Here is a 115,343-nt window from a genome sequence, read left to right on the forward strand (position 1 = left end):
GAAAAACGTTGGAATCGACGTTATCAATCCAATGCACTACGGCATGATGAATGGAGAAGCAGTTTTAGATCACGCATTAACACTTAAAAAATAATTAGGGGGGAAGCGAAATGCAAAAGTTTATTGCATTTATGGAGAAATATATTGTTCCTGTCGCTGGTAAAATCGGATCGCAACGTCACTTAGCTGCGATCCGTGACGGATTTATTGCAGTTATGCCACTTATTTTAGTTGGTGCACTGGCATCACTAATTAATGGTTTTCCATCTGAAGTTTTCCAAGATTTCATGAAAGGTTTGTTTGGTGAAACGTGGAAACAAGTCGGCGGCGGAATGTGGACTGGTTCTTTCGCGATTCTAGCACTAATCATAGCATTTACAACAAGTTATAACTTAGCAAAATCTTACGGCGTTGATGGTTTGTCAGCAGGTATTATTTCATTTGGTGCGTTAATTATTCTTACACCAACAACACCGAAAGAAGGCGGATTGAACTTAGCTTGGACAGGTGCACAAGGGTTATTTGTAGCAATTATTGTGGCACTCCTTGTTACTGAAGTATTCCGTTTCTTTGTACAAAGAAACATTACTTTTAAAATGCCTGATGGAGTACCACCAGCAGTTTTAAGATCTTTCGCAGCTATAGTTCCAGCATTTGTTATCTTAACAGTAGTTGCAGGTATTCAATTAGCAGTGAAATTATCTGGTACAAGTGTTCATGAATTTATTTTTAATACGATTCAATCACCACTGCAAAGTTTAGCAGGGACATTACCAAGTGCAATTATCATTGTAATCCTTGTTCATCTTCTTTGGTTCTTCGGTTTACATGGGCCTAATATCGTTGGTGGTATTATTGAGCCATTATACTTACCGGCATTAGAGAAAAATATGAATTTATTCAAAGGTGGTACATCTGCATTTGATGTTCCAAATATTATTACAAAACCATTCTTTGATACTTTCGTATACCTTGGTGGTTCTGGTGCGACATTAGCATTCTTAGTAGTGGTATTACTCGTAGCAAAAAGTGCACAATTACGTGGTGTATCTCGCTTATCAATTGGACCTGGTGCATTTAACATTAACGAACCAGTAATATTTGGTACACCAATTATTTTAAATCCAATTTTATTCTTACCTTTTATCCTAACACCAATTGTATTAGTAATTACTTCTTATACAGCTATATCTATGGGGTGGGTACCAAAAACAGTTGTGATGATTCCATGGGCAACACCACCAATTATTAGTGGTTATCTTGTAACAGGTGGACATATTTCTGGTGCAATTCTACAGTTATTCAACTTTGTAATTGCAATGGTAATTTATTATCCATTCGTTGTGTTATGTGACCGTTCAGTTGTTCGTACTGAAAAAGCAGCAGCGCAAGGTAATAGTAATTCTTTACCTATGTAATATAGTAATTGTTCTCATAGACAACGATACCTGTGAGAACAATTACCTTTATATCATGTTCAAAAAGATGAAAAACATCTATATGAACACTAAACTATCATTAATAAATTCATACTTTAATAGACATGTTCAAACTGAAGGGGTATTTAAATCGGTTGAACCTTATAGAGAGGGCGGTAATTATGATGACTACAGCAGAACAAATTCCATTCCAATTGATTTTAAATAGTGGTAACGCACGAAGCTTTGCGATGGAGGCACTTCAATTTGCCAAACAGGGGAAAATGGTAGAAGCAGATGAAGCGATGGTAAAGGCGAAAGAAGCGATTAATGAAGCGCATCATTTCCAAACAGAGCTCATACAATCAGAAGCAAGAGGAGAAAAAACAGAGGTTAGTGTTCTTTTAATTCACGCACAAGATCATTTAATGAATGCGATTACAGTGAAAGAATTAGCAGCAGAGTTTATCGATCTTTATAAAAAGCTTGAAGCGAAAGGGGAATAAAGCATGACTGGAATTAAAATTGCTACAATCGGCGGTGGATCTAGTTATACACCAGAGTTAATTGAAGGATTTATTAAGCGTTATGATGAGCTTCCTGTTCGTGAAATTTGGTTAGTAGATATTGAGGCAGGAAAAGAAAAGTTAGAAATCGTTGGTAACTTAGCAAAACGTATGGTGAAAAAATCAGGTTTACCAATCGAGGTACATTTAACACTTGATCGCCGTGAGGCATTAAAAGATGCTGACTTCGTAACAACACAACTTCGCGTTGGTTTATTAGAAGCACGTGCAAAAGATGAAGCAATCCCGTTAAAATATGATGTAATCGGTCAGGAAACAAATGGTCCTGGTGGTCTATTCAAAGCGTTGAGAACGATTCCTGTTATTTTAGATATTTGTAAAGATATGGAGGAGCTCTGTCCGAATGCATGGTTAATTAACTTTGCAAATCCAGCTGGTATGGTAACAGAGGCTGTCCTTCGTTATACAAATATTCAAAGAGTAGTTGGTCTATGTAACGTTCCAATCGGAATCCGCATGGGTCTTGCAAGATTACTTGAAGTAGATGCAAGTCGTGTCCACGTTGATTTCGCAGGTTTAAATCATATGGTATACGGACTAGATGTATACTTAGATGGCGTAAGTGTAATGGATCGTGTGTTAGAGCTTGTGACAGATCCAGAAAAGCAAATTACGATGGAAAATATCGCAGCGCTTAACTGGGAACCAGACTTTATTCGCGGCCTTCGTGCAATTCCATGTCCATACCATCGTTACTACTACAAAACACGTGAAATGTTAGAAGAAGAGAAAGAGGCTTCTGTTGAAAAAGGTACACGTGCAGAAGTAGTAAAACAATTAGAAAATGATTTATTTGAGTTATATAAAGACCCGAACTTAGATATTAAACCACCACAATTAGAAAAACGTGGCGGAGCTTATTATAGTGATGCAGCATGTAGCTTAATTACGTCTATTTACAATAATAAAGGTGATATCCAGCCTGTTAATACACGAAACAACGGAACAATTGCAAGCTTGCCACATGATTCAGCTGTTGAAGTGAACTGTATTATTACGAAAGAAGGTCCAAAACCAATTGCAGTTGGAGACCTTCCAGTACCAGTTCGCGGTTTAGTACAACAAATTAAATCATTCGAGCGCACAACAATTGAAGCTGCTGTTACAGGGGATTATCATAAGGCGCTGCTTGCTATGACAATCAATCCACTTGTACCATCAGATACAGTTGCAAAACAAATTTTAGATGAAATGTTGGAAGCACATAAAGAATATCTTCCACAGTTCTTTAAAAAGGTAGAGAAGTAAAAGCGGCGCTATTTAGCCCGCTTTTTTTATTCTATTAGGAGGTATTATGATGATTAAGTTAATTGTAAATGCAGATGATTTCGGTCTTACAGAAGGTACAAATTACGGCATTATTGATGGGCATATAAATGGACTTGTAAATTCAACGACGATGATGATGAATATGCCAGGAACAGAGCATGCGGTACGCTTAGCGAAAGAGTATAACCTACTCGGAGTAGGCGTACATCTCGTATTAACAGCAGGGGAACCACTTCTTGGAGACGTACCATCACTTGTAGGTAGCGACGGATCGTTTCATAAACAAAGTGTTGTAAGGGAAGGGAATATAAATCCAGAAGAAGTTGAGAGAGAGTGGACTGCTCAAATTGAGAAATTCCTATCTTACGGATTAACACCAACTCATTTAGATAGTCATCATCATGTACACGGATTACCGATCTTACACGATGTTCTTGAGAGATTAGCAGCTAAATATAATGTTCCAATTCGTCGTTGTGGGGAAGATAGAGCGGTGCATCCATTTTCTGATGTATTTTACAGTGACTTTTATGCGGATGGTGTGACGGAAGATTACTTTGTGAAGTTAAAAGAAAGAGTACAAGGTGAACAAACGGTAGAAATTATGGTTCATCCAGCCTATATTGATCCAGAGCTTGTGAAGCGTTCTTCTTACGTAATGGATCGTGTGAAGGAATTGCGTATTTTAACAGAGAGCGAATTACCAGAAGGAATAGAGCTTGTGAAGTTTTAATAGAAAAACGACGGCTACATCATGCCGTCGTTTTTTATTTATAAAATGGATAGAGCATATCCGCCAAATGCCCCGAGTATAACGATAACCCAAGGTGGTGTTTTCCAAAAAGCTAGTAAGCAAAAAAGAAGCGAAGCGAAAACGAAATCTGAAGCATTCATAACTGTACTCGTCCAAATGGGATCGTAAAAAGCGGCAATTAAAATACCGACAACAGCGGCGTTAACACCAAGTAGTGCGCCTTGTATGAATGATATTTTTCTCACACTGTTCCAAAATGGTAAAACACCAATAACGAGTAAGAAAGCAGGGAGGAAAATCGCAATTGTTGCGAGTATTGCCCCAAGCGTCCCGTTTAACACTGCTCCTATATAAGAGGCGAATGTAAATAGTGGTCCTGGTACTGCTTGTGTTAATCCGTATCCAGCTAGGAACTGTTCTTTCGTCATCATGCCGTTTTGTACGAACTCACCTTCAAGAAGGGGCAGCACGACGTGTCCTCCTCCAAATACAAGTGCGCCAGAGCGATAGAAACTATCAAATAAAGCGATGTAATAAGAGAACGGTCTTAATATTGGTAGCAGTAGTAAGAGTCCAAAGAATAAGACGAGACAAGAAACTGCTATCTTTTTTGAAATAGGTACTTTTATATGTTGAGATTGGCTAATTGGTTGGTTGCGATATAAAAACCAGCTGATAAAGCCACATATTATAATGAGGATCACTTGCGTCCAGCTACTTGGCCATAATAAGGCGATTGCGGCAGTTACAATCGCAATCGTCGCACGGTTGCGATCTGGAGTTAACTTTTGCGCCATTCCCCATATGGCGTGAGCGACAATAGCGACTGCTACAAGTTTTAGTCCATGAATCCAGCCAGCACTCCCAAGATCGAACTGATTAAGGAATGAGGCGAAGAAAACTAAAACAAGGACAGACGGTAAAGTGAATCCAATCCATGAAATAATAGCTCCTAAAAGCCCGCCCCGTAATAATCCAACACCCATACCGACTTGGCTGCTGGCAGGGCCAGGAAGGAATTGACACAGTGCTACTAAGTCTCCATAACTTTTTTCATCCATCCATTTTCTTTTTTGCACGTATTCGTGGTGGAAATAACCAAGATGAGCGACAGGACCGCCGAATGAAGTAAGTCCTAATTTAAATGAGACGAGAAAAATCTCTAATAATGTGTGAAAGGTGTGTTTGTTTTTTTTCAAAATAACCTCCTAGAATGTTTTTGCTATGTGCATTATACAAGAAGTGGTAAAGCAAAAGGAACAAATCTAATGTAAAGATTTTGTGAATCTTTTCTTTGTAATTAAAATTGAAAAAGTCATAAATGATTATGTCTAAACCATAAAGTAGTAGAAGTAGTGCTGGGAAATTTATATAAGGAGAATGCCTTATGACAACACATTTCTTTGCCAGGTTAACAGGTAAGAGGGAAGTGCCTCCTGTAAATACAGAAGCTTTTGGGGTAGCAGAGTTTATTTTTAGTGATGATTTAACGAAATTGCATTACAGAGTAATACTAAAAAATATAGAAAAGGTTACATCGTGTCAAATTCATTTAGGGAAGTCTACTCAAATTGGTCCTGTTGTTTTATATTTGTATGGTCCACTGGAGCAAGGGATTAGCTTGAACGAGGGAAGTATTACTGGTGTAGTGAATGTGGAGGATTTTGAGGGACCTTTACAAGGGAAATCATTTGTACATTTACTTCAAGAAATTATTCAAGCAAATGTATATGTTAATGTCCATACGAAATCACAAAAAAGAGGAGAAATAAGAGGGCGAGTTAGAAAAGTAAAGAAATAGAGGAAAAGGCTGTCCATATGTTGGAACAGCCTTTTCTCATTATATAAGGTGCTAGTTTTAGCAATTATTGTCGGTAAATCGATATATTTTGAAAATCGCTGATATAATCTGAGTTACGCCGATATATTTTGAAAATCGCTGATATAATCTGAGTTACGCCGATATATTTTGAAAATCGCTGATATAATCTGAGTTGCGCCGATATATTTCAATAATCGCTGATATAACTCACGTTACGGTCGATATTTTTAAATATTGCCTCAATTAATTTTTAACAGGCTGATTTTTAATAAAGAAGTCCATAACATAAAATACTTCGTCATCAGGTATTTGTATTTCAAATGTGTTTTCAATTGGTTGCAATGCTTTTTTTACTTTCATATACATCCAGTACTCATCTTGTCTTCTTTTCTCTTTATCAGGGTGAGGAAGAAGGCTTTCTCCTTTTTGAAGACGGTCAACCATACAGCTCATATGCAGAATAACACCCATTAAGCTATCAGGAGTTAGCTGTAAGGAAATTAATTCCTGAATTGTATTTAATGCGTAACGAATTGTTTTGATAAGTAATGCTCCATCGTTACGCTGCATTTGTTGTTCAAGAATATCCGCCATTTTTGCATATGTTTCTTCATACGTAATTAATTCTTGAATGGGCTGAATCGCTGTGTAGTTTACGATGTCTTGGAAATGATATGTTAAGCACGGCACTTGCACATCGAAATTCGTGACGATACAAATGATGTTACGCTCTTTTTTTATGTTCTCGATCATTTTCGTTAAATCTTTTTCATTGACGATACTAATCGGAATAATTTCAATTAAGTCTTTATCAAATCGTAAATAGTTCTCTAACATTTTTTGAATAGCTAAAGCACTTCCTTCACCAGTTAAGCAAGCTGTTAAAATAACAGATTTCATTGGAGAGAGAGGTTTTTTCTTTTCTTCTTGTACGTTTAAGTAAAATGGTGTTAAATTTTTTACTGTTTCATACAGCGCATCTAATGAATAACCGAGCTGAGCTTTTCGAGCTGCTTCTAGTGCGTGTGGTGTGCTCGTCATCGAGAGAACACGTACAGGGATTTTGAACTCCGTTTCTAATATGTCACCGATATAAGCAAGTGACCCCATATCGACAAGTAAGAGAAGCCCATTTACATTTTGTAGTGTTTTCATATACACTTTCACACGTTCCAAGAAATCTTTCGGTGATTCGTGTAACGGCATATCAATACCGGTTACTTCCTCAATGCCGAGAAGTTCGTTTGCGACGTTTGCCATTTCAGTTGCGATGCCATTACCGTGTGCTAATATTAATACTTTTACTTCTGTTTGTGAGGCAGGAATTGGATCAACAACGAAGAACATTGTTAAAAAGCCAGCTTCATCAATAGGCATTGTTATTTGTAATTCTTCCTCCAGTAGTTGAATGCATTGCATAGCTACGGAAAAAGCTTCTTTATATTTCGTACGAATTTGATTTAATTGTGGGTGATGTATTTGTTTTCCGCTTTGTAAACGTTGTAGAGTTGTCTGTACATGTAAACTTAAAGCGAGAAATACTTTTTCATCAAACGTCTTAGATAAATGCTTTTCAGCAAGTTCCGCTATTTTTTCACATACGGAAACGATATTACGATCCACAATTTTAAAAACATTTTCATGGCTTGTTTTTTTTGATATTTGGTTAAAATATTGTACGAAAAAGCTTTGAACATCATTTTCTATTAGTAATTCTAATTCTTCCTCTTCAATACCACGTGCTTGAAGTTCTTCGTATTTATAATCAATATAATCGTAAATAGAAGAGCGTTTTTCATCTTCTGTTTTATGATTACTCCAACCTTCTTCACCTGTAAATACAAATGTTTCATTTGGTATTTGGTATAAGTGACGGCTCTTCCTTTCAATGAACAACCCTTCTTTCATATACCAAGGTAAATCTGTACTTGAAACATAGACAGAATCACGTTTCTTTGTGACCAAATCAGAATAGGCTTTCGCACAGGCAATTTGAACATCTGTTTTTAATTGACCAATGTTATTGGGACAATTGTAAAAGACGAAAGCACGCATTGCATTTGGGCTAACGTGAATGTCTTTTCGCAGACGAATTGCTTCATTTGTGAAAAATAGCTGTAGTAAAGCAAAGCGCTCTTTATGTGTACGCTCACGAAGTGGTGGCAGCGTAACAGTCATTGGTATACGTCTTGTAAATGTTTTTAATAAAAATGAATTTGGTTCTTCTGTTGTTGCAGTAATGATTAATACTTGTGCTTTACGTTCGTTCTCTGTTTCTCCAAGGCGGCGGTATACTCCGCGGTCAATAAAGGTGAAAAGCATTTCTTGTCCCTCTGGAGGCAGGCGATGTACTTCATCTAAGAAAAGAATTCCTTCATGTGCTTTTTCAATTAACCCTTTTTGATCACTTGCTCCTGTATAAGCTCCTTTTTTAATCCCAAATAATTGCCCGAGTAGTAGCTGTGGATTATTTGCGTAATCAGCACAGTTAAAGACGATAAATGGTGCATCTTTGGGAAGCTGTTCAACTTCAATTGCATATTCGTGCATTAAAGAAGCAAACATAGACTTTCCGACCCCTGTTTCTCCTAGCAGTAAAGTATGCATACCGTGTGGAGGATAGAGAATAGAAGCTTTCGCTTTTTCAATTGCAATTTTAAGGCTCGTATTTTCAATTGCAAATGTATCTAATGAAGTTATGTCTTTTGAATGCGTTTCCAACGAAGTGTTCGTTTCTATGTAAAAACGAACAGGTCGCGTATTTGTTTTTAATAAACGTTTATCTTTTACAAGTTTGTTTAAATCGCTACTTACATTGGCGCGATCTAGTTGCAGAAATGTAGCGAGTTCTGATGCGGTTACACCTTCTGTATAATTGCCTTTTTGTATTGCGTTAAAAATGAGATCTATTCGTTTCATTTCTATTCACCTCGAAACTTCATCACTATTTAAAATTTTACACAAAAATGGGAAGGGTGGGAAGAGAAAAATAAAACAGCTTTAGCACATAGGCACTAAAGCTGTTACAATCTTGTGTCTTTCCAAAAATTCACCTTGAGATGAGAAGAAGGATTATAGGGAAGAAGTTTGTATCCTTGTGACTGTAAATAATCAATTACTTTTGGCAGTATTTGTACGGTTACACTCGAATCATGCATTAAAATGACTTCGACTTGTTCATCACTTTGATTACGTACTCTTTCGAGTATGGCAGAAGGATTGTCATAGCTTTTCCAGTCGTATGTATCGATCGTCCAATCCCACATTTTATACTGGGCCGATACAAGTGCGTCACGGTAATTCTTTTTTAAGTAAGGCATACTACCATATGGAACGCGAACGAGATGTGTATTTAATTTCGTAACTTGCTGGACAATGCTTTGTGTTTGCTCCATTTCTGCAATTAAAGTGGAAGGGTCACCAGTGTAAAGGCGTTTTACATCATGTGACATGCTGTGGAGCCCGATATAATGTCCTTCTTTAATTAATCGTTGCATCGTTTTTGTGTAATGTGGCACTTTTCCGCCAATAACAAAGAAAGTTGCTTTTCCGTTCTTTTCTTTTAAGATGTTTAAAATTTGTGTAGTATATTTGTTTGGCCCGTCATCAAATGTTAAGTACGCAATTTTTTGTGTAGGAGAAGTTGTTTCAGTATTTGGATGATATTCAGCAGGAATAACAGTTGTTGCTTCAGTATTAGATGATACGTACATAGTAATCGATAAAAATAAAATAATACATTGAAATACTCGCTTGATCATAACATTCACCCTCAGTTTGACAATCAAGATGTAAAAAAGAAAACTTGATACTTTTCTTATTATGTATATCTTTCTCCAATAGAGGAACTCTCAAACAATCTATATTTTGGAAATATAAAATGAGAATAAAAAATAGCATCCTCTTATAAGAAAGAGGATGCTATTTGAATATTTCATAATTGAAAAGGCTATACTACAATTAGTCTTCGCGTTTTTTCACTTTTTTATAAAAGGAAATGATTGGTTTGTAGCGTTCATGTACAAGCCCGATTATTTCAGCGATAATTTCTGTGAAGAAAATCAAAGCGAAAAGAAGAATAATGGATAACCATAACGTTGCACTAGTGAAAATAATGGCATTTACACTAAAGAAAATACCGAATGCGTATATAATTAGTACCGTTTTGCGATGAGAGAATCCCATTGCAAGTAAGCGGTGATGTAAATGCGATTTATCTGGTGCTGAAATAGGTTTTTTATTTACGATACGACGGATGATTGCAAATATCGTATCAAATATAGGTACACCTAAAATGATAATTGGAACGATAAAACTGAATAACGTTACACTTTTGTATAATCCAAGTAACGATATAACAGAAATACAGTATCCTAAAAATAGTGCTCCTGTATCTCCCATGAAAATTTTTGCTGGATGGAAGTTGTAGAATAAAAATCCAATTGTACTTGCTAATATAATTAATGCAAGTGGCAAGATAATAGCTGTTCCAGTACCCCATGGGCTAGTGAAGGCCATATATGCTAGCGTTGCAAGTACGATAGATGAAATCCCAGCAGATAATCCATCTAAGCCGTCAATTAAGTTGATTGCATTCGTAATACCTACAAGCCAAAATACTGTAATTGGATAAGCAAGCCATCCAAGTTCAGTATCCCCAAGGAATGGGATATATAATACTTGCACTAATAATCCACTTTTTACAATCATAATGGCAACTAACAGTTGTCCACCGAATTTTACTCTCGCAGATAACTCGTACATATCATCTAAAATTCCGATGATTACAATGATAATCGCACCTAGCGTTATCGATAACATTCTTTGTTCATATAAGCCGCCGACAACAAATCCTACAGCTACACCAATAAATATTGCCAACCCGCCAAGACGTGGCATAATCTTTTGGTGCACTTTACGTGCGTTTGGCTTATCTGTCGCTCCTATTTTAAAAGCTAATTTAATAACTAAAGGAGTAACGACGAGTACAGTGATGAATGATGCCAAAATGGCATAAATCACTTGTGAGTCCATTAATACCCCACCCTTTATAGTCTAACGTAATTTTTTTTTGAAAATATATTTATCTGAAAATTATGATGTTTATTTACAGGCTCATAACATATGGTATCACAAAAAGATTAGAATTCAATCTTTTTTTCTTTTTACGGTTAATGGAAGCGGATAGAATATATGACAATTGTATATAGAATGTTGAATCATATAAGAAGGTTAATCGTACTGGGCTTTGGAATGTAACATTTCCTCTTTTTCTTCAATAGTGAATACTTTTATTTCAGTATTATAAGTGTTGCACGTAGAAATGAGTAAGTTTCGTGTTAAAATGTGGGAATTTATCACGCGTGACCTGGCAGTCTGATTCTCACTGATTAAGTTTTACTTTATAGTGCATTTAATTTTACAAAAACTTAAAAAAAAGTAAGGGAAGTAATTCATATAATGAAGAAGGAAAAGGGTTTTCTCATTTTTAATATGAGAGGGGGAAGCGCAGGGAGAGTTCTATATTTCATATCTTTTCTATTGTAAATTCCTGTGCGAAAAGGAAATGAAAATTACGATAGTAGGTACTGGATATGTTGGATTGATTACAGGAGTAGGATTGGCAAAATTAGGGCATTCAGTTACATGTTTTGATATAGATGATGAAAAAATTGAACGGATAAAACAAGGGGATTTACCTATTTATGAGGCCAGATTACATGAATTAATAAATTATGCATATGAGAATAATGCTTTAACTTTTACATCAAATAAAGAAGAGGCATTTGATGATGTAGAGTTTATATTTATTGCAGTTGGAACACCACCTTTATTAGATGGGACGGCAGATTTAACGTATATTCAGAGTGCTTGTAACGATATTGGATTATATGCGACGAACGATATTATTGTTGTTACGAAAAGTACAGTTCCAGTAGGTACAAATGATGTAATGAAGGGATGGATTGAGGAGAAGTTAAAAGGGAGGCATACAGTACATATCGTATCGAATCCAGAGTTTTTGCGTGAAGGTTCAGGTATTTATGATTTCTTTCATGGAGATCGTATTGTAATTGGAGCGGATAGTGAAGAAGTAGCAAGAAGAGTAGAGAGTTTGTATAGTGAATTATGTTTAGAAACGTATGTTACAGATATTAAAAGTGCAGAGATGATTAAATACGCGTCGAATGCCTTTTTAGCTACAAAGATTAGTTTCATTAATGAAATTTCAAATATATGTGAGAAGGTAGGTGCGAATGTATTGGATGTTGCCAAAGGGATGGGAATGGATAAGAGAATCGGTGCATCTTTTTTAAATGCGGGCATTGGCTACGGAGGATCGTGTTTTCCGAAAGATACGAAAGCGCTGGTGCAAATTGCGGGAAATGTTGCTCATGATTTTCGTTTGTTAAAAGCAGTTATTGAAGTAAATAATAAGCAACAGCTGCTATTGATTGAAAAAGCGAAAAAAGTTATGAACATGAATAAAAAGCGAATTGCAGTTCTTGGCGCATCCTTTAAACCGAATACGGATGATATTAGAGAGGCATCATCTCTTATTATAATAGAAGCATTAATTAATATAGGTGCAGATATTGTTCTTTATGACCCAAAAGCAATTCAATATGTAAAGAATATATTTGGAGATGCTATACAATATAGTAGATGTATAGATGAATCGATTAGAGATGCGAGTGCGGTTTTTATCGTAACAGAATGGGGAGATATTCAAACTTATCCGTTAGAAAAGTACGTACAACTTATGAGGGAGCCTATTTTATTTGATGGGAGAAATTGTTATACTGATGAAGATGTTAAGAAACAAAAGATAGATTATTACTCGGTGGGAAGAAAAAGTATTTGTAATAGAAAAGTTTCTGTTATGCGTTAAAAAGGGATGTACTCATGCATATTTTTATATGTCATAATAGAAGCTGTAATTAGTGAAAGAAAAGAGGCAATCACATGACTGAACGTTTAAAAGTAATGACAATTTTCGGGACACGTCCAGAAGCAATTAAAATGGCACCTCTTGTATTAGAGTTGCAAAAACACCCAGAAAAAATTGAATCGATTGTGACTGTAACAGCACAACATCGCCAAATGTTAGATCAAGTATTAAGTATCTTTGGAATTACGCCAGATTTCGATTTAAATATTATGAAAGACCGCCAAACTTTAATTGATGTTACAACGCGTGGTTTAGAAGGTTTGGATAAAGTAATGAAAGAAGCGAAGCCGGATATTGTACTTGTACATGGTGATACAACAACAACATTTATTGCAAGTTTAGCTGCTTTTTATAATCAAATTCCAGTAGGGCATGTTGAGGCGGGCCTTCGTACATGGGATAAGTATTCTCCATACCCAGAAGAGATGAATCGTCAATTAACAGGTGTAATGGCGGATCTTCATTTCTCACCGACAGCAAAATCAGCAACGAACTTACAGAAGGAAAATAAAGATGAGTCACGTATTTTCATCACAGGAAACACAGCGATTGACGCGCTACAAACGACTGTAAAAGAAACATATAGTCATCCTGTACTAGAGAAACTTGGAAATGATCGTCTTGTACTTATGACAGCTCACCGCCGTGAAAACTTAGGTGAACCGATGCGTAATATGTTCCGTGCAATTAAGCGTCTTGTTGACAAACATGAAGATGTACAAGTTGTGTACCCTGTTCATATGAACCCTGTTGTTCGTGAAATAGCAAATGAAATTTTAGGTGAACATAACCGTATTCATTTAATTGAGCCGCTAGATGTAATTGATTTCCACAATGTTGCAGCTCGTTCATACTTAATGTTAACGGATTCTGGTGGTGTACAAGAAGAAGCTCCATCACTTGGTGTACCAGTTCTTGTTCTTCGTGATACAACAGAGCGCCCTGAAGGTATTGAAGCAGGTACGCTGAAATTAGCAGGAACAGACGAAGAGACAATCTTCGGCCTTGCTGATGAGTTGTTATCAGATAAAGAAGCTCATGATAAGATGGCGAAAGCATCTAACCCTTACGGTGATGGTCGTGCATCAGAGCGCATTGTAGAAGCAATTTTACAACACTTTAATAAGTAAACAAAAAGGGCCCAATCGCATAGATTGGGCCTTTTTGTTACGGCTGATTACGCATAATCCACTCTGCATGAGCATTTGTAGAAGGTGGCGGATCAGTTGGTGTTTTATTTTGTTTTGTTTCTTTTTTTGTTTGTTCGTTAGAATTAGAACTTGAATTTGAATTTGAATCAGGATTTGAGTTGTTTTTTGTAGTTGGGTTTTTTGCTTTTTCTCCTAATTCTTTTTCAATTTCGTTACGCACCGTTTCTACACTGATTGGATCTGGAAGGAAGTAATAAATACCGCCTATCTTTTTGTCTTCGCCTTCAAGCTTTAACGTTTGCATTGTAGAAGGATCAAATCCAGAAAGTTTATTGTAAAGAGCAAGTCCGTCTGAAATAGGAATGTCGGTTTTTATATATTTTCCAACGACAGCTGTTAAATCTTTAATTTTAAATACAGTAGAGGTGGAGTTTAGTTTATGAGCAACAGCGGCCAGTAATTGTCTTTGTCTAGCAGCTCGACCATAATCGCCATTTGGATCTTGCTTTCGCATACGGACGTAAGCAAGTGCTTCTTCACCGTTTAAGTTTTGCTGTCCTTGCTTAAATTGAATTTTTTTGTAGTAATCCACGTCAGAGCGCTCCCAGAAATCGAAGGGTACGTCAACGGTAACGCCGCCAACAGCATCAACGATACCTTTAAAGCCTTGGAAATCAATTTTCAGATAATGGTCTACAGGAACTTTTAGAAAGCCTTCGACAGTTTTGATTGCCATTTCTTCTCCGCCGTAAGCATGGGCAGCGTTAATTTTGTCTTCCTTATTTTTGCCAACAATTTTAACTCGAGAATCACGAGGAATACTCATAAGTGAAATCTTTTGCGTTTTTGGATTGACTGTTGCGAACATTAATGAGTCTGTACGACCATTTTGACCATCTGTCGCATAATCTTCTATACCCATAATGAGAATTGTAAAAGGTTCCTTTGTAATTTCTACATCTTTGTTTCTTAAATCCGATTTTTCACGAGTAAAACCACTATACATCCCCATAAGAGAAGAGTAAGAATTTAACACATAAACTCCTATACTGCCAAATAAAAATGCGAAAATAAGGAAGAAGAAAAGTTTCCTTCTTCGCTTCTTTTTTATTCTGCTATTTTGGAGATGATAATAACGTTCTTCCATATATAATCTCCTTAGTTCGTTAGTTCATTTGTAGGGAAGTAATTCACTACATTAATCTTTGAAGGGGATAAATGGGTTATGCTTAGATAACATCTTGTTCTAAGTACAACATATCTCCTTCTGTAATTGTACATTTCCCGTTTGTTAATTCAATCATCCAATCTGTAAATGCTTGTTTGCCGTCTTCTTCTACATACGTATCAAATGTGACATTTTCTAGATAATGTATATCTTTAATGGCATATTTTGAATTGCGTAATTCATTTTCCACTTTGCCAAGTAATGTGTAATCAATCTCGGTTTGCATCACACGCATTAGTTTTCGCTGGACAACACCGACATGATTAATGCCTTCGCTTGTACACTTTCCATATGCACGAATTAATCCACCTGCGCCAAGTTTAATGCCACCAAAATAGCGTGTTACGACAACAACGGTATCTTTTAGTCCACGTTTTTTAAGTACCTCTAGCATTGGTACGCCAGCTGTACCGCTAGGCTCGCCGTCATCATTTGCTTTTTGAATATGATCTTGTTCGCCAATTAAATAAGCGGAACAATTATGTGTTGCATTCCAATGTTGTTTTTTTATTTTTTGTATAAATTCTTGAGCCTCTTCCTCAGTCGTTGCTCGGCTAATATAACAAATAAATCTTGATTTTTGAATGACGATTTCGTGTTCGCCGTAGTCTTTGATTGTAAAATATTGTAATAGCACTTGTGTACGCCCCTATCTATCAAAATGACTAGTACTTTCCATTTTAAAAGCGAGCCTTTTTATATTCAAACATTTTTTCTAAATATGCTGAAGTTTTTGGTGAGTATTTTATCTTTTTGTTGTAATTTGTCGAGATGGTAGGTATAATTTCAACCGGCATTTTCATGTATGGATGCACCATTTGTAGTTTTCGTGTAAAATTAGGAAATAAAACTTTTTATAAGGCAGGTACGAAAATGAAAATAGCTATTGTTACTGATAGTACGGCATATATACCGAAGCAAATTCGTGATGAACTCAATATATATATGATTCCATTAAACGTTGTGTTTGGAACAGAATCTTATCAAGAAGAAGCTGAAATTTCAGCAGATGATTTTTATGTGAAAGTACGTGAACAAGAGGAACTTCCAAAAACTTCTCAACCAGCAATCGGAAAGTTTGTTGAGCTATATGAAGAACTAGCTAAAGATTATGATGCAGTTATTAGTATTCACCTATCAAGTGGAATTAGTGGTACATATCAAACATCAACGACAGCTGGACAGATGGTAGAGGGTATTGATGTATACACGTATGACTCTGAAATTAGTTGTGAAGTACAAGGATTTTATGTGCGTGAAGGTGCAAAGTTAGCAAGTGAAGGAAAGAACCCGAAAGAGATTATCGCTCGTTTTGATGAAATGAAGAAAACGATGGACGCCTATTTTGTAGTTGATGATTTACATCATTTACAGCGTGGTGGTCGATTGAATAGCGCGCAAGCTTTCATCGGCAGTCTGTTACAAGTGAAGCCAGTTTTATATTTTAGAGATAAAATCATTATTCCGTTTGAAAAGATTCGTACACGTAAAAAAGCATTAAAACGTATCATTGAAATTTTTGATGAGCAAGCAAGTAAAGGTGTACCTATGGAAGCAGTTATCATTCATGCGCAACGTGAAGAAGAAGCGAATGAATGGAAGAAAGAATTAGAAGCAAAATATCCTCACGTCACAATTCGTACAGGTTATTTTGGAGCTGTAATTGGTACGCACTTAGGTGAAGGGGCATTAGGTCTTGGATGGTATACGAAGTAATAAAGATATAAAAGCTCTCTTTTTAAGAGGGTTTTTTTACGGGTATGTTACGTTTAGTTGACAAGTTAATATTTGGAAATGGTAAAATGTACGTAAAATAAAATAATGAGGAAAGTTTTATAACTTACTTTTTACAAGAAACTATATTATAATAGAAGAGAGGTGAAACATATGGAGCATAATTCTTGTTTATGTCCAAAGTTTGAGTCAGCTTTTACTCTGCTTAGTAAGAAGTGGACTGGCTTAATTATTAAATCTTTGCTTGAAGAGTCGAAACGTTTTAGAGAAATCGCAGATATTATCCCAAATATGAGCGATCGTATGTTGTCAGAGCGTTTGAAGGAATTGGAAAGCGAGGGCATTGTAGTTCGTAATGTCTATCCAGAAGTACCAGTTCGAATCGAGTATGGCTTAACTGACAAGGGAAAAGCGTTAGAAAGTGTTATGGATGAGGTCCAAAATTGGGCTGAGAAATGGATGAAGTAGCATTTCATCTGTATTCGTATATTTAATAAAACGTAAGGAATTCCTTACGTTTTTTCTTTGTTTATAGAAGTGAGAAAAGTATATAAATTTCTACACATACATACAAAAATATACGCATTTTGCGCTAGAGCTACATATAATATTACATTTGTTTTACAAAAACGTAACATTAGCAAAAAAAATCCCGAATTATGGTATAAATTTTATAGGTTATATACGGAAAAAGAAAAAAGAAAGCGGTGTAAAAAATAAAATGAAAAAGCTAAAAATGGCATCTTGTGCATTAGTTGCAGGATTAATGTTTTCTGGGCTAACACCAAATGTATTTGCAGAAGATAAAATTTCTGATGTGAAATCACAAATTAACACGCAAAATGACACTTTACATAAACAACAACAAGAACGTGATGAATTACAAAAACAAATGAATGACTTAAACAAAACAATTCAAGGTTTAGATAAATCTGTTCAAGAGAATGCTGCAAAGCTTGATGAAACAATGAAAAAAGTTGCTGATACTGAGCAATTAATTGAAAAGAAAAATAAAGATATTGCAGAATTACAAACAAAGATTGCAAAACGTGAAGAGTTATTAAGAAAGCGTTTAGTTGCACTTCAAGAACAACCAAATACGAACGTTGTAACAGAAGTTCTTGTAAACTCTAAAAACGTTGCAGATTTAGTTGATCGTTTAACTTCTGTTTCTAAAATTCTTGAGTCTGATGAAGATATCATGAAAACACAACAAGAAGACCAAGCTAGTGTGAAAAAAGATGTTGCAACGGTAAAAGAAAAACAAAAAGAATTAAAAGAAGCACAAGCTCAAATTGAAACTGCTAAGAAAGAACTTGACGCTGAAAAAGAGAAAAAAGCAACAGCGGTAAACGATTTAAGCGGTAAAATGGATACAGTTGTAACTTCAATGACAAGTACGGAAGGTCAATTGAAAGAGCTTGAGAAACAAGCATTACAATTACAACGCATTGCCGAAGAAGAAGCACAAGCAAAAGCTGCACAAGAAGCTGCTGCTCAAAAACAAGCAGAGCAAGCTGCTAAAGCTGCGCAAGCTCAACCAGCACAAGCACCTGCAGAGCAAGCTGCACCAGCAAACAATGGTGGACAAGCTCAAAAAGAAGAGCCTAAAAAAGAAGAACCTAAAAAGGAAGAGCCTAAAAAAGAGGCACCTAAAGCAGAAAAGAAAACACCAGAGCAAAACCCAGCACCAACTCCACCGGATACTGGCGTAATTGGTAAAGCTAAGCAATATTTAGGTAAGCCATATGTTTGGGGAAGTGCATCTCCATCAAACGGTGGTTTTGACTGTAGTGGATTCATTTCTTACATCTTTGGTGTAGGTCGTCAAGACGTTAGGGGTTACTGGAACTCAGTTTCTAAAGTAGATAGCCCACAACCAGGAGACTTAGTATTCTTCCAAGGTACTTATAAAGCAGGTCCATCTCACATCGGTATTTACGTTGGTAATGGCCAAATGATCCATGCTAGTGATAAAGGAATTGCGTACGGTGATATTAACAGTTCGTATAACAAAAAACATTTCTTAGGATACGGTCGATTCTAGGATTTATAAAAGAATAAAACATGTGTATAAAGTCGATAGCTTACTATTTTATAAGTAGGTTATCGGCTTTTTTAAGTTTTTACGAGATGATGAGAAAGGTTTATAGTAGTGCTGGAGGTGATTGTTGATGCTATCGGGGAAACAGTTGCTATTAGAAGAACTTTCTTCAGATTTACAGAGGGAATTAAACGATTTGAAAAAGAAGGGAGAGATCGTATGTGTACAAGGTGTAAAAAAGAAGAATTCTAAATATATGTGCCAACGCTGTGGAAATGTAGATCGGCGGCTATTTGCATCGTTTTTATGTAAAAGGTGCAGTAAAGTGTGCACATATTGCCGGAAGTGTATAACGATGGGGAGAGTAAGTGAATGTGCTGTACTTGTTCGCGGGATTGCTGAAAGAAAGAGAGAAAAGAATTCAAATTTGTTACAGTGGAACGGGACGTTGTCTACTGGCCAGAATTTGGCGGCGCAAGGAGTTATAGAGGCTATTAAGCAAAAAGAATCATTTTTTATTTGGGCTGTATGCGGGGCTGGGAAAACAGAGATGTTGTTTTACGGAATTAACGAAGCGCTTCAAAAAGGAGAAAGAGTTTGTATCGCAACGCCGAGAACGGATGTTGTTCTGGAATTAGCACCGAGATTGCAAGAAGTATTTCCATATATACAGGTAGCGGCTTTATATGGAGGGAGTGTGGATAAAGAAAAAGATGCAGTACTAGTCGTTGCGACTACGCATCAATTATTACGTTATTATAGGGCGTTTCATGTCATGGTTGTAGATGAGATAGATGCTTTTCCATATTGTGCAGATCAAATGTTACAGTACGCGGTAAAACAAGCGATGAAAGAAAAAGCGGCGCGTATTTATTTAACTGCGACTCCAGATGAAACATGGAAGCGAAAACTTAAACAAGGTAAACAAAAAGGTGTTATTGTTTCTGGACGATATCATCGTCATCCTTTGCCAGTTCCTTTATTTTGTTGGTGCGGGAATTGGAAAAAAAACCTCATTCATAAAAGAATTCCTCGAGTTTTACTACAGTGGTTACAAACATACTTAAATAAAAAATTCCCTATTTTTTTATTCGTCCCCCATGTGCGATATATAGAAGAAATAAGCTTGTTGTTAAAACAATTAAACAATCGAATTGAAGGTGTACATGCAGAAGATCCGGAGAGAAAAGAAAAAGTAGCGGCTTTCAGAAAGGGAGAAATCCCATTATTAGTTACAACGACAATTTTAGAGCGAGGCGTAACGGTGAAAAATTTGCAAGTCGCAGTTTTAGGGGCGGAAGAAGAAATATTTTCAGAAAGTGCGCTCGTACAAATTGCGGGCCGAGCAGGGCGGAGCTTTGAAGCACCGTATGGAGAGGTCATTTATTTTCACTATGGCAAGACAGAGGCGATGGTGCGCGCGAAAAAACATATTCAAGGTATGAATAAAAATGCGAAAGAACAAGGATTGATCGATTAATGCATTGTTTACTTTGTGATGAGTGTTTTGTAGAAAAGATTAGTTGGTACACTTTTTTTGTAAAGTGTCATAGAAAATATATATGTGATAGATGTGAGCAGAAACTTTCCTATATTATAGGAGAAATTTGCATGGAGTGCGGGCGACCTTTAGAATTTGTTCCTGCCTCATTTCAAGAAGACGGTATTTGTATAGATTGTATAAGGTGGACGAAAGAGGAGAAGTATCGTTCTTTTAAAAACCGTTCGTTATATATGTATGATGATGAGATGAAAGAAATAGTAGCACAGTTTAAGTTTCGGGGGGATGCAGAGTTAGTGCACATTTTTTATCGTCCTTTTCGAAGTTTATTTCAAAAGTATTTTGCCAATGTTTCAACCGTTATCGCTGTTCCGCTTAGTAAGGAAAGGGAAATTGAACGTGGTTTTAATCAAGCTGAGTTATTAGCAACTTGTTTGCCTGTCAAAATTTCTTATCCATCATTAAGAAGAAGGGAAACAGAAAAGCAAAGTAAGAAGACACGTAAAGAAAGGGTGTCAGGAAGCAATCCTTTTTATTTTCAGGGAGAAGAGATGTTTTCTGGGCAACATATTTTACTCGTTGATGACGTGTATACGACAGGGATTACAGTTAGGCAAATCGGAAGTTTGTTATATGAAAGAGGGGCAAGGGAAGTATCTAGTTTGACACTTTGTAGAAGTTAATATGGAAGTGTCGAAAGGGATAATAAAAAGGCGATAAGTCTTCTTTGACTTCATATGTTGTCATTCGTTATAGTCAAAATATGGGGCGAATGCCCTGATTTTTAGAGTGAAGGGAATGGAATGAACATGCAAGGAAGAGTGAAATGGTTCAATGCAGAAAAGGGATTTGGGTTTATTGAGCGTGAAGATGGTGACGATGTATTTGTCCATTTTTCTGCTATTCAACAAGATGGATATAAGTCATTAGAAGAAGGGCAACAAGTAGAGTTTGACATTGTAGATGGAGCACGTGGACCACAAGCAGCTAATGTTGTGAAACTGTAGGGTATATTGTTTTTGGAAGAGAAAGCTGCATTTGTGGCAACGTTATATATAGTAGAACCTCTTGTTTTTCGCAAGGGGTTTTTGTTATAGGATAAGTTGTCAAAAAGTTGTTTCTTTTCTGTAACGAATTGTCCACAGAAATATTCGTTATTCACGATGTTAATAGGATAAAATAAAGATAGAAACGATGCATCTTTTCATTTCAACAAAAAACGATAAAAAAATCGCAATTCCACTAATTTTTTTAAAAAAGTTAGAAGGAGTTTTTAAGCCAATGTCGAAATTATAATACATAGGCTTGAAAGGAGGAATTCATCTATGAAATTCAACATTCGTGGTGAAAATATTGAAGTAACTCCAGCATTAAAGGAATATGTAGAGAAAAAACTAAGTAAGTTAGAGCGTTATTTTGATACATTCCCAGAGATTAAAGTTAATTTAAAAGTATACTCTGACAAGCAACGTGTCGAAGTAACAATACCATTTACTGATTTATTACTTCGTGCAGAAGAAACTAATAGCGATATGTACGCTGCTATCGATTTAGTAGTTGATAAAATTGAGCGACAAATTCGTAAACATAAAACAAAAGTCAATCGTAAGTTACGTGAGAAAGGTTCTATGAAAACGAACTTTATCCTTCCAGAAGCAGTAGCTGTTTTGGATGAGGTAGAAGAAGATGAATTAGAACTTGTACGTACAAAACGATTCGATTTAAAACCGATGGACGTTGAAGAGGCAATCCTACAAATGGATATGCTAGGACATAATTTCTTCGTCTTCACAAATGCTGATACAAACGAAACTAATGTTGTATATGGCCGTAAAGATGGGAAATACGGTTTAATCGAAACTAAATAATAATTCGAAAGCGCAGCCGAAATGGCTGCGCTTTTTTTGTATTTTTCGCAGCAAGGTTAAAAAAGTTTTATAAGTAGCCGATTTCATTAAGAAGTGATTTTTAGGCGGTATTTCCTCAAAACAGCAGGAGAAAATTCGAAACTTAGAGAGGTGAGTTACTCTTTATTATTTGGAACAAGCATAGGAATGTAGCTACCTTTACAAGTAATTCTTTGCTAGGGATATAGTATTGTTTTTAAAAATTTAACGAAATGTTCGCAAGTGTAAAAGTAATGTTAAATATTCTGAAATCCATTGAAGGTGTGTTGAGGTGTTGTTACCATAATATTGTATTATATTGATTTTATTCATTCAGTGGAAAAATACAATCAATATAATGCTACAAATTATCGGAGGTGCTTTTAGTGAGCATTAAGAAAAAAAGTCGTTTTATGTTTGGATCTGTTTTATCGTTAGGTATTTTAGCTAGTACTTTCGCTTTAACCGAACCGGCTAAGGCTAGTACAAGGGATGACCATGTGAATTTTACCTTTAGACTTTGGAGTCCATATGATTATACTAATGCACGTCCTAAAGAGACGCCTACCTCTATGTATATGCGTGTGAAGAGCAGTGAGAAGGGCGGAGGTTCTTTCAATGTTTGGACAGAAGCAGATAAAAATAAAAATGCAGAAGATAGAAAATGGGTAAATGTTTCAGGTAAGCATGAAGGAACAGTGATACCAGGTAGAACATATCTTTTTCAAAATTATGCATATGAAAACCATGGGAAAAATGTGCCTGTGAGATTTGGTGGTTATTCTAGAGAAAATAATGCTTATCCTACTGCTTGGAGTCCTGATAGTGTAAGACCTAGTGGACCTTACATTGAATATTGATTTAGAAATTATAAATTGAAATTATTTATTTTATAGTGCTAGAAAAAGTCGTATAGTTTCAAATCCGGATTATACGACTTTTCCTGTTATTTCATTTTTAAAATAGGAGGAGCTGTAATGAGGTTTATTTCAAAATATATTTTAGTTTGTTTTTTTATATTGAGTATTAGTTTCTTAGTTTCTTGTCAAAAGAAAGTAGATGAACCTATTGTACATATTGAAGATACTTTAACGGAAAAAGATAATTTGAAAAGTATTGAATTAAAAGGAATTAACAAAAATACTATTTTTGAACAAGTGTTTTTGGAAAGTGAAAATGGTGATGATTTCTTTCAAGGACAAATAGAAAAAAATGATAGTTTAATAGAGGATAAGCTTTCAAATAAAAAATTGAAATTAGGAGTTATACCAGAAAATTATTATGTTTTTTTGACGGGTGTTACGAATAAGAAAAAACCAAAGTATCTCTTGGGACGGATTGAACAAACTGATGGAGAAGTAATTCAGTGGAAACAAGAAGTTAAGAGTGTAAAAAGAAAAGGCACAAATGATGTTTATCAGTATGAAGTTGAGTTTCCTAAATTTGAAGGAGAGAGAGCAAATGTTTCTTTTCGTTACATTTGGTTAAATAAAGAAAAGAAATGTTATGGTGTTGCGGATCAATTGTTCATATTAAAAAAGATTTAAATTTAATGGTTTATGGAGGAGCTATAGATGAGTTACTTTTTAGGAAGGATTTTAAAAGGTAGGATGTTTTGGTTGTCTTTATTTATTATGTTAGTAATTGTTATTGCTCAATATATTGCTATGTTTGTGACAACTAAAGGATTTAACGATGCTGGGATTATAAAGGTATCCCCATATTTATCTAATATTTTATATTTTAATAGATTATCGTTTTATAGTGAGTTTTATTTACTTATATTTCCTATGCTTTCCGCAATGGCTGTAGCAGGGATTTATAGAATTGATAAAAATTATGGATTTATTTATCCTGTTATTTCTAAGATGGGAACATGTTATTATTTTAAGCTGCTTTATTTTATTAATTTTATTGTATCTTTTTTTATTATAAGTGTCCCTTTACTATTTAATTTTTATTTATATGTGATGACTTATCCAACAGTTGCTCCGCATCCAATATTAAATTATATGGCTTCTACTGTTTCGCCAACAGCTCAATTTCATATAGTTTATTATAAGTACCCTACTTTATATTTTCTAATGTATGTATTTTTAAATGGTTTATACGGTGCGGTTTTTTCGAGTTTAGCTTTATCAGTTTCGTTTTTTATAAAACGAGTTTATTTTATTTATTTAGTTCCATTTATTTTACATATTTTTTGGCTTGGTATTGGAAAAGGGATTCTCAATCCTAAAGATTATTTAATTAAAGATTTTGGCTTTTTTGAATTACAAATTTTTCTTAGTGTACTGTTATGTATTTGGTTTTGTTCTGTAGTTCTTTATTTACGGGGGAGTAGGAAGCATGTTCTTTTATAATGTTATGAAAGAAACTATAAGGATGAAATATGTTTGGTTAAGTATTCTCTTTTTACTTAATGTCAGTATCATTGGTTGTTTGTTCAATTATTTTGAAACCGGAATTATAAAAGAGCAAATGAACGAATTGGAAGCTTTGTATAAGGTTATGTCGTTGTATAATTTGTCGACTATATTTATTCCTTTAACAATTGTTTTTTCTGTATATTCTATGTCGAACTTTTTTAGTATTTATGTTGTTTACAGAGTGAATAATGCATTGAAATTAGTTTCTATATATTATTTAAAATTATTCGTTTTTGTTTACTTTTTTGCTGGGAGTATGATTTTACAGTTGTTTTTGATGTCAACTATGATGGCTGTAACTAGTGTTGATGTAAATTATCCATTATTATTTTGCATTCAATTATTTGCGAGTGTTTTTATATGTATGATAAGTGCTTTATTGCAATTATTTTTACCTAGTTTACTTGTAATAATATGTATGATTACTGCTGTTTTATTAGATAGATTTATATTACATGGATTTTTATTTACAAATGCTTTTTATATAAATGTCTTTGAAGATGCTACTGGTTTATTTATACGCTTATTTGGCTGTTTTTTTATCTTTTTTATAAGTGTATGGATTTTATCTAAAAAAAGTTATATTTCTATGAATGATGAGACAGAGGTGGTCTAGTTTACATTATGATCTTATATTATTTGTTAAAAAGAGATTTATATGTAAGGTTTCGAGATTCCATCAAGATAATGGTTTTTTTATTCTTAATTTACGCTATTATTGCAATTGCTTTTTTATACAATCAGCCTCTTAGTAATGGTAAAGAATCTGTATTAGTAGATGTTACCTTTTATCGATTTTTTCATGGAGTAGACTTTGTGGATTTATCTTATTTTTATAAGGAGGGGCGATTTTCTATCCCTTTTTATTGGATATTCTTTCAAATCACTCCTTTGTTGCTTGTAGGGAATTTTGCTTTTTCAGATATTCAACAGAATGGTGTTTATTTATTTCCTCGTGTTAAGAAGAAGCATTTTCTGTGGTTAACGAAAATATTATCTTTGTTTTTTTATATAATTATTATTTGGATTGGTATGTATTTTATTTGGTTTAGCGCTTACTATTTGCTTTCTTTAGGCGAGTATAATTTTTTGAATTTATATAGTCAATTTCCTTATAAGATATTAGGTACTATGCTAATTCAAATAATTATAAGCTTTTTATTAGCTTTGATTTTTGAGTTTTTAACTTTTTATATACCGATAACTATTGTTTTTGTACTAATGTTGTTGTACCTATTTTTGTCTATTTTCTTTCATAGTATTTATTTTTTAGGCTCTTTTGTTATGCCAAATCGTTGGTATTTTGTTGATCACAGTTCAATTCAATTGACTTTAGGTAATAATCAATCTATTCAATATAATGATTTACTTTTAATAGGAGTAGTAATTGTTGTTGTAATGATTTTATTAGGTAGTTTTTGTTTTAAAAAACTAGATGTGATAGGTGAATAATTTATGGACAATTATATTAAATGTGAATGTATGACGAAAAGATTAAAAGGAAATATTGTGTTAGATAATATTAGTTTGTCAGTAAAAAAAGGCGAATTTTTAGTTTTGAAGGGGCATAATGGCTCTGGTAAAACGATGATTTTACGCGCTATATCAGGGTTAATGCGCTTGAATTCTGGAGTTGTTTATATAGATAATGAAATAATTGGAAAACAAAAGCAATTTCCTGATTCTATGGGAATATTGATTGAATATCCAAGTTTTATTCCAGGGTATACTGGTTTTCAGAATTTGAAATTTTTATCATCGATTAACAATAAAATCTCCGATGAGGAGATTTATAATATTATTCAAAGGGTTGGACTTGATAAAACAGATAAGAGAAAGTATAAAAGATACTCTTTAGGTATGAAACAACGTTTAGGGATAGCGCAAGCTTTAATGGAACAACCAAAATTACTGTTATTAGACGAGCCAACTAATGCTTTAGATAGTGATGGGATAAAAGATGTTTTAGATATTTTGAAAGTAGAAAAAGCCAAGGGAACGACTATTGTTGTAGCCAGTCATGATGTGCATGTTCTAGATAATGAAATGGTAGATCGTATTGTACATGTTAATAATGGAAAGTTGGTAGATTAAGAGTGACGAGAAAACATATCTTAATAAGTATTGGATTATGTCTGTTGCTATGTATATTTGCTAGTTTATTAAGATTTAAAACATTAAATCTTAATAATGAATCTTATAAAGTGGTAAAAGATGAGTTTTTATCTAATAGAACTTTTGAAGATGGGCAAGGAGTTACGTTTCATGCACTCAATCCTCTTGATCCTACAAAAGTTTATGATCCCTATGAAGACCGTGAAGTAGTGACGTATGTTTTACCTTTAGATATTACAAATACAACAAATCGAGATATTAACTTGCTTAGTAATAAGTCTATTTCCGATACAATGTTTTATTCTAAAATAGGTGAGTTTTATAATTTAATCCCTTATTCAATGGAATTACCTAAAAAATATCAGTTTGATCCTGTAATACCTGCTGGTAAAACAGTACGAGGGTATATAGGGACAAATTATTTTATAGGAGATGACCCTTATAAAAATTATAAAAACTTTTCAAATGAATCAACTAAAGTGAAATTCATTTCTTGTATAAAGGATAAGAAAGGGAAATATCATGAATTAGAAATACCGATAAATTAATAAAATTTATGATTGATACAGCTATATTTTAATGGTGTTTGTAGATCTTGCAACATAACAATATCTTTTAAAGTCGGAGTTTTTTTGTAGGTGTAAGTATCTATGGATGCTGCACCTGCAAAGTTTCCGGCTTTTTGTAATTGTTGATTTAGATTTTATTAAGGAATTTCTGGTAGTCATATTCTTTAAAAGGAAACTTTAAAGAATATGACTTAGATTGAATACGAAATTTGTAACGTGAAATTGAAATAGCGAGACAGAGAAAAGGAACGTAACAAATGAAATAAAAACTTTTTTTGAATATAAGGCCCGACATCTTGCCGATTGTTGTCATAGTTATAAGACAAGTGTTACAATTATCATTAGGTATATACATTTTAGTTTTTTTAATTAGGAGAAAAATTGGCATAACATACATTTGATTTTTATAACGACTGATTGTAATAGAGAAAAAGAAAAACAATCGGAAGTTTTATTTTAATAAAAAGAGGAGCGTATTTCCTATGATCGGTATTTTAAAAAAGGTGTTTGATGTAAATCAACGCCAAATTAAACGTATGCAGAAAACAGTTGAGCAAATTGATGCATTAGAGTCATCTATTAAGCCACTAACTGATGAACAATTAAAAGGAAAGACGCTTGAATTTAAAGAACGTCTAACAAAAGGTGAAACAGTAGATGATCTACTACCTGAAGCTTTCGCGGTTGTTCGCGAAGCGGCAACTCGTGTTCTTGGAATGCGTCCATATGGCGTACAGTTAATGGGTGGTATTGCCTTACATGAAGGGAATATTTCTGAGATGAAAACGGGTGAAGGTAAAACGTTAACATCTACATTACCTGTATATTTAAATGCTTTAACAGGAAAAGGTGTTCATGTTGTTACAGTCAATGAATATTTAGCACAACGTGATGCGAGCGAAATGGGACAACTTCATGAGTTCCTTGGCTTAACGGTAGGAATTAACTTAAATAGTATGTCACGCGAAGAGAAACAAGAGGCTTATGCTGCTGATATTACGTATAGCACAAATAATGAGCTTGGATTCGATTACTTACGTGATAACATGGTTTTATATAAAGAGCAGTGCGTTCAACGTCCACTTCACTTTGCTATTATCGATGAAGTCGATTCTATTTTAGTCGATGAAGCACGTACGCCGCTTATTATTTCAGGACAAGCTCAAAAATCAACAGAGCTATACATGTTTGCAAATGCATTTGTTCGTACGTTAGAAAATGAAAAAGATTATTCATTTGATGTGAAAACGAAAAATGTAATGCTAACAGAAGATGGTATTACGAAAGCAGAGAAAGCTTTCCATATTGAAAACTTATTCGATTTAAAACATGTAGCACTTCTTCACCATATTAATCAGGGACTTCGTGCACACGTTGTTATGCACCGTGATACAGATTATGTTGTACAAGAAGGCGAAATCGTAATTGTAGACCAATTCACTGGTCGTCTTATGAAAGGTCGTCGTTATAGCGAAGGATTACACCAAGCGATTGAAGCAAAAGAAGGTGTAGAAATTCAAAATGAAAGCATGACGCTTGCAACAATTACATTCCAGAACTACTTCCGTATGTATGAAAAATTATCTGGTATGACTGGTACAGCGAAAACAGAGGAAGAGGAATTCCGTAACATTTACAATATGAACGTTATTGTAATTCCGACCAACAAACCGATTATTCGTGATGATCGTGCCGATTTAATCTTTAAATCAATGGAAGGTAAGTTCAATGCTGTTGTTGAGGATATTGTAAATCGTCATAAAAAAGGACAACCTGTTCTTGTAGGTACAGTTGCAATTGAAACTTCAGAGCTTATTTCAAAAATGTTAACGCGTAAAGGTGTACGTCATAACATCTTAAATGCGAAAAACCATGCTCGTGAAGCAGATATCATTGCAGAGGCTGGTATGAAAGGTGCTGTAACAATCGCGACGAACATGGCAGGTCGTGGTACAGATATTAAGCTTGGAGACGATGTGAAAAACGTTGGTTTAGCAGTTATCGGTACAGAGCGTCACGAAAGTCGTCGTATTGATAATCAGTTACGTGGTCGTGCTGGTCGTCAAGGGGACCCTGGTGTTACGCAGTTCTACTTATCGATGGAAGATGAATTAATGCGCCGATTTGGTTCAGATAATATGAAAGCAATGATGGACCGCCTTGGTATGGATGATTCTCAGCCGATTGAAAGTAAAATGGTTTCTCGTGCGGTAGAATCTGCACAAAAACGTGTTGAAGGAAATAACTATGATGCACGTAAGCAGTTACTGCAATATGATGATGTACTTCGTCAACAACGTGAAGTTATTTACAAACAGCGTCAAGAGGTAATGGAGTCTGACAACTTACGCGGCATTATTGAAGGTATGATGAAATCTACAGTAGAACGTGCTGTTGCCCTTCATACACAAGAGGAAATTGAAGAAGATTGGAACATTAAAGGTCTTGTTGACTACTTAAATACAAACCTTCTTCAAGACGGAGATGTAAAAGAAGAAGAATTACGTCGCCTTGCTCCTGAGGAAATGAGCGAACCGATTATCGCGAAATTAATAGAGCGATACAATGAAAAAGAAAAGCTTATGCCAGAAGAGCAAATGCGTGAGTTTGAGAAGGTTGTTGTATTCCGCGTTGTAGATACGAAATGGACAGAGCATATTGATGCGATGGATCACCTTCGTGAAGGTATTCATTTACGTGCTTACGGTCAAATCGATCCACTTCGTGAGTACCAAATGGAAGGATTCGCGATGTTCGAGTCAATGGTTGCCTCTATTGAAGAGGAAATTTCTCGTTACATTATGAAAGCTGAAATTGAACAAAACTTAGAACGTCAAGAAGTTGTTCAAGGTGAAGCTGTTCATCCTTCTAGCGATGGCGAAGAAGCAAAGAAAAAGCCAGTTGTAAAAGGTGACCAAGTGGGCCGCAACGATTTATGTAAATGTGGTAGCGGTAAAAAATATAAAAACTGCTGTGGTATCGTTCAGTAATATAGGACGGTAGCTTTGGCTGTTTTGCAAACTTTTATATCAAAAATGTATAATTAAGAAGGATTAAACTCTCTCCGTAATAAGTGGAGAGAGTTTCCCTTGTTTTCATACGAAAGTAATAGCAATTACATAGAGGTGAAGGAAATGGAATTAGTAGAAATTAGACAGGAATTAGAGAAAATGGCTAAGCGATTAGCGGCTTTTAGGGGGTCTCTTTGACCTCCCTACTAAGGAGAAACAAATTGCAGAATTAGAAGAAAAAATGATGGGCGCAGGATTTTGGGATGACCAACAAGGCGCACAAGCTGTAATTAATGAAGCGAATGCGTTAAAAGATATGGTTGGAAAGTTCCGTCAGTTAGATGAGACGTTCGAAAATTTAGAAATCACGCATGAGCTTTTAAAAGAAGAGTATGATGAAGATTTACATGAGGAATTAGAATCAGAAGTAAAAGGCTTAATTCAAGAAATGAATGAGTATGAGCTTCAGTTACTATTAAGTGATCCTTATGATAAAAATAATGCGATTTTAGAATTACATCCAGGTGCAGGTGGAACTGAGTCACAAGACTGGGGTTCTATGTTATTACGTATGTACACACGCTGGGCTGAAAAACGCGGATTCAAAGTAGAAACGGTTGATTATTTACCAGGTGATGAAGCTGGTATTAAGAGTGTAACTTTATTAATTAAAGGTCATAACGCTTACGGTTACTTAAAAGCAGAGAAAGGTGTACATCGTCTTGTACGTATTTCACCATTCGATTCTTCAGGGCGCCGTCATACATCGTTCGTATCTTGTGAAGTTGTACCAGAGTTCAATGATGAAGTTGAAATCGAAGTACGTACAGAAGACTTAAAAATTGATACGTACCGAGCAAGTGGAGCTGGTGGGCAGCACGTAAATACGACAGATTCAGCAGTTCGTATTACACATACACCGACAAATACGGTTGTAACATGTCAGTCGGAGCGTTCTCAAATTAAAAACCGTGAGCATGCGATGAAAATGTTAAAAGCGAAATTATATCAAAAGAAACTAGAAGAGCAACAAGCAGAATTAGATGAAATTCGCGGAGAGCAAAAAGAAATCGGATGGGGTAGCCAAATCCGTTCTTACGTATTCCACCCGTATTCTCTTGTAAAAGACCATCGTACAAATACGGAGGTTGGTAACGTACAAGCTGTTATGGATGGAGAGATTGATCCATTTATTGATGCTTACTTACGTTCTCGTATCTAATAAGCGAAAAAAAGCCAACGAAATTGTTGGCGCATGCTGAGGACAATAGAGGATATAAAGAATTTGATTCTATTTTTATAGATGAAGTAAAGAGGAAGAGAAGTTGGAAACGACAACTTCTCTTTTTGATGGGATTATATGTAGATTACAATGCTGTATATTGTTTTGTAAAAAGTAGAGAATAGTAAAATAGAGCGGTAATAGGGTAAAGATTTATATAGAACTTTTCTAATTTTCCTTTTAAAAAGGATACTTTATAGAAGTTTTTTAAGTTGTTCACAGAATTGAAACAACTTATGAAAGCTTTATTTTATCAAGGTTCTCACTGTATTTTTGAGGAATATGAAATACACCTTAGTTTTTCTATATAAAGATAATGCTTATAATGAAAATGAGTGTGTTAGGAATAAAAAGAATATCAACAATGGGGAGCGATAGAAGTGAAAAAGAAATTGTTGGCTATTGCGCTAGGGACATCGGTTGTTTTTGCTTTAGGAGCATGCGGAAATAAAGAAGAGAGTAAGTCTTCGAAACAGTCTGCAAGCACAGACAGCGCAGAACAAATTTTCCAAAGAAGTTGTGCGGGATGTCACGCAACAGATTTATCAGGGGCAACTGGACCTGATTTAAGAAAAGTAGGCGGTAAGTACGACGCTGCAGATATCGAAGAGATTATTAAAAAAGGCCGTGGTTCAATGTCACCAGGACTTATTCAAGGTGAAGATGCGAAAAAAGTATCTGCATGGTTAGCTGAACATAAATAAAAAGGTGAAATGGGCGAGTTGATAATATAGTCAGCTCGTTTTCCTTTTTTCTGGTATGTAACATAACTGTAACAAAAATGTATCCAAATTGGAAACCGTTTGATGTTACAATGGGGTTTGTAGAATTTTGCTGAAATATATTACATAGAGTGGTATTGCTTATGAGAAAGCATAAGTAAACTACCTTCAACAAGGATGACTAAATGAAAATGAAGGATGTCTTTTATTTTCAGATGTACAGAAAAGTATTTCGAAAAAAATCATTAAGTATTGGGTGATAAATAATGATAAAAATGACGAATGTTTATAAGGAGTACCCGAATGGTATGAAAGCCATTGCTGGTCTTACAGTTAACATTAAACAAGGTGAATTCGTATACGTAGTTGGACCGAGTGGAGCCGGGAAATCTACATTTATTAAAATGATGTATCGTGAAGAGAAACCATCTACAGGATCTATTAATGTAAATGGACTTACTATCGAAACATTGGCAGAAAGAGACGTTCCGTATTTTCGTCGTCAATTAGGTGTAATTTTCCAAGATTTCAAATTGCTGCCTAAATTAACGGTATATGAGAATGTTTCGTTTGCTTTAGAAGTAATTGAAGAAGAACCGGATGCAATTCGTGAGCGTGTAACAGAAGTTCTAGGTCTTGTAGGCCTTGAAGATCGTGCAGACGCACTTCCAAGTGAGCTTTCAGGTGGGGAGCAACAACGTGTGGCTATTGCAAGAGCAATTGTAAATAGACCAAAGGTTGTAATTGCCGATGAGCCAACAGGTAACTTAGATATTGAAACAGCTCTTGATATTATGAATATTTTTACTCGCATTAATGAGCGCGGCACAACGATCGTTATGGCGACGCATAATGCAGATATCGTAAATACAATCCGTCATCGTGTAATCGCGATTGAAGGCGGAAAAATTGTTCGAGATGAGATTGAGGGAGGATACGGATATGAAGGCTAAGACCCTTAGTCGACATTTGCGAGAAGGTGTAAAGAATCTATCACGTAACGGATGGATGACATTTGCTTCTGTTAGTGCAGTAACAGTTACATTATTACTTGTAGGTGTCTTTTTAACAGCGATTATGAATATGAACCATTTTGCGACGAAAGTAGAGCAAGATGTAGAGATTCGTGTACACATTGATCCAGCTGCAAAAGAAGCGGATCAAAAGAAATTAGAAGAAGATATGAGTAAGATTGCAAAAGTAGATTCTATTAAATATTCTTCTAAAGAAGAAGAGTTAAAACGTTTAATTAAAAGCTTAGGTGATAGTGGAAAAACGTTTGAGTTATTTGAACAAGATAACCCACTTAAAAACGTATTCATTGTAAAAGCAAAAGAACCAACCGATACAGCGACAATCGCGAAGAAAGTTGAAAAAATGCAGTTTGTTAGTAATGTTCAGTACGGAAAAGGGCAAGTTGAACGATTATTTGATACTGTAAAAACTGGTCGTAACATTGGGATTGCGTTAATTGCTGGTCTTTTATTCACAGCGATGTTCTTAATCTCTAATACAATTAAAATTACAATTTATGCTCGTAGTACAGAAATTGAAATTATGAAACTTGTTGGTGCAACAAACTGGTTTATTCGTTGGCCATTCTTGCTAGAGGGATTATTCTTAGGAGTATTAGGATCAATTATTCCAATTGGCCTAATTCTAATTACGTATAATTCGTTGCAAGGTGTGTTTAACGAAAAACTTGGCGGAACAATTTTCGAGCTTCTACCATACAGTCCGTTCGTATTCCAATTAGCTGGTTTACTAGTGTTAATCGGTGCTTTAATCGGTATGTGGGGAAGTGTAATGTCAATTCGTCGCTTCTTAAAAGTATAAAAAGTTGCAAACATAATTCGTACAAGCTTATCATATAGTAGAAATAGGTAAAGGCATCACACACTGTGTGATGCCTTTTGCTACACCACCTGTGTGTTTTGGAAAGGGGAATTCCGCATTGAAACGTAGAGTTGCAATTATTGGAATGGTTGTTGCATTTTTAATTGGTGCTGGCGGAATGTTTGCAGGCATGTCTGTATTTGGGGTTAGCCCATCAGAAGTAACGCAAACAATTTCGAGTGGGAATGCTAGCACTGCGCAAGGGAATTTGGCAAAAATTAATGAGGCGTATGCACTAATTGATTCACGTTATGTGGAAGACGTGAAAGATGAAAAGTTAGTTGAAGGTGCAATACAAGGTATGTTGTCTACGCTGAAGGACCCTTATTCCACGTATATGGATAAAGAAACAGCCAAACAGTTTAGTGAATCGCTTGATCCCGAATTAGAGGGGATTGGGGCTGAGGTGAACAAGACGGACGGTAAGCTTATTATCGTATCGCCAATTAAAGGTTCACCAGCAGAAAAGATAGGAATTAAACCGAATGACCAAATTTTATCTGTAGATGGAAACAGTGTGAAAGACTTATCACGTGAAGAAGCAGTATTAAAAATTCGTGGTAAAAAGGGAACGACTGTCGCAATTGAAATTAAACGTGCGGGAGTAACTGATCCGATCGTATTTAAAATTAAGCGTGAAAAGATTCCAATCTTTACAGTATTTAGTTCTGTGAAGCAAGAGAGTGGAAAAGATATCGGTTATATGCAAATCACTTCTTTTGCTGAAAATACAGCGAAAGAATTTAAGGATCAGTTAAAAGAGTTAGAGAAGAAAAATATAAAAGGCTTAGTTATTGACGTGCGTGGTAATCCTGGTGGCTATTTAAATAGTGTAGAAGATATACTAGGGGAAATTATGACGAATAAAAAGCCGATGCTACAAGTAGAGCAGCGAAATGGTGAGAAGAAGAAATTCTCTACGGAACTGAAAGAGAGAAAACCATATCCAATTTCAGTATTAATTGATAATGGAAGTGCTTCTGCTTCAGAGATTTTAGCGGGTGCGCTAAAAGAAGGAGAAGGATACGATTTAATTGGTGAAAAGACATTTGGTAAAGGTACTGTCCAGCAAGCTGTTCCATTTAAAGACGGCAGCAACATTAAATTAACGATGTTTAAATGGTTAACACCGGATGGGAACTGGATTCATAAAAAAGGAATCGCGCCAACAGTAGAAGTGAAGCAACCAAATTATTATCATGCGACACCAATTCAAATTGAAAAAACACTTTCATACAATTCAAATGATGTACAAGTAAAACATGCTCAAGAAATGCTTAAGAGCTTAGGGTATGTACCAGGTCGTGAAGATGGATACTTTAGTAAAGAGACAGAATCGGCTCTGAAAGCATTCCAAAATGCAAATGAGATGGAAGCGACAGGACAGCTTGATAAAAAGACAGCTGAAGCGATTCAAACTAAAATTATCGAAAAAATTCGTTCTGGAGAAAATGATCTACAATTACAGTCAGCATTAAAATTAATGGCAAAATAAGAAGAAATACAGGCAGTTTGCTGCCTGTATTTTTTTGTGTTAAACAAACGTTTGTTTAGTTATGATAATATAAAAAGAAAGAATGATATAAATGGTGGTGAATGAGTTCATGGAGGCGTGGATTTTTGAAATAATGCGGGCAGTTGGACGTTTTTTCTTACACCCTGCTGTCTATATATTTGTAATAAGTAGTATCTTCGTTGGATACTTACGTATGTTAAGAGAACGAAAAGATTTTTCTTTTAAAGTTTATGATATTTGGTTTGAACTGCGAACCTCTCTATTTGCAGGGATTGGATACGGATTAGTAGTATCTATTGTTACGATTGGGCTTGGACTTGTTGTTTCTAAAGCGAGCTTATGGGCCATTTTAATTTGGACGTTACTATTTGGATTAACGGCTATGTATCGATATTTATCGGCGGCTTATACATTTAGCATTGCGATTGTATGTGTTCTATTATCTTCTAAGCTACCAGTTTCCTTTTTACAGCTTCGAGAAGGTGAAGAGAGTACCATTGTATCCCTTGTTATTTTACTAGGCGTTATGCTTATTGTAGAAGGCTTATTGATTTCTAAAAACGCAGTAGGATATTCGACGCCGAGGATTAGGAAGGGGAAGCGTGGATTAAAGATTGGTTTACACGAATCAAAGCGTTTATGGATCGTTCCTATTTTTATTCTTGTACCGGGTGATGCGGTAACGCAGTTTATTTCATGGTGGCCTGTCGTTTCAATCGGTTCAAATACATATTCTCTATTCCTCGTTCCATTTTTAATTGGATTTATGAGAAAGATTAAAAGTTATGAGCCGACGGAAGCTTTATTATTTACAGGAAGACGTGTTTATGGATTAGCAGGACTTGTGCTCATTTTAGGAATCGCAAGTTATTGGTGGCACGTACTTGCAATTATCGCGATGGGAGTCGCAATGCTTGGGCGTTTCACAATTTCGATGCAAGAGAAAATTGCCGATGAAACAAGACCAGCATATTTTGCTGCACGCAATGATGGGCTCGTTGTACTAGATACAATTCCAAATACAATTGGAGCAGAACTAAAATTACTGCCTGGAGAAATTATTACGAAAGTAAATGGAGTCATTCCAAAAAGCGCCGAGGAATTTTATGATGCGCTTCAAACGAAGACGACAGGAGCATTTTGTAAATTAGAAGTATTAGATACAAATGGTGAGCTTCGTCTTGCACAAACTGCATTATATGCTGGTGGGCATCACGAATTAGGTATTGTATTCGTTGAGCAGGAGCACGAGTGGGATTCGGAAGCGATGTAATAGAAGGAAAGGTATCACCTTGTGGTGATACCTTTTTTGTTTTTGGGGGGAGGATAGTTAGTAAATGAAATTTATATCGGCGATTATCCGAATATATCAGCGCAACTTGAAATATATCGGCGATTTTGCAAATATATCAGCGCAACTCGAAATATATCGGCGACTATTCGAATATATCGACTTTCCAGCAAAAAACGACAACTATCGCAAAGCTTATTTTCAGTTTCATAGACGGATAACTTGAATAATTATTTGATAATGGTTATCATTTAGGGAGTCTTTTTAATTTTGGAAAATGGAGGTAAGATATGCTGCGTAAATTTTTCTCGTACTATAAACCGTATAAAGGTTTATTTATACTCGACTTTTCTTGTGCGGTTGTCGCAGGATTATTAGAACTCGGCTTCCCGCTTATCGTAAATCAATTTATTGATAAGTTATTGCCAGGGCAAAACTGGACGCTTATTTTATGGGCTTGTTTCGGTTTACTCGCAGTTTATATGTTAAATGCAGGCTTACAATATGTCGTTACATATTGGGGACATATGCTTGGTGTTAACATTGAAACAGATATGAGGCAGAAATTATTTGATCATATTCAAAAGCTATCATTCAGATTTTTTGACAATAATAAAACAGGTCATTTAATTTCCCGCCTTACAAACGATTTAATGGAAATTGGGGAAATTGCTCACCATGGACCGGAAGATTTATTTATCGCCGTAATGACTTTAGTTGGGGCATTTTCATTTATGATGATGATTAACTGGAAGTTAGCGTTATTAACGTTCTTCGTCATTCCATTCCTATTATGGTTAGCACTTTACTTCAATAAAAAAATGACAGGTACATTTAGACGTTTATTCTCAGACGTTGCTGATTTTAATGCATGCATTGAGAACAATGTTGGGGGAATTCGTGTTGTACAAGCATTCGGAAATGAAAAGTTTGAGAAAGAGCAATTTGCTGTCAACAACGCTCGTTTCCGTACAACGAAATTAATGGCGTATAAAATTATGGCGTTAAATTCATCGATTAGTTATATGCTCATGCGGCTCGTAACGCTCTTCGTCTTAATATGCGGTACATGGTTTGTTCTGCAAGGAGAATTAACGTACGGTGGATTTATCGGATTCGTTCTATTAACGAATATTTTCTTCCGCCCAATTGAAAAAATTAACGCGGTAATCGAAAGCTATCCGAAGGGAATCGCTGGTTTTAAAAGGTATGTAGAGCTTCTTGAAACAGAGCCTGACATTGTAGACTCTAAAGATGCAATGGAAGTTAAACATGTACATGGTGATATTCAATATAACAACATTACGTTCGGATATGAAAATAAAGAACCAATTTTAAATGACATTAGTTTGAAAATACATGCAGGTGAAACGGTTGCGTTCGTTGGACCATCAGGAGCTGGGAAAACGACGTTATGTAGCCTATTACCACGTTTTTATGAGCAATCATCTGGATCAATTCAAATTGATGGGATTGATACGAAAGATATGACATTATCTTCACTTCGTAAGCAAATTGGAATTGTGCAGCAAGACGTGTTCTTATTTTCAGGAACAATTCGTGAAAATATCGCTTACGGAAATTTAAAGGCATCAGAGCCTGAAATTTGGCAGGCAGTAAAACGTGCGCAGTTAGAAGATTTAATTTACTCACAGCCGGAAGGTTTAGATACTGTTATCGGTGAGCGCGGCGTGAAACTTTCAGGTGGACAAAAGCAGCGTCTAGCTATTGCTCGTATGTTCTTGAAAAACCCACCAATTTTAATATTGGATGAAGCAACTTCTGCACTAGATACAGAGACAGAACTTGCGATTCAAAAATCGCTTGCTGAATTAGCTGTCGGTCGCACAACGCTAGTTATCGCTCACAGACTTGCAACGATTAAAAATGCAGATCGCATCGTCGTTGTAAATAAAGATGGCATTGCAGAACAAGGTTCACATAATGAATTAATTGAGCAAGGTGGAGGATACAGTAGGTTATACGAAGCTCAGTTTAGTTCGTAAATATAATTTGTACTGAATTAGTGCACCATAAGTAGGTAAAAATCTCATATGGGAGGCTATAAAGTATGATTGTAACAACAACGTCTACAATTCAAGGAAAAGAAATTATTGAGTATATTGATATTGTCAATGGAGAAGCGATTATGGGCGCGAATATCGTTCGTGACCTTTTCGCTTCTGTTCGTGACGTTGTCGGCGGTCGTGCTGGCGCTTATGAAAGTAAATTAAAAGAAGCGCGCGACATCGCAATGGAAGAGATGAAAACTTTCGCAAGACAAAAAAATGCAAATGCAATTGTTGGTATTGACGTGGATTACGAAGTAGTTCGCGAAGGTATGTTAATGGTTGCGGTGAGCGGGACTGCTGTCCGTATTTAAAGTAAAAGCCGTGCTGATGCACGGCTTTTTACTTTGTATGTCGAAGTTTCAATATTTCTTGGGAAATGTGGAAGGCCCCGTCGATATATAGGGAAGACATCAGAGCGCTTCTTTACATTTTTGAATTTGAGTTAATAATTTTGCGTATTCTTGTTCGAGAGATGTGATGTCATCGTGATGATTTGGAATGGAAATCCGGCCGATGACTTCTGTTAATTTTGTTTGTAATCGTAATAATTCTTGTTCAGTAACGTTTACAGAATCTCCGGTTGTTCTTTTTGTGTAATGCTCGTAATTACCGTGGAATACTGTTGGCTCACTCTCATCTACTTGTATAATATGGTCTGCAACAGAGCGAATAAAGGCACGGTCATGGCTAATGAAAAGTATTGTGCCAGGATATTCTTGTAACATGGTTTCTAATTCTTCTTGCGTTGCTAAGTCTAAATAGTTTGTCGGTTCATCTAGCAGAAGCATATTATAGTTTCCTAAAAATACTTTTGCGAGTGCAACCTTCATTCGTTCACCCCCGCTTAGAACGTGCACAGGTTTATGAACATCCTCACGGCGGAATAGAAGTCGTGCAAGTATTGTTCGAACGAATGCTTCTGTATAATTTGTTTCTTCTAGAACATTTTCTAAAATGGTTTTATCTGTTTTTAAAATAGATAATGTTTGTTCGAAGTATCCAATTTTACAACTTTTCGATAGTTGCATGCCACGCTCGTTTGTGAGAAGCATGTTGAACAAAGTGGTTTTGCCGCTTCCATTTGCCCCTAAAACGGCAAGCTTTGCACCAGGGACAATAGTTCCATTCATATTTTTAAATAGTGTGCGGTCGCCTATTTTCTTTGTTGCTTTATTGAATTGTACTGCCACCTTACTATGAATGGGAGTATGGTATTGCACGTCAAACTGAGCTTGAGAAAAATCTTTCGGCTTTTCTTTCTTTTCTAGTTTTTCGAGACGTGTCTCTAATGCTTTCGCTGCTTTGCTAACCTGTTCTTGGCCATGAGCCCCACTTAACCTATAAAGTCTAGATTCAGATGAACTGAACCGCGTTGGGATTTTTGTCATGTTAGAAGCACGTTGTTTTCTTTGTAAAATGGATTGCTCTAAACGATTTTTTTCTTGTATATATTGCTCATATTCTGCTTGTTTTTGTATTCGTTCACGTTCTTTTTGTTTTCGATAGTTTGAATAATTCCCTTTGTACTCTTGAATCGTACCGTCTTCAATTTCAATAATTTTGGTACATATATTATCTAGAAATTCACGATCATGCGATATTAAAACAAGTGCTCCTTTATAAGAAGAAAGTGCCTTTTCTAATTGCTCTGTACCGACCATATCTAAGTGGCTTGTTGGTTCATCAGCGAATAAAATGCCTGCATTTTGTTCGAGAGCATGGGCAATCTTTAGCCGCATTCGTTCACCGCCGCTCATTGCGTCGGTAACGTTTGAAATACTCCATTTTCCTTTTGCGAGAGAAGAAGCGGTTTCCGGTAGTTCTTCGCTAAGCTGAGGAATGATGCTGATAGAACTATGATGAGTTACTATGCCTCTGTCAGCTTCTATTTCTTTACTTAATATTTGTAATAACGTAGATTTACCAGCTCCGTTGACTCCGACAATTCCTATGCGATCCTGTGCTTGAATTTCCAGTGATGGTAATGTAAATAGTGTGCGATCACCAAAGCTCTTTTCAATATTACTTGCGAATAAAATAGTCATAAAAAAACCTCCCTAGTTTCACTAGAGAGGATAAACGTCGCCCTTGTATGTAAAAAATCGTACATAAATAAACGATTTTTTACATGATCGTTTCGAAAGAAAGTATCGACAAATGGACAGACTAATCCCCTGCTAGTTTTCATCATTTTTGTTCACTATTTGTGATGGATGAAATAAATAAGAGAATTAGAACTTCATTGGTCAAAGTACCTTCCTTTCATAATATTACTTTTATTGTATGCGCATACAAAAGGGTTTGTCAAACTTATTTCTGTTCGCTATTTTTGAATGTATCATTATACAATTGTGCTTTTGCCAGCGCCTCAGCATCGTTTTTAATTTCATCCAGTCCATTCGCATTCCCAATAACATAACCTTCAAATGAAGAGCCAACAAAATCAAAGATATATTGGAATTGAGCAATAAGCGGTAATGCTTTTACCTTTGGGTTGTCCCCGCCAACGATGACAACATACATTTTTTTGCCTTTCATTTTTTCTTTGAAATGAAGGGATGTATCGCGCAAGCTTTGTGACCAGCGATCAACAAAATTTTTCATATGTCCACTCATTCCGTACCAATATAATGGTGTAGCAAAGATAATCGTGTCGTGTTCTAGCATGCGTTTCGTTAACTGCTCATAGTCATCATTTACGGATTGGAATCCTTCTGCATCATGACGTTGGTCTGTAATAGGATAGACGGTATGATCACGCAAATAAATTTGTTCTGTTTCAATGCCCTCTATCATCATATGTGTTAAAGCTTCTGTATTTCCGTTTTGTCTTGAACTGCCATGTATAACAAACATGTAATCATCCCTTTTCTTTTGCATGTTTTAGGAGTGAAACGTGTTTTTGCAAATTCGTTTGGATGTTGGAAAGCAATGAGATTTGCTTTGTTAATTCATTGAGTTTATCTTCGTAAAGCGTAAGGATACTGCTGCACGGATTGTCGTACAGGTGCGGTTCAATTTCAAGGCAGCGCAGCATCCTTGCCGTCTCTTCTAAATTTAAGCCAATTTGTAAGTACATTTGAATAAGCTCCACTTTTTCGATGGCACTTTCATCAAAATCACGGTAGCCATTTGCAAGGCGCTTAGAAGGGAGTAATCCCTTTTCTTCGTAATGTCTTAGTGATCTTTCACTAACGCCAGTTTCTTTTGATAATTCTCCAATTCGCAATGTATTTCACTCCTTTTACATGTATTGTAAACCTTCACACTAATGTGAAGGTCAACTCTGTTTTTTTGCAAAAGAATCTACATGATTTAAGAACACTTGAATGGCTTTAGATGGAATGAAATATTTGCCGCGCACGATGGAGAATGGACGGATGAGTTGTTCATTTGGAACTTCGACGTGGAATAGTTCTTTTGCTAGTAGCTCTTTCCGTACAGTCCAATCAGAAAGGATAGCGATGCCAAGCCCGGCACTAACAGCTTCCTTTACGCTTTGTATACTACTGAATGTAAAGAATCGTTTCATTTTTAAATGGTGTTGATGAATAAAGCGGTCACTATAAGCGCGTGTACCAGAACCACTTTCTCTTAATACCCATACTTGATCTTGGAGTGTGCTTTCATTTATTTCATTTGTGCGGAGCAGTGGATGATTTGGCGGAACGACGAGCTTCATTTCATCTTGCATAAATGTTTCAACGTCAACGTCGGCGTATACGACTTGCCCTTCCACTAAACCGATATCGATTTGATTAGAGCGAAGACTTTGTAAGACGTCTTCTGTATTTGAGATGAAAGTATGAACTTCGACGTGTGGATTTTCATTTGCATAGTTAGCCAGTATTTTTGGAAGTAAGTATTCGCCAATTGTAAAACTAGCACCAATGCGCAGTGTTCCTGTTACAACGTTATGTAGTTCATTAATTTCTTGTTTCGCATCTTCGTAAAGAGAGAGCATTTGCTTTGCATGTATATATAATATGTTTCCAGCTTCCGTAACTTGGACGTGCTTCGGGGAGCGTTGAATAAGTGTAGTACCAAATTCGTTTTCTAAGTTGCGTATATGCATACTTACTCCAGGCTGTGAAAGGTTTAATAATTCTGCTGCACGAGAGAAGTGTTTCTGCTCAACGACAGTAACAAAAATTTTTAAAATGTCTACGTTCATATAATGGGCTCCTTTCTTTTTCTATCATCTTATCATAAGTATTTCTAATGATAGAGATTTGGTATTGGTATTAAACTTATTATAGAAACTCTCTTATAATGTAAGTAGAAAGAACATGCATGTTCCAATACGATTATTGGAGTGGTTCAAAATGGAACAAACACTTGTTATACAAAAGAAGAAGCGTTTTGGATTTTCGCAAGGGATTGGGATTACGCTATTAATCGCAATTGCTGCGAAATATTTAGCAGAGCTTCCATTTTTAAATATTATGGGACAATTAGTAATTGCTATTCTAATTGGGATGGTTTGGCGTGCGGCAATTGGAGTTCCTCATGATGCAATTGCAGGGACGAACTTTGCGAGTAAGAAGTTGCTGCGCTTTGGAATCATCTTACTTGGAATGCGATTAAATCTTGTTGATATTGCGAAGGCAGGGCCGAAAGTATTGGTCATCGCAGCGGTTGTTATTACATTTACGATTTTCGTTGTATATGGACTAACGAAAGTATTTAAGGTAGAAAAGAAACTTGGGATTTTAACAGCATGTGGTACAGCAATTTGCGGGGCGGCAGCGGTCGTGGCAATTGCGCCGCAAGTGAAAGCAAAAGATGATGAAACGGCAGTTGGGGCTGCAATTATTGCTATTTTAGGTACGATATTTACGCTTATTTATACGTTATTATATCCAGTGCTTGGCCTATCTCCATATGGTTACGGTGTATTCTCAGGGGCCACGCTGCATGAAATTGCTCATGTTATCGCAGCTGCGGCGCCAGGAGGAAGTACAGCTGTAGACATCGCAGTTATCGTGAAGTTAACGCGCGTTGCAATGCTCGTACCAGTAGCAATTTTAATTGGATTATGGTTTGGAAAGAGTGAAGGAAGCAAGGAAAAAAGATCGTGGCGCGACCTTCCAATTCCATGGTTCATTTTCGGATTTTTAGCGATGAGTGCAGTGCATTCGCTCGGGATTATTCCAGAAGTTGTTGCGGGATACATTGTTGTCATTGCTTATATGCTAATCGCAATGGCGATGGCAGGACTTGGTTTAAATGTAGAGTTTAAAACGTTCCGTAAGTTAGGAAGCAAAGCGTTCATGGCGGGGCTGATTGGCTCGGTTTGCTTATCGGTTCTTGGATACGTTCTTGTATATGCGCTAGGATTTATGTAGTAGAGGAGAAAGCTGTTCCCGAAGGTATTTGGGGACAGCTTTTTCTTATGATTATAGTAGTGCTACGGATGTCGATATTTGTCGGTAAGTCGATATATTTAAAAAATCGCCGATATAATTTAAGTTACGCTGATATAAATTGAATTACTCTTGTACTTCGTTAGAGTAGATGTTTAATGAAACGTTTTTCTAAAATTTGTAAAGATATCTTTACTTGTAACTGGAAAATATTTATAATTTAAGTAAAGATATCTTTACTTTTGAAGGTGGAGCCTATGGGTGTGAAAAATAAAATAAAAGAGTTAAGAAAGCAAAATCATATAACGCAAGTTGAAATGGCAAAGGCGATGCAAGTGACGCGGCAGACGATAGTGGCGATTGAAAACCATCATTACAATCCGAGTCTAGAGTTATCTTTAAAAATCGCCAAGTATTTTGGAGTGAAGGTGGAGGAAATATTTACGCTGGAGTAAGGGGAGAGAAAATGAACGATAGGTTTGAGAGATTTCAATTAGAGTAAACGTTTAAATATATAAGGATTGGTTTTGATTTATTAATTAGTATCGCATCAACGAGCGTGTTAGCAACAAAGAATAATAGATAGAAAAAGGGGAACTGGGATGGGATTACCGGTATTATGTGTCGCTACGGCTATTTTTGCTTTGTTTTGGGGAATGCAGAACTTCTCTCGTAATCCAGTACCGAGTATTTGTATTATGCTTGGCACTGTAGGTTTATCATATTATTTATTAATGTCAGCTCATTATCATAAAACAGCAACGAGTGTTGTTGTTGGGGCACTTATTTTATTTTGTGGGCGCGCCATACAAAAGGGGGTATTTCCATAAAAGCTGTTTATACACTTTGTATAAACAGTTTTTTGTATTTTTTTTACAAAACGCTTGAAAGTTACGTAACGTCATCTTTTATAATGAGGGGAAGAGGTGATGGTAGTGATTTCAATACAAGAATTGACGAGAGAAACAGGGGTTACAGTACGTACACTACGTTATTATGATCAAATAGATTTATTAAAGCCGAGCGGAAAAACAGAGGGTGGACATCGGTTATATAGTGAAAATGACGTTATTCGTTTGCAACAAATTTTATTTTTAAAAGAAATGGGATTTTCATTAAAAGAAGCTGCGAATATGTTAGTAAAAGGTGAGCTGGATTTAAAAAAATCGCTTGAAAAACAACTTCGGTTTGTACAGGAAGAACAAAAGAAATTTAATCGAATGGAGCGTGTTTTACAAGCAGTTGTTTATTCGGTAGATGTAGAGGGAGAACTTGATTGGAAAGTTATGTTTGAACTTATTCAGCTTTCAAAACAGTCTCCTCGTATACGTGAAATATTTCAAAATGAAGTATTTTCAAAGGAAGAACAAAAATTGCTTCAGAATTTGCCAAATATGAGTGAGGAAGATCCGAATGTTTTAGAATGGGTAGATTTATTAAAGCAATTACGTACTTTTATGAAAGAAGGTAAAGAAGTCACGAGTGATGAAGTACAAGAGGCAACGAAGAGATTAATGCAGAAGTGTTTAGAAATGGCTAATGGTGACGAAGCATTTTTAGATAAGTTATGGGAAGTTAGAAAATCGAAGGAAGATTCACAGAAAATGAGCATGTATCCAATTGAAGAAGAACTTTTAGTATATATGGATGAGGCTTTTCGTATTTATGATGAAAGGGAGAAGGATAAATGAGTATACTCGCAGAATATCGTTGGTATTTTTTAATTGGGGCAGAAATTGTATTTTGGTTATCAGCTATCGGTTTCTTTTTACTTCGCTACGGATTCCGTTTGAAAAGGGCGAGTTTTATTATGGGGATTGTACTCCTCGTAAATGAAGTGTTTATTTTAACTTTAGGGGTAGTGGACTATTATCAAACAGGAAAGTTCTCTAACTTTCAGATCATTACTGTAATCATTTTATTATATGCAGTTTTCTACGGGAAAAAGGATTTAAAGAAGCTTGATATATTTGTACAAAAATCAGTTGCGAAATGGCGTAATGAACCGGCGCCTATTATTGAAGAACAGGTAGAATTAACAGGCATGGCCTATGCAAAGCAGGAAATAAAAAATTGGGTATTACATCTTGTTTTATTCGTTGGTGTGCACATATTCTTTTACTTCGCGTATGGATTTATTCCATTTGAACAATGGGGTAATTGGTTAGAATCGGGAATCGTTTTAAATAAAGCTGCAAGTCGCGTGAGTCAAGTATGGGCGATTATATTTTTAGTTGATACAGCGATTTCATTTTCATATGTGATTTTTCCGAAGAAGGAGAAAGGAAAAGAAAAGCTACTTTCATAGTTGAAAGTAGCTTTTCTGGTATACGAATAATTTTTATAGGAGAGGATGACAATAGGAAAAAGAACCAGTTTTATAAGTCTATTTCTCTTTAGTTTAGTAGTATGTTCATCATCTAGCACTACAATTGATAAGAAGAATGATGTCATTGTAAAGGGAGCAGGAATTCTCAATCTAGATAAATTTGAAAAGTTCGTTTTGAATGTCGAGCAAAGGGAAGTTGATAAAATAAGAATTGTACAGTATACCCTTGAAGGGGACCCGATTTTTCAAACGTTAGAGTATAGTGGGAACGATATATTTTATGTGTCAGATAATAGAAAAGACAAATTTGCTGGGAAGGATAAAGGGTTACATAAAGATAGTTGTAAAAGTATTGTTAAAGAGCAGCGCGAATCAGAAAGTACTTATCGGTTAATAGATTGTATGAATGAAGCTGGGCGCAATGGATATGACTTAGTATATGTACCTAAAAAATAGAATGAGTAGAGGAAGGAGGTATTTACTCCTTCCTTTTTCTATGTGTATATTGTCGAAAACTTTACCGAATATCTGTTCGTTTTTTTTAGGTTTTTTATAGGTATTCGTGGTAAAATAATAATACAGATTTTTATGAGGAGGTCGGATTTTCTTGGAACGTCAATTTGAAATTGTCTCAGCGTATTCCCCGCAAGGTGATCAGCCGGTAGCTATAGAGAAGCTTGTAGAGGGAATTAATAGTGGAAAGAAAAAGCAAGTGTTGCTTGGAGCGACAGGAACGGGTAAGACATTTACGATTTCAAATGTCATTAAAGAAGTGCAAAAGCCAACACTTGTTATGGCTCATAATAAAACGTTAGCAGGGCAGTTATATAGTGAGTTGAAAGACTTTTTCCCGAATAATGCAGTTGAATATTTTGTTAGTTACTACGATTATTATCAGCCAGAAGCGTATGTACCACAAACAGATACGTTTATTGAAAAAGATGCGCAGATTAATGATGAAATTGATAAATTGCGTCACTCGGCAACGTCTGCATTATTTGAACGGGACGATGTAATTATCGTTGCGAGTGTTTCGTGTATATATGGTTTAGGTTCTCCAGAAGAATACCGCGAACTAGTTGTTTCGCTTCGAGTTGGTATGGAAAAAGACCGCAATCAATTGCTTCGTGAACTTGTTGATGTACAGTATGGACGTAATGATATTGATTTCAAGCGTGGTACATTCCGTGTGCGCGGAGATGTAGTTGAAATCTTCCCAGCATCACTTGATGAGCATTGTATTCGGATTGAATTTTTCGGCGATGAAATTGATCGTATTCGTGAAGTAAATGCGTTAACAGGTGAAGTATTAGCAGAACGTGATCATGTAGCAATCTTCCCAGCATCTCACTTCGTTACACGTGAAGAGAAAATGAAGGTCGCTATTGAAAATATCGAAAAAGAATTAGAAGAGCGTTTAAAGGAGTTAAATGATAACGGTAAGTTGTTAGAAGCGCAGCGTATAGAGCAGCGTACACGTTATGATTTAGAAATGATGCGCGAGATGGGCTTTTGTTCAGGTATTGAAAACTACTCCCGTCATTTAACACTTCGTCCAGCGGGGGCAACGCCGTATACGTTATTAGACTATTTCCCGAAAGATTTCTTAATCGTTATGGATGAGTCGCACGTATCAGTACCGCAAGTAAGAGCGATGTATAACGGTGACCAAGCACGTAAACAAGTGCTTGTGGATCATGGATTCCGTCTGCCATCAGCTTTAGATAATAGACCGCTCATGTTTGATGAGTTTGAGGAGAAAACGAATCAAGTTATTTATGTTTCAGCAACGCCAGGACCGTACGAGTTAGAGCAGTCACCAGAAGTAATAGAACAAATTATTCGTCCAACAGGGCTTTTAGATCCACCAATTGATATACGACCAATTGAAGGGCAAATTGACGATTTATTAGGAGAGATTCAAGATCGCATTGCAAAAAATGAACGTGTATTAATTACGACTTTAACGAAGAAAATGTCAGAGGATTTAACGGATTACTTAAAAGATGTAGGAATTAAAGTTAACTATCTTCACTCTGAAATTAAAACGTTAGAACGTATTGAAATTATCCGTGATCTCCGCCTCGGTAAATTTGATGTACTTGTCGGTATTAACTTATTGCGAGAAGGATTAGATATTCCGGAAGTATCACTTGTAGCTATTTTAGATGCTGATAAGGAAGGATTTTTGCGTTCAGAACGTTCATTAATTCAAACAATTGGTCGTGCCGCGCGTAATGAAAACGGCCGCGTTATTATGTATGCAGATCGTATCACGAAATCTATGGGGATTGCGATTGAAGAAACGAAGCGTCGTCGTAGTATACAAGAAGCTTACAATGAAGAGCATGGTATTACGCCGAAAACGATTCAAAAAGGCGTTCGTGATGTTATCCGTGCAACGACAGCTGCTGAAGAGACAGAAACATACGAAGCAGCACCAGCTAAGAAGATGACGAAAAAAGAGCGCGAAAAGACAATTGCGAAGATGGAAGCAGAGATGAAAGAAGCAGCAAAAGCGTTAGACTTCGAGCGTGCAGCTGAACTAAGAGATTTACTATTAGAATTAAAAGCGGAAGGGTGAAAAAAGTGAGTAAGAGCAAGGATTTTATCGTTGTAAAAGGTGCTAGAGCACATAACTTAAAAAATATTGATGTAACCATTCCGAGAAATCAGCTTGTCGTTGTAACGGGATTGTCTGGTTCGGGGAAATCATCATTAGCATTTGATACGATTTATGCAGAAGGGCAGCGCAGATACGTAGAATCATTATCTGCGTATGCGCGCCAGTTTTTAGGACAAATGGATAAGCCGGATGTGGACACGATTGAAGGATTGTCACCAGCGATTTCAATCGATCAAAAAACAACGAGTCGTAATCCACGTTCAACTGTCGGAACGGTAACGGAGATTTATGATTATTTACGTTTATTATTTGCGCGAATTGGTACGCCAATTTGTCCAAATCATGGGATTGAAATTACATCACAAACAGTAGAGCAGATGGTAGACCGTGTTCTTGAATATCCTGAACGTACGAAATTACAAGTGTTAGCTCCTATCGTGTCTGGGCGTAAAGGTGCACATGTGAAAGTACTTGAAGATATTAAGAAGCAAGGATATGTTCGTGTACGTGTTGATGGTGAAATGCTTGATGTATCTGAAGATATTACGTTAGATAAAAATAAGAAGCATTCCATTGAAGTTGTAATTGACCGTATTGTTGTAAAAGAAGGAATCGCAAGCCGTCTTGCTGATTCACTTGAAAGTGCATTAAAGCTTGGCGGAGGCCGAGTGTTAATTGATGTAATGGGAGAAGAGGAACTTCTATTTAGTGAACATCATGCTTGTCCGCATTGTGGTTTTTCAATCGGAGAATTAGAGCCGCGTATGTTCTCATTCAACAGTCCGTTCGGAGCATGTCCTTCTTGTGATGGACTTGGTTCAAAGCTAGAGGTAGATTTAGAGCTTGTTATCCCGAACTGGGATTTATCATTAAATGAACATGCAATTGCACCTTGGGAACCGACAAGTTCACAATATTACCCACAACTTTTACAATCTGTATGTAATCACTACGGCGTTGATATGGATGTGCCTGTGAAAAATATACCGAAAGATTTATTTGATAAAGTGTTGTACGGAAGCGGGGAAGAGAAGGTTTATTTCCGCTATGTAAATGAATTTGGTCAAGTAAAGGAAAATGAGATTTTATTTGAAGGTGTTATTCCAAACATTGAACGTCGTTATCGTGAAACGAGCTCCGATTACATTCGTGAGCAAATGGAAAAGTATATGGCAGAACAAGCTTGTCCGAAGTGTAAAGGTGGACGCTTAAAGCCTGAGAGCTTAGCTGTATTTGTTGGCAATAAAACGATTGCTGACGTAACGAAGTATTCAGTTCAAGAAGTACAAGAATTCTTCTCGAATGTAGAGCTAACGGAGAAGCAACAAAAAATAGCTCATTTAATTTTAAGAGAAATTCAGGAGCGCGTTGGGTTCTTAGTGAACGTTGGTTTAGATTATTTAACGTTAAGTCGTGCCGCAGGAACTTTATCAGGTGGTGAGGCGCAGCGTATTCGTTTAGCGACGCAAATTGGTTCTCGTCTAACTGGCGTACTTTATATTCTTGATGAACCTTCAATTGGTTTACACCAGCGTGATAACGATCGTCTTATTCGTACATTGCAAGAAATGCGCGATTTAGGTAATACGTTAATTGTTGTTGAACATGATGAAGATACGATGATGGCTGCTGACTATTTACTTGATATAGGGCCTGGTGCAGGTATTCACGGTGGACAAGTCGTATCAGCAGGTACACCGGCTGAAGTGATGCAAGATGATAATTCATTAACAGGGAAGTATTTAAGCGGTAAAGAGTTTATTCCTGTTCCACTTGAAAGACGTAAAGGTGACGGAAGGAAAGTGGAAATTGTCGGCGCAAAAGAGAATAACTTAAAGAATGCGAAGATGTCATTCCCGCTTGGTACGTTTGTAGCGGTAACAGGTGTATCTGGATCAGGTAAAAGTACGATGATTAATGAAGTACTATATAAATCGTTAGCGCAAAAGTTATATAAAGCGAAAGCGAAGCCGGGTACGCATAAAGAAATTAAAGGTCTTGAACATTTAGATAAAGTAATTGATATTGACCAATCACCAATCGGTCGTACACCACGTTCTAATCCAGCGACGTACACAGGTGTATTTGATGATATTCGTGATGTGTTTGCACAAACGAATGAAGCGAAAGTGCGCGGATATCAAAAAGGACGTTTCAGCTTTAACGTAAAAGGTGGCCGTTGTGAAGCGTGCCGTGGTGATGGAATTATTAAAATCGAAATGCACTTCTTACCAGACGTATACGTTCCATGTGAAGTTTGTCATGGTAAACGTTATAACCGCGAAACGTTAGAAGTGAAGTATAAAGATAAGAATATTTCTGAAGTGTTAGGGATGACAATTGAAGATGGAGTAGAGTTCTTCGCTAATATCCCAAAAATTAAGCGTAAACTTCAAACGCTTGTAGACGTTGGGCTTGGTTATATGAAATTAGGTCAACCAGCAACAACATTATCTGGTGGGGAAGCACAGCGTGTGAAATTAGCTTCTGAATTACATCGTCGTTCTACAGGACGTACGTTATACATTTTAGATGAACCAACGACTGGTTTGCATGCGCATGATATTGCACGTCTTCTAGAAGTGCTGCAACGTCTTGTTGAGAGCGGTGAGACGGTACTTGTAATTGAACATAATTTAGATGTGATAAAAACAGCTGATTATATAGTTGACCTTGGACCAGAGGGTGGAGATAAAGGTGGACAAATCGTTGCTTCCGGAACGCCAGAGCAAGTAGTGAAAGAAGAGCGCTCGTACACAGGTAAATATTTAAAAGAGATTTTAAATCGTGATAAAGCAAGAATGAAAGAGAAAATAAAAGAAGTAGAGTTATCGCAATAAGTTTATTGATGAAAACCGGGTGGAAATGACGCTCGGTTTTTATTGTATAGGGGGAGAAGATGGAGTTTTTAGAGGTGTTAAGGAAGAAAAATATGAAGGTAAGAGAGTTTCAAAGTTGGGGTGTATATTTTCGAAAGCTCTGGGAGGATCACTTTGCAAATCATTTAAGTGATGAAGAAAAAGAAGACATTTTTCTTTATGGAGATAAGTATGGATGTGGGTATCTTTGGCACATATTTAGTTATGAGAAAAAGAAGTGTTTAGAGGGGAAAGAAGCAAAGAACGCGTTTCATAATGAAGTGAAAAAGGATTGCTACATTTTCTATCAACACTGTGATGAGGTACTGTTAATAAAGGATGCGAGTTTGTTACATATGGATGATATATTGTGTGAGACGGATGATATGTATAAGGGTGATATCTATATTGTAGATAAAGAGTTCAATTGGACTTTTGTAAAAACTCATGAACATAGATGGTGCGGCCCTTATTTTACTAAGAAATGTTAGTAGGTATACAAGCATGAAAGATAGAATAAGTTGATATAAGTGTTCGTATCATACTTGCGTTTCTTATCTATTAGCGTATGATGAAATATATATGTTTAAAAGGATGTGTAACGAAATGAGATGGATTGTATCACTTCTTGTAAATAGCGTTGTGTTAATCGCTGTATCGGGACTTTTAAAAGGGATTGCACCAGATGCATTTTACGTAGCAAATATACAAACTGCAATTATTGCGAGTATTATATTGGCGGTTTTAAATGTGTTCGTAAAGCCGTTTTTAATTTTAATTACGCTACCAATTACTGTTGTAACTTTCGGCTTCTTCTTAATTGTTATTAATGCGATTACGTTAAAAATAGCAGATTCATTATTAGGAGATGCTTTTAATATATCAGGATTTGGTGTAGCGATTGTTGCGGCAATTTGTATTTCAATTTTTAATATGATAATTGAAAAGGCAATTGTTGAGCCTCTATATGAAAAAAAGAGAAAGTGACAAAAAGAAAAACATTTCATTATTCGTATGAAATGTTTTTTTCTATTTATTAGAAACCGTATTTCTTGTTTCCAGAAAAAAATGGTACAATATCCGATAGAATGGAATTTTACATCAAACGAGACTGAACCCGCAGCGGAGTGGAGGTTTATACATATGCCGAAAGTAAGGACAAAAGATTTAATTGAACAATTTCAATTGGAGTTAATCAGTGGTGAAGAAGGTATTCATCGTCCAATTGATACAAGTGATTTATCACGACCTGGAATTGAAATGGCAGGATTTTTTACATACTATCCAGCAGATCGTGTGCAGCTTCTTGGTAAAACGGAGCTTACTTTCTTTGACACGTTAACGTCAGAGCAAAAACAAGAGAGAATGAAAGCGCTTTGTACTGAGGAGACGCCATGTATTATTGTAACTCGCAATCAAGATGTACCAGATGAGTTATTACAAGCATCACGTGAATCAGGTATGCCTTTATTACGTTCTTCTCAAACGACAACGAGATTATCAAGTCGTTTAACAAACTATTTAGAAGGTAAGTTAGCACCAACAACAGCTGTTCATGGTGTGTTAGTAGATATTTACGGCGTTGGTGTTTTAATTACAGGTCAAAGTGGTGTTGGTAAAAGTGAGACAGCTCTTGAGCTTGTAAAGCGTGGTCACCGTCTTGTTGCGGATGATAGTGTAGAAATTCGTCAAGAAGATGAAGACATGTTAGTCGGAAGTTCACCAGATTTAATTGAGCATTTATTAGAAATTCGTGGTCTAGGCATTATTAACGTTATGACGTTATTCGGTGCAGGGGCAGTGCGAAATTATAAGCGTATTACACTTGTTATTAATCTTGAAATTTGGGATCAAAAGAAAAATTACGATCGCTTAGGTCTTGATGAAGAGAAGATGAAGATTATTGATACAGAACTTACGAAGATTACACTTCCAGTTCGTCCTGGTCGAAACTTGGCTGTTATTATTGAAGTAGCAGCGATGAACTTCCGTTTGAAACGTATGGGAGTCAATGCAGCACAGCAGTTCTCTGAACGATTAATGAGTGCAATTGAGTTAGGAAATCAGGAGTAAACTTTGGAGAGGGAGGTCATATACATATGCTGTTAGCTTCTGTACCACAGCTTGACCGTGTAGCTATCCAACTTGGGCCGTTTCCTGTGTATTGGTACGGGATTATTATCGGTACAGGTGTGCTATTAGGTCTTTGGCTGGCAACTCGCGAGGGAGAAAGGCTAGGTATTCCAAAAGATACATTTGTTGACCTTGTATTAATTGCAGTACCGATCGCTATTCTTTTTGCGAGAATGTACTATGTTATTTTTGAATGGGAATATTACGCACAAAATCCGAGTCAAATTATTAATATTCGTCAAGGCGGTTTGGCGATTCATGGTGGTTTAATCGGAGCTGTTATTACCGGAATTCTTTTTGCGAAGCGACGCGGGGTTTCCTTCTGGAAGTTGGCTGATATTGCTGCACCAAGTATTTTACTAGGACAAGCAATTGGCCGATGGGGAAACTTTATGAACCAAGAGGCGCATGGTGATGAAGTAACGAGACAGTTTTTAGAAGGTCTTCATTTACCAGATTTCATTATTAATCAAATGTATATTGAGGGTGTGTACTATCATCCGACGTTTTTATATGAATCATTATGGAATTTTGCAGGTGTAATTTTACTACTTGCATTAAGAAAAGTGAATTTACGTCGCGGGGAGTTATTCTTCACATATTTAATTTGGTATTCAGTAGGACGCTTCTTCGTAGAAGGCTTACGTACAGATAGTTTAATGCTAGGACCACTTCGTATTGCACAAGTAATGTCAATTGGACTTGTTGTTATTTCTATTATTTTCATTATTGTGAGACGAAAAATGGGGCAAGCTGATAAAAGATATTTAGAAAATTAGAGACAAGTAGCATCTTATTATAAGATGCTGCTTCTTTCATATTCAGGAAGGCGAAAGGACTAAGGCGATGAGAATAAATACCGTGTTATTTGATTTAGATGGAACTTTAATTAATACAAATGAACTTATTATTTCTTCGTTTTTACATACTTTAAATACATATTATCCAAATCAATATAAGCGTGAAGATGTGTTGCCATTTATCGGTCCATCTTTGCATGATACTTTCAGCAAGATTGATGAAAGTAAGGTTGAAGAGATGATTACTAGCTATCGCAAATTTAACCATGATCATCATGATGAATTAGTAGAAGAATATGAAACTGTATATGAAACAGTTCGAGAGTTGAAGAAGCAAGGTTATAAAGTTGGTATTGTTACAACGAAAGCGAGACAAACCGTTGAGATGGGATTACAGTTGTCAAAGCTTGATGAATTTTTTGATGTTGTCGTGACAATTGATGATGTAGAGCATGTGAAACCACATCCGGAGCCACTTCAAAAAGCGCTTGAATTATTAGATGCAAAACCAGAAGAGGCATTGATGGTTGGGGATAATCATCATGATATTGTCGGTGGTCAAAATGCGGGGACGAAAACAGCTGCGGTTTCATGGACGTTGAAAGGTAGAGCGTATTTAGAGGCTTATAAGCCGGACTTTATGCTAGATAAAATGAGTGATTTGCTACCGATTTTGTCTAATATGAACCGTTCATAAAGGTCCAAGTAAGTTAGTAGAGGAGCGAGCTAAGTGCGACGGACAACGCGCTATTCTGTTTCAGGAGAAAATTCGTTATGGAATGTGTATAAAACAGTGTCTTTTTGGAAGGTAATGAAAAACTTTATTATTATCCAAATTGCGCGTTACACGCCATTTTTATCCGTAAAAAATTGGTTGTACCGCACTTTTTTACGGATGAAAGTAGGAAAGAAAACATCATTTGCGCTTATGGTAATGCCGGATATTATGTTCCCAGAAAAGATAACTGTGGGAGAGAATTCGATTATTGGCTATAACACAACGCTTTTAGCACATGAATATTTAATTCGTGAATATCGACTTGGCGAAATCGTCATTGGAAATGAAGTAATGATTGGAGCGAATGTAACAATATTACCAGGTGTGAAAATTGGAGACGGTGCGACTGTCTCAGCTGGCACACTTGTTCATAGAGATGTACCGAGCGGTGCTTTCGTAGGTGGAAATCCAATGCGTATTATTTATACGAAAGAGCAAATGACCGCAAGAGAAGGTTCATGGTGAAAATGTAACATTTCTCCTCTTTTTTTATGAATAAAAAGGAAATAATTGAGTATAATATACTGTTTTGTTTTTTACGGAATCGTTTATACTTATAGATAGAAGAATGTGTGAACGAAGAAAACAAAAAACTGGAGGATATATGGGGAAAAATCAAAGGATATATAAGGAGAACGGACAAGTTATCTCTTTTAATCAATTAGCAGACTTCTTTTATAAAAAAGGGATGAGAGCTTACAAAGGACAAAAATTGCAAGATGCAATTAAATATTTTCGAAGAGCGGCACAAAGTGAGAAGGAGCCGTTTATTTTATGTCAATTAGCATCAGTATTATCTGAGGCTGGTGAATATCAAGAATCGAATCAAATCTTCTTAAAGTTAGTTAGATCTAATCCAGAACTTGAACAGTGCTATTATTTTATTGCAAATAATTATGCATATATGGGGTTATTTCAACAGGCGAAGAAATATGCAGATCGTTATTTAGAAGTTGCAAAAGAGAAGGAATTCGTAGAAGATACATTAGAACTTCTTGAGATTATGGAAGAAGAAGCAATGGGTGCGGAAGAGATTGAAGATGAAGATGATTTAATTGTTATGCAGGAAGAAGCGAATCGCTATATTCGTAATGGACAATTGGAAGAAGCAATTGCTACATTAGAAATTGTTACGAAAGATTATCCGGAATTTTGGTCAGGTCATAATAATTTAGCCATTGCACATTTTCAATCTGGTAATGTAGACAAAGCACTGAAGTTAACAGAAATGATTTTAGAGAAAAACCCTGGTAATATACATGCGCTTTGTAATACGCTTATTTTTCTATATTCAATTGGAGAGCATAAACAAGTAGAGGCATTAGCGGGACAGCTAGTTTCGGTATATCCGATTTCATTTGAACATCGTTTGAAACTGGGAACTACACTCGCAACAATTGGTTATTTCGAGCATGCATATAAGTGGTTCAAACTATTAAAGCGTCAAGGATATGAGGGAGATGTTAGTTTTTATTATTGGTTTGCATATTCTGCGTATATGGTGAAAGATCAGCAACTAGCTGAAAAAATGTGGCAATATGTCGTGGAATTACATCCTGATAAAAAGGGAAAAGAACCGTGGAATGCGCTGAATTTAGCAGATGAAGGACAAAACGTGTTATTTGAAGAATTACGAAAATCATTTCAGCAAAGTGCGACGCTAGAAGAACAAATGCTAGCTTTATATTTAATGAATGAATTGTCAACGCCGGAGAAGGTTGGATTCTTCTTTGATATAACGCAAGCGAAGAACGGTGTTCCCATCGTATCGCAACTTGCAAAGTACTTCTTTTTACTTAATAGTCATAAGAGTATTCCAGCCGATTTACAGCAATTTGAGCAGTGCGCGAGAATTGCGGATGCATTATACAATTATACGAAAAAAGATGATGAATTAATTGAAGAGTGTTTACACTTTTGGTTTTGTACGTTCATACGTTTATATACATCTGGAGACATATTTACAAATGTGTACGGCTGGTCAGCTGCGATTGAATACATTGTACGCGGCGAACAAGGAAATAAAATGACACAGTCGGAGCTTGGAGATGTATATAATGTATCTGTAGCGACTGTCCGAAAGTATGTGCAAGCTGTTAAGCGTACGCACACATAAGATAAGCAAATCATTGGGAAAAAAATGATGCTAACAGTATAATGAGGGTAACTTAATTGTGTAGGAATGGATAGGAGTGAATAGTGTGTCAGAAGAAAAAATTTATGATGTCGTTATTATTGGTGCAGGACCAGCTGGTATGACAGCTGCAGTATATACATCTCGTGCAAATTTAAGCACATTAATGCTTGAGCGTGGTATTCCAGGTGGCCAAATGGCAAACACGGAAGATGTAGAAAACTACCCAGGTTATGAGTCTATTTTAGGACCAGATTTATCAAATAAAATGTTTGAGCATGCGAAGAAATTTGGTGCTGAATATGCATACGGTGATGTGAAAGAAGTCATCGATGGTAAAGAATACAAAACAATTATTGCTGGTAAAAAAGAATATAAAGCACGTGCAATTATCGTTGCAAGCGGTGCAGAGTATAAAAAAATTGGTGTACCGGGTGAAACAGAACTTGGCGGCCGCGGTGTATCATATTGTGCAGTATGTGACGGAGCATTCTTTAAAGGAAAAGAGCTTATCGTAATTGGCGGCGGAGATTCTGCTGTTGAAGAGGGTGTGTTCTTAACACGCTTCGCATCAAAAGTAACGATCGTTCACCGTCGTGACACGCTTCGTGCACAGAAAATTTTACAAGACCGTGCTTTCCAAAACGAAAAAGTAGATTTCATTTGGAATCACACTATAAAAGAAATCAACGAAGCAAGTGGTAAAGTAGGAAGTGTAACACTTGTGGACGTAAATAGTGGAGAAGAGAAAGAAGTCAAAACTGACGGCGTATTCGTATACATCGGTATGTTACCTTTATCAAAACCATTTGTTGAACTAGGTATTACAAATGAAAATGGTTACCTTGAAACGAACGAGCGTATGGAAACGAAAATCCCTGGTATTTTCGCAGCTGGTGATGTTCGTGAAAAAATGCTTCGTCAAATTGTAACTGCAACAGGTGACGGTAGTATTGCAGCGCAAAGTGCACAACATTACGTAGAAGAATTATTAGAGGAATTAAAAACTGTATCAGAAAAATAAGGGATAATATACCTTGTGAGAAGAAAGCTACCGACAGGAGCTTTCTTCTTTTTTTGTGTGAAAATGTCAAAGTTTTGTCAAAAAATATAAGGATTATAAGCTTTCTTATTGATATACTGGACTTTACGGAAAAAATCACTATAAGAAATGAGGAATTTATTCAGTATGGAATGGCGTAATATATATCGTGGATTTTGTATGGGCGTTAGTGATTTAATTCCTGGTGTGAGCGGCGGTACAATCGCTGTTGTGTTAGGGATTTATGAACAATTGCTTGCGGCAATTAGTGGATTCTTTAGTCGTGAATGGAAAAAACATTTAGGATTTTTAATTCCCCTTGCAGCTGGTGTGGCAGCGGCATTTTTAACGTTAAGTCACGTTATTAAATATTTACTTGCAAATCATTATGAACCGACTCAATTTTTCTTCCTCGGTTTAATTATTAGTATATTACCGATGTTAATGAGGGAAGCTGATGCAAAGTCGTCGTTTAAAGGTAAGCACATCGTTTTATTAATAGTTGCAGCAATTCTTGTTGCGATTACAGCTTTCTTTAAACCAGATAAGGCAGCAGATCCGATTACGACGTTAACAATTTTAAATGCAATTGGTTTATTTTTCGCAGGATGGATGGCTAGTATGGCCATGCTGCTTCCTGGAATCAGTGGATCGTTTATTTTATTAATTATTGGTGTGTATCCAACAGCAATTAACGCTTTAACTACACTTAACTTACCTTTAATCGTGGTTATCGGTGCTGGTGTTATGGTTGGATTTGTTGTAAGCAGTAAAGGCATTAGTTTTTTATTAGATCGTTATAAAAGTATGACATTTGCGGCAATTATTGGACTTGTAATCGGTTCGATTGTAATTGTATTCCCTGGGATTCCGACTGGTGGATTTTCAATTATAAGTTCAATTCTTACCTTTGTTTTAGGATTTGCGATTGTTACTTATTTCGGTAAGAAATAAGTACTTTAATCCCCTTGGCGATAAAAAGCGTTAAGGGGATTTTTCATGCTATTCATTAAAAGTCTAAGCTTGTTATAGAAAGCTTTTTTAAAATTGCTGAGTAGCATATGCTTAGCGAAAGAGGACTGGCTCCTTCGTTGTAGCAAACTGTTTTTGATAGTATAATGAAAGAAGTATGCAGTGAGGAATTTTACTGCAAGTAGCTGAGGTGAAGAAACATGCAAAGAGTGACAAACTGTGTGTTAATTAGAGATAATGAAGTACTCTTACTCCAAAAACCTCGCCGGAATTGGTGGGTTGCACCAGGCGGGAAAATGGAGCGTGGGGAGACTGTAAGAGATTCCGTTGTTCGCGAGTATCGTGAAGAAACAGGTATTTATTTGAAAAATCCAGCGTTAAAGGGGGTCTTCACCTTTGTCATCCAAGAAGGTGATAAAGTTGTTTCTGAATGGATGATGTTCTCCTTTTTAGCGACAGATTTTGCAGGAGAAAACAAACTAGAGAGCGAAGAAGGCATCATTGGTTGGCATACATTTGATAAAATTGATGATTTAGCAATGGCGCCAGGAGATTATCACATTATTGATTATTTAATTAAAGGAAATGGCATAATCTACGGTACATTTGTATATACCCCAGATTTTGAGTTGCTTTCATATCGATTAGATCCGAGTTAAACCGTCAAGGAGAGGATACGATGACAGAGAATAATGATATAAAAATGGTAATTATTACAGGGATGTCTGGAGCTGGAAAAACAGTAGCTTTACAAAGTTTTGAAGATTTAGGATATTTTTGTGTAGATAATTTACCACCGATGTTATTGCCAAAGTTTATTGAGCTTATGGCGGATTCAAAAGGGAAAATGAATAAAGTGGCACTTGGTATTGATTTACGTGGCCGCGAGTTTTTCGAACATTTATGGGGAGCACTTGATGATTTATCAGAACGTACATGGATTATTCCTCATATTTTATTTTTAGATGCGAAAGATAGTACGCTTGTAACTCGTTATAAAGAAACGAGACGTTCGCATCCACTTGCACCAACTGGTTTGCCGTTAAAGGGAATCGAAGCAGAGCGCAATTTATTAACAGATATGAAAGCACGAGCGAATATTGTGCTTGATACATCGGATTTAAAACCAAAAGAATTACGTGAAAAAATTGTTCACTTGTTCTCAACAGAAACTGAGCAAGCATTTCGTGTAAATGTTATGTCATTTGGATTTAAGTACGGTATTCCAATTGATGCAGATTTAGTATTTGATGTTCGTTTTTTACCAAATCCATATTACATTCCACATATGAAGCCATTAACAGGACTAGATGAAGAAGTTTCTTCGTATGTACTGAAATTTAATGAGACACATAAGTTTTTAGAGAAGTTGACGGATCTGATTACTTTCATGCTGCCTCATTATAAAAGAGAAGGCAAAAGTCAACTTGTAATTGCAATTGGATGTACAGGTGGACAGCATCGTTCTGTTACGCTTACAGAATACCTTGGGAAACATTTGAAACCAGAGTATAGTGTTCATGTATCTCATCGTGATGTGGAGAAGAGAAAGGGCCATTAAGGGATGAAAAAAGAGAGAAAGCCTAAAATTGTCATCATGGGAGGCGGAACTGGACTCTCTGTTTTATTAAGAGGATTAAAGCAATATCCTGTTGATATTACAGCAGTTGTTACAATTGCTGATGATGGTGGCAGTTCAGGTAGATTACGTGATGAGCTAGAAATTCCACCTCCAGGTGACATCCGTAACGTACTTGTTGCGTTATCGGATGTAGAGCCATTGGTGGAAGCTTTATTTCAGCACCGTTTCACAACAGGAGACGGACTGAAAGGTCATGCGTTAGGAAATCTATTGTTGGCAGGTATGACCTCGATTACAGGAGACTTTTTCCATGCAATTACGGAAACAAGTAAAGTATTAAATGTCAGAGGACGTGTATTACCAGCAGCGAATCAAAGTGCGGTACTTCATGCGGAACTTGAAGATGGAGAAATTGTAACAGGTGAATCAAAGATTCCTTATTACGGAAAGAAGATTAATCGCGTCTTTTTGACTCCAGAAGATGTAGAGCCATTGCATGAAACGTTGGCTGAGATTAAACGAGCTGATTTACTTGTTTTCGGCCCAGGAAGTTTGTATACGAGTATATTACCCAATTTAGTTGTTAACAAAATTGGAGACGCTGTTCTTGCTGCAAAGGCGAAGAAGGTATATGTATGTAACGTTATGACACAAGCGGGTGAAACGATGGGATATACTGCTTTTGATCATGTGCAGGCGTTACACGATCATTTAGGGCAACCATTTATCAATACTGCAATTGTAAATAACCGTGAGATTCCTTGTGAATTACGTAAGTTATATGATGAAGAAATGTCTACACCAGTTGTAGTGGATGAAGAACGTTTTGTTGAAAATAATATTGATGTTATTCAAGAGGGATTAGCGAAGTATGATGATCATGTTGTAAGGCATGATACGTTAAAGTTAGCTTCGATTTTATATTCATTGTTATAAATATGCGTTGCCTCGTTTGAGGTAGCGCTCCTCATTCATATAGGACAAGAATTTTGTTCCGCAATAATCGTATAAGGAGGTGTTGACTGTGTCATTTGCATCAGAAACAAAGAAAGAGTTGACGAATCTTGAGATGAAGGAATGCTGTGAGAAAGCAGAATTATCAGCGCTACTTCGAATGAACGGGTCGCTTTCTTTTTCAAACCGCCGTCTATCTATCGATATTCAAACGGAAAATGCGGCAATTGCAAGAAGGATTTATACGCTTTTGAAAAAAGGATATGACGTGACGGTAGAATTACTTGTTCGTAAAAAAATGCGATTGAAGAAAAATAATGTATATATTGTGCGGCTTGTTGAGAAGTCTCGCGAAATATTAGCTGATCTTCATATCGTTCGAGATGACTTTTCATTTATTCGAAATATATCACAAGAACTGATTGAGAAGAAGTGTTGTAAACGATCGTATTTACGCGGAGCATTTTTAGCAGGTGGTTCAGTAAATAACCCAGAAACATCATCTTATCATTTAGAAATCTTTTCGTTATATAAGGAACATAATGATGCTATATGTGAACTGATGAACGGATTTGATTTAAATAGTAAGACGCTGGAGAGAAGAAAAGGGTACATTACGTATTTGAAAGAAGCAGAAAAAATTACAGAGTTTTTAAATATTATAGGTGCTCATAATGCACTTTTAAGATTTGAAGATATTCGAATCGTACGTGATATGCGTAATTCTGTAAATCGTTTAGTGAACTGCGAAACAGCTAATTTAAATAAAACAATTGGTGCAGCACTAAGGCAGATTGAAAATATTCGTTACATTGATGAGACAGTTGGTCTTGATATATTGCCGGATAAACTACAAGAGATTGCACAATTACGAAGAGATTATCAAGATGTAACATTGAAAGAGTTAGGTGAGATGGTATCCGGGGGGAAGATTAGTAAGTCGGGTATTAATCATCGTTTGCGTAAAATCGATGAAATTGCAGAGAAATTACGCGCGGGGGAAACGGTAGCAAAAAAATAAGAGGTTAAAGGGGAAATGGAGCTGTGGTTCAAAAAAGAGTTCAGGTTTCATTAAAAAACGGTTTACAAGCACGTCCGGCTGCGTTGTTTGTACAAGAGGCAAATCGCTTTCATGCAGATATCTTCATCGAGAAAGATGGAAAGACAGTAAATGCAAAGAGCATAATGGGGATTATGAGCTTAGCAATTGGAACTGGAAGCATGATAACAATTACAACAGAAGGTTCAGATGCAGAAGAGGCTTTAGAAGCATTAGCTGCATATGTACAATAAAAAGCTATCGCGTATATGCGATAGCTTTTTTGTTTTGTTGTCTGTGCGAATTAGCGGGGAGGGGTATTTAAGGGGGATGTGCTTGTCGAGGATTGTCGGTAAGTCGATAAGTGGTGTCGAAACGTCGATATATTAAAATAATCGCCGATATAATCGGAGTTACGGTCGATATATTTGAAAAATCGCTGATATATTTAGGTGAATACCAGGATGGGTATCCAGACGGAGGTGCATGATAATAAAAAAGCGCCCTATTACAGGGCGCTTTTTTATGTATCTAGCTTCAGCGGCTAGAATCTCCGGTCGCTTCGCCCCTTCATTCGAGGCAAAAAGCGCCTCGGAATCAGGGGCTCCATCGCCCTGCGATTCTGAACGAGCTGCTTCCGCTTTTAGTTATTAACGATTTGTAAAGATCTTATCGATTAAACCGTATTCTAAAGCTTTTTCCGCTGTCATGAAGTTGTCGCGGTCTGTGTCGCGTTGTAGTACTTCAAGTGGTTGACCAGTGCGGTCAGCAAGAATTTGGTTTAGTTTTTCACGTAAGAATAGGATACGTTTTGCAGCGATTTCGATTTCAGTCGCTTGACCTTGTGCTCCTCCAAGTGGTTGGTGAATCATTACTTCACTGTTTGGAAGTGCATAACGTTTTCCTTTTTCACCTGCTGCAAGTAAGAATGCACCCATAGATGCTGCCATACCGATACAGATTGTTGATACTTGTGGCTTAATAAACTGCATTGTATCATAGATTGCCATACCTGCTGTGATAGAACCACCAGGGCTGTTGATGTAGATGTGAATATCTTTTTCTGGATCTTGAGATTCCAAGAATAAAAGCTGGGAAACGATTGAGTTAGCTACGTTGTCATCAATTGCACTACCAAGCATAATGATGCGGTCTTTTAATAGTCGAGAGTAAATATCGTAAGCGCGTTCTCCACGATTTGTTTGTTCAATTACTGTAGGAATTAAATTCATCTGTTATTTCCTCCTTATAAAGCTTTCTTAGTCTTATAATACAATTATGGTCAATAAAGGTCAAACGAAACCACTTTAAATCAAAAAAATATGTAGTTGTACTATGAAATATTCGCTATGTTTTCGAAATTCCCTGCTTATGTATCTTCAACATCATAACCGAATTACATAAATTTAAACGTTATAAAAACTGGAGAAAAAAGAAAAGAACGCCTTTTAACTGAAGCGTTCTTTCGATAATTAGTCTTTTAAAAGATAGGTTACTTTATTTAAAATCTTTTCGATTTGTTTCGCGTTTTTACTATACATTTCGCTTGCTGATTTCGACTTTGTTTCTAGGGAAAATAGTTCAAGATCAGCATGACATTTTTTTAAAGATGCTAATAATAAAGGTTTGTTTTGAGGAGAAGGCGTTTGGAGTTTGTCATTGTAAATGTCGATAGTAAGTTGTCCGTATGAATCCACTTGACCGAGGAAGACATTTTCAATAACAACACCGAGTTTTTCTAATTCTGAATGTAGCCAAGCGCGGTTATGTCCGCTTGCTGAAAGAGGTTCATCTAGTATATTTCCATCCATAATAACAGTTTGTGGTTCTTTCTCGTTTGGTACTTTTAAACCGATGTCTTTTGCTGTAAGTGGCTGGGAATCTTTCTTTAATAATACATTTAATTCTCCGCTCGGTTCTAAGACAGCAAATTCGACTTCAGCTACGCTGAACGCACTTTTTCCACGGAGAAGTTCCAGTAATTCGTCACTCGTATATTTTTCTTTCTTTAAGTTATCTTCGAGTATCTTTCCGTCTTTTATTAATACGGTAGATTTCCCTTCAAAGAAGTCCCGAGCTGTTTTGTTCTTTAAAGAGAGGATTCCTGTTAAAAAAGGTACCACAGCGAAAATGAGTATCGCAAAGACGCCGTGAAAAAATTTTGAATCGAGCCCTGTAGATACTTGGGCAGCGATGTCACCAATCGTCATTCCGGCTATGTATTCAAAAAAGGAAAGCTGAGAGATTTGTCTTTTGCCTAACCATTTCGTAATAGCGAATAAAATAATTAATATGAATACAGAGCGAAGAATGACAAGTGTCCATTCCGGCAGGTGAGACATAGTCGTTTCCTCCAGTCTACTTAAAACCCTTTATATTGAGGTTCTTCACGTTCTAATACTGAAATTCTATCCTTTAAATCAGCGATGACGCTGTCCATTTCTAACATACATTCATGAAATACGCGTTTTGATTCTTCGTCTTGTGAATTTAATGAAAGGGAGCTTAAACTTGCTTGAGCGCCCCTTACACTAGCAAGGCAAGTTTTTACGCTAGCGATAACAGTCATATAAACACCTCTTATCCTTTCGGTTTGAATAACAATGCTCCAATGAAGCCGAAAATAATAGCCGCTGATACACCGGCGCTCGTTACTTTAAACATGCCGGTAATAACGCCAACGATGCCATGTTTTGCAGCTTCTTCCATTGCGCCATGAACGAGGGCATTACCAAAGCTTGTAATAGGTACAGTTGCCCCGGCTCCAGCGAAATCAATTAATGGCTCATACAAATTAAATCCATCTAATATAGCTCCAGCAACAACGAGTGTTGCCATTGTATGAGCAGGTGTTAGTTTGCCGACATCAAACATAAGTTGGCCGATTACACATATGAGTCCGCCAATGACGAAAGCCCAGAAAAAAATCATTGCGTTGCACCTCCAAATTCAATCGAAACGGCGTGAGCGATACACGGAATCGTTTCTTCTTGTTGGAATGTAAGTGGAGATAGTAAAGCGCCTGTCGCAACGACAAGTATTTTTTTGAACTCTCCTCTTTTCATTCGGTTTAATAAATGACCGTACACGACTGTTGCGGAACATCCAGGTCCGCTAGCACCAGCTATGACAGGTTGTCCTTCTCTATAAATGATAATTCCGCAATCTTGAAATTGTTCGCTCGTTACTTTCGTTCCGTGTTTATGTAGTAAGTCATAAGCAATTTCGCGTCCTACATGTCCCAGATCGCCTGTTACGATTAAATCGTAGTAAGAGGCATCAATTTGACGTTCACGTAAATGGGCTTCAATTGTATCAACTGCAGCTGGAGCCATTGCGCCTCCCATATTAAACGGATCCGTTAATCCCATATCAACCACTCGGCCGATTGTTGCAGAGGTTACTCTTGGACCGTGTCCAGTATCGCTTAAAATAGCGGCTCCTGCTCCGGTTACTGTCCACTGTGCAGTAGGCGGCTTTTGTCCACCGTATTCGGTAGGGTAGCGGAACTGTTTTTCTACAGCTGTATTATGGCTTGAAGCTCCAGTTAATAAATATTTTGCACCTTTTGCATTTACGATACTTGCCCCAAGTGCTAAACCTTCCATAGAAGTAGAGCAAGCCCCGAATAATCCGAGATAAGGAGTCCCAAGTGTGCGGCAAGCAAAGCTTGTTGGAGTAATTTGATTAATTAAATCTCCTGCGAGTACGAATTGAATATCATCTTTACGAAGCTCTGCTTTTTCAGTAGCGCGACTACAAGCTTCTTCGAATAAAATCTTATGTGCTTTTTCATAGGAATCTTGTCCGAGCCATAAATCTTCATGAAGGATATCGAAGTCTTCTGGGATGTTTCCCTTTGCTTCAAATGGTCCACCGACAACCCCTGTTGAGATAATGACTGGTTTGTTTTCAAATACCCACGTTCGGTGTCCTTGTAACATTTATAGCCCTCCCCATTGAACGAGAATAGTTTTAATAAGTGCGATGACGAAAGCGGAAAATACACCAAATAAAATAACAGAACCAGCTAGTTTAAACATATTGCCGCCAACGCCAAGGACAAATCCTTCCGTTCGATGCTCAATACATGCGGCAATAACAGAGTTACCAAATCCAGTAACAGGTACAGCTGTACCAGCACCGGCAAACTGTCCAAAACGATCATATATACCAAATCCAGTTAGTAACATGGAGATGAAAATGAGAGTTGCGACTGTTGGATTGCCTGCTGAGCGTTCAGTGAAATCAAAATATGTGATGTAAAAAGTAGAAATGAGTTGTCCGATGAAGCAAATAAAACCACCGACGAAAAAGGCTTTTATACAATTTTTTAAGACAGGTCGTTTCGGTTCGCGTTCTTGTTCGAATTTTTTATACTCCTGTTGTACAGGGGTTAAGTTTTTATCTTTACTAGACATTGCAATCCTTCCTTTTCTTTTAAAAAGCGTTAAGTGTTAGACTCCATTTTTTTACCAATGAATTTTAATTGTTTATTAATTTCATCTTTAGATACTTCTTTTTCCTTAATTTTTCTTTCGAGTTTTTCGAGTAACATAAAGATTTTTTTATCTGTACTGACACGAACATCGAAAGTAGGGTGCTCATCACTTAGTTGCTTTTGAAGTTTGCTACGCAGCGGCTTTAATCCAAACCTTTCGTGATGCTCAGGTGTAACTGCTATGTAGAGATCTAAATTTGAATTCACTGCTGTGCTTTTTATAATTTCATCCATAGCGAGAGCTCTTTTCTTCGCTCCTTGTGATATAGATTGATTAAAGGATTCCGTACTCGTCTTTGTTAATTTTGGACCTTTTTCTTTCTCCGTTCGTTTTGCTTCTTCTTTCACTTTTTTATCTAAAGGACTATTATCACATCCGGTAAAAGAGCTAAATAGAAGTGCAAATAATGCGGTTATGAGGCCGAGTTTTCGCATAATTATCATTCCATTTCTATTGCAATATGTAATGTGATAGAAAAAGGATGACTGCATATCATCCTTTTTCTATTTCACAGCAAGATTGGTTCGTTATTGCTGTGAGTATTGTGGTTCTTCTTGTTGGACTTCTTCAACACGTGGGTTTAAAGAATCGATAATCGTTTGTGTTTGCTGCGCAGCTGTTTGGAAAAGTTGCTTAGCTTGTTGGTTATCCGTATCAAGAGCGAATCCCTCTAAGCTAGCTTGGGCACTTTTTAATCCAGAAACAGTCTGCTTTAATTTTGTAATTACAGTCATTGAATGAAGCCCCCTTTGGAATATCAATTCAAAGATTATAATTTGTGAGTTGGGGAGAATTTATGATTGGAAAATTTAGGGGTGGAATGGATTTTATATGCTTTTAGCTAAGATGCATAAGGTATTACGGGGATATTTTTATTGATTTAAATGGATTTTATATGCTTTTAGCTAAGATGCATAAGGTATTACGGGGATATTTTTATTGATTTAAATGGATTTTATTGCTATTATTATGAGAAGAAAATGAAGTGTTTTCTATAATCATGCGCCCATAGCTCAGTCGGATAGAGCGGTGGTTTCCGGTACCACGTCAAAGTATTCTTTAACATTCAGAAAGGCTTAACAGTTGATTTAAAGCTGTTTTACTGAAAGTTTAAAGATATATGTAGGACGTGAACCGTATTGGAATGTATTCTTGCTATATGCTTGAAATTAGCGCTTTAAATTAGTTCTAAATCGTTTATTATATAAAAAGCTAAGCCCTTCTTATTCCGCTATTTAAGTGGTTTAAGGAGGGCTTTTTTGTTATGGGTTTAAAGTCTGGAAATAAAAGAATTGTTAAAAGAAGGTTGCCGAAAGTGGAGCTGTTAAAAGTAGATAAAACGGATTCGTTAGAAGTTGAGCAGACAATTAAAATCTTTTCTCATATCGCTAAGCAAGAAGGTATGAGGGAGCGGACAATAAGTGACTATGCTAAATTTTATCGCTATTTCACCAAAGAGGTTGAAGTAACTGATTTAAGGAAAATGAATGCGGATCATATCGGTTTATATATCGATTCATTGCTTGAAAAGGGTTTAAGTCCTGTGACTGTTAATATCCGTTTATCGGGGCTTAAATCACTCTTTAGAAGGCTAGAAAAGCATGAGTATATAAAAGAGAATCCAGCGGTCAATTTTAGCAAATTAAGGACAGATGAAAGTAAAATATACACCTTTAATAATAGTCAGATCAAAAGGTTATTTAGAGTAGTCGATACTACTTCTTATGCAGGTTTTAGAGATTATGTAGCAATGCTGTTAATGCTTCATTGTGGAATGCGTGTAAATGAAGTTGCAGCCCTAGAAATTAATGATATTGACTTTGATAACGGCGTGATTTTGTTGGCGGGAGCTAAAAATAAAAATAGAAGAAGCCGCAGTATTCCGATGAGTAAAAGAATTATGGGAGAGATAAAACAGCTTATTACCGAGAGTATGGATTATTTTGAAGAGGTTAAACATGTATTTCTTACACAAGATGGTAGGCGGTTAGATAACGATATTATCCGAAAGAGAATGTATACATATGGGAGACTGTCAGGACTGTATAGGGAATGTAGGGTAAGCCCGCATAGTTTACGTCATACGTTTGCTTGTAACTATTTACGAGACGGTGGGAGTGTTAATGCTTTAATGCACATTCTTGGACATAAAGATATTGCTTCTACAATGCGATACGTCCGAATGACCAGTGAAGAAGTTAAAGAACAGTATGAAACGGTATTAAGCAAAAGAAATTATGAGGTTTAAGACAAAGAAAAAAGTCCCCAGCGCCAACTGGAGACTCAAAAATTCAATTCGATAAAACAAATAAGAAAATCCTTAATAGCTCAAAAAACTAAATATAGAAATCGTATCAACTTCAAATGTAAGTTTCAAAACTCAATATAGAGATCCTTATAAGCTTCTTGATTATATTACCATTTTTAAAAATTGGTAGTCAAGAGGTTTAGTTTCCTATTGTCTTTTTTTAGGAAATGCAAGGCATGGAATGACCTAACACATGTAAAACTTGAACAGGTTAGCTGAGCCATCGTCATAGAATCAAGCGTATATCCGCCCAAGCGTTTCCTTGTTTACGTTGGATATAGTCTAGGTGAGAACGACCATTAAAGGTTCGGCTGGTTGCTTGGTGTCTTATGGGACAGGTGGCAACGGATAGATATTAGCTTACAGGACAAGCATTGTAAGTAGAAAGTCCGTTGAGGAAGAAATTTCAGTGTTTAAACAAGGTGATACAACACGGATACTTCAACAACTCATCCTAGCTCAGTATTAAAACATTTACTTTATGTCACTTTAAACTTTGTTTTTTGTGATGTAAGGTAGGTATTTTCTGTCCAAGCCGTTGCTTAATCAATCTAAGCCATGCTCAGTAAAAAAACTCTACAGTCAACAGATGAAAAGTCAGAAAAGTTGTTATGTTAATTAATTACATCCAATGGTAATATTTCTATTGAGGAGTTATAAATTAAAGCTTTAGAGGAGTATATTATTATGAAACTTTTAGTAGCACAACCAATTAAACCAGAGGAAGCTGTAAAAGATTTACAAGAAAAAGTTATTTCCATACAAGATCATCAAATTTCTTTTTTAAATGATAGTTTAGCTAATTTTTTATCATACGCAGGATGGATTGTGAGTATTACCAGTATAGTCATTGTAGGTATACAAATTGGGATTGGTTTATTTCTCAGATCGCAAAATAAAAAAACAGAAGAAAAGATGCAAGCTGCTGAAAGAAAGATGAGTGAAGCGGAACAGAAATTAACAGAAGTAGAACAGAAATCAACAAAAGCTGAATTCCAAATTGAGCAGGCTAAACAGCTAGGTGCAAAAGCTGATGAGATGCTAGAACAATTACAAGCGCAACAAAACAAAATAGAAGGGCTCTTAAACTCTAAAGAATTAGAGGAGAAATTGAAAGAAATTGATAAGATAAGTGATACATCAAAAATACTTGAGGCACAAGTACGTGCCAATTCGTATCTGAGTGAAGCTGGTAGGATTTTAAACCAAGGACTTGATCTTTATGTAGAGCAGCCTGATGATTCATCTACAATAAAACATGAAATTAGGAAAGCGCGTTTGAAATGTGTTTCTTTACAATTGAAAATTAAATCCCGAAAATACGAAGTTGATACAATAATAACGCATGATAATTCGACTATTTTTTCTGTGATACCGAGGGAGTCGCGTGAGCTATATGATGAGGCTATTGGATTCTTGGAAGAAGCAAAAGAATTTGTTGAAACATACAGAACAGAGGCTGTGCAATTACAAAGTTAATACAAAAAAACTTTAAACAGAATTTTATTTGTAGGATTTTATTAGTAAAACATTTTTTTGATTGTAAAAAACGGAAAAATATTATTTAACTTTTATTAAAATAAGGTTAAATTCGTTGACACCTTTTTTGAAAACCATTGTATTGACATGAGTTTTAGAATGTTGTTTCATAGTCATTGTGTTGAAAAAAACGGCTAACATGTAGAAAAGTAAAAGTTAAAAAAGAAAGTATTTATACATGTATCTTGTGTCTTATTTTGAAACGTAATACAATATAAAGGAACACCAAGATTTTACATAATGTGAAGAAGTATTAAAAGTAACCCTAGCACACTATTATAGATTTTGTGGTTATCTAGCAACCCTCCGTTTCTATTTGTCGAAGGAGGTGATGACCAGTGAAAATGTTAATAATTTCGGCGATTGTTACAGGAATTAACCAGTTCTTTGTTAAAAAGATGATGGATTATATATATCCGGTGTGTAAAGAGAACGCAAAAACCGCCCTATTAAGATGCTTAAAGTGGGCGGTTCGCAAGTTAGAAAACTAATTAAGTTCTGCTATAACCACACCATCTATTTTCGCAGAATAGTGATGGGATACAGACTAAGACAGGAGTTTCGCAGACTTCTGTCTTTTTATTTTACGCAAAACGTTAACTCAAATATACATCAACTTTAATATTTTTGTTTACAAAGCAATATTACCCTGATAATATATTGAAGCCGTTTTTAGAGTTAACTATCTGTTTACATTATAGCATAAGGAAACTACAGAAGTACAAGAGAAAAGATGTGAAAGGTAACTTACAAGTGGGAAAACCTTGATATATAGCTAAAAATGACAGTTGGAATTCTAGCCCTTTTTGTTGCTGGAGTTTTGTGGTTCTTAAAGGGCTTCTAATAAATACATAGTAAAACCCCCTTCCTAAATAGGTTGGGGGTCTTTTGTAATCGTTATTTAAATCCGTCTATCCTGTTGCATATTGCCGCCCCCGCCAAGAAACCGACTCTCAATAGCATACACAGGGGAGTTTATTTAACGTTACATACTGATTTCCCCGCAATTTTTAGTGTAGGCGGGTACTTTCTTCACTTTTTACCTTTTTCAGAGGTGAAACAAAGTGAACTGGAAGTAATCTTAGTAAGTACATGGTATCAAAGTTGCTTCGAAAAATCCATGAATCCATTGGAAATCCCTTAAAATAAAAAAATTATGAAATTCGTAAAAAGATGTGTAAATTGCAACCATTTCTGGAACTTAGATTGATTGGGGACAACTCCGATTTAATTCACAGAAAAGGGAAGCGGTTAAATTGTTAAAAAACAATCTTGGTGCGAGAAAATTAATGGAAGAAGAAAAGAGAATTCGATTTGAAAAAATGGAGGGTCATATTCGAACCGTAATTGATGAATATATGGTATATAAACTCGATTTAGATGAAGCGATGTATAAACTATTACATCAATCCAGTCCGATTAAAGGGTGGCTAAAGCGTAAAGCGAGAAGGTTTTTACTAGAAAATCATGATCTCAGTATGAAATATACAGTAGATGATATATATAGTTTATTAACAGAAGTAGTATGGAATTTTGTTAAAGAAAGCCTGAATAGGTATGAAGAAATATTAAGTTATATAGGAACCTTGAATTACCGATGTAAATTAAAACTGATTAGTTTCAAAAGATACTTCCTAGCAAGGAAAAGGTCGATAGAAAGGTTAACCACTCCGAAAGATGATGACTCCTTAGATAATATTAGATTGAATACAATTGCGAATGGAAATTACTATGCAAGTACTTACAGAAGTGACGAAAAGAAAGAAAAAATGAAAGGAGGCTCTTTTAAAAATGGAAACTATAGAAAAGTTTTAATTACGGGCTATGAGAGTAGCGAATTAGAGAATAGGCTACTTGTGAATGAAATGCTAGCATCATCCGTATTGCCTGCAAAAGATCGGAAGTTATTGGAATATTTATATGTAAACCCAAGTGCCACGCTATTTGAAATGATGATAAATTGTGAATTTACAAGTAAAAAAGCTGTGAGTCGAGGGATTGAACGAATCAAACGCCAGTATAGTTATATCCTACTTTATTAACTACACTTTATTATATTTGGGGAAGGAGGGGGTTATTTCCGTTCTAATAACCTTATAACTTTATAGGTCGCAGAAAATAACATGATCGTGCGGGTAAATTAGAAAATTGTTTACAAATTGGTGTGCTTCTAAAGAGTTCATGAAAACTCCTATTAACCTGTTAAAGATGTGCCTGTTAGACAAAGTGCTTTAAAGCAAGAGGGTAACTAAGTTATTTAGTTTACCATTGCAACATCCTTTGAGAGTTCTCAGCCCGCACCACGAATGTATTTATATATTAGTAGTATAAAGTATATATACTTGACAGACATTCGATCGTTGCATACTCCATACACTCAGAACCCAGCTGATCCACTCACCTTCACACCATTTGACACAAGATGTAGACAATGTAGAGTCTATACATAATCATTGCATAACAGAACGGTTGAAAAACCCTCATGAACGTTGATATAACAACAATATTCTAAGTGACTTCTGATAACATTTATTATGTTTAATACATGTGTTATACATCACAAATAAAAAGGGAAGTGGGATATTTAATTTTCTGAGAGTCGCCGCCCAGTCATTAAGCTACATAAACTTTGTAACCTATTTTCGGAACCAGCCTAGAGATTTTCTGTAACTAGTTTTAGAGCGGGAAGTATTTTTCCCTTACTAAACATTTTCGGGAATCTTGACGAAGACAGGGGCGGGGAAAGTAGATAACATTTGGGAACTATAACAAAGTATGGCTAAGTATGGCTAAGTATTGCAGAGAAAACGAAAGTAAACAGGAGTTTGAAGAGGTTTTATTTAAAGAATTTACGATATTTCAGGAAAACTTGTAAAATTAGACACTGTATTAGTGAAATTTATCACAAATTATGGTATTATGTAAGTATATTCGTAAGTGATAGTTGAGAGTAAATAGTAATTGCAAGTGTCGCAATCTCGGGCAATTTTTCTTTATGTCTTGAAACAGGTAATTCTCTCTTTGGGTTTAAAACAGGTAACTTCATTCATTGAAGAAACGTCAATACCAATCTTTTAAACATTCTCTTAAAGTATCCTTCAGTCATATTGGAGCCTTTCCGATAGCTGAAGAGTGTTCCACAAACAAACACCTACCTTCCATGTTTATCAACGGTTAACTAAACATACACGCATATCCAAACACACCATAAACTCACATTCTTACTTATCAGTACGGACAATCCTTTTCAATTGGGTCTGAAGGATTACATATGACATTCTATTTGTGGAATACTCTTGAGCTATTGAAAGACACAATAGTTCTACTAAAATCCAAAGGTTTATTTTTTGTGGTAAGTGAAAGCAAGTAATGAGGATAATGAAGTAATTCGCTAGTTAAGTTTTTTCTAATTTCTATGATCGTATTTCGTAGAGCTGAAGCCTTGTTAAAGGCGGATTTTTCGATTAATCAAGTGAGTTGTTTTGCAACTCTTCAAAGTCATTTTAGGACTGGCGGGTTTATAGTTGGAGCTTCCTGTCAGTCCCTCCTTCTTTAATCAATGTGAAATTTATCACACCCACATATAACCACCGCATAAAAGGACGTGAATAATTGTTTTATAAACATCTATCCAAATCGATCTCCCGAAAGATCATCTATATTAAAACTTGTACTTTCCTAGCTAATAGCGGGATTCCAAAAGTATTAAAAACAGCAAAGGTACACCCGCAAACGTGGAATAGAATTTGTTCAGGAGAGGCCACTGAAGAAACGGCACACAAATACCTAGACGCAATCATCAAGCGTTGTTTTCCTGACACAACTTCAGAACATATTGAATGCATCAATACCCGTTATGCTGAGCTTTATAAAGGCGTTAATATCACACGGCTGGGAGGAGCTGAAAAATGCAAAGAGAAGCAGAAACTAAAAACGCTCCCGATCTAAGAAGTAACCCTTTAACTCCACAGGAACAGAAGCAAGTTGATACAATGCTAGTTCCTCCTGAATATTCCGCAATGTTACCCCGACATGTATTGTTTGTTCATCACCTACTCGAAACAAACTTAAACATCACTCAAAGCTGTAAAAACTCAGGTTATTCTCCTACATACGGAAATATTCTCACGCAACGTGAAGACGTACGGGGCTTATATACCCACTTCATACAATCCCGATCCTTTGCAAGTGTAGCAAGTATAGAGGAAGTTATGGAAACAATGACAAAAGCCATGCGGGGAGAATTAAAGGACACTGTTGTAATCCCTTCAGGAAAAGTTATTGAGAAGCCTATAGGGTCTCGTGAGCAAATCAAAGCAATGGAAATGTTAGCGAAGCATTATAGAATCCTTCAGGACGGACGTTTCTCACTTGAAATAAACGGCGGTAACGAATGGACATATACCGTTGATATAGTAGACGATGAAGAACAGGAAGTAATAGACGTAACCCCAACTGAAGAGCTCGAATACATCAACGCAGCCACGCAAGAATAGCAACAACCACACCTACAAAACAACCTCAAAGGAGCAATTCCAAATGACATTATCACTAGATGAAAAAGCAAAATTAAATGAGTTACGCAAATACATGGCGGATCATGAAGCTAAAATTAAAGAGCTACAAAAGTTAGAAGCGGCGAACCTTGCAGAAGAAGTCCGCATTCAAAACCGCAATGAACTAATTTACGGACGCAATCCGAATCAATCATGTTATATCAATTCCAATAACGGACTTTACAAAGTAACCACTAATGAACTTAGTTATGTAAATTCTATTGAACGAATTACTTCAGAGCATTTAGAAGGATCGGACGTAAATAGCCGTATTGAGCTGAGTGGGTTAGATGATTGGACTTATCGCAACCTAAAAGCGGGCATTTATGACGATGCACCAACAAACAAATACTTAAACGTGCTACTAGACGATCAACGCATAGAGAATATGGACTATGTAAAGAACATCGGGAAGTATGAAATGAATGATAAAAACATTTCGCAGGTGTTAAACGCTATGAAGTTTGATGGCATTGTGAACCGTCCGAACGGTGATACAGAATGAATTTTAAAACAGTAAGTCAAGATTATGCCGTTGCAAGTCAGTTGTACCAAAGTAACAAAGAACAAAATGCTAAAGTGAGGATTCTAGATGAGACTTTTAATGTTCGCCCGATTGATGGGACTGGCTTAAACTATATGGACGTAGCTCACAATGATACAATACGTGGTTTAATGGGGGTTTCAAAGTCCGTTGCTATGCTCATTAAGATGATGAGAACTATTGAAAGAGCCAAAGCCCAAACGGATCAAGAAGAACGATTTCTAACTGATACTTTCAAACAGATGGAAGCACAACTTAAATTATTAAAACATGCGGAAACTCGTTTGATATCTTCTTTAGAGATTTGGAACGAAGTACAACCGTACAAGGGGGATTACTAGCATTTTTGAAAATCCCTATGCCAAGCGGAAAAATACAATAAGCTGCCCATATGACAGCTCATTTACATAATTATTGTTATTAGAAGTGCTATAAAGTAAAAAACAAAAATACTATATATTGTTTTCGCAAAAATTTAACACTATATATTGTGTTTATGAAAACTTAATACTATATATTGAGTTTGTTTATATTATTTGGATCTATATATTGTATTTTAGGTACCGTCTCGGTATAATAATCAATGACAGAAATTACATACGCTCTAAAAATATAAAGAAAAGGGGTATTTGAATGAAAGATGAATTAGTAAGTGTTAAAAAACGCGGATGGTGCTGGTATGGCGCTAACACATTCAAAGAAACAGATAATGTAGGTAAATTTATGACTCGTGGAGTAGGTGACATTTCAGATGAAATGCAAGAGTTAATACTTAGGGCAATTGAACTAGGCGTCACACCATTTGTTAAGCATAGTGATCCTGATATGCTTCAATTTAATCCATATTCAAAAGACGGTTCATGGATGATTATTTGGTATTCTACGGATGAGGAAAAAGCTCTAAAGGATTTAGCTAAATTTTTGGTTGAGCATGGGTTAGTGAGGAAAACTAAGTCTGGTAGATATTATAATATTTCATTTAAATATGACGAACAAACTCGAAACGGGGAATATGGCGAACAATTTAAAGCGTCCATTTCTTTGAAAGATTTAATGGATTTGGATACTGGGGAATTCTATTAAATTATTTCTACACACAAGTTATGATATTTAAACAAATCTTTCATTGGATATCATATATATACCTAGTCAACATAACGTCTCATTATCAATAGCAAGGACAAGGGGGGATTCCTTACAGGAGTGAGGGTTCGCCTTTTTCTTTGCTTTTAATTTTGGGAAGGGGTGTTTATAAAATAGATTTATTAGAAATGCTGTAAAACGGAATGTGAAATCAGAGGGATAAGTGGACAAGGGGCGTTTTAACTTGTTGGGAGAGCAGTTTCTTGTATATAGTGTGTTATCAGATATTTTTATTGATTTGGCTAGGTTTTATTGCTATTATATGAAGAGAAAATAAGCAGGTATTTACTTGTTATATTTCACTTCTATTAGAGGTTTTTCGCAAGAAATTAAATGTGGAAAAGCGGAATAGAAGAAGGCTTAAAACCTTGATAATAAACGGTTTATAAAATTTTATCATGCGCCCATAGCTCAGTCGGATAGAGCGGTGGTTTCCGGTACCACGTCTGCCGGGGGTTCGAATCCCTCTGGGCGCGTCAAAAAGTCCTAACTTACGTTTTGTAGGTTAGGACTTTTTTATTTATCTCATTATTTGAGGGTTAAACAAAACAAACTGATGGAAGTCTCATTTTATATGTGTACTTTCAAAATGCCTTGTCTCATTGCTTCTGTTAAAGCTTCGGAGCGTGATCCTACTTTTAATTTTTTGAAGATTTTTGTTAGGTTGTATTCTACAGCTCTTGAACTCATGTACAGTTCATCAGCAATTTGTTTATTGCTACTTCCTTTAGAGACGGATTCTAAGATTTCTAATTCTTTTTGTGTAAGAAGAGCGGTTTTATTTTCAAGTTGTTGAGTCATTATATCGTCTTTACGTAGTTGACGTAATAACGAAATAGGAAGTAAAGTATATCCGTTTACAGCTGCACGAATTGCCATTAATAGCTCTTGTTGAGAAGCTGATTTACTAATAATGCCGCTGATACCAGAGTTTATTAATAAATTGAATTGGGATACGTATTCAAAACCTGTATATAAAATGATTTTTGCATCTGTTTGAATATGTAATATTTTCTGGGCGAGTTCAATACCACTACAATTGGGCATATTCATATCTAAGAGGTATACGTCAAAAGGTGTAGCGTCACTTTTTATAAGTGCTTCCTGTTCATTTAAAATATATTCCGCTTGCATATCTTCTTCTAATTCAATCATGTTCTTTGTTCCTTCGCCTACAATTTGATGATCATCTACGATTAATACTCGAATCATTATTTACCACCTCGGAACTGTAATGTTTATTTGAAGTCCTTTTTTAGCTTCGGATACTATATGTATTTCTCCACCAATTGATTGAAGCCTTCCTTTTATACCGGAAAGTCCCATATGCTGATTAGGAGAGTAGGGAGTGTCTATATTAAAACCTTTGCCGTTGTCTCGGTAGTCTAGGAAAATACAGTTATTCTCTTCCCATAAAAAAATCGATACGATGGTTGCCTCGGAATGTTTATCTGCGTTTGTTAGTAGTTCTTGAATGATACGATATAAAGATAAAATTTTGTCAAAATCGTAATGATGTTCTTGAATTGATTCGTGATCAAATTGAATTTGAAACTGCACACGTAATTGTGTTTGGGCTAGCAATTCTCTTAATGCACCAATTAAACCAGCATCTGATAAAAGTGATGGACGCAATTCATTACATGTGTCGCGAATTTGTTGTATTACATCGTGCATACCGAAGTGGATTTTTTTTAGTTCATTTTTTAATTCTAGTGGAACGGATTTGTTTTTTAGTAAAGAGTCTAGTTTGCGGTACCATACGATTTGATCTTGTAATGCAGAGTCGTGTAAATCTGAAGCGAGTCGGCGCCTTTCTTGTTCAGAAATTTGAAAGAGTAGGCGTGATAAGCTTGCAGAATTTGTTTTGGATTCTAAACTCTCCTGCTCTAGAGAATGAATAATTTCATTAATGGTATACAAGTTTTCGTAAATAAGACGGACGTATGTCGTGACAGTGATGAACCATGATTTTTCATGCGTATTATATTTAATATTATTCACTTTTGTTCCAATCCAGATGTAGTGCTTTATATGTTTAGTAGAGTATAAGTAAATACCGATGCATCCATCATCCTCTAATAAATCATTAATTAGTAATGCTGCCATACTCCATTTTTTCTTTTTAGAAAGTGTGAAATCTTTCGTTTGTCCATATCCGTTGCATTGTGTATATGTGTTGTCTTTCATATCATATTGAACAAATTGAACAAAAGAAGGTTTCAACATCGAAACGATTTCATTAGTGAATTTTTTCTCTAACTCTTCTGTTTTCATAATAGATGATAGCTGTGCGGTAAACTGTTCAATGTTTACGTATAAGTTTGTTTTAGTCCGAAAGAGGTGATTACGGAATGTAAAATCTAATCTTTCTTTTAATATGAGAAATAGAATGTTTAACGGGAAAATAATAATAAAACTTTGCAGCAGTCGAGAGAGAAAATTGTCTTTGTAATAAATGCTCCAGCTCGTAATGATTGCAATTAATAGAGTTGGGATTAGTGACAGAAATGCGTAATATCGTAAACGATCAAATACAAAATCTATATCAAAAATCTGCTTAGTCGCTACTAAATAAAAATAACCGATTGGAAGAGCGATTAGGAACATAGCTCCAATATCTGCTGAGAGAATCGGTGTACTGAATATTGCATCTGGAAGAGCATAGAGTGTAACGAACGGAAAGAAGGCAATGGAATGAATCGTGAGCATTAATTTTAAAAATGGTTTATGTACTGTATTGTGATATTTGATATAGGCACGGATTAAAAAGTATATGCAAAAGATAATATTTATTGAAAGGTAAATTAGTTCTAATCCATCGGTATTAACTACGGGAAATGGAATGAACATCATTAAAATAGAGAGTGATAATAAAATAATGCCAATTGCAATGTCGATTTTTAGAAATCTCATAGAAATGACGTATAGTTGCTTTTTCTTAAATAATTCATTCAACAATAAAATGAGAGACATAGGTGTACCTTGAAATACAATACTTAAAATAATGAGGGCGATAAAATCACCTTTACCAGATTCAACTGCAATTAGAAGACTTGAGGAAGTCATGAATAGAAACGTGATCAAAAAGAATTTTTCCCGGTTCAAAGGCTTCTTTGTATAAAGAAAAATAGATAACCCTAAACAAATAAAAGCGAGTAGGAAGGGGAAGTATACAGAAATGATTTTGTCACGATAATCAATGAAATGTTGTGTTCCTTTATAAGTTTGGGTGATATCATCTTTTTTAACTTGTATTTCTGATGCATTTAGTGATTGGTTTTGATATCCAGGAAGTATTCCTAAATGAGGCTTTTCTTTATTAATCGAATAGATTATATCTCCTTCTTTTAAGTCCGTATGAAAAGCCCAACCGGAGGATTTAATTTTTTCTATTGTGTATGTAGCTGAGTCTGTTTTAGAAATAAGAACTCCACTATATGGTTGGTTTATTTTATATAAGATATAGCCTTGTAAACAAAAATACAGGATAGTTACACATGAAATGAAAATGAAATTACGTTGTATCTGCAACGGTTTGGACACCTCTCTTTGTAGGTACATCATTTAATTTCTGAATATTTTTATAATAACATTTAAGAAGTTTTCATACAATCAACTTCATCTGTTGAAATTGCGGTGAACCACATAAGAGTGGTTCGCTTTTTTTACGGTAAATACAGTACGGATTGCGGACAATAGCATCAGAAAGAAGTCTATGATAAAGATACAACTTAACAAGTAAATGAAAGGGGAAATAGTTATGAAAAAGTTTTTGTTGATGGTAGGCGGGATTGTATTAGGAATGGCGGTTATTTATTTCGTAAAAAGCTAAAAGGAGCTGTTAAGGGTGGCATTTGAAATTCAAGGATTAAATAAAACATTTGGTGAATATAAAGCCGTTAATGATTTAAATATACGTGTAGAAGAAGGTGGAATTTTAGGGATGCTGGGCCGAAATGGTGCTGGTAAGACGACAACGATTCGTATGATCTTAGATTTAATCAAACCGGATAGCGGCCAAATTCTATGGAATAATCGCCCTTTTTCAAAGAAAGACCTATCTATTGGCTATTTACCAGAAGAGCGTGGATTATACCCGAAAATGAATGTAGTGGAGCAATTGGTGTATTTCGGCAAGTTAGAAGGAATGCCAGCTAATCTTGCAAAAAGGCATGCGTTACAATGGCTAGAAAAATTAGAAATGACACCACATTTAAAGAAGAAAACAGAGGAATTGTCAAAGGGAAATCAACAAAAAATCCAATTGATTTCAGCGATATTGCATAATCCGGAATTCATCATACTAGATGAACCATTTAGTGGATTGGATCCTGTAAATGCAGAGATGTTAAAAAATGTTGTGCTCGAGTTAATCGCGCAAAGAAAAACGATTATCTTCTGTAGTCATCAAATGGACAGTGTAGAAACGTTCTGTGAGGAAATTTGTATTATGAAAAATGGTCAACTTGTATTATCGGGTGCCTTGTCAGATATTAAGAAAAGTTATCAATACAAATATATGACGTTGCAAACGGAAGGGGATATTGAACCTATTCTTAAGAAGAAAAATTTCAATTTTGAAAAAGTTAATCGTACGTTCATGATTAAAGTTAATGATGGAGAGGATGCATTTTCGCTGCTTGAAGATATTAAAACTAAACAATATATCCGAGATGTTTCTATTAAAGAACCTTCTTTACATCAAATCTTTGTTGAAAAGGCGGGTGCATAAGTAATGAGGAATTTCTGGATTGTTTTAGGGCAAACGTATTGGGATCGTGTGAGGACGAAAATATTTATTGGGATGACATTGTTATTAATAGGGGGAGGGATATTCTTATTCTCCTTTCCAACTTTAGTACAAAAGTTTTCTGGAGAGAAAGAAAAAGCAAAGGTTGTATTTATTTCCGAAGCACCTAATGTTACTTTGGATCAATCTAATCTTAGTAAAGCTCTTCCAGAATGGGATTGGTCTTTAGGTGATAAAACAAAATTAAATCAATATAAGCAAGATTTGTTAGATAAGAAAGTCGAAGCGCTCTTTATATTAAAAGAGGGTGCGGGTGCTGAACCAGTATTAGATTACTTTATGAAGGTGGATAATCCTAAGTTGATTCAAAGTGCGCAGGTATTTGTACAAAATCAGTATTTTCAAAGTGCGGTAGTTAAACAACAGTTATCAGAAGAGGCTGTGAAATCACTGACGATGAACGTGCAAGCGAAAAAGCAAAACTTAAATAACGAAGAAACAAGCTCATTCTTACTGGTGTATTTATTAGTAGCGATTATGTACTTAGCAATTACTTCGTATGGAAATGCGATTGCTACAGCGGTAGCGTCAGAGAAGGCGTCGCGTGTTATGGAAGTGATGGTAACGAAGGTGTCGCCTGTTCACATGGTCTTTGGGAAGATATTAGGAGTCGGTCTTGCTAGTTTGACACAGTTATTTATTTTCTTCCTTAGTATGGCGCTATATATTAAATCTGGAATTTTCAAGGTATCGGATTCGTTTTTTGGAGTGAATATTGATGTAAATATGATTACAGGTGAGCATGCTGCATATTTCTTGTTATATTTTGTTCTCGGTTACTTCGTTTATGCGGCACTTTTCGCAGTGTTTGGTTCTATGGTAAGCAGGCCAGAAGAATTATCTGGAACAACGATGCCAATTACTCTTATATTGATGGGAAGCTTAGTGGTGGAGTTATTAGTAGTACTTGATAACCCTGAAGGGTTAGTATCAAGAGTGACATCATATGTACCGTTTACAGCTCCAATCAGTATGGTAGTTAGGATTATTAATGGATCCGTTGGGAGTTTAGAAATTATTACATCTATAGTTGTATTAGTAGCTAGTATCAGCTTAATTGCTATGTTTGCAGCAGAGGTCTATCCGAAAGGCGTGTTAAGAAGTGGTAAGAGCCTTAAATTTAGTCAATTGTTAAAAAATAATTAATTGTAGGGGGGAATAAATAATGAGATTTTTTTCGAAAAGAAAACAAAAAATGATGGATAGTAGTGGCGAGAGAAGCGTGAAAAAAATAGTTGAGTTGTCTGTGGAAGAGATGAGGGGAATTCAAGGAGCGTCTAGTGAATCAAATGATTATCTCTATGATTCCTATGTAATTAGGAATCAAAGTTCCTTAGCGTTGAATAAAAGGTTTCTTCCTTAATAAAAATCATAAAAGAGTAGTTAGGCATAGTGAAGCGTCACTATACCTAAACTGCTCTTTTTATTTTGGAATTGAACAGAGAGAAATTTAATGTTGTTATATATAAAATTAAGAGTTACTATTAGTATGTGGTTATAAAAAGTTTATCCCGCATTAACGGGCAGTAAGACCCCCACCTCAAAATTCAGCGGAAGCAAAGAAGTTAGGTGGGGATCGGACTGCCCGTAAAAGCCCGATTGGTAAGGGCTAATAATCAGTGGGGATGGACAAAACCCCCCACTGATTAAAGTTTCACTTTATTATTTTCTTTCAATATTATTCAAATTTCGGTTGTAAGTTGTAAATCTCATTAATACATATAAATTAATAATATTTTGGAATGGGTGTCTGCGTGAGGATTCTCCTTTTACCAAACTTATTGTACAATAGAAACAAGGGGGAGATTAGTTTGAAGGCAAGTCTTTTACAAGAACAAAGCTTACGTTTGGCAATGACACAAGAGTTAAGGCAAGCGATTACAATGCTCCAGTATAATGTACAAGAATTATCGGAGTTTTTGTATGAGCAATCGTTAGAGAATCCCCTTATTGAGTTAGGTGGTTTTGAGAGGGAGAAGAAAAAGAGCTCTAACAACAGTAAAAGTACCAGCAAACAAGTCGAGAATCAGATGGAAATCTACAGTGTGGATTCTACAACGATTCAGCAACATTTATTAAATCAAATACAGTATTATAAAATAGATGAAGAAGAGCGAAAAGTAGCTTCTTTCATTATTATGAACATGGATGGAAATGGATATTTACAAGAAACGAATGAAGAGTTAGCAGAGCTCCTTTCTGCACATATTCATGTAGTCGACCGTTCTGTAGAGCTTGTCCAATCACTGGAGCCAGCAGGGGTAGGGGCGCGTAATATTCAGGAATGTTTAACCTTACAATTGAAGCGCTTACAAAGGCGAAATGGATTAGCAGAAGAGGTTGTAGAAGATCATTTCGCTTATTTTGTGAAGAAAGATTGGCGAAAGCTCGTTCAAGTGTTGAAATGTAGTAATGAGGAATTACAGAGTGCGGTAAATTGTATAACGTCATTACAACCAAAACCAGGTCTTGCGTTTTCTTCAGATAAACCACTTTATATTGTGCCTGATATGGCGGTGAAAAAAGATGGCGATCGCCTCGTTTTACAAATGAATGAGAGAAATATGCCGAGAATTGAAATTCACTCTGAATATAGTGCGCTTCTTAATAATAGTGAAAGTGAAGTAGCATCTTACGTATCAGAAAAGTATCAGCATGTGCAGTGGATTATGCGCAGTTTGAAGCAGAGAAAACAGACATTGCTGCAAGTAATGACTATTATTATGGAAAAACAACGTGATTTCTTCTGGAAAGGTCCAGAGTATTTAAGACCTCTCGCTTTAAAAGAGGTAGCGGAAGAGTTAAGTGTGCATGAATCGACAATTAGTCGTGCGACGCGAAATAAATATGTGCAAACACCACACGGTTTATTTGAGATGAAATCGTTCTTTAGCAATGCCGTTTCGACGACTGAAGATGAAGCAGTTTCTACAAAACGTGTAAAACAATTTATTCAAACGCTAATTGGGGCAGAGGATAAGAAAAAGCCACTTTCAGATCAAAAGATTTCAAAATTATTAGAAGAAGAGCATGAAATTGTTATTTCTCGAAGAACAGTGGCGAAGTATAGAGAACAAATGCATATCCCAGCTTCGTCATTACGAAAAACGATCGGATAGGTGAAGAAGATGAAAGTTGTACTGTATACTAAAAAAGATTGTGGCCTTTGCGTGAAGGCAAAACAAGTTTTACAGGAAGTACAATGTGAATATTCTTTTCAAATCGAGGAAATAGATATATATGAAGATAATGACCTTTTAGAAAAATATCACTTAATGATTCCGGTTGTAGAAATGGACGGAAAACAAGTAGAATATGGTAACATTCACAAAGGTGTCATAATAAACTATATAAAGAATGCAGTTAAGAGTTGAATAAGTTTCTATCTCCTGTTACAATAATACACGTAGCAGGGATTATTTTTTTAACCTATGTGGGACACAAAATGTCACTACGGGACGTAAAGTGACCACGAGGGAAAATGAACCGATGTAGTGAGGAGAAAAGATATGCGCTCATGGATTCAGAACACAAAAAAATTATTACCTGATCTGCTACCTGTTATGCAAACGAGAATGCAAATTCTTCAATACATTAGGCTCATGCAGCCGATTGGAAGAAGAAACTTATCAGCAAGTCTCGGTATGACAGAACGAGTATTGCGAAGTGAAGTTCAAGTTTTGAAAGAACAAAACTTAGTTCACGTCGCTTCTTCTGGAATGACTTTGACAGAAGAAGGAACAGCTTTAGTTCTTGCTTTGGAAGACTTTATGAAAGAAATTTCCGGGTTAAAGGTTTTAGAAAAGCAACTTAAGGAAACATTAGACTTGGATGAAGTTTTCGTTGTCCCTGGTGATAGTGATGAATCACCTTGGGTCAAACTGGAGATGGGCCGTGCTTGTGTGACTTGTATAAAAGACCGTCTGACAGCGAATAATATCGTTGCTGTGGCTGGAGGAACTACGCTAGCTGCTGCTGCGGACATGATGCAACTTGATTGCAAAGATTTACATATGCTGTTTGTCCCAGCACGTGGTGGAATTGGAGAAGGTGTTGAATTAGAAGCCAATACCATTTGTGCCAAGATGGCGCAAAATACGATGAGTAATTATCGCTTATTGTATGTTCCAGACCATGTTAGTAGCGAAGCATATGCGTCTATTGTGACAGAGCCTTCCGTGAAAGAAGTTCTTGAGTTGATTCGATCTTCCAATATCGTCATTCATGGAATAGGTGATGCGTTAACAATGGCACGTCGCAGAAGTACTTCAGAAGCAGATTGGTTAAAGATTCAGGCAAGCGAAGCAGTTGGCGAAGCTTTCGGTTACTACTTTAATGAAGAAGGAAATGTTGTTCATAAAGTAAGAACAGTTGGTATGCAACTAGAGGACTTACAAAATGTATCTCATGTTGTTGCAGTCGCTGGAGGTTCTTCAAAGGCAAAAGCAATACAGGCTGTAATTAAACAAGGGCACACTTCAATTCTAATTACAGATGAAGGTGCAGCAAAACAGTTAACAAAGGGTTTTACCCTTTAATATAATCCCCCAAGGAGGAAATTCAAATGACTAAAATTGGTATTAATGGATTTGGACGTATCGGACGTAACGTATTCCGCGCAGCTCTTAACAACTCTGAGGTAGAAGTAGTAGCAATCAACGACTTAACAGATGCTAAAACATTAGCTCACCTTTTAAAATATGACACAGTTCACGGAACTTTAAATGCAGAAGTATCTGCTAACGAAAACAGCATCGTTGTTAACGGTAAAGAAATTAAAGTTATCGCTGAGCGTGATCCAGCTCAATTACCATGGAGCGACTACGGAGTAGAAGTAGTAGTAGAATCTACTGGCCGTTTCACTAAAAAATCAGATGCTGAGAAACACTTAGGTGGATCAGTTAAGAAAGTTATCATCTCAGCTCCAGCTTCTGACGAAGATATCACTGTAGTTATGGGTGTTAACCACGAACAATACGATGCAGCTAACCACAACGTAGTATCTAACGCTTCTTGTACTACAAACTGTCTAGCTCCATTCGCTAAAGTATTAAACGAAAAATTCGGCGTAAAACGCGGAATGATGACAACAATTCACTCTTACACTAACGACCAACAAATCTTAGACTTACCACACAAAGATTTACGTCGTGCTCGTGCAGCAGCTGAAAACATGATCCCAACATCTACTGGTGCAGCTAAAGCTGTAGCATTAGTATTACCAGAACTTAAAGGTAAATTAAACGGTGGCGCTGTACGTGTTCCAACTGCTAACGTTTCTCTAGTTGACTTAGTTGTTGAACTTGACAAAGAAGTAACAGTTGAAGAAGTAAATGCAGCATTCAAAGCAGCAGCTGAAGGCGAATTAAAAGGTATCCTTGGATACAGCGAAGAGCCATTAGTATCTATCGACTATAACGGATGTACAGCTTCTTCTACAATCGATGCATTATCTACAATGGTAATGGAAGGTAACATGGTTAAAGTACTTTCTTGGTACGATAACGAAACTGGTTACTCTAACCGCGTAGTAGACCTAGCAGCTTACATGACTTCAAAAGGTCTTTAATTCTTAATTATATAAGTTATCAATGACAAAACGAGGGAGAGGGTTTGTTCCCTCTCTCTCTTCTTTCGTTTTAAAAGCAAATGTGTTAAGCTTTTGAGTGGGTTTTGTCAATCCTAACTAGTAGTCGGAGGGAAATCCAATGAACAAAAAATCAATTCGTGACGTAGATTTAAAAGGTAAGCGTGTATTTTGCCGCGTTGATTTCAACGTACCTATGAAAGAAGGCAAAATTACAGATGAAACTCGTATCCGTGCAGCTCTTCCTACAATTCAATATTTAGTAGAGCAAGGTGCGAAAGTTATTTTAGCAAGTCACTTAGGCCGTCCAAAAGGTCAAGTAGTAGAAGAAATGCGTTTAACTCCAGTAGCAGCACGTTTAGGCGAGCTTCTTGGTAAAGACGTTAAAAAAGCGGACGAAGCATTCGGACCAGTTGCACAAGAAATGGTTGCAGCAATGAACGAAGGCGACGTATTAGTTCTTGAAAACGTACGTTTCTATGCGGGCGAAGAAAAGAACGATGCAGAACTTGCGAAAGAATTTGCAGCACTTGCTGACATCTTCGTAAACGATGCATTCGGTGCAGCTCACCGTGCTCACGCTTCTACAGCAGGTATCGCAGACTACCTACCAGCAGTATCTGGTCTATTAATGGAAAAAGAGTTAGATGTACTTGGTAAAGCACTTTCTAACCCAGAACGTCCATTTACAGCTATCATCGGTGGTGCGAAAGTAAAAGATAAAATCGGTGTAATTCGTCATCTATTAGACAAAGTAGATAACTTAATCATCGGTGGTGGACTTGCTTACACATTCGTTAAAGCTTTAGGTCATGAAATTGGTCTATCTCTATGTGAAGACGACAAGATCGAACTAGCTAAAGAATTTATGCAACTTGCAAAAGAAAAAGGCGTAAACTTCTACATGCCAGTTGATGTTGTAATCACTGAGGAATTCTCTGAAACTGCAACAACTAAAATCGTTGGTATCGACTCTATCCCTTCTAACTGGGAAGGCGTGGACATCGGTCCTAAAACACGTGAAATTTATGCAGATGTAATTAAAAATTCTAAGCTTGTTGTATGGAATGGACCAATGGGTGTATTCGAAATGACTCCATTCGCAGAAGGTACAAAAGCAGTAGGACAAGCATTAGCAGATGCAGAAGATACATACTCTGTTATCGGCGGTGGTGACTCTGCAGCAGCTGTTGAAAAATTCGGTATGGCTGATAAAATGAGCCACATTTCTACTGGCGGCGGTGCGTCATTAGAATTCATGGAAGGTAAAGAGCTTCCAGGTGTAGTTTGTCTTAACGACAAATAAGTAGCAGCCAAAGAAAAAGGACGGTGCAAAGCATGCGTAAACCAATTATCGCAGGTAACTGGAAAATGAATAAAACTCTATCAGAAGCAGTTAGCTTCGTAGAGGAAGTTAAAGGTCAAATCCCAGCAGCTTCAGCTGTTGATGCAGTAGTTTGCTCTCCAGCTCTATTCTTAGAGCGCCTTGTAGCAGCAACTGAAGGGACTGACTTACAAGTAGGTGCACAAAACATGCACTTCGAAAAAAATGGTGCATTCACTGGCGAAATTAGCCCAGTAGCACTTAGCGACTTAAAAGTTGGCTATGTAGTACTTGGCCACTCTGAGCGTCGTGAAATGTTTGCTGAAACAGATGAGTCAGTAAACAAAAAGACTATCGCAGCATTTGAACATGGTTTAACACCAATCGTATGTTGTGGTGAGACTTTAGAAGAGCGCGAAAGCGGAAAAACATTTGATCTAGTAGCAGGTCAAGTGACAAAAGCACTTGCAGGTTTAACAGAAGAGCAAGTTAAAGCAACTGTTATCGCTTATGAGCCAATCTGGGCTATCGGTACAGGTAAATCTTCTTCTTCTGCAGATGCAAACGAAGTATGTGCGCACATCCGTAAAGTTGTTGCAGAAGCTGTTTCTCCAGAAGCTGCAGAAGCTGTTCGTATCCAATACGGCGGTAGCGTAAAACCAGAAAACATTAAAGAGTATATGGCACAATCTGACATCGACGGCGCTTTAGTTGGCGGTGCTAGCTTAGAGCCTGCTTCGTTCTTAGGTCTTCTGGGGGCGGTAAAATGAGAAAGCCAACAGCTTTAATCATTCTTGACGGTTTCGGACTTCGTGAAGAAACTTACGGGAATGCTGTAGCACAAGCTAAGAAACCTAATTTTGATGGTTACTGGAACAAATTCCCTCACACAACGCTTACAGCTTGTGGTGAGGCGGTAGGTCTTCCAGAAGGTCAAATGGGTAACTCTGAGGTTGGTCACTTAAATATCGGTGCTGGCCGCGTAGTATATCAAAGCTTAACACGCGTTAACGTTGCAATTCGTGAAGGTGAGTTCGATAAGAACGAAACTTTTCAAAATGCAATTAAAAGCGTAAAAGAAAAAGGTACTGCACTTCATTTATTCGGTTTACTTTCTGACGGTGGTGTGCACAGTCACATGAACCATATGTTTGCTCTTCTTCGCTTAGCAGCAAAAGAAGGCGTGGAGAAAGTTTATATCCATGCATTCTTAGACGGCCGCGATGTTGGACCACAAACAGCAAAAGGTTATATCGATGCAACGAATGAAGTAATTAAAGAAACAGGAGTAGGACAATTCGCGACTATCTCTGGTCGTTATTACTCTATGGACCGTGACAAGCGTTGGGATCGCGTAGAAAAATGTTACAGTGCTATGGTGAATGGTGAAGGCCCTACTTATAAATCAGCAGAAGAGTGTGTAGAAGACTCTTATGCGAACGGTATCTATGATGAATTCGTATTGCCGTCTGTAATTGTTAACGAAGATAACACGCCAGTTGCAACAATCAATGATGATGATGCAGTTATCTTCTATAATTTCCGTCCAGACCGTGCAATTCAAATTGCTCGTGTATTTACAAACGAAGACTTCCGTGAGTTCGATCGTGGTGAAAAAGTACCTCACATTCCAGAATTCGTATGTATGACACACTTCAGTGAAACTGTAGATGGATACGTGGCATTCAAGCCAATGAACCTTGATAACACTTTAGGTGAAGTTGTTGCGCAAGCGGGATTAAAGCAACTTCGCATCGCGGAAACTGAAAAGTATCCGCACGTTACATTCTTCTTTAGCGGTGGTCGTGAGGCTGAATTCCCAGGAGAAGAACGTATCTTAATTAACTCACCAAAGGTTGCAACGTATGACTTGAAACCTGAAATGAGCATTTACGAAGTAACGGACGCTTTAGTAAATGAAATCGAAAATGATAAACATGATGTTATCATTCTTAACTTTGCGAACTGTGATATGGTTGGCCATTCTGGGATGATGGAACCAACAATTAAAGCAGTAGAAGCAACTGACGAATGTTTAGGAAAAGTTGTAGAAGCGATTCTTGCAAAAGATGGTGTAGCACTTATTACTGCTGACCATGGTAATGCTGATCAGGAGTTAACTGCTGATGGCGGTCCTATGACAGCTCATACAACTAACCCGGTTCCTTTCATCGTTACAAAAAATGATGTAGAGCTTCGTGAAGGTGGTATTTTAGGAGATATCGCTCCAACAATGCTTACACTTTTAAATGTGGAACAACCGAAAGAAATGACAGGTAAAACAATTATTAAATAATTTGCTTATATAAAAAGGAGAGAATTTATTATGCCAACAATTATTGATGTTTATGCTCGCGAAGTCCTTGACTCTCGTGGTAACCCAACTGTAGAAGTAGAAGTTTATACAGAAAGCGGCGCTTTCGGACGCGCTATCGTACCAAGTGGTGCATCTACTGGTGAGCACGAAGCAGTAGAATTACGTGACGGTGACAAATCTCGTTACCTTGGTAAAGGTGTTATTAACGCAGTAAACAACGTTAACGAAATTATCGCTCCAGAAATCGAAGGTTTCGATGTAACTGACCAAGCTGGTATCGACCGTGCTATGATCGAATTAGATGGCACTCCAAACAAAAGTAAACTAGGCGCTAACGCTATCCTTGGTGTATCTATGGCAGTAGCTCACGCAGCAGCTGACTTCGTAGGTCTTCCATTATACCGTTACCTTGGTGGATTCAATGCAAAACAATTACCAACTCCAATGATGAACATCATCAACGGTGGTTCTCACGCTGATAACAACGTTGACTTCCAAGAGTTCATGATCTTACCAGTTGGTGCTCCAACATTCAAAGAATCAATCCGTATGGGTGCTGAAGTATTCCATGCACTTAAAGCTGTATTACATGACAAAGGTCTTAACACTGCAGTAGGTGACGAAGGTGGATTCGCTCCAAACCTTGGTTCTAACCGTGAAGCTTTAGAAGTAATCATCGAAGCTATCGAAAAAGCTGGTTATAAAGCTGGCGAGAACGTATTCTTAGGAATGGACGTTGCTTCTTCTGAGTTCTACAACAAAGAAACTGGTAAATATGACCTTGCAGGTGAAGGCCGTACTGGCTTAACTTCTGCAGAAATGGTTGATTTCTATGAAGAGCTTTGCAAAGACTTCCCAATCATCTCTATCGAAGATGGTTTAGACGAAAACGACTGGGATGGTCACAAATTATTAACTGAGCGTATCGGTGATAAAGTACAATTAGTTGGTGACGATTTATTTGTAACTAACACTCAAAAACTTGCTGAAGGTATCGAAAAAGGTATCTCTAACTCAATCTTAATTAAAGTTAACCAAATCGGTACTTTAACTGAGACTTTCGAAGCTATCGAAATGGCTAAACGTGCTGGTTACACAGCAGTTGTATCTCACCGTTCTGGTGAAACTGAAGATGCTACAATCGCTGACATCGCAGTTGCAACTAACGCTGGCCAAATCAAAACTGGTTCTATGAGCCGTACTGACCGTATTGCTAAGTACAACCAATTATTACGCATCGAAGACGAACTAGGCGAAATCGCTGTTTACGATGGTATCAAATCTTTCTATAACATCAAACGATAATTGTAGAAAATAAACGACAGACCGTGAGAAATCACGGTCTGTTTTTTTATGCTAAAATTGTTCACCCGTCATAAGTGACATGAAATGTTTGAAGAAGCGGTTATAGTCAAAATCAATTGCAATTTGATGAACCGGCCAATCAATAAATGGCTTCTGGTTCACTAAAGAGCGAAATTCCCCTATGCTTGCTCCTTGTGCAGAGGATTCTGTCATGACAACAATAGGTGATTTATGATACGTGAACATAGAGTTATCAAATAAAGCGAGTATTGGAATTGTGTCATGGAAAGGACTCCCCTTTAAATGTGGTAGGGCGTCTTTATAATATCCGTAGTAATAATGATCAAATAACGGTTTGACAAGTGGAGCTTTTCCTTTCGCCTCAATGTATTCTGCCATTTCTGGTGTAATGATGGAGTATTGAGTGACGTTTAATGGGTATATGTACATGTTAACTGCGGATTGAAGGACTATATTAGCGGCAGTAGGATCGCCATAAAAGTTTGCTTCGGAAATAGGGGTAACATTACCAGGATGTAAAAAGGCACCGCCCATTACGTAGTAAGATTTAATTTGTTTCATTAACTGTTTGCACATGATAAACAAAATTGCTAGGGAGGTAAGTCTTCCTAAACTTACAATGATTAATTCATCTTTATACTGTTCAATAAGAGGAATGACTTCAAAAAAATTCTCCATTTCTCCGTTAGTCACATTCACCTTTGGAATAATTGGACCGAGCCCCTGTTTCCCATGTACATCCGTAAAAAACGCAGGTGGGGCACCAGTAAGGGGACGTTCTGAACCACCGAATATCTTGATATTTCTATTCTTTGTTTCGTTATTAAAAAAATGAGCATTTTCTACGGCTATTTTTTTTGGAACATTGCCGTAATCAGCAACGATACCGACGATTTCTATTTCATCGATAAAGAATGCTAAGAGGAGAGCCATCGTATCATCAATCCCAGGATCACAAAAAATGAGAACTTTTTTGGGCATATGTTCACCACCTATCTTGTTTATCCCGTACAAATCCGCTTGGTGAGGGCTAATAATTAATGAAGATGAGGAAAACCTCATTGATTAAAGTTTCACTTTATATATATGTAAGTTTAAGAATAAAAAGATTATTTTATTGAAATAATAATCTTTTAAATTCAGAAAATAAAAACTTTTTATATTAGGTCAAGGGTTTTGACATAATTTTCGTTTGGAAATGCAGTCATATCAAGGTTGTAAGCGTATAACATAGGCTGTTTTTGCTGTCAAGTTGATAAATTGCAGCTTTTTACAATTTATACTATGATAAAGATATTAACAGAAGATCGTATAAACATGAGGGATGATGAACATGAAATTTACAAAGATTCTTGTCCAAATTGCTGCTCTTTACGTGTTTTATATGGTTGGAACTTGGGTGCAAGAAATGCTAAATATTCCGATTCCAGGAAGTTTGATTGGAATGTTCCTCTTACTTGTTTTACTTAGCCTAAAAGTTCTTCCAGTGAAATGGTTCGATTTAGGAGCAGAAACACTCGTTGCTATTATGCCGTTTTTATTAATTCCGCCAACGCTTGGCCTAATGAATTACGGTGCTTTTTTTATGAGTAAAGGAATTTCTCTTTTCATTACAGTTGTAGCGAGTACATTTTTAATTATTATTGTCGCAGGACATACAGGACAATATCTTGCGAATAGGAAGGAAAGAGAGTCGCGATGAGCCAAATATTAATCGGAATCGGTTGGGTTCTTTTTACGGTGCTATTATATCAATTATCTAAAAAAATCTATAAATTATTTCCAACACCATTCACCATTCCAATGCTTGTAGCAACTGGATTAATGGCTTTCCTATTTATCGTGCTTGATATACCATATCAACATTATATGGAAAGTGGTGGTGGCTGGATTGCAAAGCTACTTGGACCCGGTGTTGTAGCATTTGCAATTCCTCTTTATAAACAACGTCATGTTCTGCAAAAATATGTTGTACCGATTGCTGGCGGGGTATTAGTAGGTACAACAGTTGCAATCGCTAGTGATTTTGCGATTGCTTCACTTATGGGAACGGATAAAAGCTTAATCTTATCGTCATTACCAAAATCGGTGACAATGCCAGTTGCGATGAGTGTTTCTGAACAAGTCGGTGGTGTACCTTCCTTAACAGCAGCTTTCGTTGTTATCGCAGGTATTACTGGAACGATTACAGGACCCCTTTTATTAAAATGGAGCCGTGTTACAAACTCAGTTGGTAAAGGTATCGGATTTGGATGTGCTTCTCATATTATGGGCGTGATGAGAGCGATGAAAAATAACGAGCATGAAGGTGTTATTGGATCGGTAACAATGACATTAACAGCAATTTTGACATGTTTACTTGGACCGTTATTTGCGATGATGTTTATGTAATAGAAGAAAAGCGAGAGCGCCTCTATAGCTCTCGCTTTTCTATAGAATTTATGCTACAGTTACAATAACTGAATCTTTGTAGGAGGTACGCCAAGTGCATACGTTATTATCAGTTTTACTTATTATTGTATCGATTTTAATGATTGTTATGGTACTTATGCAATCTAGTAATAGCTCAGGCCTTTCAGGTGCAATTTCAGGCGGTGCGGAGCAATTATTTGGTAAGCAAAAGGCACGTGGAATTGAAGCGGTATTAAACCGTATTACAATTGTTTTAGCTGTATTGTTCTTTGTATTAACAATTGGTGTTACGTACTTCAATTTATAGAATTGAAAGAAGAAGCGTTAGTGAATGGTACTAATGGTTCTTCTTTTTTTGTTTTGCTATTTGAAAGATGTTTCTAATTAGATTATAGAAATACAAATATGGTACACTAGATATAGAAAGAATACGACTAGATTACAGAAGAGAAAGAGGAGAAATACATGATGAAATTAGCATCTCCGAAACCATTTACATTTGAGGGTGGAGACCGCGCTGTTTTATTACTACATGGATTCACAGGGAACTCAGCTGATGTACGTATGTTAGGGCGTTTCTTAGAAAAGAAAGGCTATACTTGTCATGCGCCAATTTATAAAGGGCACGGTGTACCACCAGAAGAGCTTGTTCATACAGGGCCTACAGATTGGTGGCAAGATGTAACGGAGGCATATCAGCTTTTAAAAGATAAAGGTTTTGAGAAAATTGCTGTTGTTGGATTGTCACTTGGCGGCGTATTTTCTTTAAAATTAGGTTATACAGTACCGGTTTTAGGTGTAGTACCAATGTGTGCACCGATGTATATTAAGAGCGAAGAAACGATGTACCAAGGTATATTGGCATATGCCCGCGAATATAAAAAACGTGAGCAAAAATCACCTGAACAAATTGAACAAGAAATGTTGGAATTCCAAAAGACACCGATGAATACATTAAAAGCATTACAACAATTAATTGCTGACGTACGTAACAATGTGGATATGATTTATGCGCCAACATTTGTTGTACAAGCACGTCATGACGAAATGATTAATACAGATAGTGCTAACATTATTTATAACGGTGTAGAATCTACGTTAAAAGACATTAAATGGTATGAAGACTCTACGCATGTCATTACACTTGATAAACAACGTGACGAGCTACATGAGGATGTATATAACTTCTTGGAGCAACTAGATTGGTAAGATCTAGTTGCCTCTTTTTTTCATAAGGAATTTTTTGTGAAAACTGTAAAAATCATAAGGGGAGTATTGAAGTTTCACTTTATACATCCCCTATCTTTCGGATACACTAAATAATATAAGGTTTTAAAGGAGGTATTTTTGCTTGGAAGAAATCATACAAGAACATATTGATAAGTTGTTATTATTTATGAGAGAAGAAGCGTATAAACCGCTAACGATACAAGAGTTAGAAGAGGCATTTGGAATTGAAGGTTCTGAGGGTTTTAAAGATTTTGTAAAGGCACTTGTAACGATGGAAGAGAAGGGACTTGTTATTCGTACACGTAGCAACCGTTACGGTCTTCCTGAAAAGATGAATTTAATACGCGGTAAATTAATTGGACATGCACGTGGTTTTGCATTCGTTGTACCAGACGAGAAGAAAACAGGAGACGATGATCTTTTCATCCCACCTACAGAATTAAACGGTGCACTTCATGGCGATACAGTATTAGCACGCCTTAGTTCTCAATCGAGCGGTTCGCGTCAAGAAGGTTCAATTGTACGCATTTTAGAACGTGGCACGAAAGAGCTAGTTGGTACATATACAGAATCGAAAAACTTTGGATTTGTTATACCTGACAATAAGCGCTGGACGAGTGATATCTTTATCTTGAAAAGCGCATCAATGGGTGCTGTAGAAGGTCATAAAGTAGTTGTGAAAATTACGAGCTATCCAGAGAATCGTTTAAGCGCAGAAGGTGAAGTTATTCAAATTCTAGGTCATAAAAATGATCCAGGAGTAGATATTTTATCTGTCATTCATAAACATCATTTACCTTTAGCATTCCCTGAGGAAGTGATGGAGCATGCAAACAGTGTACCAGAAACGATTTCAGAAGAAGATTTAAAAGATCGCCGCGACCTGCGTGATCAAATGATCGTAACGATTGATGGTGCAGATGCGAAAGACTTAGATGATGCTGTTACAGTAACGAAGCTTGAAAATGGTAACTACAAGCTAGGCGTTCACATTGCGGATGTAAGTCATTACGTTCAAGAAGGCTCTCCAATTGATGTTGAAGCAGCGGAAAGAGCGACAAGTGTGTATCTTGTTGACCGTGTAATCCCGATGATTCCGCATCGTCTATCTAACGGTATTTGTTCATTAAATCCGAAAGTAGACCGTCTGACATTATCTTGTGAAATGGAAATCAACAACTTAGGTGATGTTGTTAAACACGAGATTTTCCAAAGTGTGATTAAAACGACAGAGCGTATGACGTATGCTGACGTAAGAAGCATTTTAGAAGATGAGGACGAAGAGTTAATTAAGCGTTATGAGCCGCTCGTACCGATGTTTAAAGAGATGGGTCAATTGGCACAAATTTTACGTGAAAAACGTATGCGCCGTGGTGCAATTGACTTTGACTTTAAAGAAGCGAAAGTATTAGTAGATGAAGAAGGAAAACCGACAGACGTTGTCATGCGCGATCGTTCTGTATCAGAGAAGTTAATTGAAGAATTTATGCTTGTTGCGAATGAAACAGTAGCAGAGCACTTCCACTGGATGAACGTACCGTTTATGTACCGTGTCCATGAAGATCCGAAAGAAGATAAGCTTGAGCGTTTCTTCGAGTTTGTAACGAACTTCGGATATGCGGTAAAAGGACGTGCGAATGAAGTGCACCCTCGTGCGCTGCAACAAATTCTTGAAATGGTTCAAGGACAGCCAGAAGAAGTAGTTATTTCAACAGTTATGCTTCGTTCTATGAAGCAAGCTCGTTACGATGCGGATAGTTTAGGACATTTCGGTTTATCAACTGAGTTCTACACACACTTCACATCACCAATTCGTCGTTACCCAGATACAATCGTTCATAGATTAATTCGTGAATACATTATTAATGGTAAAGTCGACAACGAAACGCAAGCAAAATGGCGTGAAAAATTACCTGAGATTGCAGAGCACTCTTCTAATATGGAACGCCGTGCTGTTGAAGCAGAGCGTGAAACAGATGAGATGAAAAAAGCAGAGTATATGGTTGATAAGATCGGTGAAGAGTATGACGGTATGATTAGCTCTGTAACAAACTTCGGTTTATTCGTAGAGCTTCCAAATACAATTGAAGGTCTTGTACACGTTAGTTATTTAACGGATGATTACTACCGTTATGACGAGCAGCATTTCGCTATGATCGGAGAACGTACAGGAAACGTATTCCGCATCGGTGATGAAATTACAATTCGCGTTATTAACGTAAACAAAGACGAGCGTGCAATCGACTTTGAAATCGTTGGCATGAAAGGCACACCTCGCCGTAAGTTCAAAGATCGTCCAGTCGTTATCGAGCAGCCAAGAACAGGCAGAAAGAAACGCGGTGGACGTAGCGAGCGCAGTAATGAGCGCGGCGGTGAACGTGGCACAGGTAGAAAATTTGACCGTGGTGGTAAAGGAAAAGGAAGAGGATCTGCATCCGCATCCGCTTCTGCTAGCCAGCCAGGAAAAAAAGATGGTAACGGTAAGAAGAAAAAAGCATTCTTCGAAAACGTACCAGGATTCAAGAAGAAAAAGAAAAAGCGTAAGTAAGAAAAGAGTGGCTTCGCTTTGATGAAAAGCGGGGCCTTTTCTTTTTTTATTGGTGGCTTGAGAACGAGCCACTTTCGCTTTTTAATGGAATCTAGCTACAGTGGCTAGAATGTTCGGCGGCTTCGCTTCTTCCCGAGAGGCAAAGAGCGCCTCAAGGTCAGAAGCTCCATCCACCTCACATTCTGAGCGAGCCACTTTCGCTTTTAATGGAATCCAGCTACAGTGGCTAGAATGTTCGGCGGCTTCACTTCTTCCCGAGAGGCAAAGAGCGCCTCAAGGTCAGAAGCTCCATCCACCTCACATTCTGAGCGAGCCACTTTCGCTTTTAATGGAATCCAGCTACAGTGGCTAGAATCTGTTGGCCATTTCACTCCCTCGGACGAAGCAAAAAGCGCTTCTCTGTCGGGAGTTCCAATGTCCAAAGATTCTGAGCGAGCCACTTTCGCTTTTTATTAACATTTGTTACAATAGTAAAAATAGAGGAGGGACGTTATATGCCAAAGGGTACAGGTAAGGTTATTGCACAAAATAAAAAAGCATTTCATGATTATTTCATCGAAGAAACATACGAAGCAGGGCTTGTCCTTCAAGGAACGGAAATTAAGTCGATTCGTGCTGGACGCGTAAACTTGAAAGATGCGTTTGCACGTGTACATAATGGTGAAGTATGGGTTCATAATATGCACATTAATACGTACGAACAAGGGAATCGTTTCAACCATGATCCACTTCGTACGAGAAAATTACTTCTGCATAAAAAAGAAATTGATAAACTAGCGGGCGCTGCGAAAGAAACAGGTTACGCATTAGTTCCACTTAGAATTTATTTGAAAAATGGATTTGCAAAGATGGCACTTGGTTTAGCAAAAGGTAAGAAGCAATACGATAAACGTCACGATTTAAAAGAGAAAGAAGCTAAACGTGAAATTGCACGCGCGTTCCGTGATCGCCAAAAGATGTAATACAGATATTTACATTTGTAAAATGGAGCGCGTATGTTATAATAACTTATGTAAGGTTGTTGCACATTGAAAAACAGCTCTTAGTAGCTATCACGATATTTTCTTCGTATGCTCCATTTTTATCATGGGGACGTTACGGATTCGACAGGGATAGTTCGAGCTTAGGTTGCGAGTCGAGGGGATCGGCCTCGTTAAAACGTCAAAGCCTATAATTGGCAAACAAAACAATCTTTCTTTAGCTGCTTAATTGCACTAAAGGTTCCTCCCTCCATCGTCCATGTGGTAGGGTAAGGGACTCAAACTAAGTGGACTACGCCGGAGTTCGCCGTCTGAGGACAAAGGAAGAGAACAACCAGACTAGCAACTTGGAAGCCTGTCGATAGGCCGAAGAGTTCGCGAAGTGCTAATATATCGACTACACTCGTAGAAGCTTAAGTGCCGATATTTTTGGACGTGGGTTCGACTCCCACCGTCTCCACCAATACATATTTGGTGGTTTTTTATTTTGTATGATATGAACCATAATTTTGCCAGGTTGGCGAGGTTATGGTTCTTTTTGTTTATGGAAAAGTTATAGTTCTAAAAATAGAATGTATCTAATTCTTTGGTTCTTTCACTTACATCCTCAATGTATCTTGTGTGCTATCCCTTAATGATCACAATTTTATCCCGTCAAAGCCTGAGTGGTGAGGACTGATAATTAGTGGGGATGAACATCCCTGTTTGATCAATTAATACTTCACTTTATTTGAATCTTCATATATTTTGTGTTTTTATCCATACCTATTGTAAGATTATATAGAGTTCTCCTAATAAGCTGTTTTAATGGATTATTTAGGGGGGGAATTTGTAAATCATAAATTGTTTTTTCGGAATAATTTTTTATATAAATAAGTTATATTGAAGTAGAGGTGAACCATCGGTGAAGCAGGTGTTGGTGATTAAAAATGAACGGTCTTCAGCAAAGAAAATCGTAAGCGGTCTAACGCAAGAAGGCTATTTCATTTTAAAACTTCACAATGAAAACGAAGGTTTAAATATAATATATGAACAAGATTGGGATATTATCATATTGGATTGGGATTCATTAAGTATATCAGGACCAGAAATTTGCAGACAAATACGACTTGTTAAAACGACACCGATTATTATTGTGACTGACAATATTTCTAGTAAGGATTGCGTTGCAGGGTTACAAGCAGGAGCAGATGATTATATAAGAAAACCATTTGCGAAAGAAGAATTAGTAGCAAGGGTTCAAGCAATTTTAAGGAGAAGTGATTGTAACCAGCAAAAGGAGATAAACTTTTTTCAGTTTAAAGATCTCTTTGTTGATGCATCAAGCAATATTGTGAAAAAAGGTGGCGAAAATCTCTCACTTACTAAGCGTGAGTACGATTTACTTGTATTTTTAATCAAAAACAAAAACACGATATTGAGCCGTGAAATGCTTTTGAATCAAGTTTGGGGATATAACGTAGTAGTAAATCCAAATGTAGTAGATTTATATATTGGGTATGTAAGAAAAAAGTTAAAGTGCGAGAAGAAAGACAGATATATTCAAACGATACACGGCAGAGGCTATTCAATGATTGAATGATAAAATAAGGTAATAGAAAAAAGTTTCTTAGAAGTATTAAAAGACGTAAAAAATGGATTATGAAAATATTAGCTATTAATGGGCGTGTTTTGTAGAGGAAATCATGGTTAATCAATACGCCCGACTTCACATATTACTTTCTATGCCTGATTTTATGAATTCGCACCATTCACAAGATTTTCACAGAATTAATGACTATACTAATTAACAGGATGTTCAAATGAAAATGATTATCAATAGCGATTCAATTGAATAAAAGTTACTTTCTAATTCAATCTATGGATGTCATCATTTTCGAAATAAATCACACTATAAGGAGTATACATATGAAAAAATCTATGCTTTTAAAATTAGTGAGTATTCTAGCAATTTTCACTTTAATGTTAGTGGCTTGCTCAGATTCAAGTAAAGAAACTTCGAAGGCTAATAATAAAGATAATGGTAGTGATAAGCCAAAAACGGTTGAAATCACTGATGCTCATGGAACTGTTAAAGTACCTGTAAACCCAAAGAATGTAGTTGCTTTGGATAACAGAACTTTTGAAACTTTATCTGATTGGGGAATTAAACTAGCGGCTGCTCCAAAAGATATCATGCCTGCAGATTCAGCATATAAAAAGGATGATTCAGTTCAAAATATTGGAAATCACCGTGAACCAAATCTTGAAATTATTGCAGCGGCAAACCCTGACCTTGTAATCGTTGGTCAAAGATTTGCTGATCATTACGAAGAAATTAAAAAATTAGTGCCAAATGCAGCTGTTATTGATCTTAATTTTGATGTTTCTGAGAAGGCTAATAAGCCTGGAGAAAACTTAGTAAAAGGACTTAAAGATTCTACAACTACTTTAGGTAAAATCTTTGCTAAAGATAAAGAAGCTAAACAATTAATAGCTGATTTCGACAAATCTATTGAAAAAGCAAAATCTGCTTATAACGGAAAAGATAAAGTTATGAGTGTTATCGTTACTGGTGGAAATATCGGCTTTGCAGCTCCACATTCTGGTCGCGTTTGGGGACCAATGTATGACATTTTCGGTTGGACTCCAGCATTAGAAGTTTCGAATTCTACTGCAGGTCATAAAGGTGATGACGTTTCTGTTGAAGCTATTGCACAAACAAATCCTGATTGGCTTTTCGTATTAGATCGTGATGCTGCAACATCTGATGCAGCTAAGTCAGCTCCAGCTAAGGATGTTATTTCTAAATCACCAGCTCTTCAAAACACAACTGCTGTTTCTAAAAAACAAGTTGTTTATGCACCAGAAGATACTTACACAAATGAATCAATTCAGACTTATGTAGAGTTATTTGGAAATCTTGCAAAAACTTTAGCTAAGTAGTGTAAAGGGGTACGAAACAGTGTCAAAAAATATGATTTCTAGGGTTGAGAATATTTCTCAACCCCAGTTTTATAATCACAATAAAATATGGACAAAACCTTTTATAATAGCGGTTATAGTTGTTATAATTTTAGGGATTATATCACTGTTTACTGGAGTTTATGATATACGTGGACAAGAGGATGGAATGGAGATGTTTTTCATCACTCGTGTTCCGAGAACAGTTGCATTAATGCTTACTGGAGCTGCAATGGCAATGGCAGGGCTCGTAATGCAACTCATTACACAGAATCGCTTTGTTGAACCTACTACAACGGGGACGATTGAATGGTCAGGCTTAGGCCTGCTTTTTGTGTATTTACTATTTCCTGCCCCGACTTTAGTTCAAAGAATGACTGGTGCAATCATTTTTTCTTTTATAGGAACTATGATTTTCTTTCTATTTTTAAGAAGAGTTAAGCTTCGTTCGTCTTTAATTGTCCCGATTATTGGATTGATGCTTGGAGCAGTAATTTCTGCAGTGTCTACTTTTTTGGGACTCCTTTTTCAAAAGACGCAAAGTATTGAAACTTGGTTTGTAGGTTCATTTGCTAACATTCAGGTGGGGAGATATGAATATTTATGGCTGATTGTTATCATTACTTTTCTTATTTTTATGTATGCTAATAGATTGACTTTAGCTGGACTAGGAGAAGATGTCGCAACAAGCCTTGGAGTTAATTATAATAGAATTGTTCTTTTTGGGACTGCCCTTATCTCTGTTGCAGTTGGAATTGTTGCAGCTGTTATTGGACACTTGCCTTTCTTAGGATTAATTGTGCCAAATATCGTTTCAATGTTTAGAGGTGATGATCTTAGGAGTAATTTACCTTGGGTTTGTGTGATCGGAATGGGGTCAATAACTGCCTGTGACATCATTTCTCGAACAATTATACAGCCTTTTGAAGTACCTGTTTCTTTAATACTTGCAACGGTGGGAGCAGTCGTGTTTATTACTATTTTATTGAGACAAAGAAAACCAAGGAGGCTGCGATGATCACATTAGAATATAGAAAAAAAGAAAATGTCGAAATCGATTCTAGCCTTCATAATGAAAGTAGATCAGCTAGTGCTTTTCGGTCTAAGAAGGAAGCAAGACGTTATTGGATTTTACTGATAACATTGATTGCTTTAGGTCTTCTTTCTTCATATGGACTTTTAGTTTATAACAATCCAGTTCCGATAGATTCACCTTCTTTTATCCCAGTTGTTAAGAGAAGGATAGTAGCTATTGTTGCAATGATTATCGCTGCAGTTTGCCATAGCTTGTCGACAGTTGCTTTCCAATCTATTACGAATAACAAAATTATTACTCCATCGCTTTTAGGTTTTGAATCACTTTATTCAGCAATTCAAACGAGTACAATATTCTTCTTTGGTGCTAGTGCATTAATAAATTTTAATGGAATTGGCTCATTTTTATTCCAAGTTGTTGTTATGGTCTTCATGAGTTTGATACTTTATGGATGGTTACTTTCCGGCAAATACGGGAATTTACAACTTATGCTTTTAGTTGGAATTATTATTGGTACCGGGCTAAATTCTGTGTCAACTTTCATGAGAAAACTACTTGCGCCTTCAGAATTTGATATTTTACAAGCAAGATTATTTGGTTCTGTTAATCATGCAGATCCTGCATATTTCCCTATTGTAATTCCGATGATCATAATTGTAGCAGTATTAATTTTTGCTCATTCTAAGAATTTGAATGTTTTGTCACTAGGAAAGGATGTTGCTACTTCTTTTGGAGTTAAATATCAACCTAGTGTAATTTATACGCTTGTATTAGTAGCTATTTTGATGTCTATTTCAACAGCTCTAATTGGGCCACTTACTTTCTACGGCTTTTTAGTAGCAACTTTGAGTTATCAGGCGGCGTCAACTTATGATCATAGATATATTTTCCCAATGGCTTTTGCTATAGGATTTTTAATAATGACGAGCGCATACTTTTTAATGTATCATGTATTCCATGCTCAAGGTGTAGTTTCAGTTATTATTGAATTATTTGGTGGAATCATATTCTTAACTATAGTTTTAAGGAAGAGGGCTTTATGATAAAAATTGATAATGTTAAAAAGTTCTATACTGATAAGGTAAAAATAGGACCTTTGGATATTGAAATACCAAAAGCAGGCTTTACTTCTTTAATTGGACCAAATGGTGCTGGAAAGTCAACGACACTTTTGATGATTGGCAGACTTTTAGATATGGATGAAGGCCAAATTCAGGTAGCAAATATGGATGTTTCTGAATCTAAATCGAAAGACTTAGCAAAAGTTTTGACTATATTGCGACAAGAAAATCATTTTGTAACTAGGCTTACTGTGAGACAATTAGTTGGATTTGGGCGCTTTCCTTATTCAAAGGGAAGATTGACTAAAGAAGATGAGGCTATCATCTCTAAATATATCGATTTCTTAGATTTAACTAGTTTAGAGAATAGATATTTAGATGAGCTTTCTGGTGGTCAAAGACAAAGGGCATATGTAGCGATGGTATTGTGCCAAGAGACGGAATATGTACTTTTGGACGAACCTTTAAACAACCTTGATGTTGCTCGTTCTGTTCAAATGATGGAGCATTTGAGACGTGCAGCTAATGAATTTGGAAGAACAATTTTGACTGTCATGCATGACATAAATTTTGCAGCTAAATACTCGGATAAAATTTGTGCTATGAAAGATGGACAAATTGCTGCTTTCGGAACAGTAGAAGAAGTTATGGACCCAACACTTTTGACAGATATTTTTGAAACAAAAATAGAAATTATTAATGGTCCTTATGGGCCAATCGCAGTTTATTAGTTATAAAATGTAAAAAAATACTGTAGCTTGCGTAGATTATGCAAGCTACTCTAGTTGAAGTTGCTGTCTATATTTTATAGGCAGCAGCTTTTTTATGTGACTACTCATAAAATGCAAAAGAATGCTTCACCTTTTCAAGTATGTACCAAGTAGAAAAATATCCCTGTATAACTTTTTAAAACAATTCAGCTTGTTTTTTGTATATGTAATATTGCATATCAGAGTGTATTGATAAAAGTGTAAGGGGTCACTATAATGAGGGCATAAAGATAAATCAAAATTTCGTAGCAATAAAAAGGAGGAAATAATATGGAAATCGCAATGGCAGTTTTAAAATTTGTAGGTGGCGTAATCCCGTTAATTCAAGAACTTTTAAAAGCATTTATGTAAATTTATTAGTTAGCAATCATTATCGTATTTTACTAAAAAAAGAACGGGGTGATTTTTCTGAATATTAAGAAAAACACTAAAAGAAGAAAGTTCCTTGCATGTTTATTAGTTAGTCTATGCACTATTAATTATTCATCTATTTCCTTCGCAGAAACACAAGTAAGTAATACAACTGATGTAACCAAAAATGCTAGTGGCATTGATAATGGTATAGCAAATCTTAAATATAATAATCAAGAGGTTTTAGCTGTAAATGGTGATAAAGTAGAAAGTTTTGTTCCGAAAGAAAGTATCAATTCAAATGGTAAATTTGTAGTAGTGGAACGCGAGAAAAAATCACTTACAACGTCGCCAGTCGATATTTCAATTATTGATTCTGTAGTGAATCGTACGTATCCAGGAGCTGTACAACTTGCAAATAAAGCTTTTGCAGACAATCAACCGAGTTTATTAGTGGCTAAGAGAAAACCTTTGAATATTAGTATAGACTTACCGGGCATGAGAAAAGAAAATACAATCACTGTCCAAAATCCGACATATGGTAATGTAGCTGGAGCAGTAGACGATTTAGTATCTACTTGGAATGAAAAGTATTCTACAACACATACGTTACCTGCAAGAATGCAGTATACGGAATCTATGGTTTATAGTAAATCACAAATCGCAAGTGCTCTTAATGTTAACGCTAAATATCTTGATAACAGTCTAAACATTGATTTTAATGCGGTTGCAAATGGAGAGAAAAAAGTGATGGTAGCGGCGTATAAGCAAATATTTTATACGGTAAGTGCTGAACTACCTAACAATCCATCCGACCTTTTTGATAATAGCGTTACTTTTGACGAGTTAACTCGAAAAGGCGTAAGTAATTCGGCTCCACCTGTTATGGTTTCAAATGTAGCTTATGGTAGAACGATTTATGTAAAATTAGAAACAACATCTAAGAGCAAAGATGTACAAGCTGCTTTTAAAGCCTTACTTAAGAATAACAGCGTTGAAACAAGTGGACAGTATAAAGATATTTTTGAAGAAAGTACCTTTACTGCTGTAGTATTAGGCGGAGATGCGAAAGAGCATAACAAGGTTGTTACTAAAGATTTCAATGAAATCCGAAATATCATTAAAGATAATGCTGAATTAAGTCTTAAAAATCCAGCATACCCAATTTCATATACAAGCACTTTCTTAAAAGATAATGCAACTGCTGCTGTTCATAACAATACAGATTATATTGAGACGACAACTACAGAATATTCAAGTGCTAAAATGACACTTGATCATTACGGTGCTTACGTTGCTCAATTTGATGTATCTTGGGATGAATTCACATTTGACCAAAAGGGTAACGAAGTATTAACACATAAAACGTGGGATGGTAGCGGAAAAGACAAAACGGCTCATTACTCTACAGTTATCCCTCTTCCACCGAACTCAAAAAATATAAAAATTGTAGCAAGAGAATGTACAGGTCTTGCATGGGAATGGTGGAGAACAATTATTAATGAACAAAACGTTCCATTAACAAATGAAATAAAAGTTTCAATTGGAGGAACAACATTATACCCAACAGCTAGTATTAGTCATTAAGTATAAAACAAGCGCCCTATAAGTAGGGCGCTTTTTACTTGGTCACAAATTTTATTTTGTATCGGTATGTTTTTAAGTTTTGTAAATCATCAACTATAAGGTGGGAATATTGTGCAGACGAAAAGCTACATGTTTTTCGTCTTTTCGTTCTCTTGCTTAATAAGAAAGATCCTGTAACTCAGTACAGGATCTTTAATCAAACGTTTTTAAAAGCTAAATTGTGGTTTCATATCACCTTTATAAGGTTCATGTTCAACGAATATAGTTATATCCTTACCAGCTTGGTCTTTACCAGTTCTCTTATACGTAAATTTATTCTTATTTAGTTCAGTAAGTTCAAGAGCAGCACCGTATTTGTTATTTCCAATTGAAACATGGGCTCTTATTTTATTTTCGTGTACAACATCGAAGTAGCCATAATCACCGCGGCTTTGACCTGTTTCGCTATTGAAGAACTCATATTTATTAGATTTGTCATCAAATTTTGCTAGACTTATAAAATTCGAATTAAACTGTGTTACATCGTTACCAGCTTCGTCTAATACCTTTGTTCCGTGCCAAAGGGTACCGCCTAAAATTTTATCTCCATCAACGTTTTTAACAATATCTCCTGTAGTCGTGTTCAGCTGCTTGTCCGGATCAGTGAAAGAAAGTTCTTTTTCTTTATATGGAACATGTTCAACGAAAACTTCTACATCTTTACCGTTAGCGTCTTTCCCCATTCGTTTATAAGTAAATATATTTTTATTTAGTTTTGTCATGTCAACAACAGCTTGATACTTCATTGATTCTGAAATTAATATTCTCTTCTTCCCATCATTTGTGACAAAGAAAGTTCCTTTATCGCCACGACTTGCACCTGTTTTAGCATCAAAAAATTCATATCTGCCGGACTTCACATCATATTTTGCAAGACCAATGAAGTTCGCATTCTCTTTTGTTAAGTCATTCTTATCTTTGTCATACACTCGTGTACCTTGCCAATTTGTCTCGCTAAGAATATTAGCCATTTTTTGCCCTTTAGTTAATTTGTTTTCCTGTTTTGTTTCTTTAGCAACTTGTTCTTGTTTTTGTTTCCCATGATTTTCTTCAGCTTTAGTACCAGCACACCCTGTTAATGCTAATGTGAATCCGAGCAGTACGGATGATAGTGCTTTTGTTTTTTTGTTCATGTTTTATCGTCTCCTTATTTTATGATTTCAAGTAGTACGGTTAGCGATTATAGTAGCAGTGCGTCATATACGAACTTAGTTGCTACGTTTCTTATGTTAATACTCGACTATAAACTGCCTCTAAATAAAACATTAAAAAAAGATAAACTAATTCCTAAAATTTTTTCATACTTATAAAAAGGTTTTTTACATGGGGTGAATGTAAGTCTCTCATTTTGAAACTGGCGTAATCACATTGGGGTATACACATTATGCTTACAGTGCGATTTTAGATGTGGTGTTATACTGTGTATAAGATTTTATGTGTGTATGTTGTGTCGGTTTTTGTCGGTAAGTCGATATATTTCGAAAATCGCTGATATATTTGGAGTTGCGCCGATATATTTCGAAAATCGCCGATATATTTGGAGTTGCGCTGATATATTTGAAAAATCGCTGATATATTTTGGAGGGGGATAAAAATGATTGTGAAAGAGCGGAAAATGCCCGTATATTTGCTGCAATTAGAAGCTTTACTTAGAAGATTGCCTGCTCATCATCCAAAAAGGAATGTGGTGGTTGAAAGTCTAGCGAAATTTATGGCCGGCTATAAAGGAGAGCAGGCGATTGAGTATCCACTTAGTTTTTTACCCGAAACAGAATACAGTATTTTACATGATATTAGGTTATTTGATTAAAAACATTATTTCTAAATTGATACCCTCATAGTTTCATCCTATTTTCTTCTTTTTCTTGAAATAAAAAATATTATTGGTACATTAATTTTTGATACAAAGTTCAATCAACTTATTCGAATAGTAGATGGTAATACGGAAGAAGGATTCCCTGATCCGCTTTTACAACTGAAACGGCAAGAGATGCAACTGAGAAAATGGCTGAATCTACATGATTTACATAATATTCCGATTGAAGCCCTCGTTGTAATTAGTTCCCCTCGTACAATTATTAAAACTTCAGATGAAATACTGTCTAGTAAAATTATCCACAGTGCAAATTTACCTAATAGAATAAAACAGATTAAAAATCAATATAAAGAAAAAGTGATTGATAATATAAATGGACTTATAGGCCAGATTATGAATGAGCACATTCCGCAACGTCAAAATGTTCTTGCGCAATATAAAATTAAAAAAGAGGAATTGCTAAAGGGTGTACAGTGTGAGGAATGTTTTACAATGGCAATGTTAAAAGAAAGACAGGGATGGCGTTGTTCAAATTGCAATAGTATGTCTAAACATGCTCATTTACGTGCTGTACAAGATTACACACTTCTGTTTAGTGTGATAACTACTAATAGCGAATTGAGGGAATTTCTTAATATGGAATCTAGTTCTGCGGTTAAAAGACTCCTCCAAACAATGAACATCACCTTCACTGGCAATAACAAAGGACGAATATATGATTTAACTTCTTTCCAATCGTAATTTTGCTATAATAAATAAGTACTTATACGAAGGGGAGTCTAAAGAGAAAATGAAGTCATTTAATATCGATCATGTTATAGCTAGTGTTTTGCAATGGATATTAAATATAGCTTTAATTATATTATCCATTGTGTTATCAATTTTCTTAGTGAATGAGACAATTACGTTTGTACAGTATATTTTTTCGGCAAAAGAGTATACGTCTTATAAATTGGTTGAAAGTATCATCGTCTACTTCCTATACTTCGAGTTCATTGCATTAATTATTAAGTATTTTAAATCGAACTATCATTTCCCGTTACGTTATTTTATTTATATCGGAATTACGGCCTTAATTCGATTGATTATTGTGTCTCATGAGGAACCGATGGAGACGTTATTATACGCAGGAGCAATTCTTGTTTTAGTTATTGCTTTATACATATCAAATATGAGAGATTTGAGAAAAGAGTAGTAGTGCAGACGTAAGTTTGCACTACTTTTTTACATCTTGACCTTCAAGTTGCTTGAAAGTTTACAATGAAATTAGGGCGTTTGAAATCGAAAAAAATTGAGAAATTAAGTGAAGAGGTTTCTTTTACTTGGAGGTTATAGGAATGAATCAGGAATTGAAGTTACGTCCATTAGAACGAGAAGATTTAAAGTTCGTACACGAACTGAATAATAATGCGCATATTATGTCGTATTGGTTTGAAGAGCCATATGAGGCATTTGTGGAGCTGCAAGACTTATACGATAAACATATACATGATCAAAGCGAACGCCGATTTATCGTTGAGAAAGACAATGAAATGGTTGGATTAGTTGAGTTAGTAGAAATCGATTATATTCACCGTAGAACAGAATTCCAAATTATTATTGATCCGAATTATCAAGGATATGGTTATGCAGTGGATGCGACGCGTTTAGCAATGGATTACGCTTTTTCCGTACTAAATATGCATAAGATTTATTTAGTTGTGGATAAGGAAAATGAAAAGGCAGTACATGTTTATAAAAAAGTTGGGTTTATGGTAGAAGGTGAGCTTATCGATGAGTTTTTCGTTGATGGTAACTATCATAATGCAATAAGAATGTGTATGTTTCAGAAGCAATATTTTGAAAACAAGTAGTTGAAAGATTCGGAAGTAATGTTGACGCTTCGTAAAACCGTATGCTAAAATCCTTTTTAAGTATTAAGGAAGGTGCATAATATGCTTTATATAAAATTTGTAAAACTCATTAGAAAACTTTGCTCCGCACAAATGTATACGGTGAAGCGTTGTACGGAGCTTAATCAAGGGGTATAAATCCCTTATATTCATCGGCTGAATAACTTTTCTAAAAAAGTATAGTGTATCTATGCTTATTTCGTTATGGTTTTTCAGCTGGTGTATAAAATAGATTAAGGGGCCATAGACAATGCTTTGTCTATGGCCCTTTGTGTATATTATTCCGATGAGTCTTTACTATAAATTGGAGTAGTATAGGAAAAACCACGAAGCAGAGGGCTAGTGTCGAATGACGCTATCTCTCTGCTTTTTTTAATTTCAGGAAAAGAGGAATAAAAATGAGTTTACTTAAAGTGGAAAGTTTATCACATAGTTTTATAGATAAAGTATTATACGAAAATGCTTCTTTTGATTTGCATAAAGGGGAGCATATGGGAATTGTTGGACAGAATGGTGCAGGAAAAAGCACATTAATGAAAATATTGGTGGGGGAAATTATTCCTGATAAGGGAGACATAAAGTGGCAACCTAATATTCAAATTGGACATCTTGATCAATACGCAGAAATTGATGAGGGTTATACCATTTCACAATATTTAAAGAGAGCCTTTTATGATTTGTATGAAATGGAAAAGAGAATGAACAAGTTATATGAAGAAAGTGCGATGACTGGAGATGAAAATCAACTATTGAAAGCGGCAGAAATTCAAGGACTGCTCGAGGCTCGTGATTTTTATTCAGTAGATAGTATTACGAATAAGGTGGCAGCCGGTTTAGGTATCGATGTGATTGGGATGAATCGTGTGATTGGTGAATTAAGCGGAGGGCAGCGTGCAAAGGTAATTTTAGCAAAGCTCTTATTAGAAGAGCCTAATATTTTATTGCTAGATGAACCGACGAATTTTCTCGATAAGGAGCATGTGGAGTGGCTTGCTAATTATTTAATGAATTTTGAAGGAGCGTTTATTGTCGTATCACATGATTTTGATTTTCTGGAAAAGGTAACTTCTTGCATATGTGATGTAGAGTTCGGAACAGTTAAGAAGTATTACGGCAAATACTCAGATTTTGTAAGACAAAAGGAGCATTTGCGAAAAGATTATATTCGCCAATATTATGCACAGCAAAAGAAAATTGAAAAAACGGAAGAGTATATTCGTAGAAATATTGCTGGGGTGAATTCAAAAATAGCGCAAGGTCGTAGAAAACAATTACAGCGTATGGAAAGAATTGCGCCACCAAGTTTTAATCATAAACCGTCTATTCATTTTCAGGAACTTCCCATTTCAGTTCAGACAGTTCTTGAAGTAAATAATCTTGAAGTTGGTTACGACTTCGCTCTCTTACCAAAGTTGAATTTTTCAGTAATGGGTGGACAAAAACTTGTTATTACAGGCTTCAATGGAGTGGGGAAATCTACTTTATTAAAAACAATCGTTGGAAATATTGCTAGTATTTCTGGAGAGTTTCACTTTTCAGAGCAAATAAAGATTGGATATTATGAGCAAGATTTAAATTGGAGCAATGATTCTTTAACACCGCTTCAAATTATTTCAGAACAGTTTCCTAAACTGAATATGAAGGAAATACGCCATCATTTAGCTGCGTGTGGAGTGAAGGATACGCACGTTTCGCAAGAAATTCGTACGTTAAGTGGTGGTGAACAATCGAAGGTGAAACTGTGCGGATTATTACTATCACCTTGTAACTTCTTAATTTTAGATGAGCCAACAAATCATTTAGATGCAGAAGCGAAGGAAGCTTTGCAAAAGGCACTAATTAAGTTTAAGGGCAGCATTATACTTGTATCTCACGAAGCAAGTTTTTATCTTGATTGGGCAGGTAGCATCTTTCATATAGAGACAGGATTAGTTAAGGGGGTGTGAAACATATGAGTGAAAACAATTGGAAAACGAAAATTATATTATTTTTGACCGCTCAAACTATTTCGTTGTTCGGTTCCTCTCTCGTGCAATACGCGATTATATGGTATATCACTCTTACAACATCATCAGGAGTGATGTTGACTATTTCAACTGTTTGCGGTTTTCTGCCACAAATTGCGATATCTTTGTTTGCTGGTGTTTGGATTGATCGTTATGAACGTAAAAAGATGATTATGTTATCGGACGGGATTATAGCGATTGCGACGTTAGTTTTAGCGATTTTATTTTTAACAGGATATAAAAGTATTTGGTTACTTTTTATTGTGTTACTCATTCGTTCAGCTGGAACAGGGGTACAAACTCCAGCTGTGAATGCATTAATTCCGCAAATCGTTCCGAAAGAGTATCTGATGAAAGTAAATGGAATAAATAGCAGTATTACATCTTTAATTATGTTTCTTTCTCCAGCAGCAAGTGCGACGATTCTTTCTATTTCCAGCATTGAAACAACATTTTTTATTGATGTTATTACGGCTATGATTGGAATTAGTATTATGTTTATTATTCAGGTGGAAGGACATGCGAATGTAGAGAATAAGCAAAAATCTAATCTACAAGGAATTAAAGAAGGATTCTCTTATTTAAAAGAAAATGTATTTATTAAAAGGCTAATCGTTTTATTGATTATCGTCATGATTTTAATAAGTCCAGCTGCTTTTTTAACACCTTTAATGGTAACTCGTTCTTTCGGGGCCGAAATGTGGAGACTTACTGCTAGTGAGATGACCTTTAGTGCGGGAGCGGCAGCTGGTGGCATTTTGATTGCAGCGTGGGGTGGTTTCCGTAATCGTATGCATACAACAGCGCTAGCTTGTGCGTTGTATGGACTGCTTATGATTGGACTAGGAATC

General features: G+C 36.3%; 110 protein-coding genes, 1 tRNA gene, 1 other RNA gene and 1 pseudogene (2 of these 113 cut by a window edge). 90 read left to right on the plus strand and 23 right to left on the minus strand.

Going from position 1 to position 115,343, the window contains the following annotated elements:
• The 5 genes from EBQ15_RS13070 to chbG form a co-directional block, all read left to right on the plus strand.
• Positions 1 to 94: the 3' end of a PTS sugar transporter subunit IIB gene (locus tag EBQ15_RS13070; protein ID WP_001023563.1), read on the plus strand. 209 nt of this gene lie to the left of the window's left edge; only the last 94 of its 303 coding nucleotides appear in the window; the start codon falls outside the window, past its left edge; its stop codon occupies positions 92 to 94.
• A gap of 16 nt (positions 95 to 110) precedes the next feature.
• Positions 111 to 1,418: a PTS cellobiose transporter subunit IIC gene (gene celB / locus EBQ15_RS13075; RefSeq protein ID WP_001168837.1), complete on the plus strand. Its 1,308-nt coding sequence runs from the start codon at positions 111 to 113 to the stop codon at positions 1,416 to 1,418.
• 182 nt (positions 1,419 to 1,600) lie between these two features.
• Positions 1,601 to 1,924 carry a PTS lactose/cellobiose transporter subunit IIA gene (locus EBQ15_RS13080; RefSeq protein WP_000989059.1) on the plus strand — a complete coding sequence of 108 codons (324 nt, stop codon included), beginning with the start codon at positions 1,601 to 1,603 and terminating at the stop codon, positions 1,922 to 1,924.
• A gap of 3 nt (positions 1,925 to 1,927) precedes the next feature.
• Complete coding sequence (celF, locus tag EBQ15_RS13085; RefSeq protein WP_000145763.1) at positions 1,928 to 3,253, plus strand: 6-phospho-beta-glucosidase; 1,326 nt, start codon at positions 1,928 to 1,930, stop codon at positions 3,251 to 3,253.
• Between the two features lie 49 nt (positions 3,254 to 3,302).
• Entirely contained in the window at positions 3,303 to 4,007 is a 705-nt protein-coding gene (chbG, locus tag EBQ15_RS13090) for a chitin disaccharide deacetylase (RefSeq protein ID WP_000593488.1), read from the plus strand.
• 38 nt (positions 4,008 to 4,045) lie between these two features.
• On the opposite strand, the gene EBQ15_RS13095 is transcribed toward chbG, so the two are convergent.
• A complete protein-coding gene (locus EBQ15_RS13095) occupies positions 4,046 to 5,227 on the minus strand; it encodes a chromate transporter (protein WP_000739651.1) in 1,182 nt (393 codons plus the stop codon).
• A gap of 188 nt (positions 5,228 to 5,415) precedes the next feature.
• Between EBQ15_RS13095 and exsM the strand changes: the two genes are divergently transcribed.
• The gene (gene exsM, locus EBQ15_RS13100) at positions 5,416 to 5,829 is read left to right on the plus strand and encodes an exosporium regulatory protein ExsM (RefSeq protein WP_000207046.1); all 414 of its coding nucleotides are present in this window, start codon (positions 5,416 to 5,418) and stop codon (positions 5,827 to 5,829) included.
• Positions 5,830 to 6,093: 264 nt separating this feature from the next.
• Here the strand turns inward: exsM and EBQ15_RS13105 are convergent, their stop codons facing one another.
• The 3 genes from EBQ15_RS13105 to EBQ15_RS13115 all read right to left on the minus strand — a co-directional run bounded on the left by EBQ15_RS13105 (position 6,094) and on the right by EBQ15_RS13115 (position 10,884).
• Positions 6,094 to 8,769 (minus strand): sigma-54-dependent transcriptional regulator, encoded by a 2,676-nt coding sequence (locus EBQ15_RS13105; protein ID WP_000820962.1) that lies wholly within the window; start codon positions 8,767 to 8,769, stop codon positions 6,094 to 6,096.
• Positions 8,770 to 8,873: 104 nt separating this feature from the next.
• A complete protein-coding gene (locus tag EBQ15_RS13110) occupies positions 8,874 to 9,611 on the minus strand; it encodes a polysaccharide deacetylase family protein (RefSeq protein ID WP_000597145.1) in 738 nt (245 codons plus the stop codon).
• 199 nt (positions 9,612 to 9,810) lie between these two features.
• Positions 9,811 to 10,884 carry a glycosyltransferase family 4 protein gene (locus EBQ15_RS13115; RefSeq protein ID WP_000378319.1) on the minus strand — a complete coding sequence of 358 codons (1,074 nt, stop codon included), beginning with the start codon at positions 10,882 to 10,884 and terminating at the stop codon, positions 9,811 to 9,813.
• A 532-nt stretch (positions 10,885 to 11,416) separates the two neighbouring features.
• On the opposite strand from EBQ15_RS13115, the gene EBQ15_RS13120 reads away from it, so the two are divergent.
• Positions 11,417 to 12,742, plus strand: a complete 1,326-nt coding sequence (locus EBQ15_RS13120) for a UDP-glucose dehydrogenase family protein (protein WP_000704918.1) — start codon at positions 11,417 to 11,419, stop codon at positions 12,740 to 12,742.
• Positions 12,743 to 12,816: 74 nt separating this feature from the next.
• Positions 12,817 to 13,932 carry a non-hydrolyzing UDP-N-acetylglucosamine 2-epimerase gene (gene wecB, locus EBQ15_RS13125; protein WP_000140145.1) on the plus strand — a complete coding sequence of 372 codons (1,116 nt, stop codon included), beginning with the start codon at positions 12,817 to 12,819 and terminating at the stop codon, positions 13,930 to 13,932.
• 37 nt (positions 13,933 to 13,969) lie between these two features.
• Here wecB and EBQ15_RS13130 read toward each other — a convergent pair whose 3' ends face one another.
• Entirely contained in the window at positions 13,970 to 15,100 is a 1,131-nt protein-coding gene (locus EBQ15_RS13130) for an LCP family protein (protein WP_000392795.1), read from the minus strand.
• A gap of 82 nt (positions 15,101 to 15,182) precedes the next feature.
• On the minus strand, positions 15,183 to 15,818 hold the full coding sequence (locus EBQ15_RS13135; RefSeq protein WP_000926665.1) for a YigZ family protein: 636 nt from the start codon (positions 15,816 to 15,818) through the stop codon (positions 15,183 to 15,185).
• A gap of 236 nt (positions 15,819 to 16,054) precedes the next feature.
• Here EBQ15_RS13135 and EBQ15_RS13140 point away from each other — a divergent pair, with 236 nt between their 5' ends.
• The 23 genes from EBQ15_RS13140 (at position 16,055) to EBQ15_RS13255 (ending at position 39,560) form a co-directional block, all read left to right on the plus strand.
• Positions 16,055 to 16,897: a DegV family protein gene (locus EBQ15_RS13140; protein WP_000684725.1), complete on the plus strand. Its 843-nt coding sequence runs from the start codon at positions 16,055 to 16,057 to the stop codon at positions 16,895 to 16,897.
• Positions 16,898 to 17,068: 171 nt separating this feature from the next.
• Positions 17,069 to 17,383, plus strand: a complete 315-nt coding sequence (locus EBQ15_RS13145) for a winged helix-turn-helix transcriptional regulator (RefSeq protein WP_000400857.1) — start codon at positions 17,069 to 17,071, stop codon at positions 17,381 to 17,383.
• Positions 17,384 to 17,531: 148 nt separating this feature from the next.
• Positions 17,532 to 18,962, plus strand: a complete 1,431-nt coding sequence (locus tag EBQ15_RS13150; RefSeq protein ID WP_000499470.1) for a C40 family peptidase — start codon at positions 17,532 to 17,534, stop codon at positions 18,960 to 18,962.
• A gap of 127 nt (positions 18,963 to 19,089) precedes the next feature.
• The gene (gene comFA / locus EBQ15_RS13155; protein WP_033683588.1) at positions 19,090 to 20,439 is read left to right on the plus strand and encodes an ATP-dependent helicase ComFA; all 1,350 of its coding nucleotides are present in this window, start codon (positions 19,090 to 19,092) and stop codon (positions 20,437 to 20,439) included.
• Positions 20,439 to 21,143, plus strand: coding sequence for a ComF family protein (locus EBQ15_RS13160; RefSeq protein ID WP_033683590.1), 705 nt, complete (start codon positions 20,439 to 20,441; stop codon positions 21,141 to 21,143). The genes comFA and EBQ15_RS13160 overlap by 1 nt, the downstream gene beginning before the upstream one ends.
• A gap of 126 nt (positions 21,144 to 21,269) precedes the next feature.
• Positions 21,270 to 21,467, plus strand: coding sequence for a cold shock protein CspC (gene cspC, locus EBQ15_RS13165; RefSeq protein WP_001990088.1), 198 nt, complete (start codon positions 21,270 to 21,272; stop codon positions 21,465 to 21,467).
• Between the two features lie 318 nt (positions 21,468 to 21,785).
• Positions 21,786 to 22,328 (plus strand): ribosome hibernation-promoting factor, HPF/YfiA family, encoded by a 543-nt coding sequence (gene hpf, locus EBQ15_RS13170; RefSeq protein ID WP_000671186.1) that lies wholly within the window; start codon positions 21,786 to 21,788, stop codon positions 22,326 to 22,328.
• A gap of 404 nt (positions 22,329 to 22,732) precedes the next feature.
• Entirely contained in the window at positions 22,733 to 23,206 is a 474-nt protein-coding gene (locus EBQ15_RS13175; RefSeq protein WP_000023377.1) for a hypothetical protein, read from the plus strand.
• Positions 23,207 to 23,323: 117 nt separating this feature from the next.
• A complete protein-coding gene (locus EBQ15_RS13180) occupies positions 23,324 to 23,893 on the plus strand; it encodes a hypothetical protein (RefSeq protein WP_001211056.1) in 570 nt (189 codons plus the stop codon).
• A 27-nt stretch (positions 23,894 to 23,920) separates the two neighbouring features.
• Positions 23,921 to 24,709: a hypothetical protein gene (locus EBQ15_RS13185; protein ID WP_000120044.1), complete on the plus strand. Its 789-nt coding sequence runs from the start codon at positions 23,921 to 23,923 to the stop codon at positions 24,707 to 24,709.
• On the plus strand, positions 24,696 to 25,391 hold the full coding sequence (locus tag EBQ15_RS13190) for a hypothetical protein (protein WP_000466507.1): 696 nt from the start codon (positions 24,696 to 24,698) through the stop codon (positions 25,389 to 25,391). The genes EBQ15_RS13185 and EBQ15_RS13190 overlap by 14 nt, the downstream gene beginning before the upstream one ends.
• Before the next feature lie 71 nt (positions 25,392 to 25,462).
• Positions 25,463 to 26,227 (plus strand): hypothetical protein, encoded by a 765-nt coding sequence (locus EBQ15_RS13195; RefSeq protein ID WP_033667451.1) that lies wholly within the window; start codon positions 25,463 to 25,465, stop codon positions 26,225 to 26,227.
• A 3-nt stretch (positions 26,228 to 26,230) separates the two neighbouring features.
• Positions 26,231 to 26,869, plus strand: coding sequence for an ATP-binding cassette domain-containing protein (locus EBQ15_RS13200; RefSeq protein ID WP_000371027.1), 639 nt, complete (start codon positions 26,231 to 26,233; stop codon positions 26,867 to 26,869).
• Positions 26,870 to 26,910: 41 nt separating this feature from the next.
• Positions 26,911 to 27,438, plus strand: coding sequence for a hypothetical protein (locus tag EBQ15_RS13205; protein ID WP_033668381.1), 528 nt, complete (start codon positions 26,911 to 26,913; stop codon positions 27,436 to 27,438).
• 503 nt (positions 27,439 to 27,941) lie between these two features.
• Positions 27,942 to 30,449, plus strand: coding sequence for a preprotein translocase subunit SecA (secA, locus tag EBQ15_RS13210; RefSeq protein ID WP_000579387.1), 2,508 nt, complete (start codon positions 27,942 to 27,944; stop codon positions 30,447 to 30,449).
• A 144-nt stretch (positions 30,450 to 30,593) separates the two neighbouring features.
• Positions 30,594 to 31,692 (plus strand): peptide chain release factor 2 gene (prfB, locus tag EBQ15_RS13215; RefSeq protein WP_096001716.1). Its coding sequence is split into 2 segments (ribosomal slippage): positions 30,594 to 30,665 and positions 30,667 to 31,692, totalling 1,098 coding nucleotides; the frame shifts between segments, so codons are not numbered across the junction.
• Positions 31,693 to 32,132: 440 nt separating this feature from the next.
• Positions 32,133 to 32,456 (plus strand): cytochrome c551, encoded by a 324-nt coding sequence (gene cccB / locus EBQ15_RS13220; RefSeq protein WP_000727970.1) that lies wholly within the window; start codon positions 32,133 to 32,135, stop codon positions 32,454 to 32,456.
• 284 nt (positions 32,457 to 32,740) lie between these two features.
• Positions 32,741 to 33,427: a cell division ATP-binding protein FtsE gene (ftsE, locus tag EBQ15_RS13230; protein ID WP_000594321.1), complete on the plus strand. Its 687-nt coding sequence runs from the start codon at positions 32,741 to 32,743 to the stop codon at positions 33,425 to 33,427.
• Positions 33,417 to 34,310, plus strand: a complete 894-nt coding sequence (gene ftsX, locus EBQ15_RS13235; protein WP_000645025.1) for a permease-like cell division protein FtsX — start codon at positions 33,417 to 33,419, stop codon at positions 34,308 to 34,310. Before ftsE ends, ftsX begins: the two co-directional genes overlap by 11 nt.
• 118 nt (positions 34,311 to 34,428) lie before the next feature.
• A complete protein-coding gene (locus EBQ15_RS13240) occupies positions 34,429 to 35,865 on the plus strand; it encodes a S41 family peptidase (RefSeq protein ID WP_000830317.1) in 1,437 nt (478 codons plus the stop codon).
• A gap of 109 nt (positions 35,866 to 35,974) precedes the next feature.
• Positions 35,975 to 37,159, plus strand: a complete 1,185-nt coding sequence (locus EBQ15_RS13245) for a PDZ domain-containing protein (RefSeq protein ID WP_000388614.1) — start codon at positions 35,975 to 35,977, stop codon at positions 37,157 to 37,159.
• 308 nt (positions 37,160 to 37,467) lie between these two features.
• A complete protein-coding gene (locus EBQ15_RS13250; protein ID WP_000944624.1) occupies positions 37,468 to 39,183 on the plus strand; it encodes an ABC transporter ATP-binding protein in 1,716 nt (571 codons plus the stop codon).
• A gap of 65 nt (positions 39,184 to 39,248) precedes the next feature.
• Entirely contained in the window at positions 39,249 to 39,560 is a 312-nt protein-coding gene (locus EBQ15_RS13255) for a heavy metal-binding domain-containing protein (protein ID WP_000637523.1), read from the plus strand.
• A gap of 99 nt (positions 39,561 to 39,659) precedes the next feature.
• On the opposite strand, the gene abc-f is transcribed toward EBQ15_RS13255, so the two are convergent.
• From abc-f to EBQ15_RS13275, 4 genes are all read right to left on the minus strand, one after another.
• Entirely contained in the window at positions 39,660 to 41,294 is a 1,635-nt protein-coding gene (gene abc-f / locus EBQ15_RS13260; RefSeq protein WP_000153775.1) for a ribosomal protection-like ABC-F family protein, read from the minus strand.
• 265 nt (positions 41,295 to 41,559) lie between these two features.
• Positions 41,560 to 42,105, minus strand: a complete 546-nt coding sequence (locus tag EBQ15_RS13265; RefSeq protein WP_000497629.1) for a flavodoxin family protein — start codon at positions 42,103 to 42,105, stop codon at positions 41,560 to 41,562.
• Between the two features lie 4 nt (positions 42,106 to 42,109).
• Positions 42,110 to 42,478 carry a MerR family transcriptional regulator gene (locus EBQ15_RS13270; protein WP_001219195.1) on the minus strand — a complete coding sequence of 123 codons (369 nt, stop codon included), beginning with the start codon at positions 42,476 to 42,478 and terminating at the stop codon, positions 42,110 to 42,112.
• 51 nt (positions 42,479 to 42,529) lie between these two features.
• Positions 42,530 to 43,423, minus strand: a complete 894-nt coding sequence (locus EBQ15_RS13275; protein ID WP_001099987.1) for a LysR family transcriptional regulator — start codon at positions 43,421 to 43,423, stop codon at positions 42,530 to 42,532.
• A gap of 151 nt (positions 43,424 to 43,574) precedes the next feature.
• On the opposite strand from EBQ15_RS13275, the gene EBQ15_RS13280 reads away from it, so the two are divergent.
• The 22 genes from EBQ15_RS13280 to EBQ15_RS13385 all read left to right on the plus strand — a co-directional run bounded on the left by EBQ15_RS13280 (position 43,575) and on the right by EBQ15_RS13385 (position 64,116).
• Positions 43,575 to 44,597 carry a YeiH family protein gene (locus tag EBQ15_RS13280; protein ID WP_000438433.1) on the plus strand — a complete coding sequence of 341 codons (1,023 nt, stop codon included), beginning with the start codon at positions 43,575 to 43,577 and terminating at the stop codon, positions 44,595 to 44,597.
• Between the two features lie 275 nt (positions 44,598 to 44,872).
• Positions 44,873 to 45,070: a helix-turn-helix transcriptional regulator gene (locus tag EBQ15_RS13285; protein WP_000538364.1), complete on the plus strand. Its 198-nt coding sequence runs from the start codon at positions 44,873 to 44,875 to the stop codon at positions 45,068 to 45,070.
• 147 nt (positions 45,071 to 45,217) lie between these two features.
• Positions 45,218 to 45,445 carry a hypothetical protein gene (locus EBQ15_RS13290; RefSeq protein WP_000524122.1) on the plus strand — a complete coding sequence of 76 codons (228 nt, stop codon included), beginning with the start codon at positions 45,218 to 45,220 and terminating at the stop codon, positions 45,443 to 45,445.
• 99 nt (positions 45,446 to 45,544) lie between these two features.
• Positions 45,545 to 46,306, plus strand: coding sequence for a MerR family transcriptional regulator (locus EBQ15_RS13295; protein WP_000260343.1), 762 nt, complete (start codon positions 45,545 to 45,547; stop codon positions 46,304 to 46,306).
• A complete protein-coding gene (locus EBQ15_RS13300) occupies positions 46,303 to 46,923 on the plus strand; it encodes a hypothetical protein (protein ID WP_000025226.1) in 621 nt (206 codons plus the stop codon). The genes EBQ15_RS13295 and EBQ15_RS13300 overlap by 4 nt, the downstream gene beginning before the upstream one ends.
• Positions 46,924 to 46,968: 45 nt before the next feature.
• Entirely contained in the window at positions 46,969 to 47,400 is a 432-nt protein-coding gene (locus tag EBQ15_RS13305) for a DUF4362 domain-containing protein (protein WP_000152005.1), read from the plus strand.
• A 151-nt stretch (positions 47,401 to 47,551) separates the two neighbouring features.
• A complete protein-coding gene (uvrB, locus tag EBQ15_RS13310) occupies positions 47,552 to 49,528 on the plus strand; it encodes an excinuclease ABC subunit B (RefSeq protein WP_000441053.1) in 1,977 nt (658 codons plus the stop codon).
• Positions 49,529 to 49,533: 5 nt separating this feature from the next.
• Entirely contained in the window at positions 49,534 to 52,410 is a 2,877-nt protein-coding gene (uvrA, locus tag EBQ15_RS13315) for an excinuclease ABC subunit UvrA (RefSeq protein ID WP_000045583.1), read from the plus strand.
• A 59-nt stretch (positions 52,411 to 52,469) separates the two neighbouring features.
• The gene (locus EBQ15_RS13320; RefSeq protein ID WP_000394743.1) at positions 52,470 to 52,919 is read left to right on the plus strand and encodes a DUF4275 family protein; all 450 of its coding nucleotides are present in this window, start codon (positions 52,470 to 52,472) and stop codon (positions 52,917 to 52,919) included.
• A 115-nt stretch (positions 52,920 to 53,034) separates the two neighbouring features.
• Complete coding sequence (locus EBQ15_RS13325) at positions 53,035 to 53,415, plus strand: phage holin family protein (protein WP_001267308.1); 381 nt, start codon at positions 53,035 to 53,037, stop codon at positions 53,413 to 53,415.
• A 156-nt stretch (positions 53,416 to 53,571) separates the two neighbouring features.
• The gene (gene hprK / locus EBQ15_RS13330; RefSeq protein WP_001127250.1) at positions 53,572 to 54,501 is read left to right on the plus strand and encodes an HPr(Ser) kinase/phosphatase; all 930 of its coding nucleotides are present in this window, start codon (positions 53,572 to 53,574) and stop codon (positions 54,499 to 54,501) included.
• A 26-nt stretch (positions 54,502 to 54,527) separates the two neighbouring features.
• On the plus strand, positions 54,528 to 55,340 hold the full coding sequence (gene lgt, locus EBQ15_RS13335; protein ID WP_000922848.1) for a prolipoprotein diacylglyceryl transferase: 813 nt from the start codon (positions 54,528 to 54,530) through the stop codon (positions 55,338 to 55,340).
• 67 nt (positions 55,341 to 55,407) lie between these two features.
• Entirely contained in the window at positions 55,408 to 56,058 is a 651-nt protein-coding gene (gene ppaX / locus EBQ15_RS13340; RefSeq protein WP_002097946.1) for a pyrophosphatase PpaX, read from the plus strand.
• Between the two features lie 33 nt (positions 56,059 to 56,091).
• Entirely contained in the window at positions 56,092 to 56,604 is a 513-nt protein-coding gene (locus EBQ15_RS13345) for an acyltransferase (RefSeq protein WP_001255088.1), read from the plus strand.
• Positions 56,605 to 56,743: 139 nt separating this feature from the next.
• Entirely contained in the window at positions 56,744 to 58,255 is a 1,512-nt protein-coding gene (locus EBQ15_RS13350) for a tetratricopeptide repeat protein (protein WP_000517720.1), read from the plus strand.
• An 85-nt stretch (positions 58,256 to 58,340) separates the two neighbouring features.
• Complete coding sequence (trxB, locus tag EBQ15_RS13355; RefSeq protein ID WP_001288078.1) at positions 58,341 to 59,297, plus strand: thioredoxin-disulfide reductase; 957 nt, start codon at positions 58,341 to 58,343, stop codon at positions 59,295 to 59,297.
• Between the two features lie 165 nt (positions 59,298 to 59,462).
• On the plus strand, positions 59,463 to 60,269 hold the full coding sequence (locus tag EBQ15_RS13360; protein ID WP_000455198.1) for a DUF368 domain-containing protein: 807 nt from the start codon (positions 59,463 to 59,465) through the stop codon (positions 60,267 to 60,269).
• Between the two features lie 218 nt (positions 60,270 to 60,487).
• Complete coding sequence (locus tag EBQ15_RS13365) at positions 60,488 to 60,946, plus strand: NUDIX hydrolase (protein ID WP_001190080.1); 459 nt, start codon at positions 60,488 to 60,490, stop codon at positions 60,944 to 60,946.
• Positions 60,947 to 60,966: 20 nt separating this feature from the next.
• On the plus strand, positions 60,967 to 61,848 hold the full coding sequence (gene rapZ, locus EBQ15_RS13370) for an RNase adapter RapZ (RefSeq protein ID WP_000138459.1): 882 nt from the start codon (positions 60,967 to 60,969) through the stop codon (positions 61,846 to 61,848).
• Between the two features lie 3 nt (positions 61,849 to 61,851).
• The gene (locus tag EBQ15_RS13375) at positions 61,852 to 62,805 is read left to right on the plus strand and encodes a gluconeogenesis factor YvcK family protein (RefSeq protein WP_000712186.1); all 954 of its coding nucleotides are present in this window, start codon (positions 61,852 to 61,854) and stop codon (positions 62,803 to 62,805) included.
• Between the two features lie 88 nt (positions 62,806 to 62,893).
• Positions 62,894 to 63,844 (plus strand): DNA-binding protein WhiA, encoded by a 951-nt coding sequence (gene whiA, locus EBQ15_RS13380; RefSeq protein ID WP_000006560.1) that lies wholly within the window; start codon positions 62,894 to 62,896, stop codon positions 63,842 to 63,844.
• A gap of 23 nt (positions 63,845 to 63,867) precedes the next feature.
• Positions 63,868 to 64,116 (plus strand): HPr family phosphocarrier protein, encoded by a 249-nt coding sequence (locus tag EBQ15_RS13385; protein ID WP_000250307.1) that lies wholly within the window; start codon positions 63,868 to 63,870, stop codon positions 64,114 to 64,116.
• 396 nt (positions 64,117 to 64,512) lie between these two features.
• Here EBQ15_RS13385 and clpP read toward each other — a convergent pair whose 3' ends face one another.
• The 8 genes from clpP to EBQ15_RS13430 form a co-directional block, all read right to left on the minus strand.
• Positions 64,513 to 65,094 carry an ATP-dependent Clp endopeptidase proteolytic subunit ClpP gene (gene clpP, locus EBQ15_RS13395; RefSeq protein WP_001049162.1) on the minus strand — a complete coding sequence of 194 codons (582 nt, stop codon included), beginning with the start codon at positions 65,092 to 65,094 and terminating at the stop codon, positions 64,513 to 64,515.
• A gap of 240 nt (positions 65,095 to 65,334) precedes the next feature.
• Entirely contained in the window at positions 65,335 to 66,204 is an 870-nt protein-coding gene (locus EBQ15_RS13400; RefSeq protein WP_000018920.1) for a DUF421 domain-containing protein, read from the minus strand.
• 20 nt (positions 66,205 to 66,224) lie between these two features.
• Positions 66,225 to 66,431, minus strand: a complete 207-nt coding sequence (locus EBQ15_RS13405; RefSeq protein WP_000215909.1) for a DUF1657 domain-containing protein — start codon at positions 66,429 to 66,431, stop codon at positions 66,225 to 66,227.
• Positions 66,432 to 66,442: 11 nt separating this feature from the next.
• A complete protein-coding gene (gene spoVAE / locus EBQ15_RS13410) occupies positions 66,443 to 66,793 on the minus strand; it encodes a stage V sporulation protein AE (RefSeq protein ID WP_000575919.1) in 351 nt (116 codons plus the stop codon).
• Positions 66,790 to 67,806, minus strand: a complete 1,017-nt coding sequence (gene spoVAD, locus EBQ15_RS13415; RefSeq protein ID WP_000938972.1) for a stage V sporulation protein AD — start codon at positions 67,804 to 67,806, stop codon at positions 66,790 to 66,792. Before spoVAD ends, spoVAE begins: the two co-directional genes overlap by 4 nt.
• Positions 67,807 to 68,283, minus strand: a complete 477-nt coding sequence (gene spoVAC, locus EBQ15_RS13420; protein ID WP_000095399.1) for a stage V sporulation protein AC — start codon at positions 68,281 to 68,283, stop codon at positions 67,807 to 67,809. It abuts the gene before it with no gap.
• 29 nt (positions 68,284 to 68,312) lie between these two features.
• Complete coding sequence (locus EBQ15_RS13425; RefSeq protein ID WP_001228546.1) at positions 68,313 to 68,798, minus strand: YhcN/YlaJ family sporulation lipoprotein; 486 nt, start codon at positions 68,796 to 68,798, stop codon at positions 68,313 to 68,315.
• A 93-nt stretch (positions 68,799 to 68,891) separates the two neighbouring features.
• Positions 68,892 to 69,098 (minus strand): DUF1657 domain-containing protein, encoded by a 207-nt coding sequence (locus tag EBQ15_RS13430; protein ID WP_000216166.1) that lies wholly within the window; start codon positions 69,096 to 69,098, stop codon positions 68,892 to 68,894.
• Positions 69,099 to 69,628: 530 nt separating this feature from the next.
• Here EBQ15_RS13430 and EBQ15_RS13435 point away from each other — a divergent pair.
• The 8 genes from EBQ15_RS13435 (at position 69,629) to EBQ15_RS13485 (ending at position 78,930) form a co-directional block, all read left to right on the plus strand.
• Positions 69,629 to 70,612, plus strand: a complete 984-nt coding sequence (locus EBQ15_RS13435) for a tyrosine-type recombinase/integrase (protein WP_000523597.1) — start codon at positions 69,629 to 69,631, stop codon at positions 70,610 to 70,612.
• Positions 70,613 to 71,359: 747 nt separating this feature from the next.
• Positions 71,360 to 72,151 carry a hypothetical protein gene (locus tag EBQ15_RS13440; RefSeq protein WP_000772079.1) on the plus strand — a complete coding sequence of 264 codons (792 nt, stop codon included), beginning with the start codon at positions 71,360 to 71,362 and terminating at the stop codon, positions 72,149 to 72,151.
• A 1,316-nt stretch (positions 72,152 to 73,467) separates the two neighbouring features.
• Entirely contained in the window at positions 73,468 to 74,253 is a 786-nt protein-coding gene (locus tag EBQ15_RS13455) for a hypothetical protein (protein ID WP_000916877.1), read from the plus strand.
• 1,866 nt (positions 74,254 to 76,119) lie between these two features.
• The gene (locus tag EBQ15_RS13465) at positions 76,120 to 76,707 is read left to right on the plus strand and encodes a terminase small subunit (RefSeq protein WP_001188501.1); all 588 of its coding nucleotides are present in this window, start codon (positions 76,120 to 76,122) and stop codon (positions 76,705 to 76,707) included.
• Between the two features lie 43 nt (positions 76,708 to 76,750).
• Positions 76,751 to 77,272 (plus strand): hypothetical protein, encoded by a 522-nt coding sequence (locus EBQ15_RS13470; RefSeq protein WP_000175902.1) that lies wholly within the window; start codon positions 76,751 to 76,753, stop codon positions 77,270 to 77,272.
• Positions 77,269 to 77,652, plus strand: coding sequence for a hypothetical protein (locus EBQ15_RS13475; protein ID WP_001009817.1), 384 nt, complete (start codon positions 77,269 to 77,271; stop codon positions 77,650 to 77,652). The genes EBQ15_RS13470 and EBQ15_RS13475 overlap by 4 nt, the downstream gene beginning before the upstream one ends.
• Positions 77,653 to 77,944: 292 nt before the next feature.
• Complete coding sequence (locus tag EBQ15_RS13480) at positions 77,945 to 78,394, plus strand: hypothetical protein (RefSeq protein ID WP_000651004.1); 450 nt, start codon at positions 77,945 to 77,947, stop codon at positions 78,392 to 78,394.
• Between the two features lie 460 nt (positions 78,395 to 78,854).
• Positions 78,855 to 78,930 (plus strand) — tRNA-Arg (locus EBQ15_RS13485).
• Between the two features lie 94 nt (positions 78,931 to 79,024).
• On the opposite strand, the gene EBQ15_RS13490 is transcribed toward EBQ15_RS13485, so the two are convergent.
• Together EBQ15_RS13490 and EBQ15_RS13495 are read right to left on the minus strand one after the other, a co-directional pair.
• Positions 79,025 to 79,666: a response regulator transcription factor gene (locus EBQ15_RS13490; protein WP_000621762.1), complete on the minus strand. Its 642-nt coding sequence runs from the start codon at positions 79,664 to 79,666 to the stop codon at positions 79,025 to 79,027.
• Between the two features lie 3 nt (positions 79,667 to 79,669).
• Positions 79,670 to 82,021: a sensor histidine kinase gene (locus EBQ15_RS13495; RefSeq protein ID WP_002001439.1), complete on the minus strand. Its 2,352-nt coding sequence runs from the start codon at positions 82,019 to 82,021 to the stop codon at positions 79,670 to 79,672.
• 283 nt (positions 82,022 to 82,304) lie between these two features.
• On the opposite strand from EBQ15_RS13495, the gene EBQ15_RS13500 reads away from it, so the two are divergent.
• From EBQ15_RS13500 to eno, 11 genes are all read left to right on the plus strand, one after another.
• Positions 82,305 to 83,189 (plus strand): ABC transporter ATP-binding protein, encoded by an 885-nt coding sequence (locus EBQ15_RS13500; protein ID WP_000863493.1) that lies wholly within the window; start codon positions 82,305 to 82,307, stop codon positions 83,187 to 83,189.
• Positions 83,190 to 83,192: 3 nt separating this feature from the next.
• The gene (locus EBQ15_RS13505; RefSeq protein ID WP_001243600.1) at positions 83,193 to 84,413 is read left to right on the plus strand and encodes an ABC transporter permease; all 1,221 of its coding nucleotides are present in this window, start codon (positions 83,193 to 83,195) and stop codon (positions 84,411 to 84,413) included.
• A gap of 19 nt (positions 84,414 to 84,432) precedes the next feature.
• A complete protein-coding gene (locus EBQ15_RS13510; protein ID WP_001210632.1) occupies positions 84,433 to 84,630 on the plus strand; it encodes a hypothetical protein in 198 nt (65 codons plus the stop codon).
• Between the two features lie 448 nt (positions 84,631 to 85,078).
• The gene (gene rpoN / locus EBQ15_RS13515) at positions 85,079 to 86,386 is read left to right on the plus strand and encodes an RNA polymerase factor sigma-54 (RefSeq protein ID WP_000647955.1); all 1,308 of its coding nucleotides are present in this window, start codon (positions 85,079 to 85,081) and stop codon (positions 86,384 to 86,386) included.
• Positions 86,387 to 86,395: 9 nt separating this feature from the next.
• Complete coding sequence (locus EBQ15_RS13520; RefSeq protein ID WP_000869730.1) at positions 86,396 to 86,641, plus strand: glutaredoxin family protein; 246 nt, start codon at positions 86,396 to 86,398, stop codon at positions 86,639 to 86,641.
• Positions 86,642 to 86,776: 135 nt separating this feature from the next.
• Positions 86,777 to 87,805, plus strand: a complete 1,029-nt coding sequence (cggR, locus tag EBQ15_RS13525; protein WP_001258185.1) for a gapA transcriptional regulator CggR — start codon at positions 86,777 to 86,779, stop codon at positions 87,803 to 87,805.
• A gap of 26 nt (positions 87,806 to 87,831) precedes the next feature.
• On the plus strand, positions 87,832 to 88,836 hold the full coding sequence (gap, locus tag EBQ15_RS13530; RefSeq protein ID WP_000161236.1) for a type I glyceraldehyde-3-phosphate dehydrogenase: 1,005 nt from the start codon (positions 87,832 to 87,834) through the stop codon (positions 88,834 to 88,836).
• Between the two features lie 139 nt (positions 88,837 to 88,975).
• The gene (locus EBQ15_RS13535) at positions 88,976 to 90,160 is read left to right on the plus strand and encodes a phosphoglycerate kinase (RefSeq protein WP_001036350.1); all 1,185 of its coding nucleotides are present in this window, start codon (positions 88,976 to 88,978) and stop codon (positions 90,158 to 90,160) included.
• A gap of 32 nt (positions 90,161 to 90,192) precedes the next feature.
• Positions 90,193 to 90,948 carry a triose-phosphate isomerase gene (gene tpiA, locus EBQ15_RS13540; RefSeq protein WP_001231038.1) on the plus strand — a complete coding sequence of 252 codons (756 nt, stop codon included), beginning with the start codon at positions 90,193 to 90,195 and terminating at the stop codon, positions 90,946 to 90,948.
• Positions 90,945 to 92,474: a 2,3-bisphosphoglycerate-independent phosphoglycerate mutase gene (gpmI, locus tag EBQ15_RS13545; RefSeq protein ID WP_001231158.1), complete on the plus strand. Its 1,530-nt coding sequence runs from the start codon at positions 90,945 to 90,947 to the stop codon at positions 92,472 to 92,474. The genes tpiA and gpmI overlap by 4 nt, the downstream gene beginning before the upstream one ends.
• Positions 92,475 to 92,504: 30 nt before the next feature.
• Entirely contained in the window at positions 92,505 to 93,800 is a 1,296-nt protein-coding gene (gene eno / locus EBQ15_RS13550) for a phosphopyruvate hydratase (RefSeq protein ID WP_001142112.1), read from the plus strand.
• Positions 93,801 to 93,851: 51 nt separating this feature from the next.
• Here eno and EBQ15_RS13555 read toward each other — a convergent pair whose 3' ends face one another.
• A complete protein-coding gene (locus tag EBQ15_RS13555) occupies positions 93,852 to 94,802 on the minus strand; it encodes a nucleoside hydrolase (protein ID WP_001125046.1) in 951 nt (316 codons plus the stop codon).
• 352 nt (positions 94,803 to 95,154) lie between these two features.
• On the opposite strand from EBQ15_RS13555, the gene EBQ15_RS13560 reads away from it, so the two are divergent.
• The 5 genes from EBQ15_RS13560 (at position 95,155) to rnr (ending at position 100,011) form a co-directional block, all read left to right on the plus strand.
• Positions 95,155 to 95,523 (plus strand): CidA/LrgA family holin-like protein, encoded by a 369-nt coding sequence (locus tag EBQ15_RS13560; protein WP_000673222.1) that lies wholly within the window; start codon positions 95,155 to 95,157, stop codon positions 95,521 to 95,523.
• On the plus strand, positions 95,520 to 96,212 hold the full coding sequence (locus EBQ15_RS13565; RefSeq protein ID WP_000078304.1) for an LrgB family protein: 693 nt from the start codon (positions 95,520 to 95,522) through the stop codon (positions 96,210 to 96,212). Before EBQ15_RS13560 ends, EBQ15_RS13565 begins: the two co-directional genes overlap by 4 nt.
• Positions 96,213 to 96,306: 94 nt before the next feature.
• The gene (gene secG, locus EBQ15_RS13570) at positions 96,307 to 96,540 is read left to right on the plus strand and encodes a preprotein translocase subunit SecG (protein WP_000557264.1); all 234 of its coding nucleotides are present in this window, start codon (positions 96,307 to 96,309) and stop codon (positions 96,538 to 96,540) included.
• Positions 96,541 to 96,701: 161 nt separating this feature from the next.
• Entirely contained in the window at positions 96,702 to 97,442 is a 741-nt protein-coding gene (gene estA, locus EBQ15_RS13575; RefSeq protein WP_000761986.1) for a carboxylesterase, read from the plus strand.
• Positions 97,443 to 97,584: 142 nt separating this feature from the next.
• Positions 97,585 to 100,011 carry a ribonuclease R gene (gene rnr / locus EBQ15_RS13580; protein ID WP_000391077.1) on the plus strand — a complete coding sequence of 809 codons (2,427 nt, stop codon included), beginning with the start codon at positions 97,585 to 97,587 and terminating at the stop codon, positions 100,009 to 100,011.
• Between the two features lie 203 nt (positions 100,012 to 100,214).
• Here rnr and EBQ15_RS13590 read toward each other — a convergent pair whose 3' ends face one another.
• The gene (locus EBQ15_RS13590; protein ID WP_162279587.1) at positions 100,215 to 100,382 is read right to left on the minus strand and encodes a hypothetical protein; all 168 of its coding nucleotides are present in this window, start codon (positions 100,380 to 100,382) and stop codon (positions 100,215 to 100,217) included.
• A 123-nt stretch (positions 100,383 to 100,505) separates the two neighbouring features.
• Between EBQ15_RS13590 and smpB the strand changes: the two genes are divergently transcribed.
• From smpB to alo, 8 genes are all read left to right on the plus strand, one after another.
• Positions 100,506 to 100,973 carry an SsrA-binding protein gene (gene smpB / locus EBQ15_RS13595; protein ID WP_001123919.1) on the plus strand — a complete coding sequence of 156 codons (468 nt, stop codon included), beginning with the start codon at positions 100,506 to 100,508 and terminating at the stop codon, positions 100,971 to 100,973.
• A 126-nt stretch (positions 100,974 to 101,099) separates the two neighbouring features.
• Positions 101,100 to 101,454: a transfer-messenger RNA gene (gene ssrA, locus EBQ15_RS13600) on the plus strand.
• A 441-nt stretch (positions 101,455 to 101,895) separates the two neighbouring features.
• On the plus strand, positions 101,896 to 102,573 hold the full coding sequence (locus EBQ15_RS13605; RefSeq protein WP_000815815.1) for a response regulator transcription factor: 678 nt from the start codon (positions 101,896 to 101,898) through the stop codon (positions 102,571 to 102,573).
• Positions 102,574 to 102,899: 326 nt separating this feature from the next.
• On the plus strand, positions 102,900 to 103,916 hold the full coding sequence (locus EBQ15_RS13610) for a siderophore ABC transporter substrate-binding protein (protein WP_000749432.1): 1,017 nt from the start codon (positions 102,900 to 102,902) through the stop codon (positions 103,914 to 103,916).
• A gap of 19 nt (positions 103,917 to 103,935) precedes the next feature.
• A complete protein-coding gene (locus EBQ15_RS13615; RefSeq protein WP_000042064.1) occupies positions 103,936 to 104,952 on the plus strand; it encodes an ABC transporter permease in 1,017 nt (338 codons plus the stop codon).
• On the plus strand, positions 104,949 to 106,013 hold the full coding sequence (locus EBQ15_RS13620) for an iron chelate uptake ABC transporter family permease subunit (protein ID WP_000631242.1): 1,065 nt from the start codon (positions 104,949 to 104,951) through the stop codon (positions 106,011 to 106,013). Before EBQ15_RS13615 ends, EBQ15_RS13620 begins: the two co-directional genes overlap by 4 nt.
• Positions 106,010 to 106,762 carry an iron ABC transporter ATP-binding protein gene (locus tag EBQ15_RS13625; RefSeq protein ID WP_000590061.1) on the plus strand — a complete coding sequence of 251 codons (753 nt, stop codon included), beginning with the start codon at positions 106,010 to 106,012 and terminating at the stop codon, positions 106,760 to 106,762. The genes EBQ15_RS13620 and EBQ15_RS13625 overlap by 4 nt, the downstream gene beginning before the upstream one ends.
• A 438-nt stretch (positions 106,763 to 107,200) precedes the next feature.
• Complete coding sequence (gene alo / locus EBQ15_RS13630) at positions 107,201 to 108,739, plus strand: anthrolysin O/cereolysin O family cholesterol-dependent cytolysin Alo (protein ID WP_000576742.1); 1,539 nt, start codon at positions 107,201 to 107,203, stop codon at positions 108,737 to 108,739.
• Positions 108,740 to 108,945: 206 nt separating this feature from the next.
• On the opposite strand, the gene EBQ15_RS13635 is transcribed toward alo, so the two are convergent.
• On the minus strand, positions 108,946 to 109,911 hold the full coding sequence (locus tag EBQ15_RS13635) for a DUF4822 domain-containing protein (RefSeq protein WP_001036622.1): 966 nt from the start codon (positions 109,909 to 109,911) through the stop codon (positions 108,946 to 108,948).
• A gap of 461 nt (positions 109,912 to 110,372) precedes the next feature.
• Between EBQ15_RS13635 and EBQ15_RS13640 the strand changes: the two are divergent.
• The 5 genes and pseudogenes from EBQ15_RS13640 to EBQ15_RS13660 all read left to right on the plus strand — a co-directional run.
• Positions 110,373 to 111,335: pseudogene (locus EBQ15_RS13640) on the plus strand (nuclease-related domain-containing protein).
• A gap of 49 nt (positions 111,336 to 111,384) precedes the next feature.
• Positions 111,385 to 111,789, plus strand: a complete 405-nt coding sequence (gene psiE / locus EBQ15_RS13645; RefSeq protein ID WP_000834708.1) for a phosphate-starvation-inducible protein PsiE — start codon at positions 111,385 to 111,387, stop codon at positions 111,787 to 111,789.
• 142 nt (positions 111,790 to 111,931) lie between these two features.
• Entirely contained in the window at positions 111,932 to 112,447 is a 516-nt protein-coding gene (gene speG, locus EBQ15_RS13650; protein ID WP_001071092.1) for a spermidine N1-acetyltransferase, read from the plus strand.
• A gap of 437 nt (positions 112,448 to 112,884) precedes the next feature.
• Entirely contained in the window at positions 112,885 to 114,432 is a 1,548-nt protein-coding gene (locus tag EBQ15_RS13655; protein WP_000054863.1) for an ABC-F family ATP-binding cassette domain-containing protein, read from the plus strand.
• Positions 114,433 to 114,437: 5 nt separating this feature from the next.
• Positions 114,438 to 115,343: the 5' portion of an MFS transporter gene (locus tag EBQ15_RS13660; RefSeq protein WP_001293767.1), read on the plus strand. The gene runs 288 nt beyond the window's last position; the window shows 906 of its 1,194 coding nt (coding positions 1–906); the start codon lies at positions 114,438 to 114,440; its stop codon lies off the right edge, out of view.

It is taken from the genome of Bacillus sp. 2D03, from assembly GCF_003946765.1.
GTDB classification, from domain to species: Bacteria; Bacillota; Bacilli; order Bacillales; family Bacillaceae_G; genus Bacillus_A; species Bacillus_A cereus.

Coding starts and splice junctions, on each gene's coding strand:
- celB (WP_001168837.1), top strand. CDS start 111: ATGCAAAAGTTTATTGCATTTATGGAGAAATATATTGTTCCTGTCGCT.
- spoVAE (WP_000575919.1), bottom strand. CDS start 66,793: ATGATTTTTTTCTGGGCTTTCGTCATTGGCGGACTCATATGTGTAATC.
- EBQ15_RS13440 (WP_000772079.1), top strand. CDS start 71,360: ATGAAACTTTTAGTAGCACAACCAATTAAACCAGAGGAAGCTGTAAAA.
- EBQ15_RS13325 (WP_001267308.1), top strand. CDS start 53,035: ATGAGATGGATTGTATCACTTCTTGTAAATAGCGTTGTGTTAATCGCT.
- EBQ15_RS13655 (WP_000054863.1), top strand. CDS start 112,885: ATGAGTTTACTTAAAGTGGAAAGTTTATCACATAGTTTTATAGATAAA.
- EBQ15_RS13275 (WP_001099987.1), bottom strand. CDS start 43,423: ATGAACGTAGACATTTTAAAAATTTTTGTTACTGTCGTTGAGCAGAAA.
- EBQ15_RS13535 (WP_001036350.1), top strand. CDS start 88,976: ATGAACAAAAAATCAATTCGTGACGTAGATTTAAAAGGTAAGCGTGTA.
- EBQ15_RS13350 (WP_000517720.1), top strand. CDS start 56,744: ATGGGGAAAAATCAAAGGATATATAAGGAGAACGGACAAGTTATCTCT.
- comFA (WP_033683588.1), top strand. CDS start 19,090: ATGCTATCGGGGAAACAGTTGCTATTAGAAGAACTTTCTTCAGATTTA.
- EBQ15_RS13105 (WP_000820962.1), bottom strand. CDS start 8,769: ATGAAACGAATAGATCTCATTTTTAACGCAATACAAAAAGGCAATTAT.
- clpP (WP_001049162.1), bottom strand. CDS start 65,094: ATGAATTTAATTCCTACAGTAATTGAACAAACAAATCGTGGAGAACGC.
- EBQ15_RS13405 (WP_000215909.1), bottom strand. CDS start 66,431: ATGACTGTTATCGCTAGCGTAAAAACTTGCCTTGCTAGTGTAAGGGGC.
- EBQ15_RS13160 (WP_033683590.1), top strand. CDS start 20,439: ATGCATTGTTTACTTTGTGATGAGTGTTTTGTAGAAAAGATTAGTTGG.
- EBQ15_RS13300 (WP_000025226.1), top strand. CDS start 46,303: ATGAGTATACTCGCAGAATATCGTTGGTATTTTTTAATTGGGGCAGAA.
- EBQ15_RS13280 (WP_000438433.1), top strand. CDS start 43,575: ATGGAACAAACACTTGTTATACAAAAGAAGAAGCGTTTTGGATTTTCG.
- ftsE (WP_000594321.1), top strand. CDS start 32,741: ATGATAAAAATGACGAATGTTTATAAGGAGTACCCGAATGGTATGAAA.
- EBQ15_RS13375 (WP_000712186.1), top strand. CDS start 61,852: ATGAAAAAAGAGAGAAAGCCTAAAATTGTCATCATGGGAGGCGGAACT.
- rapZ (WP_000138459.1), top strand. CDS start 60,967: ATGACAGAGAATAATGATATAAAAATGGTAATTATTACAGGGATGTCT.
- psiE (WP_000834708.1), top strand. CDS start 111,385: ATGAAGTCATTTAATATCGATCATGTTATAGCTAGTGTTTTGCAATGG.
- EBQ15_RS13250 (WP_000944624.1), top strand. CDS start 37,468: ATGCTGCGTAAATTTTTCTCGTACTATAAACCGTATAAAGGTTTATTT.
- EBQ15_RS13560 (WP_000673222.1), top strand. CDS start 95,155: ATGAAATTTACAAAGATTCTTGTCCAAATTGCTGCTCTTTACGTGTTT.
- EBQ15_RS13080 (WP_000989059.1), top strand. CDS start 1,601: ATGATGACTACAGCAGAACAAATTCCATTCCAATTGATTTTAAATAGT.
- EBQ15_RS13130 (WP_000392795.1), bottom strand. CDS start 15,100: ATGGAAGAACGTTATTATCATCTCCAAAATAGCAGAATAAAAAAGAAG.
- hpf (WP_000671186.1), top strand. CDS start 21,786: ATGAAATTCAACATTCGTGGTGAAAATATTGAAGTAACTCCAGCATTA.
- wecB (WP_000140145.1), top strand. CDS start 12,817: ATGACTGAACGTTTAAAAGTAATGACAATTTTCGGGACACGTCCAGAA.
- EBQ15_RS13110 (WP_000597145.1), bottom strand. CDS start 9,611: ATGATCAAGCGAGTATTTCAATGTATTATTTTATTTTTATCGATTACT.
- EBQ15_RS13265 (WP_000497629.1), bottom strand. CDS start 42,105: ATGTTTGTTATACATGGCAGTTCAAGACAAAACGGAAATACAGAAGCT.
- cspC (WP_001990088.1), top strand. CDS start 21,270: ATGCAAGGAAGAGTGAAATGGTTCAATGCAGAAAAGGGATTTGGGTTT.
- EBQ15_RS13140 (WP_000684725.1), top strand. CDS start 16,055: ATGAAAATAGCTATTGTTACTGATAGTACGGCATATATACCGAAGCAA.
- EBQ15_RS13320 (WP_000394743.1), top strand. CDS start 52,470: ATGGAGTTTTTAGAGGTGTTAAGGAAGAAAAATATGAAGGTAAGAGAG.
- ppaX (WP_002097946.1), top strand. CDS start 55,408: ATGAGAATAAATACCGTGTTATTTGATTTAGATGGAACTTTAATTAAT.
- EBQ15_RS13425 (WP_001228546.1), bottom strand. CDS start 68,798: ATGCGAAAACTCGGCCTCATAACCGCATTATTTGCACTTCTATTTAGC.
- EBQ15_RS13610 (WP_000749432.1), top strand. CDS start 102,900: ATGAAAAAATCTATGCTTTTAAAATTAGTGAGTATTCTAGCAATTTTC.
- EBQ15_RS13360 (WP_000455198.1), top strand. CDS start 59,463: ATGGAATGGCGTAATATATATCGTGGATTTTGTATGGGCGTTAGTGAT.
- EBQ15_RS13255 (WP_000637523.1), top strand. CDS start 39,249: ATGATTGTAACAACAACGTCTACAATTCAAGGAAAAGAAATTATTGAG.
- EBQ15_RS13495 (WP_002001439.1), bottom strand. CDS start 82,021: ATGATGTACCTACAAAGAGAGGTGTCCAAACCGTTGCAGATACAACGT.
- hprK (WP_001127250.1), top strand. CDS start 53,572: ATGCCGAAAGTAAGGACAAAAGATTTAATTGAACAATTTCAATTGGAG.
- EBQ15_RS13200 (WP_000371027.1), top strand. CDS start 26,231: ATGGACAATTATATTAAATGTGAATGTATGACGAAAAGATTAAAAGGA.
- EBQ15_RS13435 (WP_000523597.1), top strand. CDS start 69,629: ATGGGTTTAAAGTCTGGAAATAAAAGAATTGTTAAAAGAAGGTTGCCG.
- EBQ15_RS13245 (WP_000388614.1), top strand. CDS start 35,975: ATGGAGGCGTGGATTTTTGAAATAATGCGGGCAGTTGGACGTTTTTTC.
- gpmI (WP_001231158.1), top strand. CDS start 90,945: ATGAGAAAGCCAACAGCTTTAATCATTCTTGACGGTTTCGGACTTCGT.
- EBQ15_RS13305 (WP_000152005.1), top strand. CDS start 46,969: ATGACAATAGGAAAAAGAACCAGTTTTATAAGTCTATTTCTCTTTAGT.
- spoVAD (WP_000938972.1), bottom strand. CDS start 67,806: ATGTTACAAGGACACCGAACGTGGGTATTTGAAAACAAACCAGTCATT.
- EBQ15_RS13510 (WP_001210632.1), top strand. CDS start 84,433: ATGAGATTTTTTTCGAAAAGAAAACAAAAAATGATGGATAGTAGTGGC.
- abc-f (WP_000153775.1), bottom strand. CDS start 41,294: ATGACTATTTTATTCGCAAGTAATATTGAAAAGAGCTTTGGTGATCGC.
- EBQ15_RS13625 (WP_000590061.1), top strand. CDS start 106,010: ATGATAAAAATTGATAATGTTAAAAAGTTCTATACTGATAAGGTAAAA.
- EBQ15_RS13430 (WP_000216166.1), bottom strand. CDS start 69,098: ATGACTGTAATTACAAAATTAAAGCAGACTGTTTCTGGATTAAAAAGT.
- tpiA (WP_001231038.1), top strand. CDS start 90,193: ATGCGTAAACCAATTATCGCAGGTAACTGGAAAATGAATAAAACTCTA.
- EBQ15_RS13565 (WP_000078304.1), top strand. CDS start 95,520: ATGAGCCAAATATTAATCGGAATCGGTTGGGTTCTTTTTACGGTGCTA.
- EBQ15_RS13295 (WP_000260343.1), top strand. CDS start 45,545: ATGGTAGTGATTTCAATACAAGAATTGACGAGAGAAACAGGGGTTACA.
- cggR (WP_001258185.1), top strand. CDS start 86,777: ATGCGCTCATGGATTCAGAACACAAAAAAATTATTACCTGATCTGCTA.
- EBQ15_RS13480 (WP_000651004.1), top strand. CDS start 77,945: ATGAAAGATGAATTAGTAAGTGTTAAAAAACGCGGATGGTGCTGGTAT.
- estA (WP_000761986.1), top strand. CDS start 96,702: ATGAAATTAGCATCTCCGAAACCATTTACATTTGAGGGTGGAGACCGC.
- EBQ15_RS13190 (WP_000466507.1), top strand. CDS start 24,696: ATGTTCTTTTATAATGTTATGAAAGAAACTATAAGGATGAAATATGTT.
- EBQ15_RS13490 (WP_000621762.1), bottom strand. CDS start 79,666: ATGATTCGAGTATTAATCGTAGATGATCATCAAATTGTAGGCGAAGGA.
- chbG (WP_000593488.1), top strand. CDS start 3,303: ATGATTAAGTTAATTGTAAATGCAGATGATTTCGGTCTTACAGAAGGT.
- EBQ15_RS13290 (WP_000524122.1), top strand. CDS start 45,218: ATGGGATTACCGGTATTATGTGTCGCTACGGCTATTTTTGCTTTGTTT.
- EBQ15_RS13470 (WP_000175902.1), top strand. CDS start 76,751: ATGACATTATCACTAGATGAAAAAGCAAAATTAAATGAGTTACGCAAA.
- EBQ15_RS13400 (WP_000018920.1), bottom strand. CDS start 66,204: ATGTCTCACCTGCCGGAATGGACACTTGTCATTCTTCGCTCTGTATTC.
- EBQ15_RS13520 (WP_000869730.1), top strand. CDS start 86,396: ATGAAAGTTGTACTGTATACTAAAAAAGATTGTGGCCTTTGCGTGAAG.
- ftsX (WP_000645025.1), top strand. CDS start 33,417: ATGAAGGCTAAGACCCTTAGTCGACATTTGCGAGAAGGTGTAAAGAAT.
- EBQ15_RS13115 (WP_000378319.1), bottom strand. CDS start 10,884: ATGGACTCACAAGTGATTTATGCCATTTTGGCATCATTCATCACTGTA.
- speG (WP_001071092.1), top strand. CDS start 111,932: ATGAATCAGGAATTGAAGTTACGTCCATTAGAACGAGAAGATTTAAAG.
- EBQ15_RS13285 (WP_000538364.1), top strand. CDS start 44,873: ATGGGTGTGAAAAATAAAATAAAAGAGTTAAGAAAGCAAAATCATATA.
- EBQ15_RS13185 (WP_000120044.1), top strand. CDS start 23,921: ATGAGTTACTTTTTAGGAAGGATTTTAAAAGGTAGGATGTTTTGGTTG.
- EBQ15_RS13555 (WP_001125046.1), bottom strand. CDS start 94,802: ATGCCCAAAAAAGTTCTCATTTTTTGTGATCCTGGGATTGATGATACG.
- EBQ15_RS13365 (WP_001190080.1), top strand. CDS start 60,488: ATGCAAAGAGTGACAAACTGTGTGTTAATTAGAGATAATGAAGTACTC.
- EBQ15_RS13475 (WP_001009817.1), top strand. CDS start 77,269: ATGAATTTTAAAACAGTAAGTCAAGATTATGCCGTTGCAAGTCAGTTG.
- EBQ15_RS13620 (WP_000631242.1), top strand. CDS start 104,949: ATGATCACATTAGAATATAGAAAAAAAGAAAATGTCGAAATCGATTCT.
- EBQ15_RS13120 (WP_000704918.1), top strand. CDS start 11,417: ATGAAAATTACGATAGTAGGTACTGGATATGTTGGATTGATTACAGGA.
- lgt (WP_000922848.1), top strand. CDS start 54,528: ATGCTGTTAGCTTCTGTACCACAGCTTGACCGTGTAGCTATCCAACTT.
- EBQ15_RS13180 (WP_001211056.1), top strand. CDS start 23,324: ATGAGGTTTATTTCAAAATATATTTTAGTTTGTTTTTTTATATTGAGT.
- smpB (WP_001123919.1), top strand. CDS start 100,506: ATGCCAAAGGGTACAGGTAAGGTTATTGCACAAAATAAAAAAGCATTT.
- EBQ15_RS13195 (WP_033667451.1), top strand. CDS start 25,463: ATGGTTTTTTTATTCTTAATTTACGCTATTATTGCAATTGCTTTTTTA.
- gap (WP_000161236.1), top strand. CDS start 87,832: ATGACTAAAATTGGTATTAATGGATTTGGACGTATCGGACGTAACGTA.
- secA (WP_000579387.1), top strand. CDS start 27,942: ATGATCGGTATTTTAAAAAAGGTGTTTGATGTAAATCAACGCCAAATT.
- EBQ15_RS13465 (WP_001188501.1), top strand. CDS start 76,120: ATGCAAAGAGAAGCAGAAACTAAAAACGCTCCCGATCTAAGAAGTAAC.
- eno (WP_001142112.1), top strand. CDS start 92,505: ATGCCAACAATTATTGATGTTTATGCTCGCGAAGTCCTTGACTCTCGT.
- spoVAC (WP_000095399.1), bottom strand. CDS start 68,283: ATGTCTAGTAAAGATAAAAACTTAACCCCTGTACAACAGGAGTATAAA.
- EBQ15_RS13635 (WP_001036622.1), bottom strand. CDS start 109,911: ATGAACAAAAAAACAAAAGCACTATCATCCGTACTGCTCGGATTCACA.
- EBQ15_RS13145 (WP_000400857.1), top strand. CDS start 17,069: ATGGAGCATAATTCTTGTTTATGTCCAAAGTTTGAGTCAGCTTTTACT.
- celF (WP_000145763.1), top strand. CDS start 1,928: ATGACTGGAATTAAAATTGCTACAATCGGCGGTGGATCTAGTTATACA.
- EBQ15_RS13505 (WP_001243600.1), top strand. CDS start 83,193: ATGAGGAATTTCTGGATTGTTTTAGGGCAAACGTATTGGGATCGTGTG.
- exsM (WP_000207046.1), top strand. CDS start 5,416: ATGACAACACATTTCTTTGCCAGGTTAACAGGTAAGAGGGAAGTGCCT.